Raw genomic sequence first — 111,115 nt, 5'->3', positions numbered from 1 at the left:
TTGCATGTGTTAAGCCTGCCGCCAGCGTTCAATCTGAGCCATGATCAAACTCTTCAGTTTAAATCATACAAGATCCGAAGATCTTAAATCTGCTCAAGACAAAAACTCAATTCTTGACGAGTCGTTGACTTGGTATTTCTTACCGAAATACTCCCGTCAGCGCCCACACGAATTACTTGGTTGATTTTTTAAAGAGCGTTTGAGCCGTGGCTCAATCAGGAGGCGAATCATACATCGTTTCGCTGCCCTGTCAACCGTTTTCGCGTTCAAAGTTTGAATCACATTTCCTAAACTTTTCAACGTCTTACCAAACAGTTTCCGCTTAATCTCTGCCCCCTCTAATCCGGGGTGTCCCTCAAGCGAAATGCGCATTCTACAGACTTCTCGGGACAGGTCAACGGGGAAAGTGAAAAATACACCCCATATTACACTGGGCGGCGGGGCTTTTTGCGAAACAGCGCTCGTACTGGCCCGGTTAGCGCATATACCAGGAAAGCACTGAACAAGACGGTGGCGGGGTCTAACGCAATCACCACAAACACCAGCACCACCAGCAGAATCGCCGCGAATGGCACTCTGCCCCGCATGTCCAGATCCTTAAAGCTCTGGTAGAGCACATTGCTGACCATCAACACGCCCGCACCGGCGACCACGAACAGCGTCAAAGCCGTTAACCAGGCCGATGGCTCGAACGTATGGAAGCACCAGACCATTCCTGCCACGGCAGCAGCGGCCGCAGGACTTGGCAGGCCCACAAAGTACTTCTTGTCGACCGATCCGATTTGGGTATTAAAGCGAGCCAAGCGCAAAGCCGTCCCAGCCACATAGATAAAGGTTACCGCCCAGCCCAGCTTACCCAGACCATTAAGCGACCAGAAGAACGCCACCAACCCCGGCGCCACACCAAAGGCCACCATATCGGCGAGGGAATCATACTCCTCGCCAAATTTGCTTTGGGTGTTGGTCATGCGCGCAACGCGCCCATCTAACCCATCCAGAATCATAGACACAAAGATGGCAATCGCTGCGTTGTCGAAAATACCGTTGGCAGCAGAGACAATCGCGTAGAAGCCCGAAAATAAAGAGGCCGTAGTGAGCGCATTAGGCAGCAGGAAAATACCTTTATGGCGGACAGGCGCCCCTCCAACCAACTCTTCTTCAATAACCTCTCCCGGCGGGAGCTCGTGAACGTCTTCCGTACCCTGGCCAGCAGAAGCAGACACCTCTGGCTTGTTGGCCGGATTGGGTTCGGCAAATTTTTTTTCGTCAGTCATTCCAATTACTCCGGAAAGTATTTGGCCGCAGTATATACGAAAAACGCGGCCACACGGGCCGCGTCTTACAAAGCCGGAAGCCTGGGCTTTTAGTTTTTGTCTTTATCTACGATCTTGTTGGCAGAGATCCACGGCATCATACCGCGCAGCTTTTCGCCAGTCTGCTCAATAGGATGGGCAGCGTTAATACGACGTGCAGCAGTCATGGACGGGTAGTTGAGAGCACCTTCCGAGATGAACATCTTGGCATATTCACCGCTCTGGATACGCTTCAATGCGTTGCGCATGGCCGCACGGGATTCAGCGTTAATGATTTCCGGACCAGTGACGTACTCGCCGTACTCTGCGTTGTTAGAGATGGAGTAGTTCATGTTGGCAATGCCGCCTTCGTACATCAGGTCGACAATCAGCTTGAGCTCGTGCAGGCACTCAAAATAGGCCATTTCAGGCGCATAACCCGCTTCGGTCAGGGTCTCAAAACCGGCTTTTACCAGCTCAACCGCACCACCACACAGAACCGCCTGCTCACCGAACAGATCGGTTTCAGTTTCGTCTTTGAACGTAGTTTCGATAATCCCGGTACGGCCGCCACCCACGCCGCTGGCGTAAGACAGCGCCAGGTTTTTGGCGTTACCGGATGCGTCCTGGTAAATGGCAATCAAGTCGGGAATACCACCGCCTTTAACAAATTCAGTACGTACAGTGTGACCAGGCGCCTTAGGAGCGATCATGATCACGTCCAGATCTTTACGGGGAACGATCTGATTGTAGTGAATAGCGAAACCGTGAGCGAAGGCCAGAGTGGCGCCCTGTTTCAGATTCGGCTCCACTTCGTCGCGGTACAGCTGTGACTGAAACTCGTCTGGGGTCAAAACCATCACTACGTCGGCAGCTGCAACGGCTGAGGGTACATCAGCCGTTTTCAGGCCATAGGCTTCGGCCTTGGCAATAGACGACGAACTGGCGCGCAAACCAACCGTTACGTCTACACCGGAATCTTTCAGGTTGCAGGCATGGGCATGCCCTTGAGAACCAAAACCAATAATGGCTACTTTTTTGCCCTGAATGATCGAAAGATCGCAATCCTTATCGTAATAAACCTGCATGACTAACCTCTATTGTTTGAGCGGCCCTGAGGGCCTGCGTTCTACGTTATGAATTCTTTAAAATCAATAGCCGTGAAAACCGATCGCCTTAAAGGCTGAGCACTTTTTCACCGCGAGCAATACCGGATACACCGCTACGCACTACCTCCAGAACACCGGTTGCACCGATGGCCTGAATAAAGCCATCCAGCTTGGCACTGTCGCCCGCCAGTTGCACGGTATACACCGAACTGGTGACGTCAACGATCTGGCCACGGAAGATGTCTACAGTGCGTTTGATTTCAGCGCGCTGGGAGCCCGTTGCTTTCAGCTTCACCAGCATGAGTTCACGCTCGATGTGGGCACCCTCGGTGAGGTCAACCAGCTTGATCACTTCAATCAGCTTGTTCAGCTGCTTGGTAATCTGCTCAATCACCCGCTCGGAACCCGTAGTCGTTACAGTCAAACGCGACATTGTCGGGTCTTCGGTGGGCGCAACCGTCAGGGTTTCAATGTTGTAGTTGCGCTGTGAAAACAGACCCACTACCCGCGACAGCGCACCCGGCTCGTTTTCCAACAAAACAGAAATGATTCGACGCATAATTACACCTTCTCCGTTTTGCTGAGCCACATATCTTTCATTGAACCACGGGCCACATGCATCGGGTAGACGTGTTCAGAAGGGTCCACGTAAATGTCCACGAACACCAGTTTGTCTTTCATGGCCAGTGCTTTTTTGAGCATGGGCTCCAGGTCTTCCTTGCGCGTAATCTTAATACCCTCGTGGCCATAGGCCTCCGCGAGTTTGACGAAGTCCGGCAAGGAGTCCATGTAAGAATGCGAGTGACGTGCCCCGTAATTCATATCCTGCCACTGTTTAACCATACCCAGAGCCTGATTATTCAGGTTGATGATCTTCACCGGCAAGCTGTATTGCTTGCAAGTCGACAGCTCCTGGATGTTCATCTGGATACTGCCTTCGCCGGTGATGCAGAGCACTTCTTCATCCGGAAAGTTAAGCTTTATGCCCATCGCTGCCGGCAAGCCAAAGCCCATGGTGCCCAGACCACCGGAGCTGATCCAGCGGTTGGGCTTGTCAAACTTGTAGTACTGTGCGGCAAACATCTGGTGCTGCCCCACATCGGTGGTGACATAGGCATCGCCATTGGTCAGGCGGTGCAGCATTTCCACCACCTCCTGCGGCTTGATCACGTCATCACTTGTTTCGTAGCGCATACCGTGAAAAGCACGCCATTCGTCGATCTGCTTCCACCAGGCTGCCAGCGCATCGGCGTCGGGCCTGACCTTGCTTTCCTTGATCAGCGACTGCATTTCTTTCAGCACAGAATCCACCGGCCCAACAATGGGCACATCGGCGCTAATGGTTTTGGAAATCGACGCCGGATCGATATCAATGTGGATGATGCGGGCACCGGGGCAGAACTTCTCGGTCGCGTTGGTAACGCGGTCGTCAAAGCGCGCACCAATAGCCAGAATCAGGTCCGCGTTGTGCATAACCATGTTGGCTTCGTAAGTGCCGTGCATGCCCAACCAACCAATGTGTTGCTTGTCGCTGGCCGGATAACAACCTATACCCATCAGCGTATTGGTGATGGGGTAACCCAGGCCGCGCACCATTTCAGTCAGCTGGCCAGAAGCCTTGCCCAGGATGACACCACCGCCGGCGTAAACAATCGGTCGCTTCGCCGCCAGCAGCATGTCCACTGCTTTTTTGATCTGGCCGGCGTGGCCACGAATGGCGGGATTATAAGACCGCAATTTGGTTTTTTTCGGAAACACATACTCGTAGCGATCGTTAGGCGCAGTCATATCCTTTGGAATGTCCACAACCACCGGGCCAGGTCGGCCGGTTGTCGCAATGTAGTAGGCCTTGCGAATAATTTCCGGGATTTCGGACGGGTGGCGTACGCTGAGGTTGTGCTTCACCACCGGGCGGGAAACACCGATCATGTCGGTTTCCTGGAAGGCATCTTCGCCAATCAGCGTTGATGCTACCTGCCCACACAAAACCACCATCGGAATGGAGTCCATAAAAGCAGTCGCAATACCGGTGATGGTGTTCGTCGCACCGGGTCCCGAGGTAACCAGCACTGTACCCGCTTTGCCGGTAGCACGGGCATAGCCGTCAGCCATGTGCACCGCCGCCTGTTCGTGCCTGACCAGAATGTGCTTGACGGTATCCTGCCTGAACAGAGCGTCGTATATATGCAGGGCTGCTCCACCCGGATAGCCATAAATGTTCTCTATGCCTTCATCCTGTAACGATCGGATGAGCATATCGGCGCCAGACAATAACTCCACGTTTTCGACCCTCTTCTGCAAATGAGTTAATCGGGGTACCACCCCGGCTACCTAGATATACGGTTGTGTGGCTTTTTGTGAAAGCTGAACCGATACTCCATCACGCCCAACCAACAAAGGTTGTCTCCCGGCCAGCCGCTCTCCTGAGGGTTGCGGAGAACAGCCAGTCAACAGATTGCACGTAAGCAACAACCATAACCGCAACGATGGGCGGTGTGTTAGGCGCGGTAATAAACGGGGGGGATATGAACGGGATTGCCGGCTACATCCCCTCCCGCATTCAGGCAATCAGTAATTCTGACAGCGGGAAACTCCCTGTCAATAGCCGCTTTGGCTAAATAGACTGTTACTTATTTGAACCAGGCAAAAGAAAAAAACCAAATGAGCTGACATGATCGCCCTAATACGCTATGACTACAGCATAATTAGCCAGTCACCCGTTTCCTGCGACAGGTTAACCACAGCGGACAATAAACGATGACGATACAACTGAAAACAATGGCTCTGTTATTGGCGATGGTGCCAGCCATGGCGAATGCAACGGCGGTGTACAAGTGGACCGATGCAGACGGCGTTACCCACTTTGGCGATCGCCAGCCCACAGGCACTCAAGCTGAACAGATTAGCGTAAGGTCTGGCCAGTCCAACTTCGTGAACAGTAACTCATCAGCCCAGCAGCAGGTGAATGAGCTGGAGCAGCGGCAGCAAGCCGCCAGCGAAGAATCACGCGCATTCGATGCTGCGGCTACCCGCCAGGCGCAACGCAAAACAAACTGCGCCGTGGCGCAACAAAATCTTGAGATAATCAGCAACAACGCCCGTATTCGAATCACCGAGGGTGGCGAACAACGATTCCTGACCCCAGACGAGGTCTCGCAGCAAAAACAGACGTACGAAGACATCGTTGAACAAAACTGCGGTGCTGAAAAAGCACCCTGACCATCAGATATTCGGGGCCGGTCAGGCCTTGTTGAACACCAGCGCGCCCTCTTCAACACGGGTGCGAATGGTGTCCCCGGGGCCGAAGCTATCTTGCAGCAATTGTTGCGCCAGGGGGTTTTCGATCATCCGCTGAATCGCCCGCTTCAGCGGCCTTGCGCCATAAACCGGGTCGTAACCGACATTGGCAAGCAACTCCATCGCGCTTTCGTCCAGGTCCAGAGTAATGTCCTGCTGCTGCAAGCGCTTGTCGAGAAGCTCGATCTGCACTTTGGCGATGCCACGGATCTGGCTCGCTGCCAACGGATGAAATACCACCACTTCGTCAACCCGATTTATAAACTCGGGGCGGAAGTGGGTGCCGACTTCATCCATCACCAGGGCTTTCATGGCGTCGTAGTTTTCTTCGCCCGCATACTGCTGGATGATTCCAGAGCCCAGGTTAGACGTCATCACTATCACGGTGTTGCGGAAATCGACGGTGCGGCCCTGGCCGTCGGTCAGACGTCCATCGTCAAGAACCTGCAACAGAATGTTGAACACGTCCGGGTGCGCTTTTTCTACTTCGTCCAGCAACAACACCGAATAAGGCCGCCGGCGCACGGCTTCGGTCAGATAACCGCCCTCTTCATAGCCCACATAGCCCGGGGGCGCACCAATCAGTCTCGCTACGGAGTGTTTTTCCATAAACTCCGACATGTCTATGCGCACCATGGCGTCGTCGGTGTCAAACAGGAAGGATGCCAGCGCCTTGCACAATTCGGTTTTGCCCACACCGGTGGGGCCGAGGAATAAAAAAGAGCCATTGGGGCGACTGGGGTCTGACAGCCCGGCGCGGGATCGGCGTACGGCGTTGGCTACGGCTTCTACAGCCTCGTTTTGTCCGATTACCCGCTTGTGCAGAGCTTCTTCCATGCGCATCAATTTGTCGCGCTCGCCCTCGAGCATTTTCGACACCGGAATACCGGTCCATTTGGAGACGATTTCAGCAATTTCTTCCTCGGTCACCCGGTTACGCAGCAGGGTTATTTCCATCATCTCGGCTTGGTTTGCCATATCCAGCTGGCGCTCAAGCTCAGGAATGCGGCCGTACTGCAATTCGGACATTCGACCAAGATCACCGGCTCGCCGGGCACTCTCCAGCTCGGTCCGCGCTTGTTCAAGCTCGCTTTTGATCTTCTGGGAGCCGTGTAAAGCGGCCTTTTCGGCGTTCCAGACTTCCTCCAAATCGGCGTATTCGCGTTCCAACCCGTCAATCACGCTGGAGAGTTCTTCCAGGCGTTTCTTCGATGCCGGATCAGTCTCTTTTTTTAGTGCTTCGCGCTCGATTTTCAGCTGAATCAGGCGGCGCTCCAGACGGTCCAGCGGTTCGGGCTTGGAGTCCATTTCCATGCGAATCTGGCTTCCAGCCTCGTCCACCAGGTCAATGGCTTTATCCGGCAGTTTACGGTCGGCAATGTAACGGCTCGACAGTTTGGCGGCGGCAATAATGGCACTGTCGGTTATTTCAACACCGTGGTGCACTTCGTAGCGCTCTTTCAGGCCGCGCAATATAGCGACGGTGTCTTCTTCGCTAGGCTCGTCTACCAGCACTTTCTGGAACCGGCGCTCAAGGGCCCCGTCTTTTTCAATGTGTTCCCGGTATTCATCCAGGGTGGTCGCACCCACGCAGTGGAGCTCACCGCGGGCCAATGCTGGTTTCAGCATGTTACCGGCGTCCATCGAGCCTTCGGCTTTGCCGGCACCCACCATGGTATGGATTTCGTCAATAAACAGGATAATCTGACCTTCCTGTTTTGTTAGTTCTTTCAACACAGCTTTCAGGCGTTCTTCGAACTCACCGCGAAATTTGGCACCGGCAATCAGCGAGCCCATATCCAGAGACAATACGCGCTTGTTTTTCAGGCCTTCGGGTACTTCGCCATTCACAATACGCTGGGCAAGGCCTTCCACAATAGCGGTTTTACCCACGCCAGGATCACCAATCAATACCGGATTGTTCTTGCGACGGCGCTGCAGTACCTGGATGGTGCGGCGGATCTCGTCGTCACGGCCAATCACCGGGTCAAGCTTGCCAGACTCGGCCATTTCGGTCAGGTCAATGGTGTATTTATCCAATGCCTGGCGATTTTCTTCGGCGCCGGCGTCGTCGACGGATTCGCCACCGCGGGCGTTTTCGATGGCTTTTTCCAGCGCGACCTTGTCCACGCCTTGCTCGCGCAGCACCCGCCCCAGGTTACCGCGATCTTCCAGCGCTGCCAGCAACATCAGTTCGCTAGAGACAAACTGGTCTTTACGCTTTTGCGCGAGTTTGTCGGCAATGTTAAACAGGCGGCCCATGTCGTTGGACATGGCAACGTCGCCAGCGCTGCCTTTCACTTCGGGCAGGTTCTCAATTTCTTTAATGACCGCCTGGCGGATGCGGGTGGGCTCGCCGCCAGCCTGTTTCAACAGCGGTTTAATGGAACTGGCATCTTGGTCTAACAGGGCCTGCATCAGGTGCAACGGCTCTATAAAATTGTGGTCTTTGCCAACAGCAAGGGATTGCGCGTCGGCCAGAGCGCTTTGCAGGCGGCTGGTTAGCTTGTCGATTCTCATGAGGGGCGCTCCGATTCTTTGTGCAATGGGACGATATCGGCCTATTGAATCTGCTTTGTTACTTAATGTAGGGGCGAATAGGCAGACTTCAAGTTAGTAACCGATTGGAGTGTCAGAAAATTGACGGGCGTCAGTTAAGACTGCCACTGCAGATGGAGCACGCGCGCCTGGGCTTCAAGGTTTCAGAACACGCCGTGAATACCTCCCTGTAGGCTTGACTGCAGCATCCATGCTGCAGTCAGTTCTGAAACCTTGAAGCCCAGACACGTTTGGTACTTTGGGAGAATGCTGCCGATTTTTACTGCAGAACCACCAGCGTTACCATCCGGCCGGTTTGGCCGTCACGGCGATAAGAGAAGAAACGCTGGTGGTCGCTGACGGTACATAGGCCGCCGCCATTTATTGAACTAACGCCGGCTTGTTGCAGGCGCTGTGTTGCCAGTTGGTAAATATCGGCCATGCAGTGACCGGGACGGGCGCCCTGGCTTGCGAACGCGCTGGATGCTTGCGGGCTGTGGTTGATAAACGCCTGGCGCACTTCCGGCCCTACTTCGAACTGGTCGGGGCCGATGGCAGGACCGAGCCAGGCCATCAGGTTTTCGGCGGGTTCGGCCATTGCTGTGATCAGGTTTTCTAACACGCCACCGCACAGGCTGCGCCAGCCCGCGTGGGCTGCGCCGACTATGGTTCCCTGGCGGTTGCAGAGTATGACCGGCAGACAGTCGGCGGTAAGAATGGCGCACACCACGCCGGGTTCACGGGTGAAGCTGGCGTCGGCGGGCGGAAGTTGGCTCAGGCTTTGTGCCTTAAGCTCAACCACGTCCGTGCCGTGCACCTGATTTAACCAGGCAAAGCCTTGTGCCGGCAGGCCAAGGTGATCCGCCAATCGTTGGCGGTTGATGGCGACATGCTGAGGGCGATCGTTAACGTGATCGCCCAGATTCAGCTGATCCCAGGGCGCCGCGCTAACGCCGCCCTGGCGGGTGCTGCTGAACGCCTGTACGTTGGCCGGAGCGGGCCAGACGGGCGTTATCAGCTGCAAATCAGAGCTCATCGCTTTCCATGTCCTTCACGTGCTTGCGCAGTGCGGCCAGCAACGTCTGGAAATCTTCTGGCAAGGGCACATCCCAACTCATTGTTTCGCCGGTTTGCGGGTGTTCCAGGGTCAGCTGACGCGCGTGCAGGGCCTGGCGATGGAAGCCAGACAGCACTTCGCGTAATTCTTCGGTGGTGCCTTTGGGCAAACGCAGGCGTCCGCCGTAGACAGGATCGCCCACCAGCGGGTGTTTCACGTGGGTCAGATGCACACGAATCTGGTGGGTACGTCCGCTTTCCAGTTTACAGCGCACGTGAGTGTGAGCAGCAAAGCGTTCAATCACGCGGTAGTGCGTAACGGCCGGCTTGCCGGATTTCACCACCGCCATCCTTTTACGTTCGGTGGGGTGGCGCCCGATTGGGGCATCCACAGTAGCGCCGCCGGTCAGGGTGCCTACTACAACGGCTTCGTATTCACGGCCCATGGTGCGGGTTTGCAGCTGGTTTACCAGCGAGGTGTGGGCAATCAGGCTGCGCGCCACCACCATAACGCCGGAGGTGTCTTTATCCAGGCGGTGCACAATGCCGGCGCGCGGCAGGTTTTCTACTTCCGGCGCTATATTCAGTATCGCGTTCACCAGGGTACCGTCGGCATGGCCAGCCGCCGGGTGCACCACCAGGCCCGCTGGTTTGTTGATGATCAGTATGTGCTCGTCTTCATAAACGATATCCAGGGTGATGGCTTCTGCCTGCCAGGTCACCTGCGCTTCCGGTTCGGCATCCAGCTCGAGCTTGTCACCCAGCATCACTTTATCGCGGGGTTTGCACTGGCCGCCGTTCACAGTCAGGGCGCCGCTTTTTACCCAGGATTGCAGGCGCGAGCGCGAGTGCTCGGGCATCAGGTCTGCGGCGGCCTGGTCAAGGCGCTTGTCGCTCAGTTTGGGTGGTATTACAAAACTGGCGATAATTCGGTTTTCAGCTGACATTAAGCCCCCAGGGCCTGGTTGTGTTACGTTTGGCTTATATTACGACAAACAGCCGGGCTTCTGCTGTGCTTCTACTGCACATCCAGTGCCTTCCCCGTTACAATGGTGGCTCTTTGAACTTTTCGACATTATACGGGATTCCGGCATGAGATCAGTTGTCCGTTTATGGGTAGTATCCGTAGTGGTTGTGCTACTCAGCGCCTGCGCCTCAAATAAGCCAGAGCAGGTATTGCCCGAGCAAACCTATTACGAGAACGCCCGCAGCGCCATGAATTCGGGCAATTTCAACGAAGCGGAAACCAATCTGGATGCTCTGGAAACTTACTATCCGTTTGGCCGTTACGCCGAGCAAGCCCAGCTTGACCTGATTTTTGCACGCTACCAGAACCTGGACCTGGAAGGCGCCCGCGCTGCGGCAGATCGATTTCTGCGACTGAACCCGCAAAGCGAACACGGTGGCTACGCCCTATACATGCGTGGCCTGGCCTCTTACAACCTGGACATCGGATTGGCCGCGCGCTACTTCCCGATAGAAGCCAACGCCCGTGCCCCAGGCGAACAGTTGCAGGCGTTCCGCGACTTTTCCGAGTTGCTCAACCGCTATCCTGACAGTTTGTACGCCGCAGATGCCCGCCAGCGGATGATTGCGGTGCGCAACCGTATGGCCGAGCTGGAACTTCACGCGGCCCGCTATTACATCACGCGGGAAGCCTACATTGCAGCCAATAACCGCGCCCGCTATGTGGTGGAGAATTACCCCAGCTCACCGGTGGTGGAAGAAACCATCATTATTCTGGCGGAGACATTTCGCTTTATGGACATAAAAAAAGGCAGCCAGGACGCCGTCGCTCTGCTGCGGACAAACTTTCCGGACAGCAAAGCGTTTAACCAAAACGGGGAATTTGAGCCCGATATTCTGCGCAAAGAGAACCGCTCCCTTACCAGCGTGATCACCTTTGGCCTGATGGGCAACGAATAACGTCGCTGTCCGCAAGTCGCTGAATCGGGGGCTATAACGGCCCCCGATTTTTTATACGCCGCTTTTCCAAGCGTTGGTAATGGGATAACGGCGGTCTTTACCGAAGCCCCGCTCTGAAACCCGCACACCGATTGGCGCCTGCCGGCGCTTGTATTCATTGATATCCACCAGGCGAATCACCCGCTCTACGTCCGCGCGGTCAAAGCCTGCGGCGATAATCACCTCGGCGCTTTCATCCTGTTCGACATAGCGATGCAAAATGGCGTCCAGAACGTCATAACCCGGCAGGTTGTCTTCGTCTTTCTGGTCTGGCGCCAGCTCAGCCGACGGCGGCCGTGTAATCACCCGTTCGGGTATAACCGGCTCCAGGGTGTTGCGATAGCGCGACAGCTCGAACACCTGGGTTTTTGCAACATCTTTGAGCACATCAAAGCCGCCAGCCATATCGCCATAAAGAGTAGAGTAGCCGACCGCCATCTCGCTTTTGTTGCCCGTCGTCAGCACCAAAGAGCCGAATTTGTTCGACAGCGACATCAGCAAAACACCCCGCAGGCGAGCCTGAAGATTCTGCTCGGTGGTGTCCACAGTGGTGCCGGTGAAGGGCTCGGCCAAGGTTGCCATAAAAGCATCGTACATGGGCTCGATTGAGAACACATCGTAGTGCACTCCCATAATGCTGGCCTGTGCCTCTGCATCTTGCAGGCTGATATCCGAGGTATAGCGAAACGGCATCATCACCGCCCTCACCTGCTCCTTACCCAACGCGTCTACCGCGATGGCCAACGTCAGCGCAGAGTCGATGCCTCCTGACAGACCCAGCACCACGGACTTGAAGCCATTTTTCCCGACATAATCCCGAACACCCATCATCAATGCTTGATAAACTTCCGCGCTTGCGGACAGCGGCTGTGGTAATGGTTGAGTAACCGGCTGGCAGGTTTCATCACATTCAAAGTCGACCACAAACAGGCCCGGTTCAAACTGCGGCGCTTCTGCGGCAACCTCGCCGTTGCCGTCGGCCACCAGCGAGCCACCATCAAACACCAATTCGTCCTGAGCGCCAACCAGGTTGACGTACACAATGGGCACGCCAGCGGCTTTGGCCTTACGCTGAACCAGAGCTTTACGCCGCAGCTGCTTGCCCTGGGAATACGGCGACGCATTCAGATTCAGCACCAGTTTTGCGCCAGCCGCTGCGGCAGTCTCAACCGGACCCTCTGCCCACAAGTCTTCACACACCGTAATGCCGACATCGACGCCCCGCAAACTGACAACTAATGACTCAAACCCACTGGCGAAATAGCGTTTTTCATCAAAAACCTGATAGTTAGGCGGGCACTGTTTGAAATAACGATGGCGAATCTTGCCGTTTTCCATCACCAGCGCCGCATTATAGAGTTTGCCGTTTTCACGCACCGGCGCACCAAACACCACAATCGGCGCCAACCCTGCCCCGCAGATTTCATCGATTGCCGCTTGTACGCGAGTGTCCAGGCTTGGCCGCAGCAGCAAATCCTCCGGCGGATAGCCGGTCAGCGCCAACTCGGGGAATACCACAATGTCAGCCTGGTGCTGGTTATCGGCTTGCCTTACCGCCGCAACAATCCGCTGGGCGTTGCCGGGTATGTCACCGACCAAAAAATCCTGTTGAACCATCACCAAGCGCAAAGGGCCCGGTGTTCGTGGGGATCGGGGCTGATCCGCTGTTAACGACATAGGTCGGCTCCTGTTACTGATGCCTTAAAAAGGGCTATTATAAACGCGCAGCCGCGCCAAGTCTGCGGCCGCGCCCACTGTGGGCGCCACCACCGGCAGCCAAAGGCTGCCTCCACCGTGTATATGGCACTACTTATGACAGCGTCTTCCACGCCGCCCACGCTCTCTGCGGGTTCCACACCGCCTACAAAATCGGCGTCCGCAGCCAGTGCCGACGACTTGCTGAGCACACGCCAGCGCGGCGAGCTGTTTCGGGTCTATAACTACTATCGTCTGGTGCTGGGCATATTGCTGATTGGGCTACTGCTGGTGGATACCACCAATTTTGACGGTCGCTTCCGCCAACTGGACTACTTTCAGGCGGGCGTCATCGCCTATCTGGCCGTAAACGCGTTTATAGCGGTGTTAATGATTGCCGGTTTCCAGCCCAGTGAGCGCCACATCAGCGTCTCCATTTTGCTGGATATACTGATTATTCATGGCCTGCTGGTCAGCAGTTCCGGCATCACCAATGGCATGGTAAACCTGGTGATCGTGTCAGTCGCCGCTGGCAACATCATGACGCCAGGGCGCATGGGTACATTTTACGCTGCCTTAGCCACTCTCAGTTCACTGGCCATTGCACTTTGGGCCATGCTGGAACAGGGCAAAAGCGCCGATGACGTGGTGCGGGCCGGGTCATTGGGTATTGTTTATTTTGTGACCGCCGCCGCTTTGCAATACATCGCCATCCGCCTGCGCCGCAGCGAAACTCTTGCCAACAGTCGTGCCCAAAGTCTTGCCGAGCTGGAGCAGATTAACCAACAAATCATTCAGCGCATGCGCACCGGTATACTGGCGCTAGACCGTGAAGGCCAGGTTCGCCTGATGAACGCCGCCGCCAGCGAGATGCTGGCAGGGTATACAGTTTCTGCGCAGCTAGCAGAAACTGAAAAAACAACGGGCGCGCACCTTCTGCCCGCAAGCCTGCTAACCGGATTCAAAAGCTGGCTGCTGCATCCGCAACAAAGCATCGCGCCATTTCAGCCCACAAGCACGTCGCCCCCCATACAAGCCACGTTTGCGCACCTGGACCAAAACAGCGGCGAACTGGTATTGATGTTTCTGGAAGACATCAGCCGCGTAACCCAGCAGGCGCAACAAATAAAGCTCGCCTCACTGGGCCAGTTAACGGCCAACATCGCCCATGAAATTCGCAACCCGCTGGGGGCCATCAGCCACGCAGCGCAGCTTTTGGACGAGTCGCCGAATATGGATACGGCCGACCAAAAGATGCTGACAATTATTCATCGCCACTCAAAGCGTGTGAACGCCATTGTAGAGAATGTGCTGGGTGTGTCTTGCCGTGAAACCCCAGCCGCCGAGCCGATTGATCTGCAACCCTGGCTGGAACAGTTCCGTGACGATTTTTTGCAAACCCACAGCCAACACAAACCCGTGCTGATCCGCCTTGACGTTCAGCCTGGCGCTCACCCCACGGCACGTTTCGACACCAGCCAGCTGGAACAAATTCTGATTAACCTGTGCGACAATGGCCTACGCTACAGCCAATTGCATTCTGGCGAGGCAAGAATAGAAATAGTCACCGGAATCGCCGCCGACGGCGCCCGCGCCTACATTGATATCAAGGATTACGGCCCGGGAATTGCCAAAGAAAACACGTCGTCTGTATTCGAACCGTTTTTTACAACTGACAAAAGTGGCACCGGCCTGGGGCTTTATCTGGCAAAAGAATTGTGTGAAGCGAATCAAGCCCACCTGTCGCTGATTAACACCGAACGGCCAGGTTGCTGCTTTCGCATTATGTTTGCCCATCCCGGGCGTGTGATTTGAAGGGAAATATGACCAAACTAACCGCGCTGATCGTAGACGACGAGCCCGACATCCGTGACCTGTTAGAGATCACCCTCAGCCGTATGGGTCTGAAAACGTTCACTGCGGGCACTCTGGCAGAGGGCGTCGCGGGCATGCAAAAGCACACCCCAAATGTGTGCCTGACCGATATGAACCTGCCAGATGGCAAAGGCATCGAGCTGGTGCAATGGATTCAGCAGCATGCGCCCAACACGCCGGTCGCCGTTATAACCGCCTACGGCAGTATGGACATCGCCATTGAATCCTTGAAAGCAGGTGCTTTTGATTTTGTGTCAAAGCCCGTTGAACTACCGCGGCTGCGGGAGCTGGTCAACACCGCCCTGAAACTGGCCCAAAACCCAGAGCCTGCGCAAGAAGACAATAGCGACCCGGGTTTGCTGCTGGGTAATTCCGCCCAGATTCATACCTTACGCAATCAGGCCCGCAAGCTGGCCCGCAGCCAGGCGCCGGTCTTTATTCAAGGCGAATCCGGCAGCGGTAAAGAGCTGGCCGCACGCACCATTCACCAGCAGGGCCCCAGATGCGACGGGCCGTTCATTGCCGTGAACTGTGGCGCCATTCCGTCTGAATTGATGGAAAGCGAGTTTTTCGGTCACAAAAAAGGCAGCTTTACGGGAGCCGTGGACAACAAAGCAGGCCTGTTTCAAAGCGCCAGCGGCGGCACCCTGTTTCTGGACGAAATCGCCGACTTACCACTGCCCATGCAGGTAAAACTGCTGCGAGCCATTCAGGAGAAGGCGGTGCGTCCGGTGGGCGACAGCCATGAAGTACCTGTGGATATAAGGGTGCTGAGCGCAACTCATAAAGACCTTCCGGCGCTGGTAAGAGCTGGTCTGTTCCGCCAGGATCTGTTCTATCGCATCAACGTGATTGAAATCCGCGTGCCGCCTCTGCGCGAACGCAGTGGTGATATAGCACTGCTTGCCAGGCACATACTGCAGCGCATCGCCCGCGAATACGAGTGCACACCCATCGCCCTTACCGATGCCGCCATCGACTATTTAAAGGGCTACCATTTCCCGGGTAATGTGCGTGAGCTGGAAAACATACTGGAGCGGGCGTTCACCCTGTGTGACAGCGACTTTATTGATAGCAGCGACCTTCAGCTTGGCAGTTCCTGCAGCTATGACAACAACACTGATCCGTCTTTGCTGACACCCACAGCTTCGGTAATGGCAACGGCGGATATTGAACTGTCGGAGCAAGGCCTGGACCTGGAGGGATATCTCGAGAGCATAGAGCGCAAGGCTATTGAGCAGGCGTTGGAAGCTACGCGCTGGAATAAGACGGCGGCGGCGAAAAAGCTTGGGATCAGTTTTCGGGCGTTGCGGTATAAGTTGAAGAAATTGGGATTGGAGTAAGAGATTACTTAAAACAAGGAACAGCGACGGCGAGATGCGGCTAAACAAGCTTTCTAGTAAAATTGCGAAATCGAACAGGACGTTCGATTTATGAATTTACCGAGATAATTAAAACAGGAACTTTCAAGGATGAAAATGTTCAAAAATTCCAAAGGGTTCACCCTTGTGGAGCTTATGGTCACTGTCGCTATAAGCGCCATAATACTAAATTTCGCAGCCAGCAACTTGTCAGGGGTCATTGAACGGGTAACCGCTTCGCAGGTAAAAACCAACCTTAGATCCATCTTCAGCGTCGCTCGATCCAACGCAGTCTATGAGCGGCAGCTTGTTACTTTGTGCCCCCTGGATGAACATAACCAATGCGTTTCTGATTGGGGTCGCCCTGTCAGTATCTTCATCGACCCTGACAATTCCAAATCCTTATCAGAAGCTATTCACCTGATCCGCGTGGCCCCTGTTACAACCAGCGGAATACTCACCCCCAGCGCGACAAGCCATGGCGGAAGACGGTACTTCCAGTACAAACCTGACGGCTCTGCACATGGCACCATAGGAAATCTGACTTGGTGCCCGCAAAGCAAGACCGTAGAGAGGGCCATTCAGTTACGGCTTAACTTTGGTGGCAGAGTTCGTTGGGCGGCGGATACAGATGGCGATAGTGTGGTTGAGGACTCTTCCGGACAGCCGATCGCATGCTAGTGCGACTCCGTGTAATTACCAGCAGCCTGCAGTCAGTGGAGTTTTAGCTCCCTGATGGTTTATCTCCAGCTTGCCGCAGTCATCGCCAGACTGCAGCGTTGTGGGTACTGCCTGCAGTTCAAAAGCACCTCGGGTAACATCTTCGGTAAACGAAATATTATAAGCCGTCGACTCATTGGTATTTCTGGGGGATGTGTTGAACGGCAACGTCGGGTTGCCGCCCCCGGCAGCCTGATAATCAAAGCTGGCCGAGTAGCGACGCTCCATGAATTGCACAAGCTCCAGGAGATCTGCCTGTGCCGCTGCACGCCTGGTGCTCTCAACGTAACGTTGATAGGACGGATAGGCGATCGCGGCCAATATGCCGATGATGGCGACAACGATCATCATTTCTATGAGTGTGAAGCCTTTTTGTCGCTGGGTTCTAAAAATCATCGAGCACACTCCTTGGAAGTTTTACACTGGTTCCCGCCTACTTGCTCCGGAGGAAACGGGGAACCAGACTCTATTGTTAATTTTTCAGAGCATAACTAGTGTACCGTCTGGTTAATTCGTTAATCTACTGCTTGGCACTGAGGGTTCTGGCCAAGGCGCCAGTCTGCAGATGAGGTCATTCCACATCAAAGGCTGGCAACACCGGTCCAGAGCCCTCAGGGACAAGCCCTTCGGGAGTTTCCGAGATGCGAAGTGCGTCGTTGCGATGTCTCGATTCGGAACCACCAAACCTTCACTACCGCGCCTAGCTCTTCGGATTCTCAGAAACTCAGTAGGTTTACGAATTAACCAGACGGGACACTAGCGCAGCTGCTGCCAGTTCTGTCGGCCTATATCTACCGGGCACTGCTCTTTTATTGTGATCCTTTCTCCACCCGACCCGCTCACAACCTTAATTTCCTCACACTGCGGTGGTGGTGGGCAATCTTCATCCTCGCAAGGCTCGGGTTCTTTAATACTAGTCAGAACCGTCGGTGTATTCATGATACCGATATCGGGCGCATACCCGGAGGCTGGCACGGATACTTCTACCTCGCCAATGGTGACGGTAATCAAATCGTCATTATTGAACACCCCATCGCCGTTCACGTCAAAGACGGAAAATCCAAGACGACTGCCATCGTTCGGGTCAACTTCCATAAGAAAGCTTGTACCGCCAGCCGAGCAGGGGTTGCTGGATGGAATCAGTGTCGTGAATATGACGCGGTCACCCCGTAGTAGCGCTCTGGACACAACACGTTCGCCAAGACTTACCGTCAATTTCAAATCGATATACCAACCCGCCTCGTCCGCTATGGTGTTGTCGGAAACAATCCGGAAGCGATTGGAGTTTTGAACCGCTTCAGTGAGTATCTCCTGCTTCAGCAAGTTTCCTTTTATGACTGGTTCGCCCCTGTCAATAATCCCATAGAAAGACTCGGTTTGGGGGCTGTCAGCGACAACATTCTGGCCAACTCTGTAAAAGCTGCCGGTGCCGAAATACACCATGTGTTCGCCGTCGGCGTTGAATGCCGAGGCCAATGGCGCGGTAATGGTTTGCCCTGTTGGGCCAGCAAATAGGGGCTGAACGTTGCTGCTTCCGGATATCAGGGTACTTGGGGCACCCCAGTCAGTTACATCGTCTCCAACAATATCCAGGCGCCATAGCTTGCCGCTAGTATCCCCAACGTAGATTCGGTCGGAGACACGGTCGGAGTCCAGATCCACAACCAGTGGCGAGCCAAGCTCGCCACTGTCTGGCAGCTGAAAAGTCCGGATCGGCACGCCAGTTTCCACGTCCAGTACCCACACCTTTCCGCCTCTCACGGGCGTGTCCTTGTATCCGCTGGAAACCACAACTCCAAACTTACCGTTGGGTAAGGCTACTATTGAAGGCTGTTGGATCGTGTTGCCCATATCGGTATGGGAAAACTCCCACATGAAGTCTTCCACACCAACGCTTTCAGGATTGGTTATATCCAGGGCAAATATACTGTTACCGCCGGCGCCAGTGCTTCCAACAGCTACGGTTGCCCATTTTTCAGACGTGCCCAGCCAGACATCACCAATTCTGGGCGTACCATCAACATAGTACCTATGGGTATACTCAAGCTCAGTTAATTCATGGAGATTCTTGATAATATCCGCGGGAACATAGGCAAATAACTCCTTGCCCGCATCCGTGCTTGACGCATTGAAACCATGCAGCATGCCATCATTGCCCCCGACTACGACGACCGGAGGACGATCCTGGTAAACATCGCTCGCGCGGAAATCATTGTAACTTTCGGTGATGATGGTCGTCGAAAACCCGGTTTGTGCGGCAAGATTGCCGTATCCGAAGTTCTGTTGATAGACGAATTGCGGATTGGAGTTAATGATGTCGCCTAGCCGACTGCCGCGTTCACGGAAAATTCCACCGGGATTGGCCAAGGTTTTTTCCTGCGTCCTGTCTCCCCGCAGGTAGTCTAATCGATCCTCGGCGACAACTGCTGACACAGGGGTGTTGATGTCGTTGCTATTTTTAGCGAGGGCTGTTTTTTGCGTGTCAGTTAAACCTGGATCAGTCCAGGTGAAGAGGGCGCCGGTTTTGGAAAGCAACACACCGTTGGCTTGGCCATCCGTGGAAAGATCCGAACTTGTCAAAATCTTGCGGTCGTCCACCTGGCCCGCCGTTAGCGCATCAAGCTGGTCGGCCGCGCTCCATGTAAATGTCTCAGCCAATGTATTGTCGCCCTGCAGCGCGAATGCCCGTAGATCACCACTCCAGCCCTGGCTATTGAACGAAGCCTGGTAGATCGCGGTTCCGGTATTCAGACTCGTCGAGCTGGCCGCAACGGAGGCCGCCGAAGCCGAATCGCGCAGGATGTCGGAAAATACCTTTTCCAGATCATTCGCTAGCTTGGACGGGTCAATCGCAAAGTAATAGTTGTCCGGAAAACCATCTCCATCGGCATCCCAAGAAGACTGGTCAGCGGGAAAATTCGCCTCTTTGTCATATCCCGCCCACTTGGCGGCATAAAACATCGGGCTTTCCAACAAGCCATCGCGGGCTCCACCTGCACTCAGTGTATAAGTTACGGAGGTGGCGGGATCGCTCACCCGACATTTATCGCATGATTCAACACCGGTCGGGTCGGTGTAGCTGTATTCATTTATACCCGAATGAGCATGGAAACCGTTTTCCTCGGTTCCATTCAGAACGTACCCGAAAGCCAGAGGCCGACTGGAAGATTGTTGGGCAACTCTTGTGGTTATCTCCAAAGTCGACTCAGTGATGGTGTATTGGATGGTGCCATACATATCCTGGTCATAGGCACCGCCCTGTTCTGCCTCTTCCCAGTTGACCAAAAACAAACCGGTTCCCGCAGCCAGGTCTTGGCTGATCACTTTAAAATCAACGATAGCGCAGTTTCCATCGTCTTCCGTGTTCTGACACGCCGGCAATATGGTCACTGCCCTTTCAGTGGTTTCAGGACGCGGGATATCAATCCTCGGAACGGCCGGGGCTAAAGCTACGGCAAAAGTTTTTACATTCTGATCGCCGGTGAGGTTCGGTCGAATATCATTTTCGTAGGCGTAGTTGGCGATTCCGACAGAATCAAAACCACCAGCCAGACGTGGGGCCTCAGGGCATAAACCGGCCACTTCCGCCAGAGATCCCACTAATTTGGATGTGCAAAGCTGGTTATTGGAGTTCAATGTCTCGCCTACGAACCACTCCTGGCCGTTGATTCCCTCGCTCGCGCCAATGGATTCGACAATTTGTCGGATTCCAGCGACCCCTCCGCTACCAGAAATATCAGAAACTGACTGGAGCTGATCCCGATCATAGGAGGCAGCTCTGCTGTTAAAGTTGATGACGTTCATTGGCGCGCATTGGAGGTCCTCGGAGAGCGTGTCACTCCAGGCTTGCCCCTGCAATCCGTCAAGCTTGTCTTTGCCTGTGAAGGCGAAGGCAGAGGTTGGTGCTGCCCCCGCAAAATACCGGATGGATTCCAGAAAAATCTCTGATTGGGGATTGCCCCAACTCATGCACTGCCCATTGCTAAAGCTTTTCAGGCCGAACGGGCAGTTTTCAGAATTTCCGGTGTAAACCCCACTTGAATTATAACCATACATCCGCAGTAGATTAATAGAGCTGACGATTCCACCGGCGGTTGGGGCATCCTTAAACGTCCCATCGGTCGCCACGTTCACTTCATCGTCGAAACCGGTAACATTTTTTCGCAGAACACCGCCAGATTTATTCTTCAGGTAACTGCCACTGAGCAGCCCGAAAAGAATCTGACTGTCATCGCCATACTGCTGCAAAAGGCCAACCGGTTTCAGGCTGCTGCCCGCTGCCGGGTATTCCTTGCAACGTTCAGTCCCGATAAGACCTGTTACACAAACCTCAACACGGACGTTATAGTCATCCTCGCCCAAGCCGACATCACTCTGGATCGGGTTGCGATCATTGGCAGCAAATCCGGTTACGCCAATGTTGTTGGCGTTTATGCCGTCGTTATCTGAGACCTCATCAGACCATCGACACTGATAACGCTCGTTCGCGCTCCAGAGGCCGTAATTGCCACGGGCAACGCTCAGGCGTGGTGGTTTACTCGCAGGTACAACCTCACCGTCATTCAAAGACGCATCGTTTGTCGTATTACAGAATGAGATACCTGACCTGGACAGGTTCTCGACCGTCCAATTTGACAGCTCATCACTGCCGTTCGCTCGGGTCACGTCGACGGTGATCTTGGCGTTGCCCAAATCAACACTCTTCACAGCGCCAAGCATGTACGCCTGACCAGAGGCAAGCAGTTTTACCACGCTGGAGCCGCTGTAAATTCTTACCTGGTCACCCCTTTGTACAGAACTCATAAATTCTGAAGCATTGATATCAAAATCGATATCACCGGTGGCAGGCGTGACCACAGAGTCACTGCCAGCGGTAATTGAATCACCGTTGGTAAAGGGCGTGAGACTGCTCAGGTTGTCCCCGTCGTAATATTTCACCCAGGAGTGTGCATCCGTCGGAACGTAAGCCCTTTCCAGAACAGTTTGATCCGCGGAGTCTACTCGACGGAAGCCACCAAACAGTATTTTCCGGACCACGTCCATACGGGACATGGCGAGGTAGTTCAGGAAGTTGCCGCTCCAGTCGCCACTGACCGAATCCACTTCATCACAGTACTTGTCGGAGGTCACGGCCTTAGGTTTGAATCGACCAAGATCCGTGATGTAGTCGTAACATTTATAACTATCGAAGTAGCCAAAGTAGTCATTATCGTGACCGTAGGTCCGATCAGGCTGCCCGTCACCGTCCAGGTCGAGGTAGTCAGGGTACGCCTCGAAGAAAAGCTGATGGTCATTCGACAACGACAGCATGACCTGTGGCTGAACACCCTGGGTCAAAAACAGCGGTGTTTGAGCCACCTGGGCCGCGCCGGCGGTCTGCATGAAGGCGCCGATACCCAGAAGTACAAGTAACCGTAAGCCCGTCTTAGTGGGCCCCATGTTGGACGTTACGTATTCTGTGACCATGGTGTGTCCTCATCACTTCAGAGCGCCCGATTCGGATCGCTCCTGTTTTTTGTTGCTATGCGCCCGTTCAAAAGGGCCCAAGACCTCTCAACTCGTTTGTCGGCTTATGCTCAGGGTATTGCACGCACGACACTAGTCACCACTACAACCGTTTCCTGGGAACCGCCAAACCCTCTCGCGGTGATCCTGTAGTACGGAGGCGGTACGAATACATCTGTGGGGGTCCCAGGCGGCAGAAGGGTGGTTATATGCTCGACAAAATACTGGGGGTTCTGGACCACACCGCGGAGAGTGCCAGGATAGGTTATGGCTGCTGCAGAGGCGGTGCTTGCACCGCCACCCCACTGAGGCCGGTTGGCATGATCGAGGACATAAAGTCCGTTGGAATTAGTAATGACAGGCTCACTTCCGGTCATGATGAGCGCTTCGCCCTCCCGAAGAGCCGCCTCCGCAGCCTGAAATGCCAGCTCCCGATCGTAGAGGTTCGCAGACATACGCTCCTGCATGATGGTCGTTTGCATACCGGCAACAGCTACCAACGTAATCAGCAGCAGCATTATGAGCGATACAATCAGTGCACTACCCCTCTGCCTTTCCTTGGAGAGGGGTAGTCGATGAGCTTTCAGCAGCGATCTTTCAGTCATGACAAGGCTCATTCCAGGCGATTTCGGATGGCGACCGTGGCCGAGCCCATGAGCCGGGCCCGGCGATCGGACTGTGTGGTAATCTGAGTACCGATCAGGTTGTAGGTATTAGCGGCCGGCTCATCAATGATGTTGTCTCCTGCCCGCATCAACAACGCGATGCGAACACTGACCACCTGATTCCAATTGGTGACCGCAGATGCTGGGGAGTAGGTGTCCGCACGGGGGTTGGCGTCAATGTTGTTGGCAACGCCGTACAAAACCTGCATATTTTCAACACCTTCGACCAGTTCGATCGCGCCGGAGGAATCACCCGCATCGAGGCGCTCGCGAAAAAGGGCGGGTTGTCCGCTTGCGCCTACGCCGATGTAATAGGTCGTACTTGCAAACAGGAAAACACTGCCGTCATCGTCGTAATCGCCTTTAAAATCGGCACCTCCCGTTTTATTCCCCGGAGTACCAGCACCCTTGGTAAGAGTGCCCGACAACGCATTAGTCGTCTGAAAAAGATCCCCGACACCACAATCTCCGGCCACAACAACCAAAATTGACCCTTGCGGAATATTTGAGTTGTCAACGACACCGAGGGTATTGCCATTACCATTAGGGTTTCCATTCAGTACAACGTCGGCCTCCGAGCCACTTTTAATCATCAGCACATCCGTACCAACAATAATATCGCCCGTGATCGACGTAGGCAGGCCGTCACCCGAACCGTTGCTCCAGGTGCCAGAGGGGGCAAGCGAGGTGATGGTGAAGGTACTGCCCAAACCTGTTCCGGAAGCCTCCCAGCCTCTGACAGCGCCTTGATTAATATCATAAATGGCTTCGTCGTAGGCGGAATCATTTTCATCAAGCTGATTCTCTGGTGGCCCTACAAGGCAACCCATGTGACCCGCCATCCGCGCATTATATTGCAGGTTACCAAGCGCAAAACGCATGTTTTCCTGAATTAGCGCGAGGCCATCCGTCAGACGATAGGTTTTGCTCGACCCCAGGAATATCTGTACCACACCCAGGGTAAGAACGAGCCCGAGCGCCAAGGCAATCATTAGTTCAATAAGTGAAAGGCCGGCCTGGTGCGGGTATTTAGCGGATCGTGTTGTTGTATTCATCATTATATATCGGCCTCCACCTCTATTGCGCCATCAGTGGTTTCACCTGAGCGGGCCTCCCATCTGACCGAAATGGTCATCACATTGCCGCTAACGGCGACACTAGCGTCGCCTCCTGGGAGCAGACAGGAAACACTGTTACGCCATTCCCCAACATCGTCGGTGGCGACGGAGCTGTTAGCGATTTCGTAAGTCAGGTCGCAACTGGGTGCTGACCCCAAGGCAAAGCCATAGCTTCCAACCGAAGCACGGTTTGCACGGGCACGCTCAATCAAATCCTCAGCCAGCAAGACCGCTTGCGTACGACTGAGCGCGCCGGTTGTCATCTGAATTCCATTGGACTGCAAGGAGGCCATACCGAGAAGACCGATTGCCAATACCAGTACTGATATTAGTACTTCAATCATGCCAAAGCCGCCCTGCCCAGCTGCGAGACGACGGGGGGCACTGCAGTAAACTGTTTGCTCGAAACTATCCTGCCTCATAAACAATCTCCTCGCACAACACTCGCTCTGCCCGATAATGTGATGCTGACTATACTGCGGCGTTCAACTTCGTCTGTCGCGCAGCTGCTATGCTGAACACTGATAGTGACTGCAGTTGTAGTTTGCGGAATTCTGGTGCCCCGCTGCGAGAAAGTGACGCTGTTGGCAGAAGAAAAGAGGGTCACGCCACTATTGGGATCAAATGTCCGGATGAGGCTTGTGGTGCCGCAGGTTGCACCAGTGTGAACACACCAGCCATTGTTGAAATCACTTGAGTCTGCTGAAAGCGTTACGTTGACACCGCGCTTGACCGCCTCACTGCGGGCGAACTGCACAGCCGAGAGCAATTTATTGGCTTGGGTGGTCGTGCGATTGTTTTCTATAACGGTTTGAAAGGAAGGAATAGCAACAGCCACGATGATCCCAAGCACTGCTATTGCCACCAACAACTCAATCAACGTAAAACCCGAACTTCTGTTTCTATAAGACATAGTCCACTTCCATTCTGACTTACTTGGAGATTAAACAACGTTTATCTTGTTTGCCATAGGCGACACGACGAACGGTGCCAGCCTAGGGATAAGCGGTAGGATAGTCGGAGTTTTTGTGATCGGGATCAGGTTTTTGCGCTGGAGGCGCTATGACACTGCGGGAATAACAGTAGAAGTCAGGAGACTTCCACTGCATCGATACGAAGTTCTTTCGGCATAGAGAACACAATATTCTCTTCACGCCCGGCAATCTCCTCCGGCACGCTGCCTCCAAGGTCTCGCAGGCGGTTAATCACATCGTTGACCAGCACTTCCGGGGCCGAGGCGCCAGCGGTAACGCCGATGGAGGATTTACCCTCCAGCCATTGAGGCTCAATCTGGGAAGCTTCGTCAATCAGGTAGGCCGGCGTACCCATGCGCTCCGCCAGCTCGCGCAGGCGGTTAGAGTTGGAACTGTTGGGGGAGCCCACCACCAGCATCAGGTCACAGTCGCCGGCCATTTGTTTGACGGCGTCCTGGCGGTTTTGGGTGGCGTAGCAGATGTCGTCTTTGCGCGGACCTTCAATCTTCGGGAACTTGGCCCGCAGGGCGTCGATTACCCGGGCTGTGTCATCCATAGACAAGGTGGTTTGGGTGACATAGGCCAGATTTTCAGGGTTTTTAACGTTTAGCTTTGCTACGTCGGCTTCGTTTTCCACCAGGTAAATATCGCCGCCGTTGGCGAAGTTGTACTGGCCCATGGTGCCTTCCACTTCCGGGTGGCCATGGTGGCCAATCAGCACGCATTCGCTGCCGTCACGGCTGTAACGCATGACTTCGATATGCACTTTGGTGACCAGCGGGCAGGTCGCGTCAAAGACTTTCAGGCCGCGGTCGGCGGCCTCTTTTTGCACGGCTTGGGACACTCCGTGGGCGCTGAAAATCACCAGCTTGTCGTCTGGCACTTCGCTCAGTTCTTCCACGAAGATGGCGCCGCGCTTGCGCAGGTCATCTACCACGGATTTGTTGTGCACCACTTCATGGCGTACATAAATAGGTGCGCCAAACACGTCCAGAGCGCGATTAACGATATCAATGGCACGGTCGACACCGGCGCAGAATCCACGGGGGTTTGCCAGACGAATTTGCATAAAGTTCCTGAAGGTCAGTGCGCAGGGCCTACCGGCTCTACGTCTATAATTTCTACGTCAAAGGTCAGTGTACGCCCAGACAGCGGGTGGTTGAAGTCCACTTCTACTTCGTCGCCCTCTACCCGGCTGATGGTACCCGGCAGCTCGTGCTGACGCGCGTCGGCAAAGGAGACCACCACACCCGGCTCCAGCACCATGTCGGCACCGAACCCATGGCGTTTCATCACCTGTAAGTTGTTGGGGTTGCGCTGGCCAAAGGCTTTTTCCGGTGGCACCTGATAGCTGGCTTTGTCACCGGCTATCATGCCCATCAAATAGGCTTCAAAGTTCGCTGGCAAACTTTCATCGCCAATGTCCAGGGTGGCCGGGTTTTTATCGAAGGTGGTATCAACCACTTCGCCGCTGTCGAATTTCAGCGCAAAATGCAGGGTAACCCGAGTGCCTTTATCTACAGGGAGTTCTTTCATAGTAGTCAGTCGCCTTTTGTGCCCGCATCGGCGGGTTTGCGAAACGTGTCGAGTATGATCATGGCGGCGCCAATGGTGATGGCGGTGTCGGCCAGATTAAAGGCCGGAAAATGCCAGTTCTGCCAATAAAAATGGAGAAAATCCACCACGTAACCGTGCACCACACGGTCGTACACATTACCCAAGGCGCCACCAAGAATCAGCGCCAAGGCAATGGCAGACCAGGTTTCATGGCGCTCCAGCTTTCTCAGCCATAGCACCAGCACTACGCTAACCACCAACGCCAGGATCACAAAGAACCAGCGCTGCCATCCGGCGGCGCCGGCCAGAAAACTGAAGGCGGCGCCGGTGTTGTGCAGCAGCGTAAAGTTGAACAGCGGCATCACCGGTACCGGATTGCCGTAACTGAGCATGGTGGTGGCCAGGGCCTTGGTGCCCAGATCAGTAGCGATCACCAGCGCCGTCAGCCACAACCACTTCAGTTTGCCCGCACCGGACTGGCCGCTATCGCCGGATTTTGCCATGGCGGAGCCCATCAGGCGAAGGCGCGGGTTTCACCCGAGCCATACACGTTGGTAACACAGCGACCGCACAAATCGGGGAGGTCTGCGTGGCTACCTACGTCGGCGCGGTGGTGCCAGCAGCGCTCGCATTTGGTATTGCTGGCGGGGCGCACCTGCACCAACAGCCCTTCATAACCGGTTTGTTCGGCGTCAACCGCCTCGCTTACCGGCTTCACGTCGGCTTCCGAGGTAATCAGCACAAAGCGCAATTCTTCGCCCAGATGTTTTAGTTTCTCGGCCAACTCGCCATCGCAGAACAGCGTCACTTCTGCGCTTAGGGAACCCTTGATAACGCCTTGCTTGCGGGCGTCTTCCAGGCGTTTGTTCACCGCTTCTTTCACGGCGGAAATGTCGCGCCAGTCATCACGGCCCAGCTCCACGCTCTGGGGCATTTCGCTCAGGCCTTGGTACCAGGTTTCGTAGAATACGGTGTCGCCGCGCTCGCCCGGCAGGTGCTGCCAGATTTCATCGGCGGTAAAGCTTAGAATCGGCGCAATCCAGCGCACCAGCGCTTCGGCCACATGGTAGAGCGCGGTCTGGCACGAACGCCGCGCCAGGCTGTCGGCCTGGGTGGTGTACTGGCGATCTTTGATGATGTCGAGATAAAAGCCGCCCAAAGTGGATTCACAAAAGTTGTACACTTTCTGGTAAATCTTCAGGAAGGCGTAGTTTTCATAGTCTTCGTTGATTTCGTTCTGCAATTGCAGGGCGCGGTCTACTATCCAGCGGTCCAGCGCCAGCATATCGGCCGGAGCCACCGTGTGCTGGGACGGCACGAAGCCGGCCAGGTTGCTCATCAGGAAACGCGCGGTGTTGCGGATGCGGCGATAACCGTCGGCACTTTGCCGCAGAATGTCTTTGGAGACGGTCATTTCGCCGCTGTAATCGGTGGCCGCTACCCACAGGCGCAGGATGTCGGCGCCCAGGTCGTTAGTCACTTCTTGCGGCGCAATCACGTTGCCCAAGGATTTGGACATTTTGTAACCCTTGCCATCCACGGTAAAGCCGTGGGTGAGCACCTGCTTGTACGGTGCCACGCCATTGATGGCGATGGAGGTCTTCAGGGACGACTGAAACCAGCCGCGGTGCTGGTCAGAACCTTCCAGGTACAAATCGGCCGGGAACTGGCCCAGCTCTTCGCGCACCCGCAAAACCGATTCGTGGGTCACACCGGAGTCAAACCATACGTCCAGGGTGTCCAACACTTTCTCGTAGTGATCGGCGTCGTCGCCTAACAGCTCGCGGGCATCCAGGTCATACCAGGCATCAATGCCATCGATTTCGATAGCTTGGGCCACTTTTTCGATCAGGCTCTGGGTGTTCGGGTGCAGATCCTGAGTTTCTTTGTGGATAAACAAGGTAATCGGCACGCCCCAGGTGCGCTGGCGCGATACGCACCAGTCCGGCGACTGGCGCACCATGGCGTCGATGCGGTTCTGGCCCCAGGTAGGCACCCAGCGCACGCCCTTAATCGCTTCCAGAGCGTCGGCGCGCAGGTTTTCTTTTTCCATGCTGATAAACCACTGCGGTGTGGCGCGGTAAATCAGCGGTGTTTTGGTGCGCCAGCAATGGGGAAAGCTGTGGCGGAACTTTTCTTTGCGTACCAGTTTACCTTCCCGGCTCAGCGCGTCGCAGACCGGGTCATCCGCCTTGTATACGTGAACGCCGGCGAACTCGCCGGTAGCGCTGGTGTAGGTGCCATCGGCCTGAACCCTATTCAGGGTGCCAATGCCGTAGATTTTGCCCACCACAAAGTCTTCCACACCGTGGTCTGGCGCGGTGTGAACGGCGCCGGTACCTGCGTCGGTAGAAACGTGATCGCCCAGAATCACCGGTACGTGTTTGTCATAAACCGGGTGTTGCAGCGCCAGATGCTCCAGCTGGGCACCGGTGCATTGTGCCAGCACCTGGTAACCGGCCACATCCCAGCGTGCCATAACGCCCTCTACCATAGCACTGGCCAGAATCATTCGCTCCGGACCGGCGCCAACATCGGCTTGCACCAGCGAGTAATCCAGCTCGGCGCCCAATGACACCGCCTGATTGGCGGGAATGGTCCAGGGCGTGGTTGTCCAGATGACGACGGACACATCGCCTTCACCGGCGCTGGTATTGAACAGCGACAGGGCTTTGGCTTGATCCACTGCGGTAAAACGCACGTCGATCTGGGTAGAGGTCTTGTCCTGATACTCTACTTCCGCTTCGGCCAGAGCCGACTGCCCTACCACGCTCCAGTAGACCGGCTTGTAGCCGCGCACCAGGTGGCCCTTGTCTACAATTTTACCCAGCGCACGCACAATGCCCGCTTCTACTTTCGGGTCCATGGTCAGGTAAGGCTTGTCCCACTCACCCATTACGCCCAGACGGATAAAGTCGGCTTTCTGGCCGGCAATCTGTTTGGTGGCGTAATCGCGGCAAGCCTGGCGGAAGGTTTTGTAATCTACCTTCACACCGGCTTTGCCGATTTTCTGCTCTACTTTGTGCTCGATAGGCAGGCCATGGCAGTCCCAACCGGGCACGTAAGGCGCATCAAAGCCCATAAAGCCGCGGGACTTAACAATGATATCCTTCAGGATTTTGTTAACCGCGTGCCCAATGTGAATGCTGCCGTTGGCGTAAGGAGGGCCATCGTGAAGAATGAACTTGTTACGCCCGGCGCGCTGTTCGCGCAAGTTGGCGTATACGTTCAGGTCCTGCCAGCGCTTGAGCATTTCAGGCTCGCGGTTGGCCAGGTTACCGCGCATGGGAAAAGCGGTTTCCGGCAGATTCAGAGTGTGCTTGTAGTCGCTCATGATGGCTGTACGTGCTCTATTGGGTCAGTTTAGGTAAATCTTTATTCTCAGCGAGCCAGCGCCGGGCGCTGCTGAAATCTTTGGCGATCTGGGCTTTCAGGGCGCCCACCGATTCAAAGCGGACTTCATCACGCAGGCCGTGGCGGAAGGTGACGTCAAGCCTCTGCCCGTAAAGCATACCGGCGTAATCAAACAGGTGCACTTCCAGTGCCGGGTGTTTGCCGTCGACGGTCGGCCGCAAGCCAATATTGGCAATGCCGTCGTGCAGGGTGCCATCGGCCAGTTTTACCCTTACCACGTAAACGCCCTGCAAGGCCGGCATTTGGGCCAGGCGGATATTCGCCGTTGGCGCACCAATTTCACGCCCCAGCTGGCGCCCATACACAATGCGGCCAGCAATGCGATATTTCCACCCCAGCAAATGCTCAGCGCTATACAGCTGATTGTCAGAAAGCAGTTTACGGATGCGGGTGCTGCTAACGCGGTCGCCCTCAATCACTACTGTGCGGGTGTTTTCAACTGTAAAGCCGGCGTCGGCGCCCACTTTCTCCAAAAAATTAAAATCACCGGAACGATCACAACCAAAACGGAAGTCGTCTCCCACCACCAGGTGCTTCACCGCCAGGCCTTGAATCAGCAGGCTATCCACAAAGCCCCAGGCCGAAAACTGGCGGAACTGCTCGTCAAAACGCAGGCACAGCACCGCATCAATACCCTGCCCTCGCAAAGCTTCCACTTTCTGGCGGAAACCGGTCAACCGCGGCGGCGCATCCACACCGCGAAAGAACTCCTGAGGCTGGGGTTCAAAAATCACCACCACCGAGGACAAGTTGTGCTTTGCGGCTTGTGTTTTTACCTGTTCCAGAATCGCCTGATGGCCGCGGTGCACGCCGTCAAAGTTGCCCACGGTAGCCACACAGCCACGCGCCAGTGGGCCTTCGCCCGATTGCGCCAGCGTTTTCAGGTTGGTCAGGCCGCGAATCAAGCGCATGCAAAGCAAACCTCTTTGCTAGTGAATATTGCCAATGAATAGCGGCAATAAAATCGTGCCAAGAATTACAGCCAATAAGCGTTTGGCACATTGATAAGGCGCGGGATTATACCTTACCTGTGGCGAAAATGTTTTATACGCACCCCGGCCAGCGCCAGTGTAACAAAGTACGCAAGTGTGCCTGCAATCACCAGTATTGCCATATCCTGGGAACGCTGAAAGCCGCCGGCCGCCAGCCACTGATTCACCGGCGCGTTGAGCCACAAAATCACCGCCACCAGCGCGCCGTTCGCCAGCGCGAGCTGCAGCCCGAACTTGCCCCAGCCGGGCTGGCTGCGCCAGGCGCCGATGGCCTTCAAACCCCGCCACAGCAAAAAGGCGTTGAGCCAGGCTGACAGCGATGTGGCCAGCGCCAGGCCTGCGTGCGCCAAGGGGAAGATCAGTATCAGGTTGAACACCATATTGGCGACCATGGCGATGATGCCAATTTTCACCGGGGTGCGAATGTCCTGGCGGGCAAAAAAGCCCGGCGCCAGCACCTTGATGACCATGAATGCCAGCAGGCCCGCGGAATAAGCGCGCAGGCTTTGAGCCGACATGGCCACATCGCGATCAGTCACTTCGCCATAGTGAAACAGCGTGGCAATGAGCGGCTCGGCCAGCAATCCCAAGGCCAGCGCAGACGGCACACCAATGATTAACACCGCCCGCACCGCCCAATCCAGAGTGGCGGAGAACTGATCCGCCGAGTCCGCCGTGTGCTTACGGGATAAGCTGGGCAAAATCACCGTTGCAATGGCTATACCGAATACCCCTAACGGCAGCTCCGCAAGGCGGTCGGAATAGTACAGCCAGGACACACTGCCGGTTTGCAGAAAAGAGGCAAGAACGGTGTCCAGCAGCAGGTTTATCTGGCTTACCGATACACCGAACAGCGCCGGCACCATCAGCTTCAGAATCCGGCTAACGCCCTCGTGGCGGTAATCCACCCGTGGCCGCGGCATCAAACCCAGACGCATCAAAAACGGTAGTTGGAAAAACAGCTGTAAGGCACCGGCAATCAATACACCCCAGGCCAGCGCCATTATCGGCTCGTTCATAAGCGGCGCTAGCCACACGGCGGCAGCAATCATCGCGAGATTCAGCAACACCGGCGTAAACGCGGGAACGGCAAAGCGGTCGTAGCTGTTGAGAATACCACCGGCGAACGCCGTTAACGAGATCAGCAATAAATAAGGGAAGGTGATCCGCAACATGTCGCTGGCCAGTGTGAATTTTATGTCGTCGCCCAAAAAACCCGGGGCAAACACCGCCGTCAGCACCGGCGCGCCAAGCATGGCCACCAGAGTGACCCCCAACAGCACCAGGCCCAACGAGCCGGCAACCGCATCCACCAGGCGCTTTACTTCGGTTGCCGGCTGGTTTTCACGATAAGACGACAGCACGGGCACGAACGCTTGCGAAAACGCACCTTCGGCAAACAATCGGCGTAGAAAATTAGGAATCTTGAAGGCCACAAAAAACGCGTCCGCACCGGCACCGGCACCAAAATAGCGAGCAATCACCATATCCCGCACCAGCCCCAGCACCCGCGACGTCATGGTCATCACCCCTACGACACCAGACGAACGCAGCAGGCCCGGCGCAGGTTTAATCGCGCTCACGGCGGGCACCGACGGCTCTGATGGGCGCGGCGATTCGGGTGTCGGGCCCTGGGGCCCGGGAGACTGTTCAGACATGGTGTTTTGGCCGACAAAAATAGAGAAGCGGGAGTTTATCACAAGCCCTGCCTTCGCTGGCATTGATCACTTTTTGGCTTGACAAGCCTCGCCGTTGGCGGCATAGTTCTGCGTCATTTATTTCGACGCGCTGGATCTGGCGCGCCCGCGATGAAAGAGAGTTGCGATACGGGTAACTGAAGGGTTACTGCAACTGCATCTGGCGCTCTCAAACCAAATATTCAGCAACGAATTCAAGTACTTTCAGGAGTTTTACGGTGGCAAATTCCCCGCAAGCCAAAAAGCGTGCACGTCAAAACGAGAACAGTCGCAAGCACAACACCAGCCTGCGTTCCATGGCTCGTACGTACATGAAAAAGATTCACGTTCAAATCGCTGAAGGCAATTATGAAGGCGCGAAAGCTGCTTTTCTGCAAGCCCAGCCGATTCTGGACAGCATGATTAACAAGGGTATCTTCCCCAAGAACAAGGTTGCTCGCATTAAGAGCCGCCTGAATATCAAGGTGAAGGCACTGCAAGCGGCGTAAGCCACTTAGGTGCACGAAAAACCGGCCAGTTGGCCGGTTTTTTTATGTCTGCAGAAACCGCAAGGAATAACGCTAAGAAACTATCATCATCTAAGAGGCGATCACCATGTTGTCGCGGTGAATCAGCTCTTCACCGGTCATAAAGCCCAGCAATTCCATGATGCGATCACTGGACTGGCCAGCAATCAAACGTGCAGCAGCGGCGTCGTAATTCACCAGGCCACGAGCCACTTCTTTACCCTGCTCATCCAGACACGCCACCATCTCGCCGCGGCGGAATTCACCACTGATACGGGTAACGCCTACAGGCAGCAAGCTGCGACCACCCTGTCGCAACACCCGCGCCGCGCCATCATCAATCACTAAAGCACCCCGGGTTTGCAGGTGACTGGCCAGCCACTGTTTGCGAGCCGCTACACGGCCCTGCTCCGGCAATAAAAGCGTACCCAACGCTTCGCGTTCGCGCAACCGGCCCAGAACATTGTCGATGCGCCCACCCACAATCACCGTGAAGGCTCCTGAGCGTGCTGCTAGCCGCGCCGCACGAAGCTTAGTCTGCATGCCCCCGCGGCCCAGCGCGCCGGCGCTACTGCCGGCCATGACATCCAGGTCGCGGTTACTGGCGAAGCACTCGTTCACCAATGTTGCGTCGCTGTGTTTGCGCGGGTCTTTATCAAACAGACCCAGCTGGTCGGTGAGAATAATCAGGCCGTCAGCTTCGACCACGTTGGCCACCAGCGCACCCAGGGTGTCGTTGTCACCAAAACGGATTTCATCGGTCACCACCGTGTCGTTCTCGTTCACGATCGGCACTACGCCCAGCTCCAATAACGCCCGCAGGGTGCTGCGGCCATTCAGATAACGCTTGCGATCAGACAGGTCGTCGTGGGTCAGAAGAATCTGGGCGGTGTGTATGCCGTGGCGCTTGAACTGTGCCTCCCAGGTTTGTACCAATCCCATCTGCCCTACGGCCGCGGCTGCCTGCAATTCATGCGCCTGCTGCGGCCGGCGAGTCCAGCCTAAACGGCTCATGCCCTCGGCAACAGCGCCGGATGACACCACCACCAGCTCGACACCGGCCTGCATCAGCGCCGCCATCTGGTCTACCCAGCGGCCCAGAGCAGGCACGTCCAGGCCTTCACCGTCGTTGGTTAGCAGAGCACTTCCGATTTTCACCACCAGGCGGCGGGCCTGTTGCAGCTGGGCGCGTTCAGTCATGATTTGAATACGGTCTCTTACAGGTGCCACCTACTCCGGCGCGTAAACTACTTCTACGTCACCATCATCGTCGTCGAAGTCGTCATCGTTGTCTTCTTCGCGGGCCGCGCGGCGAGCCATCTTTTCTTCGGTGATGCGGGCGCGGGCCTCTTCGTCCATCTGGCGACGGCGAGCTGCTTCCTGCTCGGCAGCTTCGGGGTTTTCAGCCTCTTCTGCCGCACGCTCCTCAATCCAGCGCATAACGGCTTGAGTCAGGGGCTTGGTACCTTCGCCGCTCAGGGCAGAGATACTGAACACCGGACCTTTCCATTCCAGCTCATCAACGATGGCCTGGCAGCGGGCCTCGCGCTCGTCTTCCGGCATCATGTCAACTTTATTCAGCACCAGCCAGCGATCGCGATTAGCCAGTGTTTCGCTGAACTTTTCAAGCTCGTGGGCGATGGCTTTTACCGCATAGGCCGGCGATGAACCGTCGTAGGGGGCCACGTCTACCAGGTGAAGTAGCAGGCGGGTACGCACCAGGTGCTTCAGAAAACGGATGCCCAGACCGGCACCTTCGGCTGCGCCTTCAATCAGGCCGGGAATATCGGCAATCACAAAACTCTGGTGATTCTGCACTCTGACCACGCCCAGGTTTGGCACCAGGGTGGTAAACGGATAGTCCGCCACTTTTGGCGTCGCCGCAGATACAGAGCGAATAAAGGTCGACTTACCGGCATTGGGCATGCCCAACAGGCCCACATCGGCCAGTACTTTCAGCTCTAGCCGCAGATTCCGGGTTTCACCCTCAGAGCCTTTCGAAGTCTGCCGTGGCGCACGGTTAATAGAGGACTTGAAGCGGGTGTTGCCCAGGCCGTGAAAACCACCCTGAGCGACTTTCTGGCGCTGACCTATGCCAGTCAGGTCACCCAGAACTTCGTGGGTGTCCATGTCCACTATGGTCGTACCTACCGGCACCGGCAGCACCAGATCTTCGCCTTTGGTGCCGGTGCAATTGCGACCGGAACCCTGTTCGCCGTTATGGGCTCTGTGCTGGCGCTGAAAGCGGTAGTCAATAAGAGTATTCAGGGCATCGTTGGCTTCCAGATACACAGAACCGCCATCGCCGCCATCGCCACCGTCAGGCCCGCCCCGAGGCACGTATTTTTCACGGCGGAAACTCAGGCAACCGTGGCCGCCTGTACCTGCTTCCACAATGATGGTGGCTTCGTCTACAAATTTCATATTGGCTGATGCTCTTTATGGTATTGGCTGCTGTTCTTTACGATGCTGACTGATCTTTACGATGTTGGCTGAAGCTCTTGCTGATAACGGTGCACTGAAAGCGAAACCCTACAAACCAAAAAACCCCGCAGCCTCAATGAAGCAGTGCGGGGCTTTCGGAGACCACGACTTATGCAGCTGAAACGATGCTTACATATTTGCGGTTCTTAGGGCCTTTTACTTCAAACCTCACCTGGCCTTCGGCTTTGGCGAACAAGGTGTGATCCTTGCCCAGCCCAACGTTGGTGCCTGGGTGAAAACGGGTGCCACGCTGACGGACAATGATGCTGCCTGCGGATACGCTTTCGCCGCCGTAGCGCTTCACACCAAGTCGTTTCGACTCGGAATCACGACCGTTACGGGTACTACCTGCTGCTTTTTTATGAGCCATGATAAGCCTCCTAATTAATGGGTGTTCACCGGCTTTTTACCTGGACTAGCCCTGGATACCCGTGATCTTTACTTCAGTAAACCACTGACGGTGGCCCTGACGCTTCATAGAATGCTTCCGGCGACGAAACTTGATGATCTGGATCTTGTCGTGACGACCGTGGCTGACGACTTCCGCAGTCACTTTGGCGCCTTCAACAACCGGCGCGCCTACTTTAACATCGTCGCCGTTGGCGATCAGCAAAACACGGTCGAACTCAATGTTACTACCGGTTTCTACTTCCAGCTTCTCCAGCTTCAGAGTTTCGCCTTCCTTTACACGGTGCTGTTTGCCACCGCTAACAATAACTGCGTACATGTCTGCTCTCCGCGATTGACCCATCCCTGCTCTTATCCACCTGGTTCTAAGGGAAGCGCTTTGGCGACCCTATAGCAGGGAGCGCAGGTTGGGATGAGTTGGGCGCGTGATTGTACGAAAAGCCGCCACGCAATACAAGCTGTGTTGACACTCTTGACCGAGTTACGTTGACACTCTTCGCCTTGTTACCTAGCATTGCCGCGACCCGCCTGTTTTATCGACAGCAACGACACCGCCAAACACCGGAACCCTTCGATGACAGCCCAACGCATCTACGACACCGTGGCAGACGACTTCAGCCGCGTTAACGAACTGATTATCCAGCGCTTGTCATCCGATGTTCCGATGGTCGAAAAAATTGCGCAGTACATTATTGAAAGCGGCGGCAAGCGCTTACGACCGCTGCTGGTCCTGCTCGCAAGCCGCGCTGCCGGCTACAACGAAGACCATCACCTGAAACTGGCCGCTGTTATCGAATTTTTGCACACCGCCACCCTGCTCCATGACGATGTGGTGGACACCTCCGACATGCGTCGGGGGCGCAGCACTGCCAACGCCAAGTGGGGCAACGCACCCAGTGTGCTGGTGGGCGACTTTCTATACGCCCGCGCCTTTGAAATGATGGTCGAGCTGGAAAGCCTGCCAATCATGAAGGTGTTATCACACGCAACCGCGGTGATTGCCGAAGGCGAAATGATGCAGCTGATGAATGTCAAGAATCCGAATTTGACCGAAAACCAGTACATGCAGGTGATTCATAACAAAACGGCGATGCTGTTCGAGGCCTCGTCGCACTCCGGCGCCTTGCTAGCCGGCGCAAGCCACGTCCAGGAAGAAGCACTGAAGAATTATGGAAAGCACCTGGGGCTGGCATTTCAACTGGTGGACGACGTACTGGACTATCGCGGTGACGCCGAAACCATGGGTAAAAACGTGGGTGACGATCTGGCCGAAGGCAAAACCACATTACCGCTAATTTATGCCATAGCCAACAGCAACGATGACGAAAAACAGCTGATTCGCCGCGCGGTCCGCAAGGGCGGGCTAGACGATCTACAACCGGTGCTGGCGATTATAAACACCACCGGCGCGCTGGATTACGCCATAGCCAAAGCCAAAGATCAGGCGCAGCAGGCCAAGGACTGCTTGCAAAGTCTACCCGCTAGCGAACACCTCGACGCGCTCCACCTGCTGGCCGACATTGCGGTTGCCCGCATCAGCTGAACAGCAGCCACCCGGCAATCAGAACCCTTTACCCACAAAAAAACCTGCATCGCAACGATGCAGGTTTTTTGTGGCACGCAGCCTTTCCAAAACGTGAGCGTTATTCGAAAGCCCAACGCAGGAAGTTTTTCTTCTCTTCGTCTGAGGCGGTTGCCCAAACGGCCTTTAGAGTGTCCAGAGCATTGCCTTGCGCTGCAGCTGATGTCGCTTGAACGCCTGCTGTTCCCGGAATAGGTGTTCTGGCCAGTGCCTGGCTTGGCACGTATTTCGTTGATACGGTCGCTACCTGGCCAGCACTGCTTACAATCTCCGCTGAAAAATCTTTCATCTCACGCTCGGCTTCTCTACGCGTTGTCGGCTTGTTAAAGCGGAACTCGTAGACGGTGCCGGCTTTGGCGTCGAAGCTGGCCAGCTGCGGCTTGCTTTCAACAATATCAACCTTGGACTCGCCATTATCCACGACGGTGGTCTTTGCCCAGATGGTTTTGTAAACGAACACCACATCGTTCTGGCCGGGCAACAGAGCGTAGTCGAGCGCCAGATCGTTCATCAGGAAGTTACCTACGGAGCGCCCGTTAACCTCGGTTACCCGAATTTCTCCCGGTGCTTTCAACGTCGCCGCATTCGCGGCCTGGGCCGGGTTGCCTTGCCAGGTTTCTACCCGGGTCATGGAACTGGAACAGCCAGCAAGAAATACCAGCATAACGGCAGGAAGCAGCAACCTGAAAACAGAAAACGAGCCAGACAGACGGCAATGATTCATTGGATCTCCTTGATGCAACAATAAAGAAAAGGTGCAAAATCAACTGTACCGGCTACAGCCAGCATTTATTCTACGCATTCTGACCAGCAGTCGTGAACAGGGCAAGCGCCACAGGCGCCAGTTTCACAAAAATTATGCCGTTGTCAGGAAAAAACCTGCGGCATAAGCCACAGATCAATCAGGTAAAGGCAAACCAGAGCCATGATGGCAGCCACTACGTCATCCACCATAATACCGAAACCCCCAGGCAGACGCTCGTCCAGCCAGTTGATGGGCCAGGGTTTTATAATATCAAACAAACGGAACATGACGAACGCAAGTAATACGCCAACGAGGTGCTCCGGAAACAGCCCGAGGGCAATCCACATGCCCACAAACTCGTCCCAGACAATACCGCCGTGATCGTGCACTTTCAGATCGCGGGCGGTTTTTCCGCACAGCCACACACCCACAATAAATGCCAGAGCCACAATGGCCCAGTATATGGGCTGGGGTAGCCAGGAAAACGTATACCAGATAGGAATGGCCGCCAGGCTGCCCCAGGTTCCGGGTGCACGGGGCATTGCGCCGCTGCCAAAGCCAAACGCAAGAAGGTGGACAGGATCGCGCAAAAACCCGGGAGGCAATAAAGCTTCCGGTAGCTCCGGTTCTGTTGAAAAGTCGTTCTGGCTCATCGGGGCCCTGATGAAGTATGGCGCAGTATGGTATGAAGAATGTCAGCCGCCCGCTGCTAAGTGATCGAAAAGTGGTCGAAGCCTGGACGTCGTAAATAAACCATACCTGCGTCTGCATTTAGCCGCAAGCCTGGTTCCTGCTGCACCTGCCCGATCACCGTCAGTTGCTGTTGCAACCCGCGGCTGGCGGCGGCCCAGCGCTGTTCGGGAACGGTTACGCAGAGTTCGTAATCGTCGCCGGACTGCAATGCGAACCCTGCCGCTGCGTCACCCTTGATCCGCCGCAGGGCTGCCGACAGCGGTAGTGCTGCAAGATCGATGGTTGCACCCACGCCAGAGGCTCGCAAAATATGCAGCAAATCGGCATGCAACCCATCAGAGATATCAACCGCTGCTGAAGCCACCGAACGCAGCGCAATACCCAGTTCCAGCCGTGGCTGCGGGGAATGGTAGCGTTGCAGCACACTGGCTGCGTCCGTTGCGGGAACCGGGTCGTACAAAAAATCCAGCGCCGCACCGGCATCACCCAGCTGGCCGCTAACGCACACCAGGTCTCCCTCACGTGCGCCGTCGCGACGCAGAGCCTGGCCCTGGGGAACGGTGCCCTGCACTTGCAAGCTCAGCGTCAGGGGCCCCCGAGTCGTATCACCACCGGCCAGCGCAATGCCAAACTGTTGGCTGGCCTGAGCCAGCCCGGCGGCAAAGCCTTCCAACCAGGCTTCATCAGCAGCAGGCAAGGTCAGAGCCAGTGTGAAGCACACCGGCTGTGCGCCCATAGCGGCCAGATCGCTCACCGCAACGGCGAGCGCGCGCCAACCCAAAAAGCGCGAACAATAACCAACCGGAAAGTGCACGCCTTCAACCAGCGTGTCCACTGAAAACACCAGGTCATGATTGGCAGGCACACGCTGAATGGCGCAATCGTCACCCACTCCAAGCAACAAACCGGAGCCGTCTGAGGCCAGCTTGGCCGCCTTCGCCATTGGCGCAAAGTAGCGGCGAATCAGCTCAAACTCGCCCATGGCTGTCACTAGCGCGGGCGGATTTCAGCCAGCCGCAACCGGCGGCTTAGTTTGTCGAGGATACTGTTTACAAACCGGTGGCCCTCAGTGCCGCCAAAGCGTTTCGCCATTTCAATACCTTCATTGATGACGACTTTGTAGGGCACATCCAGGCGGAATTTCAGCTCATAGGCACCCAGGCGCACAATGGCCAGCTCTACCGGATCTACTTCCTGCAGCGGGCGATCCAGAAACGGCTCGATCAAGCGGTCCAGTTCGGCCTGCTCGCGGCTGGTGCCGTGCAGCAGGTCACGAAAATACAGCAGGTCCACTTTGCTCATGTCGTTATCGACCATGAACTCGGCTTCAATGTTATAAATCGTGCTTTTGCTGAAATGGCGCTGGTATAACCCCTGCATCGCCATTCCGCGGGCGCGGCGGCGATCACCGGCTTTGGGCTGGGCAGGTTTTCCCGGGCTTGAGGTTGGCTCGGGGGTTGAACCGGGGATTGCACCGGGAATAGTGTCTTCAGGTAGGCTCATTACTCACCCAGCTTCTTGAACAGGCTGACCATTTCAAGCGCTGTGATGGCCGCTTCTGCGCCTTTATTACCAGCCTTGGTGCCTGAACGTTCAATAGCCTGTTCGATGGAATCTACAGTCAAAACACCAAAGGCTACCGGAATATCGGTTTCCAGACTGACAGCACCCAAACCACTGGCAGCTTCGCCAGCAACATACTCAAAGTGCGGCGTGCCACCACGAATAACAGCGCCGAGGGCGATAATGGCGTCGTAATTACCCGTTTCTGCCACGCGCTTGACCGCCAACGGCATTTCGTAAGCACCCGGTACACGAATCACAACAATGTCTTCATCCGCGATACCGTGGCGGGTCAGGGTATCCAGGGCACCGTCCACCAGGCTCTCTACCACAAAACCGTTAAACCGCCCCACAACCAGAGCATAACGGCCGCTGCAGTGGATAAAATCGCCTTCAATTACTTGAATTTCCGCCATCGGTGGCTCCTGTCAGGCTGCCGCAGCATACGGCAGCGGATTGATCATTCGGGGATATAAGGCACGTACTCAACCACTTCCAGATCAAAGCCGGAAATGGCGGAGAATTTCATCGGCGGGCTTAACAGGCGCATTTTGCCCACACCAATATCACGCAGAATTTGCGAACCAGTGCCTACCGTAAAGTACACGCCAGAGCTGTCTTTGCCGGCACCGCTACGGCCATGTTCATAGAATTCCTGAATACGGTCTTCCAGGTTGTAACTGTCTTCAGCGCCGTTGAGCAAAACCACAACACCGAGCCCCTCAGCAGCCACCTTTTGCAGCGCCCGATGCAACGGCCAACTGCGGGAATCGCGGCGGCGGGCTCCCAGCAAGTCGCGCAGGGTATCGGTAATATGCACCCGCACATGCACCGACTGCTCCGGGGAAATATCCCCCATGGTCAAGGCCAGATGCGTTGTGCCATGGATGCTGTCACGGTAGGTGTGCAGCTTAAACAGGCCGTATTCGGTATCCAGCTCGTTTTGCTCTGTGCATTCAACCGTGCGTTCATTGGTGGTGCGATAGTGAATCAGGTCTGCGATGGTGCCTATTTTCAGGTCGTGCTCGGCGGCAAAGGCTTCGAGATCTTCGCGCCGCGCCATAGAGCCATCGTCTTTCATGATTTCACAGATGACGCCCGCCGGCTCACAACCCGCCAACGCAGCCAGATCGCAAGATGCTTCAGTGTGGCCAGCGCGGCTGAGCACGCCGCCGGCGTCTGACATCAGCGGAAAAATATGGCCCGGCTGCACCAGGTCTGATGCCTGGGCATCGCGGCCGACAGCGGCCTGCACCGTACGGGCACGGTCGGCAGCGGAAATTCCGGTGGTAACACCCTCCGCCGCTTCAATAGACGCGGTGAACTTAGTACCAAAACCAGAAGCATTCTGGTTAACCATCAGCGACAGCCCCAGCTGCTTACAGCGATCGAGGGTCATCGGCATACAGATCAACCCACGACCAAAACGGGCCATAAAGTTGATGTGCTCGGCTTCGCAATGCTCGGCCGCCATGACCAGATCACCCTCGTTCTCGCGATCCTCGTCGTCCATCAAAATAACCATTTTGCCCTGACGAACATCTTCAACAATATCTTCGATCGTATTCAGTGCCATACGCGGTTGCACCCTTGCAGCGCTCCTGCCCGGAGCCACCGTGAATTGATAGTTAGCGACGCGCCAGAATCAGCCTCTGGTCGGCGCCTAGCTGACGCCGGTCAAGCACCTGCCATTGTATTTTGTCTGCCATGGATTCCAGCGGTAAATTGGCCGTTGGCCGCCCGGTACTGCCAAGGAATACCGGAGCCTGATAGAGCCAGAGTTCATCCACCAGATTCTCACTGATAAAGCTGCCTGCCAGAGTTGGTCCGGCCTCGACCAGCACTTCATTAATGCCTATATCGCCCAGCGTGTCCAACATTTCAGCCACGTTTACGCCCTTGTCGTGCCAGGCCACGCCGCGCAGGCGTATACCTAACGCAGCCAGATCCTGAGCCGCGCTGGTCGCCAGCGAGGAGGTGGCACAAAAGACCTGTACTTTACCGCCGCGGAAGATTTTAGCGGATGCCGGCGTGCGGGTATCGCGGTCGGCAATTACCCGTAGTGGTTGCCGCGCAGGCTCGGTAGCGCTGCCAATATCGCCCATTTCTGCGCGCCGCACGGTTAATGACGGATCATCCGCCAGCACCGTACCCACTCCGGTCAAAATGGCGTCGCTCATGGCGCGCAGGCGCTGAACATCGCTGCGCGACTCCGGCCCGGTGATCCATTGGCTCTCGCCCGACGCCATAGCCGTGCGGCCGTCCAGGCTAGCGGCCATTTTCAGCCGTACCCAAGGGCGCCCGCTGGTCATGCGCTTCATACAGCCCGGGTTTAACTTAGCGGCCTCGCCTGCCAACAAACCCACGTGAACGCGAATACCGGCAGCCCTGAGCATCTCCAGACCACGCCCGGACACATTGGGGTTTGGGTCCAGCGTAGCAGCAAAAACCCGTGCCACGCCGGCTTCTATCAGCGCTTTGGCGCAGGGCGGTGTGCGCCCGAAATGACTGCAGGGTTCCAGTGTGACATACGCCGTAGAGCCGCGGGCGGCAGTACCGGCCTGGCTCAACGCACGCACTTCGGCGTGGGCTTCGCCGGCGCGTTCGTGCCAGCTTTCACCCAGAATGCGATCCCCTCGGGCAATCACGCAGCCCACACGGGGGTTCGGGTGAGTGGAATAACGGCCACGCCAGGCCAACTGAACAGCACGGGCCATAAAGGCCCGGTCGCGAGTGGTGATCATGACTTTTTTTCCGCGCCCGAATCCGCCAGCGCCTTAGCTACGTCTACCACCGAATCACCATTGCCGGCGGTAAGACGCTCGATTTCTTCCTTGAATTCGTTCACATCCTGAAAGCTGCGATACACCGAAGCAAATCGCACATAGGCTACTTTGTCTAGCTGGCGCAGCTCAGTCATCACCTCTTCACCCAAACGCATAGACTTTACTTCGCGCTCGCCGGTGGCACGCAGCTGCGCCTTGATGTGGCTTAGCGCGGTATCTATTTGCTCGATACTGACCGGGCGTTTTTCCAGCGCTTTCATCAACCCGGAACGCAGCTTTTCTTCGTCAAAAGGCTGGCGTGTGCCGTCCTGTTTCACGACCCGCGGCATAACCAGCTCGGCAGTTTCAAAGGTAGTGACCCGTTCGCGGCACGACAAACATTCCCTGCGGCGACGCACCTGGTTTCCCTCTGCCACCAGGCGCGAGTCAATCACTTTGGTATCGTCTTCACCACAGAATGGACAATGCATAATCAGATACTCTGGAGAGAACCCCAGGCCCAGCCCAAAAGGGCCTGGCCTGGAGTAACAACTGGCAACTTACGCGTATACCGGAAAGCGGGCGCACATGGCTTCAACCTGCCCGCGCACACGGTCAATCACGGCTTCGTCGTTCAGGTCGGCAAGAATGTCACAAATCCAGCCGGAAAGTTCGCGACATTCCGCTTCGGCAAAACCACGAGTGGTAATAGCCGGCGTACCAATGCGCAGACCCGACGTAACAAAAGGCGAGCGCGGGTCGTTCGGTACCGCGTTTTTGTTCACGGTAATATGAGCCCGGCCCAGTGCTGCATCGGCGTCTTTACCGGTGATGTCCTGTTTGATCAGGCTTAACAGGAACAGATGGTTTTTGGTGCCGCCGGACACCACGTCAAAACCGCGATCAACAAACACTTCGGCCATGGCCGCGGCGTTTTTAACCACTTGCTGCTGATACGTCTTGAACTCGGGACTCATGGCTTCTTTGAAGCAGATTGCCTTAGCCGCGATCACGTGCATCAGCGGGCCACCCTGGCCACCGGGGAATACCGCGGAGTTCAGCTTCTTGTGCAGCGCTTCGTCGTCACAGGCCAGAATCAGCCCGCCGCGGGGGCCGCGCAGGGTTTTGTGGGTGGTGGTGGTCAGCACGTGGGCGTGGGGGACCGGGTCAGGATAAACACCCGCTGCCACCAGGCCGGCTACGTGAGCCATGTCGACAAACAGGTAGGCACCCACTTTATCGGCAATCTCGCGGAAACGGGCGAAATCAAGATACTGCGAATAAGCAGAGAAGCCGGCAATGATCATCTTCGGCTTGTGCTCCACCGCCAACGCTTCCACGTCGTCGTAATTGATCAGGCCGGTGTCGGTGTCGATACCATATTGAACAGCGTTGTAGATTTTGCCGGAGAAATTCACGCTGGCGCCGTGGGTCAGGTGGCCACCGTGGGCCAGGCTCATGCCCAGTACCGTATCGCCCGCATTCAGCAGAGCTAGAAACACCGCCGAGTTGGCCTGTGAACCAGAGTGCGGCTGCACGTTGGCGTAGGCCGCTCCGAACAATTCTTTGGCGCGATCAATAGCCAGCTGCTCGGCAATGTCTACAAACTCACAACCGCCGTAATAACGCTTGCCGGGATAACCTTCCGCGTACTTGTTGGTCAAATCACTGCCCTGCGCTTCCATCACCCGCGGGCTGGTGTAGTTTTCCGACGCAATCAGCTCGATATGAGCTTCCTGGCGATGGCTCTCCGCCTGCATGGCGTTCCAGAGCTCGTCGTCAAAACCGGCGATTTTCATATCACGATTAAACATGGATGCGCTGCCTCTGTGTGCTTGGCTGACCGTAAAATTTGGCTTACTATTCTAGCTCATTGCCGGGGGTAAAATCACCCTTTAAACCGCCAGCGACTGTTGACGCAGGCCAACACATAATTCCGCACTGCTCAAACCGAGGGCAGATTTGAAGCGGGGGACAGATTTGAAGCGGGGGACAGATTTCAAATCTGTCCCCAGGCAGCAGGTTTCACAGATAGGGGACAGATTTGAAATCTGTCCCCAGGTACAGTGAAATCTGCTGCAATTGCTATAGCGGGGCCATTTCGCTACCTTACTGCGGTTAATTCCACACATTTGAAACCCCGGAGGATTCCACTCTTATGGCCCAGTACGTATACACAATGAACCGCGTTGGCAAAGTGGTTCCGCCCAAACGCGAGATACTCAAGGACATTTCCCTGAGCTTTTTCCCGGGCGCCAAAATTGGCGTGCTCGGCTTGAACGGGTCTGGTAAATCCACTCTGCTGCGCATCATGGCCGGCATTGATCAGGATTATTCGGGCGAAGCCCGCCCTCAGCCCGGCATCAATGTGGGCTACCTGCCCCAGGAGCCAAAGCTGGACGACAGCAAAACCGTTAAGGAAATTGTCGACGAAGCCGTAGCCGAGGTTCACAACGCGTTAGCAGAACTTGACCAAGTGTACGCCGCTTATGCCGAACCGGATGCCGACTTTGACGCCCTGGCCAAAAAGCAGGAAAAACTGGAGGCTGTGATTCAGGCCACCGACGGCCACGACATTGAACGCAAAATGGAAGTCGCCGCCGATGCCCTTCGCCTGCCGGCCTGGGACCAGATGGTAAAAAACCTGTCCGGTGGTGAACGCCGCCGCGTTGCTCTGTGCCGCCTGCTGCTGTCGGGCCCGGACATGCTCCTGCTGGACGAGCCCACTAACCATCTGGATGCCGAATCGGTTGCCTGGCTGGAGCGCTTTTTGCACGACTACGAAGGCACCGTTGTAGCCATCACTCACGACCGTTACTTCCTGGATAACGTTGCCGGCTGGATTCTGGAGCTGGATCGCGGCCACGGCATTCCGTTTGAAGGCAATTACAGTCAATGGCTGGAAAACAAACAGAATCGCCTGCAGATGGAGTCCAAGCAAGAAGCCTCACATCAAAAAGCCGTGAAACACGAGCTGGAATGGGTGCGCAGTAACGCCAAAGGCCGCCAGTCCAAGAGTAAGGCCCGCCTGGCGCGCTTTGAGGAAATGAGCTCGCAGGAATTCCAGAAGCGTAACGAAACCAACGAACTGTACATCCCACCCGGGCCCCGCCTAGGCGACAAGGTGATTGAAGTAGACGGCATTAGCAAAGCGTTTGGCGATCACCTGCTGTATGAAAACGTGTCTCTACGGGTACCACAGGGCGCCATCGTGGGCATCATCGGCGGTAACGGCGCGGGTAAATCGACCCTGTTCCGCATGATCGTCGGCAAAGACCAGCCCGATGCAGGCAGCATTACCGTCGGCGAGACCGTAAAGCTGGCTTATGTTGACCAGAATCGCGACCTGGACGGCAGCAAAACCGTTTGGGAGCTGCTCAGCGAAGGCCAGGACACTATCAAGATAGGCAACTACGAAACGCCGTCGCGGGCCTATGCCGGCCGTTTTAACTTCAAAGGCGCCGACCAGCAAAAGCGGGTGGGCGACTTGTCCGGTGGCGAGCGCAATCGCCTGCACCTGGCCAGCCTGTTAAAAGAAGGCGGCAACGTCCTGCTGCTGGACGAACCAACCAACGATCTGGACGTGGAAACCCTGCGTGCCCTTGAGGAAGCCTTGCTGAACTTCCCGGGCTCGGCTTTGGTGATCTCTCACGACCGCTGGTTCCTGGACCGGGTGGCTACCCATATACTGGCGTTTGAAGACGACGGCGAAGTGATTTATTACGAAGGCAACTTCAGCGACTACGACGAAGACCACAAGAAACGCAAAGGCGATTCTGCCATGGTGCCACAACGCATGAAGTACAAGAAGTTAGCGTGATCTAGTCAGCTTTGGGAGCCTGCCAGATCTGCTCTTGCCACTGCTCTTGCCACTGCACTTCGCACTTCTTAGGCAACAACCGGGGACCGGACCGGGGACGGATTTGAAATCCGTCCCCGGTCTTGCACTTTCACCAGTATGTTTGCGCGGATTTTGCTAGAGTTCGTCGAGAGCCGTCAGCGCGTCACTCAGCTTTGTCACCGGAATAACCTTCATGCCGTTAATGGCTTTGCGCGGGGCGTTGCCTTTTGGCACCAGCGCGTGGGTAAAGCCGTGCTTGGCCGCCTCGTTGATCCGTTCCTGGCCGTTGGGTACCGGGCGAATTTCGCCGGACAGACCTACTTCGCCAAAAATCATCAGATCTTGCGGTAGCGCACGGTCGCGAAATGACGACACAACAGCTGCCAAAAGCGCCAGATCGGCACTGGTTTCAGCGACTTTTACGCCCCCCACCACGTTCACAAACACATCCTGGTCCGCCACGTGCATACCACCATGACGATGTAAAACCGCCAGCAACATGGCCAGCCGGTTTTGATCCAGCCCTACTGCCACTCGCCGGGGATAACTACCCTGAGCCGTATCCACCAGCGCCTGAATTTCCACCAGCATGGGCCGGGTACCTTCCCACACCACCATCACCACACTACCGGGCGCGGCTTCTTCGCCACGATTCAAAAAGATAGCGGACGGGTTTTTCACTTCTTTCAGGCCCTGTTCCAGCATGGCGAACACGCCCAGCTCGTTCACCGCACCAAAGCGGTTTTTAATACCCCGCAGGGTGCGATAGCGGCTATCGCTTGAGCCTTCCAGCAAAATGGAGCAATCGATCATGTGCTCCAGCACTTTTGGCCCGGCCAGGCTGCCGTCTTTGGTGACGTGCCCCACCAATAGCAAAATGGTGCCGGTCTGTTTTGCAAAGCGGGTCAGAAACGCCGCGCTTTCACGTACCTGTGACACGCTGCCGGGCGCCGATTCGGAATCGGCCACGTGCATCACCTGAATACTGTCGATCACCAGAATTCGTGGCTTTTCCACTTCAACGATCTGTAACAGCCGCTCGACGCTGGTCTCTGACAGCATTTTCAAATCTGAGGTGGGCAGGCCAAGCCGCTTGGCGCGCATGGCTACCTGTTGCAGAGATTCCTCACCGGTTACGTAAAGCGCCGATACCGAGCTTGCCAAGTTGCACACAGCCTGTAACAGCAGGGTGCTCTTACCGGCGCCAGGGTGCCCGCCCATCAACACCGCCGAACCCTCTACCAGGCCCCCGCCCAGAACCCTGTCGAATTCGGCCATGCCGGTGCTCAGACGAACCTGTTCCGCCAGACTGACATCATTCAGGCTCTGCACCGCCGACAGGCTGCCGGCGAAGCCTTCGAAGCGGGAACCGCGGGCGCTTTTATGGGCCGGTGCCGAAACCCCACGCATCTCGCTAAGGGTATTCCATTCTTTACAAGCCGTGCACTGGCCCTGCCACTTGGAGAAGTCGGCACCACAGTCGGTGCAGACAAACGCGGTTTTCACTTTGGCCATAAATCAGCTCTGGTACTGTTCGTTTTGACGATGCTGTTAATTTTGATGGTGCGCTTAATTTTTGTGGTGCGCTTAACTTTGATGGTATTGGGGGCTCAGCTCTACCACCGCATCAATAAACGCGCCGGCATGGGCTGGGTCTACATCCGGTGTAATGCCGTGGCCCAGATTAAAGATGTGGCCAGAACCATGACCAAAACGGCGCAGAATATCGCCCACTTCTTCACGAATGCGCGCGGGGCGCGCGTACAGCATGGTCGGGTCCATATTGCCCTGCAGCACAACTTTGTCGCCCACTCGGGCGCGGGCGTCGCCAATGTCCGTGGTCCAATCCAGGCCCACAGCGTCGGCGCCACAGTCTGCAATGGTTTCCAGCCACTGGCCGCCGTTCTTGGTGAACACAATCACCGGCACCTTACGGCCTTCGCTTTCCAGATTCAGGCCAGCAATGATTTTACGCATGTACTTCAAGGAGAACTCTTCATAAGCCCAGGTGGTGAGCACGCCGCCCCAGGTGTCAAAAATCTGCACCACTTGGGCGCCGGCGCGAATCTGGCCGTTCAGGTAATCGGTAACCGCATCCGCCAAGTGGTCCAGCAACTTGTGCATGACTTCGGGCTGGCCGTACATCAGCTTTTTGGCTTCGCGGAAATCTTTGGACGAACCGCCTTCTACCATATAAGTGGCCAAGGTCCAGGGGCTGCCAGAGAAGCCAATCAGCGGCACCCGTCCGTTCAGCGCACTGCGGATGGTCGACACCGCGTTCATTACGTAATCCAGATCCACCTCGGCGTTGATTTTTGGCAACGCGTCTACATCGGCAGCGGAACGAATGGTGTGTTTGAACTTCGGGCCTTCACCGGTTTCAAAATACAGGCCCAGACCCAACGCGTCAGGAATGGTCAGAATGTCAGAAAACAGAATGGCTGCGTCCAGCGGGAAACGCTCTAGCGGTTGCAGAGCCACTTCACAGGCCAGCGGCGTGTTTTTGCACAAACTGAGAAAGTCACCGGCCTTGGCGCGGGTAGCGCGATATTCCGGCAGATAGCGACCGGCCTGGCGCATCATCCATACCGGCGTGCGGTCTACGGGCTGACCCATCAGGGCCAGAAGGAAACGATCGTTTTTCAGTTCAGTCATAAAAATGTCCAGCGTTCTCAGTCATTAAAAGGTCACAACATTCATCAGGCAATGATACCCCGTTTGTATCAATAAAAAAGGACGACCTGTTTTTGACAGGCCGCCCTCCGATTCACATCAACGCCGATTTCAGATATCCAGATAATCCAAAATGCCTTCGGCGGCTTGGCGACCTTCCCATATAGCCGTTACCACCAAGTCGGAGCCGCGCACCATGTCGCCGCCGGCGAACACCTTGGGGTTGCTGGTCTGGAAGGCAAAATCCGCTTTCTCTGGCGCCGTCACCAGGCCGGAATCGCTGGTGCTCACCTGGTGCTGGCCGAACCAGTCTGCCGGGCTGGGCCGAAAACCGAAGGCCACCAGCACGGCGTCTGCGGGAATGATTTCCTCACTGCCCGGAATCACTTCCGGCCGGCGACGTCCGTTTTCATCGGGCTCGCCAAGCTGGGTAGACACCACTTTCACGCCTTCCACCTGACCGTCACCGACAATGGCTACCGGTTGACGATTGAACATGAAGTTCACGCCTTCTTCCTTCGCATTGGCCACTTCCCGCCGCGAGCCGGGCATGTTGGCTTCGTCACGACGGTAAGCGCAAGTCACGCTGGCGGCTTGCTGGCGAATGGAGGTGCGGTTGCAATCCATGGCTGTGTCTCCGCCACCAAGCACCACCACCCGCTTACCCTGCATATCGATGGAGTCCTCAGTGCTGACTTCAAATCCCAGACGGCGATTTACGTTAGAAATCAGAAATGGCAGAGCCGCGTGAACGCCGACCATATCTTCGCCGGGAAACTCACCTTGCATGGATGTGTAGGTGCCCATACCCATAAATACCGCATCGAAGTCGCTGAGCAGATCGCTCATCTGTATGTCTTTACCCACCTCGGTGGACAGGCGGAATTCCATGCCCATTTCTTCAAACACTTTGCGGCGGCGCGCCATGACCGACTTTTCCAGTTTAAACTCGGGGATGCCAAAGGTCAGCAGGCCGCCAATTTCCGGGTAAATATCGAACACCACCGGCGTTACACCGCTGCGCACCAGCACGTCGGCGCAGGCCAGGCCCGCGGGCCCTGCGCCAATCACCGCCACGCGCTTGTCAGTGCGCACCACCTTAGACATATCCGGCTTCCAGCCCAGGGCAAAGGCGGTATCGGTGATGTACTTTTCTACCGAGCCGATGGTCACCGCGCCATAACCGTCATTCAAGGTGCAGTCACCCTCACACAGACGGTCCTGCGGGCACACCCGACCGCATACCTCGGGCAGTGAATTGGTCTGATGACACAACTCCACGGCCTTCATGATGTTGCCTTCGGACACCAACTTCAGCCAGTTGGGAATGTAGTTGTGTACCGGGCACTTCCATTCACAATAGGGGTTACCACACTCCAGACAACGGTGGGACTGGGACGCCGCCTGGTCCTGGGTGAAAGGTGTGTAAATTTCATTGAATTCCTTTTTGCGCTTGCGGGCCGGGACCTTTTCCGGGTCTACGCGCCCTACTTCTACAAACTGGAAGTCGTTATTCAGTCGCTCTTTCATGGTTAGCTCTCTACATTCGTCTGTTCGCACTGATCCGCCGCGGGGCGTATCCGTTGGGTGTCGACGGGCGGGCCCGCGCTGGCTTTATTCCGGGCGCGCCCGGGTGTTGGCCAGCAGGCTGCGCAAGTTTGCGGCCTTGGGCTTCACCAGCCAGAACCGGCCAATGTAATCGTCGAAATTTTCCAACAAATGCTGGCCCCACTCACTGGCGGTTTCCGCAATGTGTCCACGAATAATGCTGCGCAGGTGGTTGCGATAGGCTTCCATATCTTCACTGGAGATTCGCTGTATCTCCACAAGCTCGTGGTTGTATTTGTCAACGAAGGTATTGTTCTGGTCCAGCACATAGGCAAAACCACCGGTCATACCCGCGCCGAAGTTGTGTCCGGTGCTGCCCAGTACCGTCACCAGGCCGCCTGTCATGTACTCACAGCAATGGTCGCCTGCGCCTTCTACCACCGCATGGCCGCCGGAATTGCGCACGGCAAAGCGCTCGCCGGCTGTACCGGCTGCAAACAGCTTGCCTCCGGTGGCGCCATACAAACAGGTGTTACCGATAATCGCGGTTTCCCGGGCCGTGAAAACACTGCCGCGGGGCGGGTAAAGCACCAGCTTGCCGCCGGTCATGCCTTTGCCCACATAATCGTTGGCGTCGCCTTCCAGTATCAGGTTCAGGCCGGCGACGTTCCACACACCAAAGCTCTGGCCGGCGGTACCGGTCAAATCCAGTGTGATGGGGGCATCCGCCATACTTTGGTTGCCATGCAGAGCGGCAATTTCACCGGACAGCCGCGCACCAATGGAGCGGTCACAGTTCGTTACCCGGTAGCTCCAGGCACCACCGCTCTTGTTGTCGATGGCACTGCGGACGTCACTGAGCATTTTTTCCGCAAGCGTGCCTTTGTCAAAGGGTTCGTTGCGCGCCACCTGGCAGGTTTGCGGTTTGTCCGCTGGGATCTGATCGTTGTTTAGCAAGCGGTTCAGGTCCAGTTTGCGCTGGCGTTCGGTATCACCCGTCAGACGCACCAGAAGGTCTGTACGGCCCACCAGTTCCTGCAGGGAACGCACCCCCAGCTGTGCCATCCATTCGCGGGTTTCTTCCGCTACAAAGCGGAAGAAGTTCATCGCCATTTCTACGGTGCCTTTGAAGTGCTCCTCGCGCAGCTGCTCATTCTGGGTGGCTACGCCAGTGGCGCAGTTGTTCAGGTGGCAAATTCGCAGGAATTTACATCCCAGCGCGACCATCGGCGTGGTGCCAAACGCAAAGCTCTCGGCACCTAAAATAGCGGCCTTCACCACATCCAGGCCGGTTTTTATACCACCGTCGGTTTGCAGGCGAACTCTGCCGCGCAAATCGTTGGCTCGCAGGGCCTGCTGGGTTTCCGCCAACCCCAGTTCCCAGGGCGAACCGGCGTAGCGGATTGACGTCAGTGGGCTTGCCGCCGTGCCACCGTCGTAACCCGACACCGTAATCAGATCCGCATAAGCTTTAACGACGCCCGCTGCGATAGTGCCCACACCAGGCTCAGACACCAGCTTCACCGACACCAACGCTTGCGGGTTAACCTGCTTTAAATCAAAAATCAGCTGGGCCAGATCCTCGATAGAATAAATGTCGTGGTGTGGTGGCGGCGAAATCAGCGTTACGCCCGGCACCGAATAACGCAAACGAGCAATCAGCGCGTTCACTTTACCGCCGGGCAGTTGTCCACCCTCACCCGGCTTGGCGCCCTGGGCAATTTTAATCTGCATAACGTCGGCGCTGCGCAAATATTCAGCGGTAACGCCGAAACGGCCTGAGGCTACCTGTTTGATTTTTGAGCGTTTTTCATTGCCATAGCGAGCCGGGTCTTCGCCGCCCTCACCGGAATTGGAGCGTCCACCCAGGGTGTTCATGGCCACCGCCAGGGCTTCATGGGCCTCTGGCGACAGTGCCCCCAGGGACATCCCCGCCGAATCAAAGCGGGTAAAAATCTGCTCTACCGGCTCAACGTCGGCCAGGTCCACCGACTGGATGCCTTCGCGGAACCCGAGCAGGTCCCGCAGGGTGGCCACCGGCCGATGATTGACCAACCCGGCGTACTCCTGATACTGGCGATAGTCGCCGCTGGTAACGGCATCTTGCAACTTGGCCACAATATCCGGATTGAAGGCGTGGTATTCCTGACCGTGTACGTATTTCAGAATACCACCCGGTGACAGGGGCTTGCGCGGCTTCCACGCCAGCTTGGCCAGTTGCTCCTGGTCGTGCTGGAAGTCGTAGAAATCGGCGCCCTGAATCCGGCAGGGCACGCCCTTGAAGCACAGATCGGCCACTTCATCGGCCAGACCGATGGCCTCAAACAGCTGGGCTCCGCGATAGGAGGCAATGGTAGAAATGCCCATTTTGGACAGGATTTTCAGCAGGCCCTTGTTAATACCCTTGCGGTAGTTATTCTTGGCGTCGATAGGGTCCACCAGCATTTCGCCGGTGCGAATCAGGTCATTAAGCACCTGGTACGCCAAGTATGGGTAAACCGCTGTGGCGCCAAAACCGAATAGCACCGCAAAATGGTGAGGATCTCGCGCCCAGCCGGTTTCTACCACAATGTTGGAGTCACAGCGCAAACCCTGAGCCACCAGATGATGGTGCACGGCGCCGGTAGCCATGAGCGCGTTCACGGGCAACTGGCCCTGTTGCAAGTTACTGTCACTCAGAAGAATTTGTGACTTGCCATCACGCACCGCCTGTTCTGCAGCGGCGCACACACGCCTGACGGCCTGTTGAAGACCCTCTTCCGGGGCATAACTCAATGGAATTGTTGCCACTGCAAAGCCGGGGCGTTCACTCGCCAAGATGCGCTGGAATTTTGCCGGTGACAAAACCGGTGTCGTCAGAATCACCCGATCGGCGTGCTCAGCCGCTTCTTCGAACACATTGCGCTCGGCACCCAGGCAGGTTTCCAGCGACATCACGATGGCTTCGCGCAGCGGATCAATGGGAGGGTTGGTGACCTGGGCGAACTTTTGGCGGAAATAGTCCGCCAAGTGACGCACTTTACTGGACAACACAGCCATTGGCGTGTCGTCGCCCATGGAGCCTACTGCTTCCTGACCGTTCTCGCCCAGAGGGCGCAGTATCTGGTCGCGTTCTTCAAATGACACGTTGAACATCTTCTGGTGAACCAAAAGCTCGTCGGCGCCAAGCAGTTCGAAATCCGGGGCGTCCTGATGCAGTGTGGACTCTACCCGCAGAGCGTTTTCCCGCAGCCAGCGTTTATACGGCTGAGCGGTTTTCAGACGCTGATCGATATCGCGGGTGTGCAGAATCTCGCCGGTTTCTGTATCAATGGCCAGCATCTGCCCGGGGCCAACGCGACCCTTGGCTACCACGTCATCCGGCTTGTAACCGTAGGTACCGATTTCCGAGGCGACGGTGAGAAAATCGTTTTTGGTATGTACCCAACGCGCCGGGCGCAGGCCGTTGCGGTCAAGCATACACAAGGCGTAGCGGCCGTCGGTCAATACCAGGCCGGCAGGGCCGTCCCAGGGCTCCATGTGCATGGAGTTGTATTCGTAGAAGGCGCGCAGGTCTGCGTCCATGGTGTCTACGTTTTGCCATGCCGGCGGCACCATCATCCGCGCGGCGCGGAACAGATCGACACCGCCTACCAGCAGCACTTCCAGCATGTTGTCCATGCTAGAGGAATCGGAGCCGGTCAGGTTAACCAGAGGTTGCAGCGTTTTCAGGTCCGGCAGGCGCGGCGAGCTGAATTTGGCTGCACGGGCAATCGCCCAATTACGGTTGCCATCAATGGTGTTGATCTCGCCGTTGTGGGCAAGATAACGGAATGGCTGCGCCAGCGGCCAGCGCGGCATGGTGTTGGTTGAGAAACGCTGGTGGAATACGCAAATGGCGGTCTGCAGATCCGGGTCGCCCAGATCGCGATAGAAATTCGCCAGGTCTGCAGGCATCATCAGGCCTTTATAGGCCAGCGTGCGGTGCGACAGGCTGCAAATATAGAATTCGCTGTCGTCAGCCAGGTCGCGCTCGGCAAAACGGCGGCCAACAAACAAGCTAATGCCAAACTCGCTTTCTGGTTTGCCCGCAGGCAATACAAACACCTGCTCAATGCGTGGCATACAATCCAGCGCCATGGGGCCCAGGCAAGAGGTATCGACCGGCACATCGCGCCATCCCATTACCTCCAGCCCCTGCTCACACAGACGCCTTTCCAGAACCGCCTTCGCGGCCGCCGCCTGGCCTTCTTCGGAGCTCAGAAACACCTGGCCCACAGCGAACAGATCACCAGGCTCTTTGCCAAACTGTGCACGGGCAACCTTGCGGAGAAAACTGTCCGGGCTTTGCAACAACAGCCCGCAACCATCGCCGGTTTTACCATCGGCGGCAATACCGCCGCGGTGAGTCATACACGTTAGCGACTCAATGGCGGTTTGTAGCAATTGATGGCTGGCTTCGCCCTTGGTGTGAGCAATCAGGCCAAAGCCACAGTTATCTTTGAATTCACCGAGTTGGTACAAGCCAGTTGTCATAAGCACAATCTCTCTGTAAAAGCCTTTATTATCAACGAGCCAGCGAAAATCGCGCAAATAGCTCCATGACATTTTTAACATAGGTACAATAGTTTACGCAGATGAAAATTCGCTGCTCAAATGGCAATTTAAAATTTTTAACGTTATGCACCAGTACGGGTCACGAAAACCCGGGGATTCTACCAGTGCACCAAAACGGGTCGATTTTGGGCATTCAGGGCTACAAACTCCGGTTCTCACGCATCCAAGGCGCCGCAGACCAAAGCGCTCCTGCAGGCGGGGGAAAAGACCCCCGGCTTCCTGACTGTTCAGATTGTCGTCGTTGACCATGGCGATAGCGTCTCGGGCTCTGGGTTCAACGCTGGCAAAAAGCGTTCAGGGTTGCTTCAAGGTTTTTGCGCGCAGTTTTGGCGGTCACAACCGCTTCGCCCACCGCCTGCAGCAGAACCAGCCTGAGCTGCCCATCTACATTCTTTTTATCCACTGCCATCCGCTCTATGAAGTCGTCCGGGCACATGGCTGCAGGCGCCAGCGGCGGCAATCCGGCACGGCTGATCAGGCTGCAAATCTGCTGACATTCGGCAGCACTGATAAAACCTTCGCGGGCGGAAAGATCCGCTGCCATCAACATGCCGGTGCCAACGGCTTCTCCGTGTAACCAGTTGCCATAGCCGGCGAACGTCTCGATAGCGTGGCCGAAGGTGTGGCCAAGATTGAGTATTGCCCTTAGACCGCCTTCGCGTTCATCAATGGCAACGACTTCCGCCTTGCAGACGCAAGAACGATAGATAGCCTCTGCGACCTGCAGCGGATCCTTTTTGAGCAAAGACCCAAGATTCTGATCCAGCCAGTGCAGAAAAGGCAGATCACGAATCAGACCGTATTTGATGACTTCCGCCATCCCGGCACACACTTCCCGGTCTGGCAGCGTCACCAGGGTACCGGTATCAATCAGCACGGCTTGGGGCTGATGAAAAGCCCCTATCATGTTTTTACCCAAGGGATGATTGATGCCGGTTTTGCCACCAACGGAGGAATCCACCTGCGACAGCAGCGTTGTTGGAATCTGGATGAACGCTACGCCGCGCTGGTAGCTCGCCGCTGCAAACCCGGTCATGTCCCCCACTACGCCTCCGCCCAGGGCTACCAGGGTGGTCGTGCGATTGTGCCTGTGCAGCAGCAGCGCATCAAAAATCAGGTTCAGGGTTTGCCAGTCTTTGTGTTTTTCGCCATCCGGCAAAATCACCGAATCTACCTGTTTGCCTGCAAAACAGGCTTTTGCCTGCTCCAGATAAAGCGGGGCCACGGTGTCGTTAGACACAATCATCACCTGGGAACCGCCAACATAAGGCGTCAAGTCATATTGCCCCAACAGCTGCTCGCCAATCAGTATCGGATAGCTTCGTTCGCCCAGGTCTACCTCAAGTTCACGGAGTAATTCAGGCATGATGACGACCTTCCTTTCGAATCTGGCGTATGTGACGGGGTGTTTTTGGGTTCAGCAGATTAACCAGTTGGCGCACCACCAACCGCGGGCTCTTGCGATCCGTGTACATGATGAAGGTGGCCAATTCGGTGTAAATAGGATCACGGATCGCGAAGAGGTGGCGTAACACCGCCTCCGGATCCGCTGTTTGCAACAGCGGACGATTGCGGTCTTTACGGGTGCGTTCTACCTGGTGCTCGACCGACGTGCGCAAGTAAACAATCACCGAATTACGGCGCAGCAGTTCATGATTCACGTCGCGCATAACCGCGCCTCCACCGGTCGCCAGAATGATACCGGCCTCGGTAGACAGCTCGCTCAGCATGGCGGTTTCGCGCTGGCGGAACCCGTCTTCACCCTCTACATCGAAAATCCAGGGAATATTGGCACCGCAGCGCTCTTCAATAATTCGGTCGGTATCCAAAAAGCGGTAGTCCAGCTCACGCGCCAGCATACGGCCGATGGTACTTTTACCGGCCCCCATGGGACCCACCAGAATAACTCGCTTGGGCAACAACATAACGTCCGCTCAATAAGGTTCAAGCCGGTCAGAATAGCATAGGGGCCGTCATTCTATAAGATTGTCCGGTTCTGCCGCGGGTTTCACACGCACAAAAAAACCGCCGTTTTTAGGCGGCGGTTTCAGTGTTGCAGATAACTTAACGAACCAGGTCGTTTTTGATGATTTTCGGGGTGATGAAAATCAGCAGCTCGCTACGCAGTTCGCTGGTTTGGGTGCGCTTGAACAACCGACCCAGGTAGGGAATATCGCCCAGGAACGGTGTTTTGGTGGTGGTTTCGGTGTTGGTCGATTCGAAAATACCGCCCAGAACGATGGTTTTACCGTTGGCGACCAGCACCTGAGTTGTCACCGAGTTGGTGTTGATGGCCGGGCCGCTGGGGGTGTCTTTGCCACGGGAATCCTGATTCACTTCCAGGTCCATGATGATTTTGTCATCCGGCGTGATCTGCGGCGTTACTTCAAGCGACAACACAGCTTCTTTAAAGGAAGTGCTGGTGGCGCCGCTGCTGCTGGCTTCCTGATACGGGATTTGCTGACCCGATTTGATAGACGCCGTCTGGCGGTCCGCGGTAACAACTCTGGGCTGAGACACGATTTCCGCTTTACCATCGCTTTCCAGCGCAGACAGTTCAAGGTCGACCAGGAAGTCGCCGCCACTGAACCCAACGGCAAAGGATGAGGCGCCATCGCCAGATACGCCAAGATCTACCGCCAGAGCACCCGGGAAGGTAACCGAGGTTGAATTCGCAGCCCCGGCGCCCATTACACCACCGACCGTTTCCAGAGAACCGCCTACAACCGTTGAGTTATTACCATTGTCGCCAAAAGATGCACCGCCCCAGCGAACGCCCAGGCTCTCGGCCACGCTGGTTTGAGCACGCACAATCCGGGCTTCAATGGAAACCTGACGCACGGGTACGTCCCAGGTGGATACCAGGCGACGAATCTCGTCCAGCTTTTCAATGGTTTCACGCACACTGATGGTGTTGGTTCGGGCGTCTGAGGAAATGAAACCGCGGCTGGAAATCAGCTCTTGGTCGGCCTGCACCAGCGCTACCACTTCCGCCGCTTTTGCGTAATTGACCTGAATGATGTCCAGACGCACTGGGGCAAGCTCGGCGATCTGCTTGGTTGTTTCCAGTTCCAGCCGTTCACGGGCGGCGATTTCATCGGCGGGCGCTACCAGTAATACATTGCCAATCTGGCGCTTGTCCAGGCCTTTGGTTTTCAAAATGAGATCCAGCGCCTGATCCCAAGGCACATTCTGCAAGCGCAGCGTGATGTTTCCACCAACGGTATCGCTGGCCACCAGATTCAAACCGGTAAAGTCGGCAATCAGCTGAAGCACCGAGCGAACTTCAATGTCCTGAAAGTTTAGCGAGAGCTTATCGCCGGAATATGGGAACTTCTCTTCACGGCGGGTTACTGCTTCTTCCTCGCCGAGCCGTTCAACGCTCACGGTAAATTCGTTGCCAGACTGGTACGCAATGTAGTCATAGTCGCCTTCCGGACGAATTTCTATAACCGCACCGCCACCCTCAATGAAGGTGTCGATCCATTGTACCGGCGTGGCAAAATCTGTCACGTCTAAACGGCGACGCAGGCGCTCGGGCACGGTCAGATCCGGCATGGTCAGGCGAATTTTTCCGCCCAGTTCGCTCAGGTTAACCTGAGTCGTCGCACTGGCCAGACGCACAACCACACGGCCTTCACCTTGTGCACCGCGACGGAAATCGACGTCTACCAACGCCGGCGCTGCGTCCGCTGACGAGGCAACAGGGCTGGCACCGTCAGATCCCGAAACGTCACTGGCTACATCTGCGGAATCGCCGCCAATAATCATCACCAACGCGTTGTTATTGCGCTGAGTGGTGTAAGGAACCAGCTCAATCAGATTGAAAATAAGGCGGGTTCGGTCGCTGGTTTCAACCACGGTCATGCTTTGCGCATTCCCGCTGCCCAACGGCAAGCTGCGGGCATTCAGGGCACTGGTGGTGTCTTTCAGGTCTACTGCAATGCGAGCAGGGCGCTCGATAGTGTACCCCGTAGGTTCAGGCGGTGGGCCGTCAAACTGCAAAGTCACTTCCAGCCGATCCCCGGGCAAAGAGGAAAACGACACATCCTGCAAGGTGGCAGCGCTGGCCAGGCTGGACAACAACCCAACGGTTACCGCGCAGACAATTACGTTGAGTTTTTTGAACATCGCTAGCCTCGGCTTCAAGCATTTTTGTGCATTCATGTTGCTGTTATTCATTATCGTGCCGCTCCATCGCTATCACCTTCGTCCAGCGACAGTTGGCGCGGGCGTTCTACCCATCCGCCACGGCCGTCGGGCACGATTTCCAACAGTTCGACGCGGGTCTCGCCTACACCCACAATCCGCCCGTAGTTTTTACCGATAAAATTGCCGCTGTTGATACGGTGAATGCTGCCACTGCTGTCTTTTAACAAAGCAAACAGCGTGCCTGCACTGTTACGCAGGGTGCCCACCATATTCAGGTCTTTCAGATCGAAGTTCTCCAGCACTTCCCGCGGCCGGTCCAGATCCGGCTTTACGTCACTCATCGCTTGCTGTTCCTGCTCGCTGATCATCGTCAGCTGCACGTCGATGGGCGGCTCAAACGGCGAGCGCTGATCTGATGCCGAATAGCTAAACGCCTCGTAAGCGTTGAACTCCGGCAATGGTTCGACAAACCCCCGGGGTTTTGCGCGGGTCTCTTCCATAAACACGTCGAGATCGGAAAAGCCGCTGCTCTGCGAGCAGGCTGTCAGCGACAATACCAGGCACAGGCCCAGACAGGCTTTTCCGGCATGGTTTACCGTCATGCTCATTCTCCGGCCCGGTAGCGATAGGTACGGGCAACAACCTGCATGTCCAGCTGATCGCTGTCCGCTCCGATGGATTTAATCGTCAAATTATGCAGAGTCACGATACGCGGCAAACTCGCCACGCTGCTAACAAACGATGCCAGTTCATGGTAAGAGCCCGACACCCGAATATTAATAGGCAGTTCGGAATAGAAATCCCGTTTCTGCTCTGGCTGCAGTTTCACTTCCTGCAAGGCCAGACCACTACCCAGCGCGGTATTGGTAATGTCTTCCAACAGGCCTAGCACTTCGGTTTCACTCGGCAACTGACGCACCAACGCACCGAAGGTTTCTTCCATTTCTACCATCTGCGCTTTGAACACGCTGAGGTTAGCCACCTGATAAGCCTTACTCTCATAATTCTGGCGCAGTTCCAGCTCTGTACTTTTTACCCCGTCCAGTTGCGCAAACTGGTCTTTTATAAAGAACCAGTAGCCGCCACCCATAATCAAGCCAAACACCAGCAGTAGCACAATGGCTTTGACCGGTGCCGGCCAGATACCGGCGTTGTTCATGTCCAGATCATTGATATCGAATTCGTTCAGGCTTTTCAGCGAGTCCGCAAGGCTCATTGTTTCTCCTCCCCTTCAATACCACGGGCTTGCTGACTGACGGACAAATTGAACTGGCTGTAACCTGCACGGCGGGCATCAGCAGTCGACACGTTGGACAGATTGGGATTGGTAAACCAGTCGGAGTCTTCAAACTGCCGCATCAGCGATGAAATCCGGCTGTTAGACTCTGCCATACCCACCAGGTCCAGGCGATCACCAACCTTCTTCAAATCGCTGAAATACAGGCCATCGGGCACAGTACGCACCAGCTCGTCGAATACCCGCACAATAACCGGGCGCTTGCCCTGCAAGTCCTGAATGACTTTCATTCGCGCCAGCAACTCGTTGCGCTTACGCTTCAGGCTTTCAATTTCTTTGATCTGCTCATCCAGCTTACTGGTCGCTGTTTGAATATAAGCATTGCGGGATTGTTGATAGGCAATGCGGCTGTCTACGTTGTTTTTCCACAAAAACGCCAGGCCGCTAGCAATAATGGCAGCGCTCAGCAGCATCACCACAAACTGTTTCTGTTTTTCTGCCCGCAGCTCTTCACGCCAGGGCCGAAGATTGATTCTTGCCATCAGTCGAAGCTCCTCATTGCCAGACCACACGCGATCATCAACGAGGGAGCATCGTTACTCAACGCCGACGCATTAACCCGCGAGCTAACAGCCATGTCCGCGAACGGATTGGCTGCCAGCGTGGGCGTGCCCGTGTTTTCCTCTACCATGTCAACAAGCCCGGGTATTGCCGAGGTGCCACCGGCCAAAACCACATAATTCACCGAGTTGTACTGGCTGGCGCCAAAAAAGAACTGCATCGCCCGAGCGACCTGCTGCACCACGGCCTCGCGGAACGGGTTCAGCACTTCGGCCTCAGAGTCATCGGGCAAGCCACCCTGCTTTTTGGCCAGGCCGGCTTCCTCCAGCGACAAACCATAGCGACGCTGGATTTCTTCGGTTAATTGTTTGCCACCAAAGACCTGTTCGCGGGTATACACAGTTTTGCCTTCGGCAATCACGCTCAACGTGGCCATGGTGGCGCCCACATCCATGATCGCCACGACCAGATCGTCGCCGTGGGAGTTCAATTGCGATTCAATCAGTTGATAGGCACGTTCGAGGGCATAAGCCTCTACGTCAACCACCTTGGTGGTCAGGCCGGCAATATCCAGTGCGTCTTGGCGCACATCAACGTTCTCTTTGCGGCAGGCAGCAATCAGCACATCAACCTTATCCGGATTGGCTTCAGAGGGACCCTGTACCTCGAAATCAATCGCGACTTCATCCAGCGGATAAGGGATGTATTGGTCTGCCTCCAGGGCAATCTGGTCTTCCATTTCGAATTCGTTGATGCCGCCGTCCATCTGAATCACCTTGGTGATCACCGCGGAGCCGGATACGGCAACGGCTACTTGCTTGACGCCGGAGTGGGATTTGGACACCACGCGCTTGATCACGTCACCTACGGCTTCAACATCCGTGATGTTTTTTTCCACCACAGCATTTGCAGGTAAAGGTTCGACGGCATAACTTTCAACCCGAAAGCGGTCGCCCTGTTTTGACAACTCCAAAAGCTTGACCGAGCTGGAGCTTATGTCCAAGCCCAGCACAGCACTGGATTTCTTTCCGAAAGATCCAAACACGCGCTCACCCTATAACTGGTTAATCCGGTTATGTACTTTGTATGTTTTTTATTTAAGAGAAATTCTTCTGTTTTCCGATTACAATCCCTATTCTTCTTAACGCAGGGCTTTTGTATCAGCGAAGCAGTCTCCCTTCCTAATACAATGGTTCAAATCATAGACCTATATCCAACTGTTGTCAGAAAAAAATGTCCTATTTGATGCGTACTTCTCGCCTTTTCATCTGGCTTTTTCTAACCGGACTGAGTGTTGCCCTTGTCCTAGGTTCCGGCTTCTATTTGTATCTTCGGCCCGGCCTGCCCGCCGCCGAGCAGTTATTTGATATAAAGCTGCAAACACCGCTGCGGATATTCAGTCAGGACGGCAAATTAATAGCAGAATTTGGTGAAAAGAGAAGGGCACCCGTCACAATCGAGCAAGTTCCCGAGCGCCAACTGCAAGCATTTCTCGCCGCAGAGGACTCTCGTTTTTATGAACACTTCGGCGTAGACATAAGAGGTTTGGCACGGGCCGCACTGGAACTGGCTTCTACCGGCCACATACAGTCCGGAGGCAGCACCATTACCATGCAGGTGGCAAAAAACTACTTTTTGTCGCGGGATCGCACGTTCATTCGTAAATTCAACGAAATTTTGTTGGCTCTGCAAATTGAGCGTGAGCTGGACAAGAACACGATCTTTGAGCTTTACCTCAACAAGATCTATTTAGGCAACCGCGCCTACGGTATTGCGGCCGCCAGCCAGGTTTATTACAACAAGCCCGTGAGCGAATTAACGCTGGCCCAAATGGCCATGCTGGCCGGCCTGCCAAAGGCACCGTCGGCTTCCAACCCCTTGGCAAATCCAAGCCGCGCTCTGGCGCGCCGCAACTGGATATTGGGGCGCATGAAAGAGCTTGAGATGGTTTCTCAGGACGACTACGAACAAGCCGTTAACGCCGAATTGACAGCCACTTATAACGCCACCGACACCGAAGTGGACGCCGATTACATCGCCGAAATGGCCCGCGCCGAAATGGTTCGGCGCTTTGGCGATAACGCCTACACCGATGGCTACTCGGTGACCCTGACCGTAGACAGCGTAAAACAGCAAACCGCCACTGACGCCCTGCGTCAGGGGTTGGAAGCCTATGATCGCCGTCACGGGTTTCGCGGTGCGGTGGGAACCATTGACACAAAATCATTGGACGCCAACGAGCTCGCCACGGCCTTGCGCTCTTACCCGAGAACCGGGCCGCTGATTCCTGCGGTGGTTCTGCAAACCGATGACAATAACGGCACAGCCGCGCTGCACGCCCGCTTCCTTGGCCCCGTGACCATGACGTTAGACACCATGACGTGGGCCCAGCGTTACCGCACCGAAAACCTGACCGGCCCGGCGCCAAAAAAACCGTCAGACGTACTCAGCCCTGGCGATGTGGTTTATGTGAAAGCGCTGAATAACGCGGCTCCCCAACCCACCGACGACGGCCAAGAACAACCCCTCACTGACGTCGTGCAAAACGTAGCGCTGTATCAGGTGCCGCGAGTCGAAGGCGCGCTGATAGCCTTAACCGCAGAAACCGGTGCCATTGAAGCGCTGAGCGGCGGCTATAGCTTCGGGCAAAGTAAATACAACCGCGCCATCCAGGCCAGGCGCCAACCTGGCTCCACGTTTAAGCCGTTTCTTTACCTGAACGCTCTGGAATCCGGCTTTACCCCGGCGACGCTGATTAACGACTCGCCCATCGTACTGGAAGAGAAAGGCCAGGAAATCGCCTGGCGCCCGCAAAATTCATCCGGCCAGTTCTACGGCCCCACACGCCTACGCGAAGCCCTCTACCGCTCACGCAACCTGGTGTCTGTCCGTTTGCTGCGCGACCTTGGCATTCAGCCAATGCTGGATTACCTCGAACAGCTAAAAGTGCCCACTGCAGACATGCCCGCTAATTTATCGCTGGCACTGGGCAGTGGCTTGCTATCGCCGATGGAACTGGCACGGGGCATGGCCGTTATTGCCAACGGTGGCTATGACGTAGAGCCTTTTCTGATCCGCCGAATTGAAGACGCGCGCGGCACGGCCGTCTACAAAGCACCCGACGTGATTCTTTGCGACAGCAACTGCGGTAACGCCGTTGAAATTGAAGAAATTGGCTTGCAGGACACGGACAACAGCGGCGACACAAACGACGATTTCATTGTGACCGAACTGAGCGACGAGCCTTTGGAAAGCGTGGTACAAGCGCCGGCCCGACTGATGCCAAGACTGGCCGACGAGCGCTCGGTGTACATTTTGCACTCCATGATGCGCGATGTCATCAAACTGGGCACCGGCCGCCGTGCCAGCGCCCTGAACAGGGACGATCTTGCCGGCAAAACCGGCACCACCAACGATCAAATAGACACCTGGTTTGCCGGCTTCAACTATCAGCAGGCGGTTATTGCCTGGGTCGGCTTTGACCAGCCAGCGCCCTTGGGCCGAAACGAATTCGGCGCCAGCACCGCCCTGCCCATCTGGATCGACTACATGAAAGTCGCTCTGGACCAAACACCCTCTGCGCAGATGCCGCGCCCCAATGGCATTGTGAATGTGCGCATTAATGTAGATACCGGCAGGCGCGCCCGCCCCGGCGAAGAAGGCGTATTCGAACTGTTCCGTGAAGAAGACGAACCCGAGGTCATCAGCGCGGAAGAACGCAGCGGCTTGGGAACTGGCGACACCGACGATATTTCCCGGCAACTGTTCTAGGCAACTGATCGCAGCAGGTCTGAGTGTCGTGGTTAGCCTTAGTGAAGAACCGAGCGCCCACAAAAAAACCGGCGGAGCCTGATTAAATGGGCACCGCCGGTTTTTTATTCGCTTAACGCCTGGTCGATTAAATAATATCGCCCATGGATTTAAGCGGGTAATGCGCCGGGTACGGGTTACGAGCTACACCGCTGTCAACCGCTGCACGGGCAACAGCCGCCGGAACCACTTCCAGCAATCGCACATCCATCGGCTTCGGAATGATGTAATTCCTGCCGAATTCGAAGCTGTCAGCGCCGTAAGCTTCACAGATTTCCTGGGGCACCGGCTCTTTGGCCAGTTCGCGAATAGCGTTTACCGCAGCAATCTTCATCTCTTCGTTAATCACTGTGGCACGAACATCCAGAGCGCCACGGAAAATGAAGGGGAAGCCCAGCACGTTGTTCACCTGGTTAGGGTAATCTGAGCGGCCAGTAGCCATGATCAGATCATCGCGCACTGCGTTAGCAACTGCCGGATCAATTTCCGGATCCGGATTTGAACAGGCGAAAACAACGGGGTTAGGTGCCATTTTCTTGAGCTGCTCAGCGCTCAGCAAGTCCGGGCCAGACAAACCCACAAACACATCGGCGCCGTCGATGGCGTCGTCCAGAGTGCGCTTGTCAGTGTCGTTGGCGAACATCGCCTTGTACTGGTTCAAATCGTCGCGGCCAGAGTGGATCACACCCTTGCGGTCCAGCATAAAGATATTCTCGGAACGCGCACCACAGCTGATCAACAGCTTCATGCAGGCAGTGGCGGCAGCGCCGGCACCCAGGCACACAATGGTGGCTTCTTCGACTTTCTTGCCCTGCAGTTCCAGCGCGTTAAGCATGCCGGCGGCCGTTACAATGGCGGTACCGTGCTGATCGTCGTGGAATACCGGTATGCTGCACTTTTCAATCAACGCGCGCTCGATTTCAAAACACTCAGGCGCCTTGATATCTTCGAGGTTGATGCCGCCAAAGGTATCGGCAATGCGTTCAACGGTTTCAATAAAAGCCTGGGGGCTTTCAGAATTGACTTCAATATCAAATACATCGATACCGGCAAAGCGCTTGAAAAGAAGGCCTTTACCTTCCATTACCGGCTTGCTGGCCAGCGGGCCCAGGTTACCCAGACCAAGAATCGCAGTGCCGTTGGAGATAACGGCCACAAGGTTGCCCTTGGCAGTATACTTGTAGGCGTTCTCCGGGTCTCTCGCGACCTCACGTGCCGGTTCGGCGACCCCGGGACTGTATGCGAGAGCAAGGTCGCGAGCGGTCGCTGTCGGCTTGGTGATTTCTACACTGATCTTTCCAGGACGCGGCTTGGCATGATATTCAAGAGCTGCTTCTTTCAAATCTTGAGACATTGACACTGTCCGTTTGTCACGTTAAAAGGTAATAGACCTCCAGACGGCAAGAGCCTGCCTGAGGGAGCTCGACATTATGGCTCGCCTGCCCCAAAACGACAAGGGAAAATACTGGGAAAGCCGAGCAAAGCCTGACCAGTCAATACGGCTAATTGCGTACAACCAATTACTAAACGACCACTTTTGACCTGACACAAAAAAAGCGCCATCAGGCGCTTTTTTCAACTCTGCGACAAAATCAGTCTTTCTTACCGCCAGCGATACGACCACCAAAACGCTTCTGGAATTTGTCGATACGACCGCCAGTGTCCATAACTTTCTGCTTGCCAGTGTAAAACGGGTGACACTGCGAACAAACATCAAGCTGCAGATCGTGACCGATAGTAGAGCGGGTCTTGATCACGTTACCGCAGGAGCAGGTTGCGGTGATGGCTTCGTACTTGGGGTGGATACCTTCTTTCATGGCGAACCTCTTTGGGTCATGCCGCTACCTGATCACGGGGCGCAATCGTTATAGCCCTGGTGCCAGGCACCGCATGTTTGAATCAATAGAGAAGACGGGGCACAATCATGCCCTGCCGCAAACAGATCGCGAATCTTACTTGCAATTACCCTGTCAGGCAAGCCTTACCACGAGGAGCACTCAGTGCTATCCACAGCCCGTATTGCGCTGAACCGGCCGCTCAGAAGGCTCTTTGATTACCTTGTGCCCGAAGGGCTCACCGTAAAGCCCGGCCAGCGCGTAAAGATCCCTTTTGGGCGCCAGCAGGCAATCGGCCTGGTCGTGGAAATTGACATTGAACCGCCAGCAGGCATCACTCTCAAACCTATCCACAATGCACTGGAAGACTGGCCTGCCCTGCCGGACGAAACCTTTCAGCTTCTGAGCTGGGCCAGCGACTATTACCAGCATCCGCTGGGGGAGTGTCTGTTCACAGCGTTGCCACCCGCATTGCGACGAGGCCGACCAGCCACGGAAAAAGTGGAGGACTGGTGGCAGGTCTGCGGCAGCGGCGTTGCACTGCCGGCAAACGCCCACAAGCAGAAGACCCTGCTGGACTGGCTTGCACAGCATGAGCAAGGTGCAAAAGGCAGCGACATCATAAGGGCTGGGTTCACCCGCCCGCAGCTGAAAGCACTAAGTGACAAGGAATTGATCCGGGCGGCATTACCGGCGAACGAAAGCCCCCAGACCCAGCATCATAAAGAAACTATAGCGGCCCCGGAGCTATCACCAGCACAACTCGAGGCAGCCTCTCAGCTCCCACTGCCAGAGGTCGGTTTCAGCGCCTCCCTTTTATACGGCATCACTGGGAGCGGCAAGACAGAAATCTATCTGCACTATCTTAAACAGAACCTCTCATCCAAAGATCAGGCACTGGTACTGGTTCCGGAAATAAACCTTACGCCGCAGACCGTTGCCCGCTTTCAACGCTATTTCGGCGAACGCATCCTGGTGTGGCACTCGGCCCTCAATGACAGCGAACGCCTGAGCGCCTGGTTGAAAATCCGCAACGGCGAGCCGGTTATTCTCATTGGCACACGCTCGGCCGTGCTCCTTCCTTTTACCTCGCTGAAAGCGCTGATCGTAGACGAAGAGCACGATAGCTCTTACAAACAAGGCGAGGGTTTTCGTTACTCAGGGCGGGACGTAGCGGTTTACCGGGCTCACCTGAATCGTTGCCCGGTTATTCTGGGCTCGGCCACGCCTTCGCTGGAGTCCTATCACAATGCTCTGGGCGGCAAATATCAGCTCATCCGGCTTGAAGAGCGTGCAGGCGAAGCGCTGCCTCCGACAATCAGCCTGCTGGATATACGCAGCCGACCACTTGAAGGCGGGCTTTCGCGGCCTGCCCTGCAGTCGATCCGGCAAACCCTGGACAGTGGCAGCCAGGCACTGGTGTTCGTAAACCGCCGGGGCTTTGCGCCGGTCATGATGTGTTTTGACTGCGGCCATATGGTGGAGTGCCCGCGCTGCGACACACGCCTTACCTATCATCGCCGCGACCGGGCGATGCGGTGCCACCATTGTGATTACCAGACTGCGGCGACCGAAACCTGCCCGAAATGCAACAGTGAGGCTTTCAAACCGATCGGCCAAGGCACAGAGCAAACCGAGGACATCCTCGCCGCCAGGTTTCCGGATACGCCGATCGTTCGCGTCGATCGCGACAGCACACAACGAAGGGGCAGCATTCAAAACATTCTGAAACAGGTCAACAGCGGAAAACCCTGCATACTCGTTGGAACCCAGATGCTGGCCAAAGGCCACGACTTCCCGAACGTGACTCTGGTCGTCGTTATCAATGCAGACGGCGGACTCTTCAGTGTCGACTTCAGGGCGCCTGAACAATTGATACAGACACTGCTTCAGGTAAGCGGCCGGGGCGGACGAGGATCAAAACCCGGCAAGGTGCTAGTACAAACCTGCCACAGCGACCACCCTCTCCTCAGAACACTCTGCCATGGCCACTATCTTGATATGGCAGACCAGCTCCTTGAGGAACGCGAAGCCGGCCAGTTCCCGCCTTTTCGCTCCATGGCGATCTTTCGGGCCGAGGCAGACACGATGGAACAAAGCCTGCAAATCCTGGACAGCATAAAACCACTCGTTAACGCGCCTGGTATCGAAGTCTGGGGCCCGCTCCCCGCGTTGATCGCACGCCGGGCTGACAGGCATCGCGCGCAACTGGTACTGAATACAGATAACCGGAAACGGCTCAATATGCTGCTGACCAATATTTGCCAGACTCTTGAAGGGCAAAGATTCCCCAAAGGGGCCAAATGGATGATTGATGTGGATCCTCAGGAAACAGGCTAAGAGGTTCTGATTCGAGGGTGATTCGAATCCACTCGTGCCTACCCGCTTTTAACTGGTAGAATGTGTCGAGCTGCACGTAATAGCGCACGTGTTATGGACCCCTAAGCGCTTCCTATATTTCATTTCCTCACCGACTCGACCTATGTGATTACAGGGCAGGTGAGCATAAAAAAGACGTTCCAAATCCGTCATTTCCAAATCAAGGAGAAGCCGTGTGAAACCAGCCATTAGAGTTACCGTAACAGGAGCCGCTGGCAATATTGCCTATTCACTATTATTCAAGATTGCTGCTGGCGAAATGCTCGGTGACGATCAACCCGTAATTTTGCAGTTAGTCGAAATTCCTCAGGCAATGAAAGCGCTGCGTGGCGTTGCCATGGAGCTCGAAGATTGCGCTTTCCCGCTGCTACAACAAGTTAGCATTCACGATAATCCTGAAGAGGGTTTCAAGGGTGTTCATTATGCCTTGCTGGTAGGTGCACGTCCTCGTGGGCCAGGCATGGAACGTGGTGACTTGTTAACAGCGAATGCTGCGATCTTCTCCGTGCAGGGTAAAGCATTGAATGACTTCGCTAACCCTGATGTGCGCGTGTTGGTGGTGGGCAACCCCGCTAATACTAATGCGCTCATTGCCAGCCGCAATGCCCCTGATCTTGATCCAGGCCGATTCACAGCCATGACACGCCTTGATCATCAGCGTGCTAAAGGTATTTTGGCGAACCGTTTGGGCAAGAGTGTGATGGAAGTGATCGGTGTCACTATCTGGGGTAATCACTCTGCGACGCAATACCCTGATCTGCATCACGCCTCTGTGCATGGTGACTCTGTTCTGTCGTTGATTGATGAAGATTGGTACAAAGATTCATTTATCCCGCTGGTGCAAAAGCGAGGCGCGGCTATCATTAATGCGCGCGGTGCCTCCAGTGCTGCCTCGGCAGCGCAGGCCGCGATTGCCCATATGCGTAGCTGGGCATTAGGCACAGGCGAAGAGTGGGTCAGCATGGCCATTCCCAGTGATGGCAGTTACGGTGTCGCCACCGGTATTATCTATTCCTTCCCGGTACGCTGTAACTATGGCCGTTATGAGATTGTTCAGGGTCTTGAGCTGAATGATTTTTCAAAAGAGCGTATGAAAGTATCTGAAGCGGAATTGCTGGAAGAGCGAGCGGCGATTGATCACCTGCTGCCAGCTGAAACGGCGGCTCGTATGAGTGATCCGTTTAATCGCGCTGGCCTGGTTAATGAGATTGATGATGAATGCCTGCGTGCCGAACCGATAGTCGTTAAGACCGATTGAATCGGTTATAGGCCGCCAAGTGTTCCTGTCGTCCTGATCTCCTATAAAATCAACAGGGCGCCAACGTTTTTAACACCCGCATTCGGTTAACGAGTGTGGGTGTTTTTCATTTTCTACCTTTATTAAGGTCACGTGACCTCGCCGTTCAGAGAACTTTTCACCAAATACCCAAGGGATAAACGGCGTTCAACCTGGCCTTACGCTTTACGTTGCAGATAAGAATGGCAACAGGATTCGTGGCAACACATACGTCAACTTCCAAACGGATCAAGGATCTATCGATCCAGACTGCGTAGTCACAGATGGGCGCTGCAGCGTTTCATGGGAGAGTCTGAAAACTGACGGGCCTTATGCGATTATAACGGCCTCAACAAACGGTCGATTGGCTGATGATAGCACCGGGATCATAGAATCAACGACAAGGCTCTATAGAGCTGTCGGTGACCGTACAAACTCCAGACGACGGCGCTTCAGAAACCAAGCTCGAGACTGACACCTGGCAGTGATTCGTATAGCCCGGCCTCGCGCCGGGCTTTTTGCTTACAAAACGAGTTTCCGTGATAATAGCGCCCATCGAATTCTCGGTGGGCGTTTTTGCTTGCCGCCTCCTCATTTTGTCAACCCGAGCCACTCAACAGCATGAAAGAGATCGTTTCCGACCTGCTCCAGTCCGCGCTGGCTGCCCTTCAATCAAAAGGCACGCTGCCTGCCGACCAGACCTACACGCCACAGATTGGCAACACCAAAGACAAATCCCACGGCGATTACGCGTGTAACATTGCGCTGGTGGCGGCCAAGTCTGCCGGCTGTGCGCCGCGCAAACTGGCGGAGGCGCTGGTGGCCAACTTGCCGGCCAGTGCAGCGGTCGACAAAGTGGAGATTGCCGGGCCGGGTTTTATCAACTTTTTCATGAGTACGGCCAGCGCCTTTGGCGTTGTGAATACGGCACTGGAACAGGCTGAAAACTTTGGCTGCAACCAAAGCGGCAAGGGCGAAAAAGTCCAGGTAGAGTTTGTTTCCGCCAACCCCACCGGCCCTTTGCACGTGGGCCACGGCCGTGGTGCTGCAATCGGTGACTGCATTTGTCGGCTACTGGATGCCAACGGCTATCAGGTTACCCGCGAGTTTTATTACAACGACGCTGGCGCCCAGATCAACAACCTGGGGCTGTCCGTTCAGGCCCGGGTAAAAGGCCTGACACCGGACCACGAAAGCTGGCCCGAAAATGGCTACCGCGGTGACTATATTACCGACGTGGCCGAAGCCTATCTGGCTGGCAAGACGATTACGGCAGACGACCGCTCGGTAACCGGCGAGGCCGAGCCGAACAACCTTGAAGCCATCACGAATTTTGCCGTGGCCTATCTGCGCCGCGAGCAAGATTCTGATCTGAAAGCCTTTGGCGTCGAATTCGACGTGTATTTTCTGGAATCTTCGCTGTATGACGACGGCAAGGTTGAAGCCACCGTAAAGCGCCTGCAGGAAAACGGCTACACCTACGAAGACGGCGGCGCCCTGTGGCTGAAAACCACCGAATTTGGCGACGACAAAGATCGGGTTATGCGCAAAACCGACGGCGGCTACACCTACTTTCTGCCGGATGTTGCCTATCATCTGGACAAGTGGCAGCGCGGTTTCAGCACGGTTATTAACGAACAGGGCGCCGACCACCATTCAACCGTTACCCGGGTTCGCGCCGGTTTGCAGGCGTTGAATGTCGGTATTCCAAAAGACTGGCCCGATTATGTGCTGCACCAGATGGTGATGGTGATCCGCGGCGGTGAAGAGGTGAAAATCTCCAAGCGCGCGGGCAGCTATGTCACCCTCAGCGACCTGATTGACGAAGTAGGCCGCGACGCCACCCGTTTCTTCCTGGCCGCGCGGCGAGTGGATTCCCAGCTGACCTTTGACATTGATCTTGCGCGCTCGCAAACCAACGAAAACCCGGTGTATTACATCCAGTACGCTCACGCCCGCATTTGCAGCGTGTTGCGCAAGCTGGCTGTCGAAGGCGTGCAGCGTGGCCGTCACGAATGCGTAGGCGACCTGACTCTGCTGACGCTGGATGAAGAAAAAGAACTGGCCAACCAGCTGGCAAAATATCCAGAGCTGGTTGCCAGCTCCGCTGCCCAGCGCGAGCCCCACACCCTGAGCCAGTACCTGCGGGAATTGGCCGGCCTATTCCACAGCTATTACAACGCCCACAAGGTGCTGATTGAAGACACCGCCCTGCGCGATGCCCGCATCAGCTTGTACCTGGCCGTACGCCAGGTGATCGAAAATGGCCTGGGCCTGCTGGGCGTTAGCGCTCCGGAAGAGATGTAACCAAAAAAATGCCGCGAGACTACGCCCGCAAATCGTCACCCAACCAGGCCACTACGCCTCGTCAAAAGCCGGGCAAGCCGGCCCGGGCTCAACACGGTAGCCTGTCGATGAAATCGGTATTGGCACTGGCGGCTGTGGGCGGTTTCATCGGCTTTATTGTGTACCTGAACAGCTTGCCTGGCAGCGAGGCACCCGCCAAAGACGCGGCGCCCACCGTGCAGAAGGCACCGGCCAAAACGCCGGCGCTGATACAACCGGAAATCGCCAAACCCCAATTCCGTTTTTACGAAATGCTGCCAGAAACCGAGGTAATGCCGTCCACGGTGGATGAATACACGCCTGGCCCAGGCCGCCCGCAAGTCGATTACCTGCTGCAGTCCGGTTCGTTTCGCAAGGCCGAAGACGCCGAACGACAGCGCGCCCAAATCGCTTTCCAGGGTCTGCGCGCAGCGGTGCAGAAAATCGACCTGGAAGAAGGCAATGTCTGGTATCGGGTGAATGTAGGCCCGTTCACATCCCGCAGCCAAATGAACGCTGCCGTGGACAAGTTGGTGTCTATCAGCATTCAGCCGCTGGTGCGGAAAATCCCCAAAAAGGGCTAGAGTCTCTTTTGCTCCTGATGCGTAAATCTAAAACTGAGTGCTGAACGCTCTGCCTTGAAAATCGCGGCGCTGCCTCCATAACTGCGCTAACACATTCGATCAGGCAACTGGAGCCCACATGACCACCATACTTTCCGTACGCCGCGACGACGAAGTCACCATGGGCGGTGACGGCCAGGTGTCCCTTGGCAATACCGTAATGAAGGGCAACGCCCGCAAAGTGCGCCGTTTGCACAACGGCCAGGTTTTAGCGGGCTTTGCCGGGGGTACCGCCGATGCGTTCACCTTGTTCGAGCGCTTCGAAGCGCAGCTGGAAAAACACCAGGGCAACCTGACCCGCGCCGCGGTGGAGCTGGCCAAAGACTGGCGATCAGACCGGGCGTTACGAAAACTGGAGGCCCTGCTGGCGGTGGCCGATAAAACCGCCTCACTCATCATCACCGGTAACGGCGATGTTATAGAGCCAGAAATGGGCCTGATTGCCATTGGTTCCGGCGGCCCTTTCGCCCAGGCATCTGCCCGCGCGCTGTTAGAGAACACCACCATGAGTGCCCGCGAGATTACCGAAAAAGGCCTGATCATAGCGGCTGACATCTGTATTTACACCAACCAGAATCGCACCATTGAAGTGCTTTCTGCCAACGATTAAGCCGGAGCGATCATGTCTGCACTGACTCCCAGAGAAATTGTCCTCGAACTGGACAAACACATTGTTGGCCAGCAGGAAGCCAAGCGCGCGGTAGCCATTGCCCTGCGCAATCGCTGGCGCCGGATGCAGCTCAACGACGAGCTGCGTGAAGAAATCAGCCCCAAGAATATTCTGATGATTGGCCCCACCGGTGTCGGTAAAACCGAAATTGCCCGGCGCCTGGCCAAACTGGCGGACGCACCCTTTTTGAAAGTGGAAGCGACCAAATTTACCGAGGTGGGTTATGTCGGTCGCGATGTTGATTCCATCATTCGTGACCTGGCTGATATGGCCGTGAAAATGCTGCGTGAGCAGGAAATGAAGCGCCACGAAAACAGCGCTCTGGACGCCGCGGAAGATCGCATTCTGGACGCGCTGCTGCCACCGGCACGGGATGTCAAAGAAGACAGCAAGCCGAAGGAAGATTCGGCCACCCACCAGATGTTCCGTAAAAAACTGCGGGAAGGCGAGCTAGACGACAAAGAAATCGAGATTGATCTGCGCAACAGCAGCGCCGGCGTTGAAATCATGGCGCCGCCGGGCATGGAAGAAATGACCAACCAGCTGCAAAGCATGTTTGCCAATATGTCCCAGGACAAGCGCAAAACCCGCAAGATGCGGGTGGCCGATGCCCTGCGCCGGGTGAAAGACGAAGAAGCCGCCAAGCTGGTGAACGAAGAAGAAATCAAACAGAAAGCGGTACAGGCTGTTGAGCAAAACGGCATCGTGTTTCTGGATGAAATCGACAAAGTGGCCAAGCGCTCTGAAAACACCTCCTCGGATGTGTCCCGCGAGGGCGTTCAGCGTGACCTTCTGCCGCTGATTGAAGGCAGCACTGTCACCACCAAGTACGGCGCTATTCGCACTGATCACATCCTGTTTATCGCCTCTGGAGCCTTCCACCTGACCAAGCCGTCAGACTTGATTCCGGAGCTGCAGGGCCGCCTGCCGATTCGGGTAGAACTGCATCCGCTGACGCCAAACGATTTCAAGCGAATTCTGACCGAGCCGGATGCTTCGCTGGTGCAGCAATACGAAGCCTTGATGGGCGCCGAAGGCCTGAAACTCAGCTTTACCGACGACGCCATCACCCGCTTGGCCGAAGTGGCGTGGAAAGTGAACGAGAACACCGAAAATATCGGCGCGCGGCGTTTGCACACCATGTTGGAAAGACTGCTGGAAAGCCTGTCATTCGATGCCGGCGACAAGGTGACGGAACAATTCGAAGTGACCGCCGAGTACGTCGAGGAAAAGCTGGGCAAACTGGCGGAAGACGAAGATTTAAGCCGCTATATTTTGTAGCGTGCGAGAGCTGAAGCCTGTAGCGGATGAGAGCTAAAGCCGCGACCAGGGCAGGAGTGCCTGCTGGTCGCGCGCCAATCGGGCCGCCACCGCCTAACGCCAGACCGATTCGGGGTTTTTTGCCGCTCGCTGCGTTCGCCGGCTGCGTTTTTTGTCAGTTTGCCGTTACTCATAGCTTGGCCTTCTCATGTTATTCAGGCGGATGCCGAGGCTACCTCTGCCAAGGTTTTGCCAGTGGATTTTCCGGGCCGCATATAGCGGCCAAATCCGGCATTACGCAACGCCAGGTCGACACAGCTTTTGATCACATGGGGCGAATCCAACAGCAGGATGTCCTCTAACAAATTTGTCGCCCACTCAAGGCTGACACTGCGAATCACCGATTTCACTTTTGGCAGGCTGGCTGCGTTCATCGACAGTGAATCGTAGCCCATGGCCATCAGCAATACGGCGCCGCCCGGGTCTCCCGCCAATTCGCCACACACGCCCACCGGCTTGCCCACGGCATGGGCGTCCTGGGCAATACGCACCAGCGCCTGCAACACAGCTGGGTGGTAGGAATGGTACAGCGGCGCCACACGGGGGTTGTTACGGTCTACCGCCAGTAAATATTGGGTTAAATCGTTGGTACCCACCGACAGAAAATCCACCCGGTCGGCCAATTCGCGTATCTGGTATACCGCTGCCGGCACCTCTATCATTACGCCCACTTTTGGCATATGGATGTTGTAACCGTCTTCACGCACTTCGTGATATACGCGGTAAATCAGATGAAGAGACTCTTCCACTTCGGAAATATTGCTGATCATTGGCAGCATAATCTGCAAATTGTTCAGGCCTTCGCTGGCCTTCATCATCGCCCGCACCTGTAGCTGGAAAATCTCCGGGTGGTCCAGGGTGACGCGTATGCCACGCCAGCCCAGAAACGGATTTTCCTCGTGGATGGGGAAATACGTCAGGCACTTGTCGCCGCCGATATCCAGGGTGCGCATGGTCACCGGGTTAGGCGCAAAGGCTTCCAACTGCTCGCGGTAGTATTCGCGCTGTTCCTGTTCCGAAGGGAAGCGATCTTTAATCATGAACGGCACTTCCGTGCGGTACAGACCAATGCCTTCGGCGCCGTGAGTCAGCGACCGCACCACGTCGGTCATCAACCCGGTGTTTACCAGCATGGATACCCGGTGATGGTCGGTGGTTTCACAAGGCAAATCGCGCAGGGCTTCGAGGCCGCGAATCAGCTCTTTTTCTTCGTCGCAGATAACTTGGAAATAAGCGCGCAAATCCGCCGATGGCGACGCGAAGATCTGGCCTTCGAAGCCGTCTACCACCAGTTCCTTGCCGTCGAGCTGATTCACCGGTATGTCAACCAGCCCCATTACCGTGGGTATGCCCATGGCGCGAGCCAGAATGGCCACGTGGGAGTGGCTGGAGCCTTTCACCGAAACCAATCCCACCAACTGGCCCTTGGGCACTTCGCCCAGCATAGCGGGGGTGATTTCTTCACTCACCAATACGGTGCGTTCGGGATATTCCAGGCCGGCTTGCTCGCCTTCCTGCAGGTGCGACAACAAACGCCGACCCAGGTCGCGCACGTCTACCGCCCGCTCCTGCAGATAATGATCATCCATCATCTCGAAATTGCGCACGTACTGCTGCACAACCTGTTTCAGCGATCCCTGGGCCCAGTTACCTTCGCGAATTTTACCGTTAACTTCGTCCGGCAGAGCTTCATCGCTGAGCATGCGCAGGTACACATCAAACAACGCCTGTTCCTGCGGCCTCAGCTGCGAAGCCAGTCGTGCTGCTACCCGTTCGATGTCTTCGCGCACGGCACTTACCGCGCACTGGAACAGGTCCAGTTCGTGCTCAATATCATCCGTGGTTTTTTCCGGCACAAGGTCAAGGTCTGCCGCCGGGTAAACGGTTACGCCGGTGCCAATGGCCACGCCGGGGGCGCCGGGCACGCCGTCAAAACCGATGTCATGAGCTTCCTCGCCGGTGAGCGACAAACCACCAATGGCGCCCGTGGCCTCGCTGTGGGCGATCACCCCGCTGAGCTGAGCCGAGATAGTCACCATAAAGGCTTCTTCGCCTTCATTAAAACTGCGGGAACTCTCACGCTGCTGCACGACCAATACACCCATCAGGCGGCGATGGTGAATAATGGGCACACCCAGAAACGAGCGGAAGCGTTCTTCGCCGGTTTCAGGAAAGTAACGGTAACGGGGATGGGAAGGCGCATCTTCCAGATTAATCAGCTCTTCCCGCGAGCCCACAAGGCCCACAAGGCCCTCGGAACAACCCAGGCTAACCTTGCCCACGGCTTTGCGGTACAGCCCTTCAGTGGCCATCAGTACGTAGCGGTTGGTAGCAGGGTCTAACAGATACACCGAACACACTTCGGTGTTTATGGCTTTTTGCACACGCGAAACAATAATGCTCAGCGCCTCCTGCAGGTCGCGGGCGCTGTTTACTTCCTGGATGATCGTTCGCAATGTACTCAGCATGTTGGGATTAGCCCGTCGTCATGATTATTCCTTCAAGCGCCGGTTGTGCTCGGCACGCCGCGCCTACTCCATGTTATGGAACAGCCGCGGCGCCAGCTCGCGCAGCGCACGTCGGTAGACTTCTTTTTTGAATGAGATCACCTGCCCCAACGGGTACCAGTAGCTTACCCACTGCCAGCCGTCGAATTCCGGTGAATCGGTACCATCTACGCATACCTGCGCGTCTGGCGAAAGCATCCCCAGCAGGAACCATTTCTGTTTTTGCCCTACACACAACGGGTGCGAATTGTGGCGAACCATCCGCCGCGGCAAGCGGTATCGCAACCAGCCCCGCGTACAACTGATAATTTCCACATCGCGGGCGCACAGCCCAACTTCCTCCCCAAGCTCCCGGTACAATGCCTGTTCCGGTGTTTCATCCTGATGAATTCCGCCTTGCGGGAACTGCCAGGAGTTTTGGCCTATGCGCCTCGCCCACAACACTTGCCCTTTGTGGTTGGCCAGAATGATTCCGACGTTGGGTCTGAAACCGTCTGAGTCAATCACGGGTCAGTACCTCTTTAAGAGTCGGTTAACCGCGGCAAAATGCGACGGCCGGATTTTTCCAAGCTGCTCTCATTCTTGCAGAATCCCAAGAAATCGGCAATCACGGCTGTTTGCGTGCGGCCATGATAAACTGCTGCACACTTCGAGACGCCGGTAAGTGCCGGCTTTCAGCCACCTTAATCACCGAGGCAAAATGATGACTCTGGCCATATTCGATCTGGACAACACCTTGCTGAACGGCGACAGCGACCACGCCTGGGGCATTTTTCTGGCAGCGCAAGGCATTGTAGACGCCGATGCGCACCGCAAAGCCAATGATCGGTTTTATCAGGATTACCTGAGCGGCGAGCTGGACGTGTTTCGCTATCAGCGTTTTGTGCTGGAACCCCTGGCGCAGTTTTCAATGGACGAACTGCACTCCATGCGCGAGCGTTTTATGGCCAGCCACGTGCAACCGATGCTGCAAACCAAAGCCGCCGAACTGCTGCACCAGCATCGCAGCCAAGGCCACACACTGATGATTATTACCGCCACCAATCATTTTATTACCAGGCCAATCGCCGACCTTTTAGGCATTGAGCACTTGATTGCCACCAACCCGGAAGTGGTGAATAGCCGCTTTACCGGAGAGGTGTCGGGCACGCCCAGTTTTCAGGGCGGAAAGGTAACGCGCCTGAAGCAGTGGCTGAATGAAAACGATGAGTCATTGGACGGCGCCTGGTTTTACAGCGATTCCATCAACGATGCGCCGCTGCTGGAGCAGGTTGCGAATCCGGTGGTGGTTGATCCGGATTCGCGCCTGGAAGCCATGGCCGGCGAGCGCGGCTGGCCCGTTATGTCGCTGCGGGATTAAGGCTCGGGGACAGACTTGAAGTCTGTCCCCCCGATACTGACAGCCGGGGCTATAAAAACCCGGTTAGCGATCGCACAAAGCAGGATTTGATGTAATCGGTTTCCGCAATGCCCGGAATAATCGGGTGGTCTGGCGCCTGATGGCCCTGCTCCAGCAGCTGCACAAAGCGGTCAATTTTGCGCCCGCTACCGCGGATGATGTCTACCAACTTTTCCTGGGACAAGTGCATAGAGCAAGATGCCGACACCAGTAAGCCGTCCCGCTCCAGCAGGCGCAAACCCAGCTGATTCAAGCGGGCATAGGCTTGCTCACCGGCTTTCTGGTCGCGGCGGCGGGGTATCAGTGCAGGTGGGTCTAGCACCACAATGTCGAATTTCTGTTTTTCATCCGCCAATGCTTTTAACGCGTCAAAGGCGTCGCCTTCAATCGTATCAACATTCGTCAGTCCGTTCAGGCGGGCGTTGTGGTGCACCGACTCAATGGCTGACGCCGAGCTGTCTATGCAGGTCACGCTGGTGGCGCCGGCACTGGCGGCCTGTATGCCCCAACCGCCCACGTAACTGAATACATCCAGCACCCGTTTGCCCGGCGCGTAGGCCTGCAAACGCGCACGGTTCATGCGGTGGTCGTAAAACCAGCCGGTTTTCTGCCCGCCCGCCAGCGGCACTTCAAACTTGACGCCGTTTTCTTCCAGCTGAAGCATTTCAGGGGCGCTGCCGTGGGCCTGCTCCACATAGCTTTCCAGACCTTCCACTTTGCGCATTTTGCCGTCGTTCTTCAGCACAATAGAGCTGGCTTGGGTCAGCCTTTGTATGGCGCGGACAATGGCTTCTTTCATCTGTTCCATGCCGGCGCTGGAAATTTGCACCACCACGGTGTCCCCGAAGCGGTCAATCACCAGCCCGGACAGGCCATCGCTGTCACCAAAAACCCAGCGGTAAAACGGCTTGTTAAACAGCCGCTGGCGCAATTCCAGCGCAACTTCCATGCGCTGGGTAAGCCGTTGTGGGGTCATGCCATGGGTTGGGTCACGGCTAATCAGCCGGCCACAAATCAACGCATGGGGATTCACAAACACGGTGCCCAAAGGCTTGTCGTTCGATGCGCGCAGCTCTGCCTGAACACCGGCTTCGAAGCCGGTCAGCGGCGAGCGTTTGACATCCACTTCATTACTGTAGACCCACAAGTGGCCTGCCCGCAGACGGCGCTCGGCGCCTTTGCGGAGGTATAACACCGGGAAATTCATAAAAGATTGTTACTCCGCTGCGACCAGGTCGCTGTAAGTGTCTGCATCCATCAGGCCATCAAGCTCGCCGTCGTCGGTCATTTTCACCCGAAACAGCCAGCCTTCGCCGTAAGGGTCTTCGTTCACTTTTTCCGGCTCGTCTTCTAGCCGCTCGTTAATTTCGACCACTTCGCCGGTCACCGGGCTGAATACGTCTGAGGCAGATTTGACCGATTCCGCCACGCCGGCTTCTTCGCCGCCGGTCACCGTGGTACCCAGCTCTGGAACGCCAATATAAACCACGTCGCCCAACTGCTGCTGGGCAAAACCGGTAATGCCCACGGTGGCCAGGCCGCTTTCATCTACCCGCACCCACTGGTGGGTTTCAAGGTATTTCAAATCAGAGGGAACATCGCTCATCGGTCGAATCCTGATAAGTTAAAATGGGTTTGTAGTAATAGATTGGCCGCATTTTAGCGGAACAAGGGGCGTCTCGTCTGGCTAATTCGTCGATACGACATCTGATATGACACCAGATAAAACGCCTGGCGCGATGCCCTGCCCGATGCCCTGCCCGATACCCTGCCAGCGAACCTCTGTAGCCAGCTTCATAAACGCACTGAGGTAATCCACATTGCGGTCGCGCTCGCGACAGCCCAGAAAGATCTGTTTACCAATGCCCGTTTCGCCCAGCTGCACCGGCACAATGGCCATACGCTGCTGGTATTCCTGCACCAGCCAACGTGGCAGAGCCGCTACACCGCGGCCGGCAGCGACCATCTGCAACATAATGTCGGTGGTTTCGATGGTTTTGTGCCGCGCCGGGCGAATGTTGGCCGGAAGTAAGAGATGTGTGTATACATCCAGGCGCTCCACCGCCACCGGGTAAGTGATCAGAATTTCTGGTTCCAGATCTTGCGCGCTGATCCAATCGTTGTGTGCCAATCGATGGCCACTGTGCACCACCAGCACCTGCTCGTAATCAAACACCGGTTCAAACACCAGGCCTGGCCGATGCAACGGGTCTGGCGTTACCAGCAGATCAATGTCATGGCCAAAGAGCGCGCCAATACCGCCAAACTGAAATTTCTGTTTTACGTCTACGTCTACCATGGGCCAGTGCCCCAGATAAGGCCCCACCACTTTTAACAGCCACTGATAACAGGGGTGGCATTCCATACCAATACGCAGAGTGCCCGCCTGGCCACGGGCGAACTGGTCGATTTGCAGTTCTGCATGCTCGAATTGCGGCAGCAAACGGTTCGCCAGAGCCAGCAGGTATTTGCCCGCCTGGGTCAGCTGCAGTTGCCGGCCTTCGCGCAGCCATAAAGGCGTGCCGAGCTGCTGCTCCAGTTTACGGATGGAATGGCTCAGCGCCGACTGGGTCAGGTGCAGGCGTTCGGCAGCAGCGGTCAAGGAGCCCCCCGCGTTTACGGCCCGCAGAACTTCCAGATGGTTACGTTCAATCACAGATATGCCCACTCATAGCTCAGCCTAACGTGAATAGAATTCATGGATATGTGAAATAATACCATTATTTTTCATAACTCTTCAGCGGTAATCTGATTGCTCATAACCAATAGCAATCAAAACACACGATTTATTCCGGAGATGAACATGGCCATTACCCACAACCTGGGATTTCCTCGCATTGGCGCCCAGCGCGAACTAAAATTCGCTCAGGAAGCTTTCTGGCAGGGCAGAATCGACGCTGACGAACTGCAGTCCACCGCAGCCACTTTACGCGCCAAACACTGGCAGCAACAACAGGCGCAGGGGCTGGACTGGGTGCCGGTGGGGGACTTTTCTCTCTACGACCAAGTGTTGGACATGAGCGCTACCCTGGGCAACCTGCCCGAGCGCGCCAGCGCCACCGACGGCACCGAGCTGGATCATTATTTCCGCGTGGCACGCGGCCGCTCCGCCAGCGACAGTGCTTGTGGCAACATTCATGCGGGCGAAATGACCAAGTGGTTCGACACCAACTACCACTACATCGTGCCGGAATTTCACGCCAACACCGAGTTCAGTCTGAACGCCGATCGCCTGATTGCGCAACTGGCGGAAGCTCGCGCGCAAGGCATTGCCGCAAAACCGGTGATTCTTGGCCCGGTGTCTTATCTATTACTCGGCAAAAGCAAAGACAACAGTGACCGCCTGGCCCTGTTAGAAAAACTGCTGCCGGTGTACGGCGAGTTACTGCAAACCCTGGCGGACAATGGCGCCAGCTGGGTGCAGATTGACGAGCCGGCGCTGGTCACCGAACTGGACAGCGACTGGCGCCATGCCATTACTCTCGCCTACCACCAGTTCAAATCCGCACCGGTAAAGCTGCTACTAACCACCTACTTTGGCGAACTGCGTGAGAATCTGCAGTTAGCCTGTGAACTGCCAGTGGCGGGCCTGCACCTGGACGCCGTTAGCGCACCGGCGGAAGTTCAACGCCTGGTTGACTGGTTGCCAAGCCACAAAGTGCTGTCGTTAGGAATCATAAGCGGTCGCAACATCTGGAAAACCGACCTGCCGGCAACGCTGGACTGGCTGGAACCCATACAGCAGAAACTGGGTGATCGGCTATGGCTAGCGCCTTCCTGTTCACTGCTGCACGTGCCGGTGGACCTGGCCCAGGAAACCGAGCTAAATGCCGAAGTACGCAACTGGCTGGCCTTCGCCCAACAGAAACTGGAAGAACTGAACCTGCTGGCCCGCGCCTTGACCCACGGCCGCGACACCGTTGCGGCAGAACTTACCGCCAACGCTGAAGCGCTGGCCAGCCGGCGCCGGTCAACGCGGGTGCACAATCCAAACGTGGCCGCATCGGTGGCGGCGATCACGCCCGAACTGGGCCAGCGCAAGAGCCTGTTTGGCAAACGTATTGCTCTGCAACAGCAGCACTTGAATCTGCCGGCCTTTCCAACCACCACCATCGGATCTTTTCCGCAAACCGCCGAGATTCGCCAAACCCGACTGCAATTTCGCAAGGGTGAGCTGGATGCCGCCGCTTACCAGGAGCGCATTCGAGAGGAAATCGCCCACTGTGTCCGCCAGCAGGAAGAATTGGGACTGGATGTACTGGTGCACGGTGAAGCCGAACGTAACGACATGGTGGAGTATTTTGGCGAACAGCTGGACGGCTATGTGTTCAGTCGCTTCGGCTGGGTGCAGTCTTACGGCTCCCGCTGTGTGAAGCCACCGATTCTGTTCGGTGATATCTCGCGGCCAAAAGCGATGACGGTAGACTGGATAAACTACGCCCAGTCGCTCACCAGCAAACCGCTTAAAGGCATGCTGACCGGCCCGGTCACCATTCTGAACTGGTCCTTTGTGCGCGACGATCAACCCCGCCGTGACACCTGTTTGCAGCTGGCGCTGGCGATTCGCGAGGAAGTGCAGGATTTGGAGGCAGCTGGTGTGAAAATCATCCAGATTGACGAAGCCGCGCTGCGCGAAGGCCTGCCATTACGCCAGACCGATTGGGACAGCTATCTTCAATGGGCGGTAGACGCTTTCCGCATAACCGCTAACGGCGTGAGTGATCAAACCCAGATTCACACCCACATGTGCTATTCGGAGTTCAACGACATCATCGCTGCCATCGCCCGCATGGACGCCGACGTGATTACCATTGAAACGTCGCGCTCCGACATGGAACTGCTGAACGCCTTCAAAAACTTTGATTACCCTAACGACATTGGCCCGGGTGTATACGACATTCACTCCCCGAACATTCCGCAGGTCGATCAGATTACGAGCTTGATGAACAAGGCAGCGGAACGGATTCCGGCGCAGCGGTTGTGGGTGAACCCGGATTGCGGCCTGAAAACCCGCCGTTGGGAAGAAGTGCAGCCAGCGCTGCGGGCCATGGTGGACGCCGCCAAGGAGCTGCGCCAAAAACTGGCAGAGCAAGCGGCTTAAGCAGGGCTTAATAACCCCCGCTGTCGCGATCCAGCACTACCTTGAAATCCAGCGCCCGGTGTACCTTCGTGGTAAACCCGCCGGCGCTGCCCAGCTCGAACCAACGGTACCCGGGTGCCCGCTCTTCAACCGAGAACTCACGGGCGCCGGCGGTAAATTGAATACAGGTTGAGGGCGTGCCCAACAGGCGCACGCCGTTTTCCTGCCGGTCCACTTCCTGATGAATATGGCCCCAGGCAACAACTCTAACCTGTGGGTGGCGATTAATAATTTCCCAGAAAGCGTCACGATTGTGCAGGCCAATGTCTGCCATCCAGTTGGCGGTTATATCCACCGGGTGATGATGCAAAGCTATGAGCGCGGGCAACCGGGGGTTCGCTGCCAGAGTTGCGTCTAGCCATTCCAACTCTTGCCGGGTTAACTCGCCGTGCACCTTGCGCGGGACCGATGAGTCCAGCATCAGAATCTGCCAGCCGCCCTGCTTCAGGTGTTTGCGCTCGGCACGGTAGCGGCGGGCAACCGGCCACAGCCGCTCGGTATTGTCGTGGTTACCCGGAATCCACAGGCTGTCGCAATCGAATCTCGCCAACGCCCGCGCCAGCGCCTCGTAGGCATCAACGCTGCCATCCTGTGCCAAATCACCGGTGGCCAGCACCAAATCTGGCTGACCGCAGCGTTTCAGTACGTCATCAATCACCGCGGCCAGGCTGTCGCGAGTGTTCATGCCAAGCAACTTACCATCGCGGTCGGCTTTCAGGTGGGGGTCTGTCAGCTGCAGAACTCTTAGCGGTCGCTGCTGTGGCGGATCTTGGAATAAAAGTTGAGTCGTCACGGGACAGAGAATCTCCAGACCGCATACTCCATGGGCAGGTGGCCAAAACGCAGGCAGTAATCCAGCCAGTCAGTCAAAAAACTGTTCACCTGCACTTTTTCATCGGGGTGGTGCATATAGCGATTGGGATAGTCGTTCACCGGCGCAATCTGGCGGTCACGGTAACAGCTGATCACCTCCGCCATACTGGCATCATGATACACCCGCACGGTCATTTTCGGATTGTTCAGCCAGCGCCCGGCGTTGTGCACCTGCTCAAGCAGCAGGGTTTCGGTAAAGCGCGCGGTTTGCAGAATGGTTTGCCCTAAGCTAAAAACAGTTTTGAAAGATAGTCCCTGGTCGGCGCTGATTGCAAGTTGTGCGTAAGTTCAGGGCAAGTATGGAGCCTGGCCTCTGAAACTGAACACGGACATTCGACTCGGGTGCAATTTGAAAATACATGCATTCTACAACGGTAGAGCTGTCGGTGATAATTGGCCATAATAGGGGATATAGATTTGCTTGCCATCAAGCGGGCGCTCGCCCAAGCGCACAGGTTTTCAGGAGGAGAAATGAAGAAACAATTGCTATCCGGGCTTATCGGCCTTTTTGCGGCGTCGCCCGTGTTTGCCATGGACCTGATTGAAACCTACGAAAAAGCAATCTCCTACGACTCTGGAATTGCCGGTGCCAGAGCCACACTGGATGCGACTGAGGAAGCGACGGGAGTAACACGAAGCTTTCTGCTTCCCCAGCTCAGCGCATTTGGCGGTGCGACCCACGACGACTCGGACGAACCGACCAGTAACGACAGCTACAAGATTCTCCGTTATGGTTTACAGCTGACTCAGCCGCTGTTCCGGGCTGAAGAGTGGTTCCGGCATGACGTCAGCAAACTGGACACAGACGCCGCCAGAGCCGATTACAACCTTGCTCAGCAGCAGCTGATACTGGATGTTGCCACTGCGTATTTTAACGTGCTCAGGGCAAACGATGCGCTGAGCACTGCACGGGCAACGGAAGCAGCTATCCAGCGGCAGTACAAACAGGCACAGGAACGGTTCGACGTTGGCCTCATAGCGATTACCGCCGTCTTCGAAGCGAGAGCAAGCTTTGACGACAGTAAGAGCCTGCGCATTGCGGCGGAGAACGACCTCAATGTTGCCAAGGAGCGACTGGCACGGCTGACGGGCGAGTACGCCACCAGCGTCGAGAACCTGCGCCAGGAGTTTCCTCTCAGCAGGCCGACACCAATGAACCCTTCCGTCTGGGAAGAAACTGCCTTACAGCAGAACTGGTCGATTCAATCAGCCAGTCACGAACTGGCAGCCACCGAAGCGCAATTGAAGGTAGCCAAGGCAGGGCACTATCCGACACTTGACCTGACAGCTTCCCACGTTAACTCCGATCTCCGGGGCCTGGGTGGCTTTTCTGGTGTGCAAACTCAGGGTGGAGGTACCACAACCATTAACTCAATCAGCCTTGAACTCAACATTCCGCTGTATAGCGGCGGAGGTACCCAGGCAGGTGTACGTCAGCAGAGGGCATTGGTAAGGGTCTCGGAACAGCAACTCAACACGACGCAGCGCGATGTCAGAGTGGACACCCGCAGCCTTTTCCTCACCGTAAATAACAACATCGAATCCGCTTCCGCCCTGGAGCGGACAATCATTTCCCGTCGCAGTGCTCTCGAAGCAACCAGAGCGGGATACGAAGTCGGCACACGAAATATCGTCGAAGTGCTGGATGCCGAGCGCGCTTACTACGTAGCGCTGAGAGACTTCGCCAACGCCCGCTACGACTACGTGGTGAACTCGTTACGGCTTAAACAGTCGGCTGGCACTCTAAGCCCGCAGGACCTGATAGAGCTGAACAACTGGCTGAGCGCAAACGCACCGGGCATCGAAGCCCTGGCCAACGACGACACAACCCTAAGTAGCCAAACAATGAGCCAGTAAGCCGGTAGCCGCATTTTTCAGCCGGCGGGCCTAAACCCGCTGGCTGATGCCGGCCACCACACGGCCTAACGCGCCTCGGTTACTTTCCACTACCGCCAAAGCGCGCTGACCGCTTTCGTGCAACGCCTGTTGATTATTTAATAGCCGAGTCAGACACACTAACAACGCCCCAGCAGACTCTACGATGGTTACTCCGTCGTGCTCCTGCAGGCACTGATAAATCGACTCGAAGTTGAATACGTGGGGGCCAGAGATTACCGCTATCCCCCAGGCCGCCGGCTCCAAAGGGTTGTGGCCGCCGCGCTCAATCAACGAGCCGCCAATAAAAGCAAGATCACTGGCGCCATAAAGCATCATCAGTTCGCCCATGGTGTCGCCTAAATACACCTGAGCAGCAGCGGGGCTCTCGCTCAACGATCGGCGGGCCAGGCTGAAACCTGCCTTTGTAACAGCGCTGGCGACCAGCTCGAAACGTTCGGGGTGGCGCGGCACAATAATCATCAAGGCAGCATCAGGCGGATCAGTTGGGAATGGATAAATTACAGCACAGCGGGCTCCGAATAAGGCAGTGGGGTATCATAGACTAAACATCAGCAGTTTGCCTTTTGCGGCGGTTCCCGCTATTGCTTGTGTACGTCAGCTGACGCCCTGGTTTACCAAAATTCCACAGACTTGCGAGTTCAACTCTAGTGAAGAAGAAATACCGTAAACAACCGCGAAACACTGACTTTAGCGCCTATCGTCACCCACGCTGGTGGCCTACCTGGGCGGCCATGTTTTTTATGTGGCTGGTAGCGCAGCTGCCCCTTCGCGTGCAGTGGTGGCTCGGCTCCGGCGTGGGCCGCCTGGTTTGGCGCCTGGGTAACAGCCGGCGGCGCATTACAGAGACCAACATTCGCCTGTGTTTTCCGCAGCTCACTGAGCAGCAGCAACGCGAGTTGGTCAAAAAATCTTTTATCGCCAATGGCATTGGCTTACTGGAAATTGGCGTGTGTTGGTTTTGCGATACCGCCAAACTCAAAGCCATTACCACCCTACATGGGCTGGAGAACTTCGAGCGCGCTAGAGGGCGGAAAAGGCGTGCTGTTGCGGACCAGTACCTATGGAGGCCCCGTCGCTTCAAAACCCGACCCGATCCAGATGACCCAGGCTTCTATGGCCGCAAACGCTAACACGTCCTTCCCGGTTATCTGGTTGCTAACCGACAACAAACCGGGCCACCGCAACCAACTCAAAGGCCTGGGCAACCGACTGCGGGTGCTGGCCGGTGCGTCACTGCACTGGATAGACGTAAACAGCGTCAAAACGCCCCTATGGCGAGTGCTTCTGGGGCGGCCACCCGCGCTCGACCCTGCTCCGCCGCAGCCAGACCTGATCATCGCCGCCGGCTCCGGAACCCATCGTTTACTGTTGGCCCTGCGCAAGCTTAAAGGTGCGCGCACACTGGTGCTGATGAAACCGGGCTTTCCACTGCGCTGGGTAGATGGCGCCATTATTCCCCAACACGACCGGGTGAAACCGGGCCCGAACCTGTTTCTGAGCCAGGGCGTAATCAACGCCGTAACCCCCATTAAAGAACTGGGCACGCAGCCCCGCGGACTGATACTGGTAGGTGGTCCGTCGGCGCATTTTCAGTGGAGCGACGAGGCTGTCATGGCGCAGATCGAGGAATTGTTGCACAGCTACCGGCAATGGAGCTGGGTTATCAGCAGCTCCCGGCGCACTCCGGCTAGCTGCGTGCAGGCGCTGGCTGCGCTGGAAACCAACCGGATTCAAGTGTTAACACCGCAGGATACCGGTGAACACTGGCTAAGCACCGCCTTGGCACACAGCCGCTGCGCCTGGATAACCCCAGACAGCAATTCGATGGTGTGCGAAGCGGCAACGTCTGGCGTACCCACCGGGGTGTTCCAATTGCCGGCCAAGCGCCGCAGCCGCGTTGCGCTGGGCCTGGCCGCAATGCAAGATGAACATTTGGTGGCCACCTGGGATGATCACTACAAGGTTATGACCGCTAGTCCAGGATCACGTATTCTATTCTGGCAAGCAGACGCTGCGGCACGCTGGGTTATGAAACACTTCTTATCAACTGGGCTTTAACGATGAAAATGCTTCAGGCGCTGCCAGCGCTGCACAGTGGTGGTGTAGAGCGGGGCACCGTCGAATTCGCCAGACAGCTAGCGGCAGCGTCGCAACATCAATGGGGCCAGCGACTGCCAGTAAACTGATTAGGTGCGCCGATGGCAAAATCGCCCCCTCGCTTGAAGAGCTGCTGAAGAAAGACGGCTACACACCGATGCTCAAAGCTGCTGTCGATCGCTAAACCCTGTGGCTGAGAACCCACGGCATTCTCACCCGTAACTTGCTGCCCCATAACCTGATGCTTTCAGACAGATCAGGAACAGCAGAGCTGTTTTTGGTAGACAGCTTGGGTGCGCCTCAGGTACAAAACCAGATGGCGCGTGTGACGCGCTGGCAAAACCATTATATCCGCCGCAAGAGCAAGCGCTTTGATCAGAGAATTCAGTGGGAAGCTCAGGGGCGAAAAATCTTTTGGGAGGCCTTCCAGAAAACAGAATAGTCACCTCAGAGGCTTGGGCATACGCAATGCGGCCACCTCTGTGTGGTAACATTATACCGAGCAGTCACTTGTTCATCATGGCGCTTTTGCGCTCAATCAAGCCCGGAGTAGCCTCATGATTTATCCGGTAATGTTGGCCGGTGGTACTGGCTCACGGCTGTGGCCACTTTCGCGCCAGCTGAATCCCAAGCAATTTTTGAAACTGACAGACCCGAAGTGGTCGATGCTGCAATCCACCGTCGTCAGGCTCAATGGCCTGCCGGTGCAGCCGCCGCTGATCATCTGTAACGAAGAGCACCGTTTCATTGCCGCTGAGCAAATGCGCCAGGCGGGCTTTCAGGGTGCTCATATTATACTCGAGCCCTGCGGCCGCAACACGGCGCCGGCCATCGCGCTCGCCGCACTGCAATTGCAAAAGGCCCGCCAGCAGGGCGAAGAAGACCCGGTAATGCTGGTTCTTGCAGCAGACCATCTTATTCAAAATGTGACGGCCTTTCAAAGGTGTGTTCAACAGGCCGGCACCCTGGCACAAGCCGACAAACTGGTTACGTTTGGTATTACGCCAACGCACCCGGAAACCGGCTACGGTTATATCTGCCACGGCGACCCCATTAACGAGTGCGGCCATACAGTTAAAGCCTTTGTTGAAAAGCCCGATGTAGAAACCGCAAAATCCTACCTGGAATCTGGCAACTACCTCTGGAACAGCGGCATGTTCATGTTCCGCGCCGGCCGCTACCTGGAAGAGCTGGGAAAGCACCGCCCGGATATTCTGGCCGCCTGCGAGGCAGCCATGGAAAACGTAAGCCAGGATTTTGATTTTACCCGTATCGACGAGGCCCGTTTCGCGGAGTGCGCGAATGAATCGGTAGACTACGCGGTAATGGAAAAAACTGACGCTGCGGCAGTTGTCGCACTGGACGCTGGCTGGAGCGATATCGGTTCCTGGTCTGCGCTGTGGGAAGTCAGCCCGAAAGATTCCCACGGTAACAGCACCAGTGGCGACGTGATGACTTTGGACACCCATAATACCCTGGTGCGCGCCGACAGCCGCTTACTGGCGACACTTGGCGTTGACGATCTGGTGATCATAGAAACCAAAGACGCCGTACTGGTGGCGCATAAAGACAAAGTGCAGGATGTAAAAAAACTGGTGGCGCAGCTGCAAGCAAACGGACGCCACGAGCACCTGAACCATCGAGAAGTTTACCGGCCTTGGGGCCTGTACGACTCCATCGACAACGGTGAGCGTTATCAGGTTAAACGGATTACCGTGAAGCCTGGGGCCAAGCTGTCGGTGCAGATGCATCACCATCGCGCCGAACACTGGGTTGTGGTCAGCGGCACCGCCAAAGTCACCAACGGCGAAAAAACCTATCTGGTCACAGAAAACCAGTCTACCTACATTCCTGTGGGGCAGGTTCATTCGCTGGAAAATCCGGGCGTGATAAACCTGGAGCTGATTGAAGTGCAGTCTGGCTCTTACCTTGGGGAAGACGACATTGTTCGTTACGAGGACAAATACGGTCGCACATGAAAAAGCTGGAATATTATACGATTGCTACCTTACTGCGCGTGGTTAGCTGGTTAAGCCTGAGCGCGGCGCAACGGCTTGGTGGTTTTGTGGGAAGCATTCTCTGGCGGCTGCCCACGAAAGCCCGCCAAGTAACTGACATCAATCTTGCCAGCTTGCTGCTTTAGCCAGTTTTCATCTGGCCCTTCACCCAAAAACACAAACATAACATCCGGGTAGTTCGCAGCCAGTTGTTGGGCCGCTGCGATGGCCACCTGATAACCTTTGTGTTCCAGTAAGCACCCCACCTGTCCTACCAGGCGCCGAATACCGCGCCCGCTTTGAAAGCGAAGGCATTAAGGTACACGGCTATCACCCAAAGCACCGGTACCACCACTCAGGGCGTGATTGGTTTAACACTGAATGTCCCCCTATGCTTTGGCCAATGAGAAAACAATGCTGGCAGACCCGATACAGTCAATCGGGAAACGCATTACGATTCCGAGCGCTTGCCGTTGGCGCCCGAAATCACAACCTCTCGATAATCCCTTCCACCACCTTGTCCAGCGCCCCACGGTTCTTGTTGACCACTGCCAGCGCCCGCTGGCCAAAGGCCAGCCGCTCTGTTGAATTCGACATCAGGTGGCTGACCGCTTGCGCCAGTTCCTGACTGCCCTGCACCCTCTGAGCGCCGCGATCACTTTCCAGCCGCTCGTAAATCGTCTCGAAATTAAACACGTGGGAGCCTGAAAACACCGGAATGGCCCACGCCGCCGGCTCCAGAGGATTGTGCCCGCCATGCTCAGTCAGTGAACCACCCACGAAAGCCATATCGCTGGCGCCGTAGAGCATCATCAGCTCGCCCATGGTGTCGCCAACATAAACCTGGGCGGTTTTCGAAGGCTGGCCAGATGAACGGCGAACCACCGCAAAGCCCTTACCCGCGGCCATTTCAGCGACCGCATCGAAGCGTTCCGGATGGCGGGGCACAAGAATTAATAACGCCGACGGGTGGCGTGCCAGCACGCCACGCTGGGCTTCCAGAAGCTGCACATCCTCACCATCGTGCGTGCTGCCCGCAATCCAGACCGGCCGGTGCCCAAACTGCTCTCGCAAGCGGGTAGCGGCGTCACGAACACCCTCCGGAATATCGACATCAAATTTCACGCTCCCGGTAACCTCAACGTGCGCTGCCGCCACACCAATACGCCGGAACCTTTCAGCATCCGGCTCGGCTTGCGCCGCCACCCAGGTGATGCTCTGCATAACCGGAGCCACCAGATTTCTCACCCGCTCGTATCCAAGGGCGGAACGCTCGGACAACCGGGCATTAATCAGAAACACCGGAACATTGCGCTTGCGGCACAAGCCAATCATATTGGGCCAGATTTCAGTTTCGAGGATGACCAGAATCCGAGGATTGACACGGTCAAGAAAACGGCGAATTGCGCCCGGTGTGTCGTATGGGGCGTAAGCATAGGCTACCCTGTCACCAAACATCTTCCGGGCCTGGGCCAGACCGGTGTCGGTCATCGCGGTCATCAGAATGGCAACATCAGGATTCTGTGCCAGCAACCGTCTAACCATGGGCGCAGTAGCAATGGTTTCACCCACAGACACTGAATGCACCCATATGACGGGCCCGAACATTTTCGGCACAATACCAAGACGATGCAGCCAGTTTTTGCGGCGGGCGGGGGCATTCCTGCCGCGCCACCATAGCCGGATCAGGATAAACGGCAGGGCGATTCTGATAAGTTGGGAATAAATGAACGGCAACACGCGGGACTCCCGGCAAAACGATGCGTTATCATAGTGATGTCATTCTTTTGCCGGGCATCTTGCCCTCGAACAGACCGTTTGTCGATGTAGGATCAGCGATTTTGAACAATAAGTACCGCAAGCTTCCCAGAAATACCAATTATTCCGCCTACATCCACCCCAGGTGGTGGACAACCTGGCTGGGCATTGCTGCCATGTGGCTGGTCGCCCAGCTGCCCTTGCGCAGCCAATGGTGGCTGGGCCGGATGGCGGGGCTGCTGGCATGGACATTTGCCAAGTCCAGGCGCCGCATTACCGAGACGAACATTCAACTGTGCTTCCCCGAATTGAACGAACAACAACAGGGGGCACTCGTTCGCAACAGCTTTATTGCCAATGGCATCGGCCTGATCGAAATCGGAATTGGCTGGTTCCGGAACACCGCAAAACTGAAAAAGATTACGCGCATTCATGGCCAAGAGCATTTTGAAAAAGCACTGGAAGCCGGTCGCGGCATTCTGCTCGTGGGTGCGCATTTCAGCACGCTGGAAATGGGCGGTTCGCTCTCGACAGAGTATATCAAATCGAATGTCATGCAGCGCGACCACAACAACCCGCTGATGAATGCCGTCATGACCCGTTGCAGGGAGCGCCGGTATGGCAAGGTTTTGAGTGCCAAAGATCTCCGTGGACTATTGCGCAGCCTGAAACAGAACCGGGCCGTGTGGTACGCCACCGATCAGGACTATGGCCGCAAGGACATCGTCTTCGCACCCTTTTTCGGGATTCCGGCAGGCACCATAACAGCAACGTCCCGAATCGCCGAGCGCAGCGGCTGTACGGTCATGCCCTTCAGCCATTTCCGCCATGCAGACAAACCCGGCTACGACATCTACTTCCACGCTCCATTGGAAAACTTCCCCGGTGGCGACGACCTGGAGGATGCCACCCGCATCAACGCCTTTATAGAGCAGGAGATTCGCAAGGCGCCCGACCAGTATCTGTGGATGCATCGGCGGTTCAAGACTCGGCCAGATGAGAAAGACCCGGGGTTTTACAGAAAAAAAAGTAAAAAAAACTAAACACTCCCGAATAATGACTACCCAGTGAAGTGATAGTTGCAAACACATTTTGATGCAACAGGCATCGTACTCACATCATAACGACAGCAACTGGATTACCAACCATGCATGTAAAACGTTTACTGGCTGAGAGTTTTACCCTGTGGAACCGGCAGGAGCTGATCAACTATCTATTTGTTGCCGGGCTGACTTACCTCATGATCGCCACACCGGTCAACATGGTCAGCCACACCACAGCAATAAGCGTATTATTGCTGTTACTGTCTATAACTCACCACTCGTTTTTCACATTTGTCCGTTCTCATCTGAAAATTCTGGCAGCGATTATAGCCTTGCTCGTTGCTAGTGCTGTGTTTTCACCGTTACCGGCCAAGGCATCGACAGGGGCCTTCAACGTATTCAAAGGATTATGGATTCTACCGGTGGCGTTACTGGCGGCCGACACCTTCACCCCCCACCGATTTGAACGGGTGGCTCTGTTCTTCGGCATGATCAGCTCAGTAGTTGCATTGAGCCTTCTTGTTTGGGTTGTTGACTGGTCGGCTCCCTACCAGTCCATCAACGCATGGTCGTCAACGCATGTTGGCAACATTCACAATCTCGACAATTTTCTTTTTATCAGCCTGCTTCTGGCTGGTATCGTCACATGGCAACATCGCCGCACTTCAAGCCGGCTTACCGGCTTGTGCTCCTTACTACCGCTCCTGCTTATAAGCGTTCTCGTACAATCCGAAGGGTCACTACTGGCGCTGGCATGCACATGCCTGCTTTTGGCGGGGTTAAGCTGCCAGAAGAAAGCCCTACGCTATGGTTTGTTGACCCTCGCGCTCTTACCGGTACTGTTGCTCCAGGTTTTCTATGTGTTTCCTGAACAGTTTTCCAGCCTCACAGGCTTACAAGTGCGCACGCTTCAAATACGCTCGCAGATTTACGCTCAATTGCTTGAAACCTGCCAGCAACAGCTTTTTACCGGCTGGGGAGCTGCAACGTATAAATATGTAGAAATGGCTGCCGTTGATGGCTACCAATTTCTTTATCCGCACAACCTATACCTGGAGGCGCTATTTTCGTTCGGGATCATAGGGAGCGTGCTTTTGACAGCTTGGATAATTAACGCACTGCTGAAAATTAATTTCAGTGCTGCTGTCAAAAACCCGGCAACGGCTTTTGCCTTGGCAACGCTGACGTACCTCAGCATTAAGGGCATGAGTGATATGAATCTGATGTCGTACCATACAGTGGGCTTATTTTCTGTTTGTTTCGGATTGTCGCTTGGGTCAAGAAGCTGCGTGAAACTCCCATTAGACAAAGAGAACAGAAATAGAATGCATATTATCAACACAGTATTCGGCAGTGCGCGCGGTGGCCGCTGGCAGGTTCTGATTGATTACAGCCGGTGGCTGCGCGAGGCAGGCCATGAAGTAACCGTTATTATTGGCACAAAAACAGATGAGCCCACAACCGAACTGAAAGCAATTGGCTGCAAGGTTATTCGCATGAGCAACTTTGGCTTTTATGACCCCGTTGCCACCGTCAAGCTCTGGCACCTTCTGCGACAGATCAAGCCTGATGCCGTTATCAGTCATGGCGGTCGCTCAACCTGTTTATTCAAGCGTGCGAAGCCACTCCACACTCCCCTGATCGCCGTTAATCACTCGAATAATGTCAAAAGATCCATTGGTGCGGATATCTTTTTCAATATATCGAACCATATTGAAAAACTGATCCGAGAGCGGACGCTCAAAGGGCGCCACTTCCGGGTGTTCAATTGCCCAAGAAAGCATTGCATCCACCCACCCCAAGCCATGGAAATGCCTGTGCAACTCAGTTTCATGGGTCGCCTGACGGCCACCAAAGGCGTTGATGTATTGCTTAACGCATTGGTTCAACTGAAGCAACAAGGTATCGATTTCACCTGTTCCATTGCCGGGTCCGGAGATCTGGAAGAATTCCAGAAACTCCGTGACAGGCTCGGACTTGCGAAGCAGGTAGAATTTGTCGGTCAGGTTCAGGATCCGGTGGAATTTCTCGCCAAGTCGCATATCTTCTGCTTTCCAACCCTGGGAGAAGGCTTTCCGATCAGCCCAATCGAAGCCTTTGCAGCAGGCTGTGCGGTGATAGGAACTGACGACCCCGGAACGGCCGAGCTGCTGGAGCACGGTGAGCTTGGAATGATAGTACCCAGGCGCGATGCCCGGGCATTTGCTGATGCGCTGACTGTGTTGATTAAAAATCCGGAGCAGCGACTTGCCATGGCATATAGGGCGCAGCAGCGATATCGCGAGCGTTACACTCCTGCCCAGGCAAAAGCGTGCTTTTTACAGGCTCTCGAAGAGGGAATTCATCAGCTCAAACGCTGAAAAGCTGACAGGTCATGATATTGCTCCAACTGGTCCAATAAAGCCTCACGCGCCCGGGAAACCGCTGCCGAGCCATCGAGCGTGCACGTGACCGGTTCATCAAGTCTGGCGAGCTGACACAGACCGTGTTTTTCGTAGCGCTCCAGAGCGGCCTTATAGCGCGAGTCCGGCCTACTCTTTTCAGGCCACAGCACGGTTGTTGGCTTGCCACTGGAAATTGCTTCGGCAATCATCGACATGCTGTCTGCAGTAATGAAGATCTGGTCAGCAGCCCCCATATAGGCCGCCATCACCTTACGCGGATTCTCCGACCACCATACACTATCTGCTAACAATTCCGCCGGCATGGCTTGCTTAAGCTCCTGTTCAAGTCTCGCTCCCGTCCGCCTCGAAGTCGTCAAAAGCCAGCGCCGGCCGGTGCGCTGGTACTCTTCTATCATTAGCTGGACCAACTGCTGTACCGCCTGGCTGTCATACTGGTACCCCGCGCCGTCACCGCCTATCGCCATCAGGTTCAGCATTTCGTTATCCGAAAGCCCAAGAGATAATCGCAGTTCACGGCCTTTTTCCTGCAACTGTTCCGGATCCGTGAGCGTTGGCGGCAGGATCATAACAATATTGTGCGGCTCGCCAGTCGGCTCCAGGGTCAGGTGGGCTGAAAAATCGTCTGATCGCAGACGGCGCTTGGACCCCAGAAACACATTCGGAATTTGCCCGTGTTGCGCCAGGGCCACATTCAAAAAGGAGGTAGTGCCACCTGCAGACAGGATTAGATCAACACCCTGAATATCATCCGGGACACCACTATAAAACCTCAACACCAGCGGCGCTAAACAGCGGAATCGCGTCATGTAAGGCAGGATAAGCCTTGCAAGCGGCTTAACCTTCAAGCCAACGGTCATTTCATCAGACTCCGTTAAATAACGATCGCCTAACCACCTTGCAAGCCCCTGGGACTGGCTGAGATGCCCAGGCAAGCCATCACTCAGCAATAAAATTCGCAGTTTGCCGGATGGGTTGTTCATTGCGCCACCTGCTGCAACTTCTCCCGGTACAGCGCTATGGTCTGCAGGATCATGTGGTCGATGGAAAAAGTCTTGCGCGCCCAGGAAAACACCGACTGCTGTTCAGTTCGAGCCACGTCCAGGTTGCTTAAAACCCGACACAAGGCCGCATTGAGTGCTTGCAGGTCATTGACCGGCACCAAGTAAGATTCGGGAAGAATTTCCTGCGCCACTGGCACTTGAGTTGATAACACCGGCAAACCACAAGCCAACGCTTCGGCCACGGTATAGTTGAAGCCTTCGCGATTTGAGGATACCAGCAGGAGATCTGCACCGGTCATCAACCCCCTGGCATCGGAACGATAGCCTGCAAGAATCACCTGCTGCTCCAGATTCAGGTTGGCTATCAGCGAAGCCAACGGCTCACGCTCCGGGCCATCTCCAACGATCAGCAACTGCCCTTTACCTGCCGGCCAGGCACGAATCAGCTCCCGGAAGCCTTTGGCAAAAACTAAACGCCCCACCGCTATTGCAATCGGTAACGTCGGATCGAACTGATATTCAGCGGCCAAACGACTTTTATCGTACTGCACATCGGTATAGGGCTGGATGCCATTATAAACCACCCGAATATCAGGGTGTTCAAGCCCATCGACCACACCTTGACTAACTCCAATCACCGTTTGCATCCCGGCATACATCCCCAATTTCTTTTTACGATTATGCAGGGTTCCTATCCGGTAACCGGGAACGAATGCGCGGATACGAGCCAGCATGTCGACCGCCTTACTGGCTTGTGCATGGACGATATCCGGTGCTTCCTGACGGATGAGTAATGCCAGGCGAAACAACAACCAGGGATTGCGGCGCCCTCCGCTCAAGTCCAAGGGTAAAAACCGCACCTCAGGGCAAAAGCGTTCACGGTACTTCTCATGGGCGATCACCACCACTTTGTCAACTTTGCCAGCCAGGCCATTGCACAATTCAACAAAATGATTTTCCAAGCCGCCCTCTTCATTTCCGGCCATTATCTGACATACCTTCATGCCTTAACCTCTTCTGCCGGTGCGCATTCGCAGACGGAATGCCAGCCGGTTGTCCTTACCTGAAATTTTGATACGGCGAAGCTGAAAACGGTTCGAGGGACAATCAATTTCTATGCCTTCAACCGTTGTTACTGCGCTCACAAATCCGACCTCTTCGGCTAACGCGACATCGGCCCTGTCATAGATGCCGAATGGATAGGCAAAGCTGGACACGAAAACACCAAACCGGGCTGCGAGCTGTTCTCGGCAGCCTTTGATCTCAGTCAGCTTTTGCGCCTCATCCAGGCGCGCCAGATTGGCATGAGTCAGTGTGTGGCCACCCAGTTCCCAACAGCCACTGGCCAACATCTCGGTGACCTGTTCATCGCTCAGTTTGGGCTCGCGCATCAATTCGCCACTGTTATGGTGTGCTTTCTTGGCTGTGGACCAGTCACGATCGAAACGGTCCACTACCAAATAAAGCGTTGCTCTGGCGCCCACCTTTTGCAATACCTGATGAGCCTGATGGTAGTTGTCGGCGAAGCCATCATCAAAAGTCAAAAATACCGTTTTTTGCGGCAGCTTTTCCGGCTCCGCCAACTCTGACATCAACGCAAAGTACCAACCATTTTCCTTGAGCCAGCGCATCTGCCAGTCAAAGGCCTCTGGCTTCACCCGCAGTTTGTTGAACTTCGCCCCCGGTTGATGCTCACTGACCATGTGGAACATCAGGATACGCGGATGCTCTTGCCCGACAGCGGGGCGCCACCAAGCGTACCGCTTGCTTAATACCAGCAGCCCCAGCAAAGCCAGCAGAAGAATCGCGCCCCAAATCATTGCGCCAGCTCCAGGTAACAGTCCAGAGTCTGCCGGACCATCTCACTCAGCAAGAAACGATCATTTCGTGGTTGTGACTGTACTGTGTTTAAGTTCTTGATTACCGCCCCGTAAAGAGCATCAGAATTCGCCAAAGGCACGCGGCCCTGCGGATACAACTGGCCGAGGACTTCCCCTACACCGCCATGGTCATAGCCAATGACCGGCACGCCCATGCTCAAGGCTTCCACTACAGTCCGACCGAAAGACTCGGGCTTGGTTGACAAAGAAAGCACCAGATCGGAAACGGCGAACACCTCTCGAATATCACGTCTTGCGCCGGTCAGCAATATGCTGTCCCCAAGCCCTTCTTTGGCAATCCGCTTCCGGATCTCCTGGGCATAAGCCTTTCGCTTCGGATCCTCACCGCCCACGATCAGTCCATGCACCGGCTGGCCCGAATCCCGCAATTGCTTGATCAGACCAATAAAATCGTGATGGCCTTTCAACCGGGTCAGGCGTCCGGGCAGGGTTAGCACTTTTTTCCCTTTTAGTTGGGGATACTGCAGATACCATTGGCCCAGCCACTCGTCAGAGGGATGATAACCTTGCGAAAACTCACCCGGGTCGATACCACGGTAAACAATCCGGACTTTATCCATATCGGTGTGTGGATAGCTTTCACGAATGTAATCGCAGACGGTATTGGATACCGCGATAACGCGCTCGCCACGACACATAATGGCGCTGTAACGGCTGACAGAATAAAGCCCGTGAACTGTCGTCACCAAACGCGGGCGCTGGCTCTCGTGCAGGCCCTTCCATGCAAGCCAGCAGACCCACGCCGGCATGCGGGAACGCAGATGCAGAATGTCCGGTTTTTCCTGTAGCAGCCAGCGCCGCAACGCCCGCACATGGCGAAAGGTTAACGGTGATTTTTTACCCAGGTCCCAGGTGGCATGACGACTGCCTTCCGCTTCCAGCTGCGCGGTCATCCCGCCGCCGGCCGAGATCACTATCGATTCATGACCGCTACCGACCAGACCCTTAGCAATTTCCAGGGTGCCTTTCTCCACACCACCACCATTTAAAGTGGGCAATACCTGAACAACTTTCATAAACACCTGCTAGAACCGGTTACAAACGCAGATCAACCTGATCCGCCGGCAATACATATTTCAGGTCGTAAAGCACGTGTTCCGGCTTACCCCACTGATGTATAACCCCGGCGCCCAGCTGATAGAACTCCCGATGGGCAACGGCCAGCATGATAGCGTCATATTGACCATCGACAGGCTGTGCCACTGGCCGGATGCCGTATTCGGCCTCCGCCTCAGAGGCATCGGCCCAGGGGTCATAGACATCTACCTCAGCACCGTAGCCTTCCAGTACGTGGATAATATCGATGACACGAGTATTGCGCAGATCCGGACAGTTTTCCTTGAACGTCAGACCCATAATCAGAATGCGGCTATCAACAACATGAATTCGTTTGCGCAACATGCCCTTGATCATTTCGTCAGCAACGTACGCCCCCATGTTGCTGTTGATTCGCCGCCCCGCCAGGATTACATCGGGAATATAGCCAGCTGACTGCGCCTTATAGGTTAGATAATAAGGATCGATACCGATGCAGTGCCCGCCAACAAGGCCGGGCCTAAACGGTAAGAAGTTCCATTTCGTACCTGCAGCTTCAAGAACTTCCTCCGTATCAACACCGAGCCTGTTGAATATAATAGCCAACTCATTAACAAGCGCGATATTGAGGTCACGCTGAGTGTTTTCGATCACTTTCGCCGCTTCAGCTACGCGGATACTGCTCGTTTTATGCGTGCCCGCGGTTATGATGGTGCGGTACAGTGCGTCCACGGTGTCCGCCACCTCGGGCGTTGAACCGGAGGTGATTTTCTTTATGGACGTAAGCCGGTGCACCTTGTCCCCCGGGTTAATCCGCTCGGGGCTGTAACCCGCGAAAAAATCCTGATTGAACCTCAGCCCTGAAACGCGCTCAATCACAGGAATACAATCTTCCTCTGTGGCCCCCGGGTATACCGTAGACTCATAGATTACAATATCCCCACGGCTCACCAACCTACCCAGCGTTTCAGAGGCTTTGATCAGAGGGGTCAAATCTGGCTGTTTCTGGCCATTGATCGGGGTTGGAACTGTCACGATATAGATATTACAACTGCGCAGACTTTCTGGCTCGGCACTGAAATGCAGCTGCTTAGCCGCGGCCAGGGCCTCGTCTTCAACCTCCCGAGTGCTATCGTGCCCAGCTTCAAGTTCTACGATTCGCTCCAAGTCGATATCAAAGCCGACAACCGGATAATGCTTACCAAACTCCACTGCCAAGGGTAAGCCAACATACCCCAACCCGATGATTCCGATATTCGTTGTCTCTAATGTCGGTAAGCTCATAGCAACCCTCTCTCAATTATCTTTTTTGCACACCGCTCAGCCTCGTTGAACCTGTGATCCAGAGGAGGCAGCGGCTTGCCAGGCCAGCGTTCAAAAGGCGTCAGGAAACCTTGCTTTTTCAGTTTGTTAACCCCTTTAGGTAATCGCCCTTCACTGCGCCACGGCACTTCAAACACACCTACTGAACAGCCTGCGCTCAAAGCTTCATAGATCATCGACACACTGTCTTCAGTCACCCAGCAATGTTCCGCCGATGCCAGCATCTCAGGCAGCCAGCCCGCGTCGGTTTCTTCCACCGGGAATAGCTCAATCCCGTTAATGTGCCCCAATGCTTCAACGGTTGAAGCCGGCGTACGTCTTGAGGTCGTCATCAACCAGGAACGAGGGTCACTCCTGACCAACGCCTCCAACTGCCGTATCAAGCGCGCCTTATCCCAATCGCTATTTTTCGACGGACCCCCAATTAAAATGATACCGGTTCCCGCCTGCTTCGTGGCAGGCCGGACACGGTTCAGAGCACCACGAGTCACAATAACATTGGCGCGTTTCGGTGGTTGATCGTGTTCCGGAATCAGACAGAGATCGAAGAATTGCATGGGAATGGACGGCTTCATCAACAACATAACCGGCAGGTGCCAGCATCGTTTCAGCGTTAGCAGCGTCAGATGTGTTCCGTGCCCGGCACCAATCACCAGATCCGGTTTGTTTTCAAGAAACTGACAGCGCCCAAAAAGTAAACCGAACAGCACCTGCAAACGCGAGAACGGCAACATTTGCTCGATTTCCACCCCCGGACGCTGCTTGGCCAAGGCTTCAGCGAGCCCGAGAGATTGGTTCAAGTGTCCGGCCTTGCCGTCGCTAATAATCAGGATACGTGTCAAGTCGTCGCTCACCTCAATGGTACGCGGGCGTAAAGACCTTTATGGTAGCATTTATACATGCTTATGATACCGGTGCCCGCCGTAATCAATCATGAGCCCCGAACTTGTTTACCTTTTGTACCAGTGGTATTTTCCCACTTTGCTAATTCCTGAGTGGGTGCCCTGTGTCCGGCAAGTTCATAAAACTGTTGTTTTGGATGATATCCCTATTAGACCTCAAGAATGCACAGGGTCTGGGCAGATTATTGGGCGGCATAGCTTGGAAACTGAATGGCCGCGCTGTCGACACGACCAGAAAAAATCTTCGTGTCTGTTACCCCGAACTTAACGAGGAACAAGTGGAAGCCCTTGGCCGGCACAGCCTCCGTGAAACCGGTGCAACAGCGCTGGAAATTCCACTGATGTGGGAATGGCGCACTGAAAAATGTCTCGATTTGATCCGGGAAATTGAAGGGGAAGAGCTGCTCAACAAGTACCATGCCAGCAAGCAAGGTTTATTGTTGCTCGCGCCCCATCTGGGGAACTGGGAATTAGCGGGGCTGTTTTTTGCTTCAAAGTACAAGATGGCTGCACTGTACAGCCCACCCAATCAGGCCGGACTAGAAAAATACATAAAAAACGTAAGGAGTCGAAATGGTTCTGAACTGGTGGCTACCGACAGGCGGGGCATTGTGCGCCTGTTCAGCATCCTTAAAGACGGTGGCGTTATTGGCATTCTGCCTGACCAGGTTCCGCCCAAAGAGAGCGGAGAGGTAGCGCCTTTTTTTGGCATCCCCACCATGACAATGACACTAGCCTCCAAGCTCATACACAAAACCGGCGCCACGCCGCTTGTAACCTATGCCCAACGCCTGCCAGCGGCAGCAGGTTTTAAAATCGTCATTCGGGAAGCCGAACCGGGCATGGCGTCCAGGGATATAGCCGAATCTGTGGCGGCACTTAATCTCTCGGTAGAGAAATGTATTGCCGACAACCCTGCCCAGTATCAGTGGGAATACAAACGTTTTCGCAGAGCGGCGCCCGGAGCGACGCCGCTTTACTGAGTGGGCACGCGTTAGCGCACAAACGTCAACCAATCCCGATGCTGAGGCGACTTGCCCTTTACCGCATCAAAGTACATAGACTGCAGTTTTTCGGTGACCGGCCCGCGTTTACCTTCACCAATAGCGCGACCGTCCAGCTCACGGATAGGCAGCACTTCGGCGGCGGTGCCGGTAAAGAAGGCTTCTTCAGCGACATACACTTCGTCGCGGGTGATGCGGCGCTCTTTCACCTCAATGTTCAGCTCTTTGGCGAAGTCCAGAATGGTCTGGCGGGTGATGCCTTCCAGGCAGGAGCTCAGTTCCGGTGTATGCAGCACGCCGTTGCGAAGAATAAAGACGTTCTCGCCAGAGCCTTCAGCCACGTAGCCTTCGTTATCCAGCATCAGGGCTTCTTCACAACCGCTGGATACGGCTTCTTGCAGCGCCAGCATGGAGTTAATGTAGTTGCCGTTAGCCTTGGCCTTACACATGGTGATGTTCACATGGTGGCGGGTGTAAGACGAAGTGCGCACCTTAATGCCGAGCTCTTTGGCTTCTGGCGACATATACGATGGCCAATTCCAAGCCGCGACCATTACGTGCACCTTCAGGTTGTCGGCACGCAGGCCCATGCCTTCGGAGCCATAAAATACCATTGGGCGCAGGTAGGCTTCGTCCAGATTGTTGTCCCGTACCGCAGACAGCTGGGCGGCGTTGATTTCGTCTTTGCTGAACGGCATTTTCATATTCAGAATATGAGCTGAACGGAATAGCCGGTCGGTGTGATCTTTCATACGGAAAATAGCGGCGCCTTCAGCGGTGTTGTAAGCTCGCACACCTTCAAAACAGCCCAAACCATAATGCAGGGTGTGGGTCAGTACATGCACTTTGGCTTCACGCCAGGGCACCATTTCTCCATCCAGCCAAATAACACCATCACGATCAGCCATCGACATACTAGGTTGCTCCAGAAAAGCAGTTCTTGTGGGATCGGTATTCTATCAGGATCACCGGGAAAAGTTTTAGCCGTTATTCAATCATGACTCGTTGCCAGATGGAACGGATAAAATCCCGCTCTGCAATGAACGCATCGCCGGACAAATGGCTGTTCAAATCTTGCAGGGTGCGGCGATGAATGGCGGATCGCAGCGCAATGTAGGCCGCACGCAGTGTTTTAACGTCGCTTGCGGGCAATACGCCGGCCTGACCTAATGCTTCCATTTGGCGAATGTTGTCTGGCCAGCGGATTAATGTGGGGTATTCCTCGCTCCAGGCCAGCATCAGGTATTGCACCAGAAACTCGATATCCACAATGCCACCCGGGTCCTGTTTGGCGTGGAACATCTCGGCTCGGCGGCTGGCGGGGGTGGCCAGGCTGGCGCGCATTTTTTCACGCATGGCCACTACTTCGCTGCGCAGCGCTAGCCGGTCGCGGTGCTGGCACAGGGTACTCTTGCGGATCTGTTCAAAGCCTTCCAGAGTGCGCGGGCACCCGGCTATGCCGCGGGCGCGGGCCAGAGCTTGGTGTTCCCAGGTCCAGGCGTCGGTGTGCTGATATTTTTCAAAGGCCTGCAAAGTGGTTACCAACAGGCCCGAGCTGCCAGACGGGCGCAGCCGCATGTCTACATCGTAAAGCTGGCCGGAGGGTGTCTGGGTGCTCAGAATATGCACAATGCGCTGGCCCAGGCGGGTGTAGAACACCGCGTTGTCGATGGATTTTTCGCCATCGGTGCTTTGCAACGGGTCGGCGCTGTGAACAAACACCAGATCCAGATCGGAACTGTAGCCCAGCTCGATACCGCCTAGCTTGCCATACCCAATCACCGCAAAATCCGAATCGCAGACCGAACCATCGGCTCGCCGCGGATAGCCGTGGCGGCTGACCAGATTGGCAAAAGCGACATCCACCACGTGTTCCAGCACCACTTCGGCAATCCAGGTCAGATAATCGCTGACGTTCATCAGCGCCAGGGTACCTTTCATTTCAGCGGCCGCCACCCGCAAGGTGTGGGCTTTGCGGAAATGCCGCAAAGACTCCATCTGGTCTTCCAGGTCGTCATAGGAAATGCGCAGCATCTGCTGGTGCAAGTCGTCCTGCAGTTCGGCTTTGGCGGGTGGGTAATACAAGCTTTCAGCGTTTAAAAGCTCGTCCAGTAGCAGCGGTGTGTCAGCCAGTTCGCGCGCTATCCAGGGGCTTTCACTGCACAGGGACACCAGTTGGGAACAGGCCCCTGGGTTTTCCAGTAACAGCACCATGTAAGCGGTGCGGCGCAGTATGGCTTCTATTAAAGGCTGCACCCGGCCGAAGGTATGGGACGGGTTTTCGACTTCGGTCAGGGTGGCCAGCAGCATGGGCATAAACTGGTGCAGGCGGTGTCGGCCCTGGGTTTGCAGCGATTTGATGGTGCGGCTGGTGCGCAGGCTGGTGAGCGCAGCAAGGGTTTCTTCTGGCGCTTCAAAACCCTTTTCAACCAGCCATGCCAGAGCAGTCGGCTCGTCCATCTCGCAAAACCACAGCTCTTGCCAGCCATCATCAAGGTTGTTCTGTGGACTGTCGTCGCCATCACTGGCAATGATGTTACTGAAGTGCGTTGCCACTTGCGCCCGGTGCTCGTCCAGCTGCTGCTGGCACAGCGGCCAGCTGTTGTAACCCATAATATGCGCCACTCGGGCACAGGCCAGGTCGGTATCAGGCAGTAGCTGGGTTTGCTGGTCTTCCATGCCCTGTAGCGCGTGCTCCAGATTGCGCAGGAATACGTAGGCCGCCCGCAGCTCGCTGATCACCTGCGGCGGCAGCAGTTCCAGCTCCAGAAATTCGTTCAGCACCCGCAGTAATTCGCGCTGCTGCAGTTCCCGGTCCCGGCCACCGCGAATCAGCTGAAACGCTTGCACCACAAACTCGATTTCGCGGATGCCACCACTGCCTAACTTAATGTTGTTTTCCAGGCCTTTGCGGCGCACTTCGCGGCCAATCATGGCTTTCATACTGCGCAAGGATTCAAAAGCGCCGAAATCCACGTAGCGGCGATACACGAACGGCCGCAAGCTTTCCATCAGCACCACACCGGCTTCTTGGTCCCCGGCTACTACCCGGACCTTGACCATGGCATAGCGCTCCCAGTCGCGACCCTGGTCTTGATAGTAGGTTTCCAGCGCAGCGAAACTCAGCGCCAGGGCGCCACTCTGGCCATAGGGCCGCAGGCGCATGTCTACCCGGAACACAAAACCGTCAGCGGTTATCTGGTCTAACGCCTGAATCAATCGCTGGCCAAGGCGAACAAAAAACTGCTGGTTGTCTAACGCCCGCCGCCCGCCGCGGGTTTCACCCTTGCCGGGAAAGGCAAATATCAGGTCTATATCGGAAGACACGTTCAGTTCGCGCCCGCCCAGTTTGCCCATACCCAGCACCACCATTTTTTGCGGTGCCTCTTCGCCGCTGACCGGGCTGATACCCCAGGGTGTGCCAAACTGCTCGCAAGCGCTGCCGTAAAGCCAGCTTAGTGCGCCATCGATGCAGATATCGGCGAAGCCGCTGGTGGCGGCCATGGTTTCGGCCAAGTCGGCCTGGCGCAGAAGATCGCGCCAGATAATACGAAACTGGGTTTCCCGGCGGAAACATCGCAAAGCCTGATGCAGGCCCGGCTCGTCACTAATGTGCGCCAGATATTCCTGCCAGCGCTGTTGCAGATAGGCGATGGTGGTGGGTTTGCTGAGGCAGCGCGAGGACAGCAATTCACGCACCGCATCGGGTTGCCGCTCCAGGGTTTGGCCCAAAAAAGGACTGCTGGCAATGGCAGCCGCCAGTAACTCGGTGGTAATGGCGCCAGACTCTGTGAGCCAGGAAGGCACGCCGTCTGCGAAAATACCCGGCCAGCGCCCGGCAACGTCGGCAGCCAAAACCTGCGGCAGTGCGCTCCAAGGCTGAGACATAAAGCAAACCTCTGTTTCTCTGTTATATTTTTGGTTTAGTATCGTATTAAAGGTACTGTATAACGAATCAGACCCACAGGACACCAGCGCCCGGATGCAACGCAATCGTCGCCCACTGAACGCCGAACACTCTCAATCCAACTCTCAATCCAACTCTCAATCCAACTCTCAATCGCACTTGCCTATGAGCGGGTTGATCCGCAAGCGCATGAAAACACTTTTTTCGATGTTGATTGGGCTGCTAATCTTCCAGGTGTTGGTGATTTGGACAGTGGAAGACCTGACCCTGTTCGAATCGGTCTGGATTACCATGACCACCGTGTCTACCGTGGGCTACGGCGATTATGCGCCGCAAACCTGGATGGGCCGACTGAGCACTATTGTAGTGCTGTTTATAGGCGCCATTACGGTGCTCACGCTGATTATCAGCGACTTCATCGAATACCGGTTTTATCGCCGGGAACGTATTCTACGCGGACTTTGGGTTTACAAAATGAAAGAACACATCGTTATCATCAACACACCCCAGCACGGCGGCAGCGCCCTGGCCTACATAGACGATGGCGAAGTGATTTGCCAGCCACCCATCAAAGAACCGATCAAAGGCAAAGGCCTGATTGTGCTGGTACGCTCCAGTGACACTCCAGGTTTGGACGTCGTCAAAGAAGCCCTGGAGCGCTACCGGACGTTTCTGGAAAAGTGGCGTAACAGCCAGGAAAGTGACAGCACCGATTCCTGAGCGACCTAAGACTTCCCATTCCGTTCTTAATTGGCGCCCTGCTGGTCTGCTATTTGCCGCAGCATGGCCAACTGAATTTGGCCTAACAACGGCTGCTGTAACAGATCACTGACCTTTGTGCCGCCTTGCAGTTGCTCAACAAGCTCTGACCAGGGCTGATCCATGTCGCTGCGCGCCGCAAGTTGCGCCAGTGCACCAAGATTCAGGCTCTTCATGTTTACGGATTGCTGTTTTAGCCAGCTTTGACTCAAATACTGAAGCAGCCTGTTCAAAGAGGCTGTTGCCTCACCGGCACTTTCGCCGGCATTCTCACCGCCACTCTCATCATCACTCTCAATAACACGTGCAGTAGCCATTGATTCATCCGCCAGAAAATAACCCTGCTCGGCTTTGCTCACCAAATTTAAAAACACCGGGCACTGTTGCGCCAGCTTTTGCGCCCAGATCAACAGGCTGTCAGGATTGCCGGATTTTAGTTCGAATTCAACTTCGCAGAGCGCGCGGCTGTGCCCGTTGGCGATAATCTCGCCGATATCCACCGCCACTTCGATCACCGAGCTGCCGCCTGCGAGCATAATCACCTGGCGCTCGAAGTTGGTTTCGAACACCGGTGCCAGCCTCGCCAGATTCACGTTGTCCGCCAGCGGCGTGTCTGCCAGCAAGCCCAGCTGCACGTTAGGGCCGGGCACTTCCCATTCCCATTCATTGCGTTTGTGGGCGCCGTTGACAAATTCGCCCTGGGTTTTCAGGGTTTGAATGATGCGGCCGCCAGCCTGCCGTAAACGCAGGGCGATGCGTTGACCGTTCAGTTCGTTGCCGGGGGTGTCGTAGTAAGTATTCACCAGGCGTTTGCACGCGCCCTTGCTAGCGCCCGCCTGCTGTAGCAGCCAAGCCACTGCCAGCGGAATCTGTTGCGGATGCAGGGTCAGTTTAATTTCCAGCTCTTGTGCCATCAATGCGCTTGCCCCATTCGGTGAATGCATGCCAAAACTGGCAGATACTTGTCAGTGGCCCCCGGTTACATGTCAGCCCGCAAACGGCTGAGGTCGCGCCCGTTCAGCGTTCCGTTGACACGCCAGTCATAAAGCGCATACCACCTCCACTGTTGCCGTATACGTTACCCGCTCGCTGATCAAACTTCACGCAAATGCAAAAAAACCGGTGATCCGAAGATCACCGGTTTTTAATACTACCGAATTAGCTGAATTAGAAGTAGTAGGTTGCGCCAACGGCAGCAACGGTACGCTCGTCAGAAGTCTGCGGCACCAGTTGGGTTGCCTGTGCCATCTTTTTCGCGCATTTCATAGGACAGTGCGAACTGGTTTTGGCCCAAGGTGTAAACGCCCATCAAACCGTAGGTGTCAGCAACGTTCTTACGGGTCTGAAGCTGACCAGTTACACGCAGATTATCCAGAGTGTAGCTGGCACGCACGCCGTAGGTGTTTTCGTTGTTGACGGATTGGGCGCTAGGGGCTGTTGACAATTCACATCGGTAGCCAGAGAAATGCGCAAGCCAATGACACGATGCTCTCATAATTTCGAGCAAGCTTGTCATATCGGGTGGCAACGGCACGATAGTGCTTGAGTCTGGCAAACGCATTCTCGACCAGGTGTCTGAGCTTATACAAATGCCAGTCGAGTCCCTTGTTGCCCTTGATCGAATTTTTCTTTCTGGGAATAATAACGCTCATTCCGAGGGCTTCTCCCTTGTCACGTATTATCTGGCTGTCGTAGCCTTTATCCGCTATCAGCACCTGCGCAGCGTCAATTTTTTCGATGAGT

At 55.7% G+C, this 111,115-nt stretch carries 91 protein-coding genes and 2 pseudogenes; 26 read left to right on the top strand and 67 right to left on the bottom strand.

Annotated features, from left to right (window positions below; all coding sequences use genetic code 11):
- Positions 1–425: 425 nt before the first annotated feature.
- From pssA to A3OI_RS0115465, 4 genes are all read right to left on the bottom strand, one after another.
- A complete protein-coding gene (pssA, locus tag A3OI_RS0115480) occupies positions 426–1,274 on the bottom strand; it encodes a CDP-diacylglycerol--serine O-phosphatidyltransferase (RefSeq protein ID WP_018405160.1) in 849 nt (282 codons plus the stop codon).
- 89 nt (positions 1,275–1,363) lie between these two features.
- A complete protein-coding gene (ilvC, locus tag A3OI_RS0115475) occupies positions 1,364–2,380 on the bottom strand; it encodes a ketol-acid reductoisomerase (RefSeq protein WP_018405159.1) in 1,017 nt (338 codons plus the stop codon).
- An 88-nt stretch (positions 2,381–2,468) separates the two neighbouring features.
- Positions 2,469–2,960: an acetolactate synthase small subunit gene (gene ilvN / locus A3OI_RS0115470; protein WP_007350353.1), complete on the bottom strand. Its 492-nt coding sequence runs from the start codon at positions 2,958–2,960 to the stop codon at positions 2,469–2,471.
- 2 nt (positions 2,961–2,962) lie between these two features.
- The gene (locus tag A3OI_RS0115465) at positions 2,963–4,681 is read right to left on the bottom strand and encodes an acetolactate synthase 3 large subunit (protein ID WP_040475120.1); all 1,719 of its coding nucleotides are present in this window, start codon (positions 4,679–4,681) and stop codon (positions 2,963–2,965) included.
- Between the two features lie 477 nt (positions 4,682–5,158).
- On the opposite strand from A3OI_RS0115465, the gene A3OI_RS0115460 reads away from it, so the two are divergent.
- Positions 5,159–5,620 carry a DUF4124 domain-containing protein gene (locus A3OI_RS0115460; RefSeq protein WP_018405157.1) on the top strand — a complete coding sequence of 154 codons (462 nt, stop codon included), beginning with the start codon at positions 5,159–5,161 and terminating at the stop codon, positions 5,618–5,620.
- Between the two features lie 21 nt (positions 5,621–5,641).
- Here A3OI_RS0115460 and clpB read toward each other — a convergent pair whose 3' ends face one another.
- From clpB to rluD, 3 genes are all read right to left on the bottom strand, one after another.
- Positions 5,642–8,218, bottom strand: coding sequence for an ATP-dependent chaperone ClpB (gene clpB / locus A3OI_RS0115455; RefSeq protein WP_018405156.1), 2,577 nt, complete (start codon positions 8,216–8,218; stop codon positions 5,642–5,644).
- Positions 8,219–8,516: 298 nt separating this feature from the next.
- Complete coding sequence (pgeF, locus tag A3OI_RS0115450; RefSeq protein ID WP_018405155.1) at positions 8,517–9,272, bottom strand: peptidoglycan editing factor PgeF; 756 nt, start codon at positions 9,270–9,272, stop codon at positions 8,517–8,519.
- Entirely contained in the window at positions 9,262–10,239 is a 978-nt protein-coding gene (rluD, locus tag A3OI_RS0115445; RefSeq protein ID WP_018405154.1) for a 23S rRNA pseudouridine(1911/1915/1917) synthase RluD, read from the bottom strand. Before rluD ends, pgeF begins: the two co-directional genes overlap by 11 nt.
- A 145-nt stretch (positions 10,240–10,384) precedes the next feature.
- Here rluD and A3OI_RS0115440 point away from each other — a divergent pair, with 145 nt between their 5' ends.
- On the top strand, positions 10,385–11,218 hold the full coding sequence (locus A3OI_RS0115440) for an outer membrane protein assembly factor BamD (protein ID WP_018405153.1): 834 nt from the start codon (positions 10,385–10,387) through the stop codon (positions 11,216–11,218).
- 51 nt (positions 11,219–11,269) lie between these two features.
- Here A3OI_RS0115440 and A3OI_RS0115435 read toward each other — a convergent pair whose 3' ends face one another.
- Positions 11,270–12,934 carry an NAD+ synthase gene (locus A3OI_RS0115435; protein WP_018405152.1) on the bottom strand — a complete coding sequence of 555 codons (1,665 nt, stop codon included), beginning with the start codon at positions 12,932–12,934 and terminating at the stop codon, positions 11,270–11,272.
- Between the two features lie 135 nt (positions 12,935–13,069).
- Here A3OI_RS0115435 and A3OI_RS0115430 point away from each other — a divergent pair, with 135 nt between their 5' ends.
- The 3 genes from A3OI_RS0115430 to A3OI_RS0115420 all read left to right on the top strand — a co-directional run bounded on the left by A3OI_RS0115430 (position 13,070) and on the right by A3OI_RS0115420 (position 16,869).
- A complete protein-coding gene (locus tag A3OI_RS0115430) occupies positions 13,070–14,767 on the top strand; it encodes a sensor histidine kinase (protein WP_018405151.1) in 1,698 nt (565 codons plus the stop codon).
- Between the two features lie 8 nt (positions 14,768–14,775).
- The gene (locus A3OI_RS0115425; protein WP_018405150.1) at positions 14,776–16,170 is read left to right on the top strand and encodes a sigma-54-dependent transcriptional regulator; all 1,395 of its coding nucleotides are present in this window, start codon (positions 14,776–14,778) and stop codon (positions 16,168–16,170) included.
- A gap of 129 nt (positions 16,171–16,299) precedes the next feature.
- Entirely contained in the window at positions 16,300–16,869 is a 570-nt protein-coding gene (locus A3OI_RS0115420) for a GspH/FimT family pseudopilin (RefSeq protein WP_018405149.1), read from the top strand.
- Positions 16,870–16,884: 15 nt separating this feature from the next.
- Here A3OI_RS0115420 and A3OI_RS24050 read toward each other — a convergent pair whose 3' ends face one another.
- The 12 genes from A3OI_RS24050 to murJ form a co-directional block, all read right to left on the bottom strand.
- Positions 16,885–17,304 (bottom strand): type IV pilin protein, encoded by a 420-nt coding sequence (locus A3OI_RS24050; protein WP_018405148.1) that lies wholly within the window; start codon positions 17,302–17,304, stop codon positions 16,885–16,887.
- Positions 17,305–17,664: 360 nt separating this feature from the next.
- The gene (locus A3OI_RS20475; RefSeq protein WP_177313719.1) at positions 17,665–22,266 is read right to left on the bottom strand and encodes a pilus assembly protein; all 4,602 of its coding nucleotides are present in this window, start codon (positions 22,264–22,266) and stop codon (positions 17,665–17,667) included.
- Between the two features lie 218 nt (positions 22,267–22,484).
- Positions 22,485–23,018, bottom strand: a complete 534-nt coding sequence (locus tag A3OI_RS23230) for a pilus assembly PilX family protein (RefSeq protein WP_018405146.1) — start codon at positions 23,016–23,018, stop codon at positions 22,485–22,487.
- A gap of 8 nt (positions 23,019–23,026) precedes the next feature.
- Complete coding sequence (locus A3OI_RS20470; protein ID WP_018405145.1) at positions 23,027–24,136, bottom strand: PilW family protein; 1,110 nt, start codon at positions 24,134–24,136, stop codon at positions 23,027–23,029.
- Positions 24,136–24,618, bottom strand: a complete 483-nt coding sequence (gene pilV / locus A3OI_RS0115395; protein ID WP_018405144.1) for a type IV pilus modification protein PilV — start codon at positions 24,616–24,618, stop codon at positions 24,136–24,138. Before pilV ends, A3OI_RS20470 begins: the two co-directional genes overlap by 1 nt.
- Entirely contained in the window at positions 24,615–25,109 is a 495-nt protein-coding gene (locus A3OI_RS0115390) for a GspH/FimT family pseudopilin (RefSeq protein WP_018405143.1), read from the bottom strand. The genes pilV and A3OI_RS0115390 overlap by 4 nt, the downstream gene beginning before the upstream one ends.
- A 176-nt stretch (positions 25,110–25,285) precedes the next feature.
- A complete protein-coding gene (ispH, locus tag A3OI_RS0115385) occupies positions 25,286–26,239 on the bottom strand; it encodes a 4-hydroxy-3-methylbut-2-enyl diphosphate reductase (protein WP_018405142.1) in 954 nt (317 codons plus the stop codon).
- 14 nt (positions 26,240–26,253) lie between these two features.
- Positions 26,254–26,706 (bottom strand): FKBP-type peptidyl-prolyl cis-trans isomerase, encoded by a 453-nt coding sequence (locus A3OI_RS0115380; RefSeq protein ID WP_018405141.1) that lies wholly within the window; start codon positions 26,704–26,706, stop codon positions 26,254–26,256.
- 5 nt (positions 26,707–26,711) lie between these two features.
- Positions 26,712–27,242 (bottom strand): signal peptidase II, encoded by a 531-nt coding sequence (gene lspA / locus A3OI_RS0115375; RefSeq protein WP_018405140.1) that lies wholly within the window; start codon positions 27,240–27,242, stop codon positions 26,712–26,714.
- A complete protein-coding gene (gene ileS / locus A3OI_RS0115370; protein ID WP_018405139.1) occupies positions 27,242–30,061 on the bottom strand; it encodes an isoleucine--tRNA ligase in 2,820 nt (939 codons plus the stop codon). The genes lspA and ileS overlap by 1 nt, the downstream gene beginning before the upstream one ends.
- Before the next feature lie 16 nt (positions 30,062–30,077).
- Positions 30,078–31,052 carry a bifunctional riboflavin kinase/FAD synthetase gene (ribF, locus tag A3OI_RS0115365; protein WP_018405138.1) on the bottom strand — a complete coding sequence of 325 codons (975 nt, stop codon included), beginning with the start codon at positions 31,050–31,052 and terminating at the stop codon, positions 30,078–30,080.
- A gap of 113 nt (positions 31,053–31,165) precedes the next feature.
- Positions 31,166–32,791, bottom strand: a complete 1,626-nt coding sequence (gene murJ, locus A3OI_RS0115360) for a murein biosynthesis integral membrane protein MurJ (protein ID WP_407635532.1) — start codon at positions 32,789–32,791, stop codon at positions 31,166–31,168.
- 257 nt (positions 32,792–33,048) lie between these two features.
- Here murJ and rpsT point away from each other — a divergent pair, with 257 nt between their 5' ends.
- Positions 33,049–33,318 carry a 30S ribosomal protein S20 gene (rpsT, locus tag A3OI_RS0115355; RefSeq protein ID WP_018405136.1) on the top strand — a complete coding sequence of 90 codons (270 nt, stop codon included), beginning with the start codon at positions 33,049–33,051 and terminating at the stop codon, positions 33,316–33,318.
- Positions 33,319–33,408: 90 nt separating this feature from the next.
- Here rpsT and proB read toward each other — a convergent pair whose 3' ends face one another.
- The 4 genes from proB to rplU all read right to left on the bottom strand — a co-directional run bounded on the left by proB (position 33,409) and on the right by rplU (position 36,547).
- A complete protein-coding gene (gene proB / locus A3OI_RS0115350; protein ID WP_018405135.1) occupies positions 33,409–34,536 on the bottom strand; it encodes a glutamate 5-kinase in 1,128 nt (375 codons plus the stop codon).
- Between the two features lie 30 nt (positions 34,537–34,566).
- The gene (cgtA, locus tag A3OI_RS0115345) at positions 34,567–35,760 is read right to left on the bottom strand and encodes an Obg family GTPase CgtA (protein WP_018405134.1); all 1,194 of its coding nucleotides are present in this window, start codon (positions 35,758–35,760) and stop codon (positions 34,567–34,569) included.
- A 169-nt stretch (positions 35,761–35,929) separates the two neighbouring features.
- Positions 35,930–36,190, bottom strand: coding sequence for a 50S ribosomal protein L27 (gene rpmA, locus A3OI_RS0115340; RefSeq protein WP_018405133.1), 261 nt, complete (start codon positions 36,188–36,190; stop codon positions 35,930–35,932).
- Positions 36,191–36,235: 45 nt separating this feature from the next.
- A complete protein-coding gene (gene rplU / locus A3OI_RS0115335; protein WP_014870018.1) occupies positions 36,236–36,547 on the bottom strand; it encodes a 50S ribosomal protein L21 in 312 nt (103 codons plus the stop codon).
- Between the two features lie 255 nt (positions 36,548–36,802).
- Here rplU and A3OI_RS0115330 point away from each other — a divergent pair, with 255 nt between their 5' ends.
- Positions 36,803–37,771 (top strand): polyprenyl synthetase family protein, encoded by a 969-nt coding sequence (locus A3OI_RS0115330; RefSeq protein ID WP_018405132.1) that lies wholly within the window; start codon positions 36,803–36,805, stop codon positions 37,769–37,771.
- Between the two features lie 100 nt (positions 37,772–37,871).
- Here A3OI_RS0115330 and A3OI_RS0115325 read toward each other — a convergent pair whose 3' ends face one another.
- From A3OI_RS0115325 to glyA, 9 genes are all read right to left on the bottom strand, one after another.
- Complete coding sequence (locus A3OI_RS0115325; RefSeq protein WP_018405131.1) at positions 37,872–38,534, bottom strand: DUF2057 family protein; 663 nt, start codon at positions 38,532–38,534, stop codon at positions 37,872–37,874.
- Positions 38,535–38,677: 143 nt separating this feature from the next.
- The gene (locus A3OI_RS0115320) at positions 38,678–39,208 is read right to left on the bottom strand and encodes a phosphatidylglycerophosphatase A family protein (protein ID WP_018405130.1); all 531 of its coding nucleotides are present in this window, start codon (positions 39,206–39,208) and stop codon (positions 38,678–38,680) included.
- A 56-nt stretch (positions 39,209–39,264) separates the two neighbouring features.
- Positions 39,265–40,230 (bottom strand): thiamine-phosphate kinase, encoded by a 966-nt coding sequence (thiL, locus tag A3OI_RS0115315; protein ID WP_018405129.1) that lies wholly within the window; start codon positions 40,228–40,230, stop codon positions 39,265–39,267.
- Between the two features lie 8 nt (positions 40,231–40,238).
- A complete protein-coding gene (gene nusB, locus A3OI_RS0115310; RefSeq protein WP_018405128.1) occupies positions 40,239–40,751 on the bottom strand; it encodes a transcription antitermination factor NusB in 513 nt (170 codons plus the stop codon).
- Entirely contained in the window at positions 40,751–41,227 is a 477-nt protein-coding gene (gene ribH, locus A3OI_RS0115305; protein WP_018405127.1) for a 6,7-dimethyl-8-ribityllumazine synthase, read from the bottom strand. The genes nusB and ribH overlap by 1 nt, the downstream gene beginning before the upstream one ends.
- A gap of 44 nt (positions 41,228–41,271) precedes the next feature.
- On the bottom strand, positions 41,272–42,387 hold the full coding sequence (gene ribBA / locus A3OI_RS0115300; RefSeq protein WP_018405126.1) for a bifunctional 3,4-dihydroxy-2-butanone-4-phosphate synthase/GTP cyclohydrolase II: 1,116 nt from the start codon (positions 42,385–42,387) through the stop codon (positions 41,272–41,274).
- A gap of 52 nt (positions 42,388–42,439) precedes the next feature.
- Entirely contained in the window at positions 42,440–43,555 is a 1,116-nt protein-coding gene (gene ribD, locus A3OI_RS0115295; protein ID WP_018405125.1) for a bifunctional diaminohydroxyphosphoribosylaminopyrimidine deaminase/5-amino-6-(5-phosphoribosylamino)uracil reductase RibD, read from the bottom strand.
- Complete coding sequence (nrdR, locus tag A3OI_RS0115290; protein ID WP_018405124.1) at positions 43,552–44,067, bottom strand: transcriptional regulator NrdR; 516 nt, start codon at positions 44,065–44,067, stop codon at positions 43,552–43,554. The genes ribD and nrdR overlap by 4 nt, the downstream gene beginning before the upstream one ends.
- Before the next feature lie 69 nt (positions 44,068–44,136).
- Positions 44,137–45,390 carry a serine hydroxymethyltransferase gene (glyA, locus tag A3OI_RS0115285; protein ID WP_007350395.1) on the bottom strand — a complete coding sequence of 418 codons (1,254 nt, stop codon included), beginning with the start codon at positions 45,388–45,390 and terminating at the stop codon, positions 44,137–44,139.
- A gap of 344 nt (positions 45,391–45,734) precedes the next feature.
- Between glyA and ettA the strand changes: the two genes are divergently transcribed.
- On the top strand, positions 45,735–47,396 hold the full coding sequence (ettA, locus tag A3OI_RS0115280; RefSeq protein ID WP_018405123.1) for an energy-dependent translational throttle protein EttA: 1,662 nt from the start codon (positions 45,735–45,737) through the stop codon (positions 47,394–47,396).
- A 156-nt stretch (positions 47,397–47,552) separates the two neighbouring features.
- Here ettA and radA read toward each other — a convergent pair whose 3' ends face one another.
- From radA to A3OI_RS0115225, 11 genes are all read right to left on the bottom strand, one after another.
- Positions 47,553–48,932, bottom strand: a complete 1,380-nt coding sequence (radA, locus tag A3OI_RS0115275; RefSeq protein WP_018405122.1) for a DNA repair protein RadA — start codon at positions 48,930–48,932, stop codon at positions 47,553–47,555.
- A gap of 72 nt (positions 48,933–49,004) precedes the next feature.
- On the bottom strand, positions 49,005–50,072 hold the full coding sequence (gene hemE / locus A3OI_RS0115270; protein ID WP_018405121.1) for a uroporphyrinogen decarboxylase: 1,068 nt from the start codon (positions 50,070–50,072) through the stop codon (positions 49,005–49,007).
- 129 nt (positions 50,073–50,201) lie between these two features.
- Positions 50,202–51,620: an FAD-dependent oxidoreductase gene (locus tag A3OI_RS0115265; RefSeq protein ID WP_018405120.1), complete on the bottom strand. Its 1,419-nt coding sequence runs from the start codon at positions 51,618–51,620 to the stop codon at positions 50,202–50,204.
- Positions 51,621–51,704: 84 nt separating this feature from the next.
- The gene (gene gltB, locus A3OI_RS0115260; protein ID WP_026224238.1) at positions 51,705–56,153 is read right to left on the bottom strand and encodes a glutamate synthase large subunit; all 4,449 of its coding nucleotides are present in this window, start codon (positions 56,151–56,153) and stop codon (positions 51,705–51,707) included.
- 355 nt (positions 56,154–56,508) lie between these two features.
- Positions 56,509–57,600 carry a 3-dehydroquinate synthase gene (aroB, locus tag A3OI_RS0115255; RefSeq protein WP_018405118.1) on the bottom strand — a complete coding sequence of 364 codons (1,092 nt, stop codon included), beginning with the start codon at positions 57,598–57,600 and terminating at the stop codon, positions 56,509–56,511.
- Positions 57,593–58,159 (bottom strand): shikimate kinase AroK, encoded by a 567-nt coding sequence (gene aroK / locus A3OI_RS0115250; RefSeq protein ID WP_018405117.1) that lies wholly within the window; start codon positions 58,157–58,159, stop codon positions 57,593–57,595. Before aroK ends, aroB begins: the two co-directional genes overlap by 8 nt.
- A 139-nt stretch (positions 58,160–58,298) precedes the next feature.
- Positions 58,299–60,416: a type IV pilus secretin PilQ gene (gene pilQ, locus A3OI_RS0115245; protein ID WP_018405116.1), complete on the bottom strand. Its 2,118-nt coding sequence runs from the start codon at positions 60,414–60,416 to the stop codon at positions 58,299–58,301.
- Positions 60,416–60,988 carry a pilus assembly protein PilP gene (locus A3OI_RS0115240; RefSeq protein WP_018405115.1) on the bottom strand — a complete coding sequence of 191 codons (573 nt, stop codon included), beginning with the start codon at positions 60,986–60,988 and terminating at the stop codon, positions 60,416–60,418. Before A3OI_RS0115240 ends, pilQ begins: the two co-directional genes overlap by 1 nt.
- 2 nt (positions 60,989–60,990) lie before the next feature.
- The gene (locus tag A3OI_RS0115235; protein ID WP_018405114.1) at positions 60,991–61,602 is read right to left on the bottom strand and encodes a type IV pilus inner membrane component PilO; all 612 of its coding nucleotides are present in this window, start codon (positions 61,600–61,602) and stop codon (positions 60,991–60,993) included.
- Positions 61,599–62,165, bottom strand: coding sequence for a PilN domain-containing protein (locus A3OI_RS0115230; RefSeq protein ID WP_018405113.1), 567 nt, complete (start codon positions 62,163–62,165; stop codon positions 61,599–61,601). The genes A3OI_RS0115235 and A3OI_RS0115230 overlap by 4 nt, the downstream gene beginning before the upstream one ends.
- Positions 62,165–63,229 (bottom strand): pilus assembly protein PilM, encoded by a 1,065-nt coding sequence (locus A3OI_RS0115225; protein ID WP_026224236.1) that lies wholly within the window; start codon positions 63,227–63,229, stop codon positions 62,165–62,167. Before A3OI_RS0115225 ends, A3OI_RS0115230 begins: the two co-directional genes overlap by 1 nt.
- A 188-nt stretch (positions 63,230–63,417) precedes the next feature.
- On the opposite strand from A3OI_RS0115225, the gene A3OI_RS0115220 reads away from it, so the two are divergent.
- Complete coding sequence (locus A3OI_RS0115220) at positions 63,418–65,955, top strand: penicillin-binding protein 1A (RefSeq protein WP_018405111.1); 2,538 nt, start codon at positions 63,418–63,420, stop codon at positions 65,953–65,955.
- A 127-nt stretch (positions 65,956–66,082) separates the two neighbouring features.
- Here the strand turns inward: A3OI_RS0115220 and A3OI_RS0115215 are convergent, their stop codons facing one another.
- Both A3OI_RS0115215 and rpmE read right to left on the bottom strand, forming a co-directional pair.
- Positions 66,083–67,348: a malic enzyme-like NAD(P)-binding protein gene (locus A3OI_RS0115215; protein ID WP_018405110.1), complete on the bottom strand. Its 1,266-nt coding sequence runs from the start codon at positions 67,346–67,348 to the stop codon at positions 66,083–66,085.
- Positions 67,349–67,586: 238 nt separating this feature from the next.
- Positions 67,587–67,811 carry a 50S ribosomal protein L31 gene (rpmE, locus tag A3OI_RS0115210; protein WP_018405109.1) on the bottom strand — a complete coding sequence of 75 codons (225 nt, stop codon included), beginning with the start codon at positions 67,809–67,811 and terminating at the stop codon, positions 67,587–67,589.
- A gap of 183 nt (positions 67,812–67,994) precedes the next feature.
- On the opposite strand from rpmE, the gene A3OI_RS0115205 reads away from it, so the two are divergent.
- From A3OI_RS0115205 to hslU, 6 genes are all read left to right on the top strand, one after another.
- Positions 67,995–70,169, top strand: coding sequence for a primosomal protein N' (locus tag A3OI_RS0115205; protein ID WP_018405108.1), 2,175 nt, complete (start codon positions 67,995–67,997; stop codon positions 70,167–70,169).
- A 214-nt stretch (positions 70,170–70,383) separates the two neighbouring features.
- Positions 70,384–71,466 carry a malate dehydrogenase gene (locus tag A3OI_RS0115200; RefSeq protein ID WP_018405107.1) on the top strand — a complete coding sequence of 361 codons (1,083 nt, stop codon included), beginning with the start codon at positions 70,384–70,386 and terminating at the stop codon, positions 71,464–71,466.
- Between the two features lie 639 nt (positions 71,467–72,105).
- Entirely contained in the window at positions 72,106–73,791 is a 1,686-nt protein-coding gene (gene argS, locus A3OI_RS0115195) for an arginine--tRNA ligase (RefSeq protein ID WP_018405106.1), read from the top strand.
- 8 nt (positions 73,792–73,799) lie between these two features.
- The gene (locus A3OI_RS0115190) at positions 73,800–74,393 is read left to right on the top strand and encodes an SPOR domain-containing protein (protein WP_018405105.1); all 594 of its coding nucleotides are present in this window, start codon (positions 73,800–73,802) and stop codon (positions 74,391–74,393) included.
- Between the two features lie 118 nt (positions 74,394–74,511).
- Positions 74,512–75,042, top strand: coding sequence for an ATP-dependent protease subunit HslV (gene hslV / locus A3OI_RS0115185; RefSeq protein ID WP_018405104.1), 531 nt, complete (start codon positions 74,512–74,514; stop codon positions 75,040–75,042).
- A gap of 12 nt (positions 75,043–75,054) precedes the next feature.
- Positions 75,055–76,383, top strand: a complete 1,329-nt coding sequence (gene hslU / locus A3OI_RS0115180; RefSeq protein WP_018405103.1) for an ATP-dependent protease ATPase subunit HslU — start codon at positions 75,055–75,057, stop codon at positions 76,381–76,383.
- 194 nt (positions 76,384–76,577) lie between these two features.
- On the opposite strand, the gene ptsP is transcribed toward hslU, so the two are convergent.
- Together ptsP and A3OI_RS0115170 are read right to left on the bottom strand one after the other, a co-directional pair.
- Positions 76,578–78,890: a phosphoenolpyruvate--protein phosphotransferase gene (gene ptsP / locus A3OI_RS0115175; RefSeq protein ID WP_018405102.1), complete on the bottom strand. Its 2,313-nt coding sequence runs from the start codon at positions 78,888–78,890 to the stop codon at positions 76,578–76,580.
- A gap of 63 nt (positions 78,891–78,953) precedes the next feature.
- On the bottom strand, positions 78,954–79,436 hold the full coding sequence (locus A3OI_RS0115170) for an RNA pyrophosphohydrolase (protein WP_018405101.1): 483 nt from the start codon (positions 79,434–79,436) through the stop codon (positions 78,954–78,956).
- A gap of 196 nt (positions 79,437–79,632) precedes the next feature.
- Between A3OI_RS0115170 and A3OI_RS0115165 the strand changes: the two genes are divergently transcribed.
- Entirely contained in the window at positions 79,633–80,289 is a 657-nt protein-coding gene (locus tag A3OI_RS0115165) for a histidinol-phosphatase (protein ID WP_018405100.1), read from the top strand.
- 49 nt (positions 80,290–80,338) lie between these two features.
- Here A3OI_RS0115165 and A3OI_RS0115160 read toward each other — a convergent pair whose 3' ends face one another.
- From A3OI_RS0115160 to A3OI_RS20465, 3 genes are all read right to left on the bottom strand, one after another.
- Positions 80,339–81,535: a class I SAM-dependent rRNA methyltransferase gene (locus tag A3OI_RS0115160; protein ID WP_018405099.1), complete on the bottom strand. Its 1,197-nt coding sequence runs from the start codon at positions 81,533–81,535 to the stop codon at positions 80,339–80,341.
- A 9-nt stretch (positions 81,536–81,544) separates the two neighbouring features.
- Entirely contained in the window at positions 81,545–81,934 is a 390-nt protein-coding gene (gene gcvH, locus A3OI_RS0115155; RefSeq protein WP_018405098.1) for a glycine cleavage system protein GcvH, read from the bottom strand.
- An 81-nt stretch (positions 81,935–82,015) separates the two neighbouring features.
- Entirely contained in the window at positions 82,016–82,984 is a 969-nt protein-coding gene (locus A3OI_RS20465; RefSeq protein ID WP_040475124.1) for a LysR family transcriptional regulator, read from the bottom strand.
- A 147-nt stretch (positions 82,985–83,131) separates the two neighbouring features.
- Between A3OI_RS20465 and metE the strand changes: the two genes are divergently transcribed.
- The gene (gene metE / locus A3OI_RS0115145) at positions 83,132–85,429 is read left to right on the top strand and encodes a 5-methyltetrahydropteroyltriglutamate--homocysteine S-methyltransferase (RefSeq protein ID WP_018405096.1); all 2,298 of its coding nucleotides are present in this window, start codon (positions 83,132–83,134) and stop codon (positions 85,427–85,429) included.
- Between the two features lie 7 nt (positions 85,430–85,436).
- Here the strand turns inward: metE and cpdA are convergent, their stop codons facing one another.
- Positions 85,437–86,261, bottom strand: coding sequence for a 3',5'-cyclic-AMP phosphodiesterase (gene cpdA / locus A3OI_RS0115140; RefSeq protein WP_018405095.1), 825 nt, complete (start codon positions 86,259–86,261; stop codon positions 85,437–85,439).
- Positions 86,258–86,557, bottom strand: a pseudogene (locus A3OI_RS20460) (DUF1249 domain-containing protein); the annotation flags it as partial. The gene cpdA and the pseudogene A3OI_RS20460, both read right to left, overlap by 4 nt.
- Before the next feature lie 255 nt (positions 86,558–86,812).
- Between A3OI_RS20460 and A3OI_RS0115130 the strand changes: the two are divergent.
- The gene (locus A3OI_RS0115130) at positions 86,813–88,198 is read left to right on the top strand and encodes a TolC family outer membrane protein (protein WP_018405093.1); all 1,386 of its coding nucleotides are present in this window, start codon (positions 86,813–86,815) and stop codon (positions 88,196–88,198) included.
- Positions 88,199–88,228: 30 nt separating this feature from the next.
- Here A3OI_RS0115130 and A3OI_RS20455 read toward each other — a convergent pair.
- A pseudogene (locus tag A3OI_RS20455) lies at positions 88,229–88,705 on the bottom strand (3-deoxy-D-manno-octulosonic acid transferase); the annotation flags it as partial.
- Between the two features lie 266 nt (positions 88,706–88,971).
- Between A3OI_RS20455 and A3OI_RS20450 the strand changes: the two are divergent.
- The 4 genes from A3OI_RS20450 (at position 88,972) to A3OI_RS0115100 (ending at position 92,316) form a co-directional block, all read left to right on the top strand.
- Positions 88,972–89,370: a lysophospholipid acyltransferase family protein gene (locus A3OI_RS20450; RefSeq protein WP_267283309.1), complete on the top strand. Its 399-nt coding sequence runs from the start codon at positions 88,972–88,974 to the stop codon at positions 89,368–89,370.
- Positions 89,354–90,298: a mitochondrial fission ELM1 family protein gene (locus A3OI_RS0115115; RefSeq protein WP_018405091.1), complete on the top strand. Its 945-nt coding sequence runs from the start codon at positions 89,354–89,356 to the stop codon at positions 90,296–90,298. Before A3OI_RS20450 ends, A3OI_RS0115115 begins: the two co-directional genes overlap by 17 nt.
- Positions 90,299–90,300: 2 nt before the next feature.
- Complete coding sequence (locus A3OI_RS24335) at positions 90,301–90,426, top strand: hypothetical protein (protein WP_267283310.1); 126 nt, start codon at positions 90,301–90,303, stop codon at positions 90,424–90,426.
- Between the two features lie 468 nt (positions 90,427–90,894).
- Positions 90,895–92,316 (top strand): mannose-1-phosphate guanylyltransferase/mannose-6-phosphate isomerase, encoded by a 1,422-nt coding sequence (locus A3OI_RS0115100; RefSeq protein WP_018405088.1) that lies wholly within the window; start codon positions 90,895–90,897, stop codon positions 92,314–92,316.
- 50 nt (positions 92,317–92,366) lie between these two features.
- Here the strand turns inward: A3OI_RS0115100 and A3OI_RS24040 are convergent, their stop codons facing one another.
- A complete protein-coding gene (locus A3OI_RS24040) occupies positions 92,367–92,600 on the bottom strand; it encodes a glycosyltransferase (protein WP_018405087.1) in 234 nt (77 codons plus the stop codon).
- Positions 92,601–92,820: 220 nt separating this feature from the next.
- Positions 92,821–94,074 (bottom strand): lipid IV(A) 3-deoxy-D-manno-octulosonic acid transferase, encoded by a 1,254-nt coding sequence (gene waaA, locus A3OI_RS0115090; protein WP_018405086.1) that lies wholly within the window; start codon positions 94,072–94,074, stop codon positions 92,821–92,823.
- Positions 94,075–94,175: 101 nt separating this feature from the next.
- Here waaA and lpxL point away from each other — a divergent pair, with 101 nt between their 5' ends.
- Together lpxL and A3OI_RS0115080 are read left to right on the top strand one after the other, a co-directional pair.
- Positions 94,176–95,135 (top strand): LpxL/LpxP family Kdo(2)-lipid IV(A) lauroyl/palmitoleoyl acyltransferase, encoded by a 960-nt coding sequence (lpxL, locus tag A3OI_RS0115085; protein WP_228703001.1) that lies wholly within the window; start codon positions 94,176–94,178, stop codon positions 95,133–95,135.
- A gap of 104 nt (positions 95,136–95,239) precedes the next feature.
- Positions 95,240–97,495: a glycosyltransferase gene (locus A3OI_RS0115080; protein WP_018405084.1), complete on the top strand. Its 2,256-nt coding sequence runs from the start codon at positions 95,240–95,242 to the stop codon at positions 97,493–97,495.
- On the opposite strand, the gene A3OI_RS0115075 is transcribed toward A3OI_RS0115080, so the two are convergent.
- The 6 genes from A3OI_RS0115075 to A3OI_RS0115050 are packed head-to-tail and all read right to left on the bottom strand — an operon-like array spanning position 97,480 to position 103,654.
- Positions 97,480–98,520 (bottom strand): ELM1/GtrOC1 family putative glycosyltransferase, encoded by a 1,041-nt coding sequence (locus tag A3OI_RS0115075; RefSeq protein ID WP_018405083.1) that lies wholly within the window; start codon positions 98,518–98,520, stop codon positions 97,480–97,482. The genes A3OI_RS0115080 and A3OI_RS0115075 overlap by 16 nt on opposite strands.
- Positions 98,517–99,527, bottom strand: a complete 1,011-nt coding sequence (locus tag A3OI_RS0115070; protein WP_018405082.1) for a glycosyltransferase — start codon at positions 99,525–99,527, stop codon at positions 98,517–98,519. Before A3OI_RS0115070 ends, A3OI_RS0115075 begins: the two co-directional genes overlap by 4 nt.
- 21 nt (positions 99,528–99,548) lie before the next feature.
- Complete coding sequence (locus tag A3OI_RS0115065; protein WP_018405081.1) at positions 99,549–100,361, bottom strand: polysaccharide deacetylase family protein; 813 nt, start codon at positions 100,359–100,361, stop codon at positions 99,549–99,551.
- Positions 100,358–101,458 (bottom strand): glycosyltransferase family 4 protein, encoded by a 1,101-nt coding sequence (locus A3OI_RS0115060; protein WP_018405080.1) that lies wholly within the window; start codon positions 101,456–101,458, stop codon positions 100,358–100,360. Before A3OI_RS0115060 ends, A3OI_RS0115065 begins: the two co-directional genes overlap by 4 nt.
- Before the next feature lie 19 nt (positions 101,459–101,477).
- A complete protein-coding gene (tviB, locus tag A3OI_RS0115055) occupies positions 101,478–102,761 on the bottom strand; it encodes a Vi polysaccharide biosynthesis UDP-N-acetylglucosamine C-6 dehydrogenase TviB (protein WP_026224233.1) in 1,284 nt (427 codons plus the stop codon).
- The gene (locus A3OI_RS0115050; RefSeq protein WP_228703000.1) at positions 102,758–103,654 is read right to left on the bottom strand and encodes a mitochondrial fission ELM1 family protein; all 897 of its coding nucleotides are present in this window, start codon (positions 103,652–103,654) and stop codon (positions 102,758–102,760) included. Before A3OI_RS0115050 ends, tviB begins: the two co-directional genes overlap by 4 nt.
- A gap of 185 nt (positions 103,655–103,839) precedes the next feature.
- Here A3OI_RS0115050 and A3OI_RS0115045 point away from each other — a divergent pair, with 185 nt between their 5' ends.
- Positions 103,840–104,685: a lysophospholipid acyltransferase family protein gene (locus A3OI_RS0115045; protein WP_040475121.1), complete on the top strand. Its 846-nt coding sequence runs from the start codon at positions 103,840–103,842 to the stop codon at positions 104,683–104,685.
- An 11-nt stretch (positions 104,686–104,696) separates the two neighbouring features.
- On the opposite strand, the gene A3OI_RS0115040 is transcribed toward A3OI_RS0115045, so the two are convergent.
- Positions 104,697–105,620 carry a branched-chain amino acid transaminase gene (locus A3OI_RS0115040; protein ID WP_018405076.1) on the bottom strand — a complete coding sequence of 308 codons (924 nt, stop codon included), beginning with the start codon at positions 105,618–105,620 and terminating at the stop codon, positions 104,697–104,699.
- A gap of 73 nt (positions 105,621–105,693) precedes the next feature.
- Positions 105,694–108,594 carry a bifunctional [glutamate--ammonia ligase]-adenylyl-L-tyrosine phosphorylase/[glutamate--ammonia-ligase] adenylyltransferase gene (gene glnE, locus A3OI_RS0115035; RefSeq protein WP_018405075.1) on the bottom strand — a complete coding sequence of 967 codons (2,901 nt, stop codon included), beginning with the start codon at positions 108,592–108,594 and terminating at the stop codon, positions 105,694–105,696.
- 94 nt (positions 108,595–108,688) lie between these two features.
- On the opposite strand from glnE, the gene A3OI_RS0115030 reads away from it, so the two are divergent.
- Positions 108,689–109,333: a potassium channel family protein gene (locus A3OI_RS0115030; RefSeq protein ID WP_018405074.1), complete on the top strand. Its 645-nt coding sequence runs from the start codon at positions 108,689–108,691 to the stop codon at positions 109,331–109,333.
- Between the two features lie 26 nt (positions 109,334–109,359).
- Here A3OI_RS0115030 and A3OI_RS0115025 read toward each other — a convergent pair whose 3' ends face one another.
- The 3 genes from A3OI_RS0115025 to A3OI_RS0115015 form a co-directional block, all read right to left on the bottom strand.
- On the bottom strand, positions 109,360–110,286 hold the full coding sequence (locus tag A3OI_RS0115025) for a CYTH domain-containing protein (protein ID WP_018405073.1): 927 nt from the start codon (positions 110,284–110,286) through the stop codon (positions 109,360–109,362).
- Between the two features lie 296 nt (positions 110,287–110,582).
- The gene (locus A3OI_RS0115020) at positions 110,583–110,816 is read right to left on the bottom strand and encodes a hypothetical protein (protein ID WP_018405072.1); all 234 of its coding nucleotides are present in this window, start codon (positions 110,814–110,816) and stop codon (positions 110,583–110,585) included.
- Position 110,817: 1 nt separating this feature from the next.
- The coding region (locus A3OI_RS0115015; protein WP_018405071.1) for an IS5/IS1182 family transposase at positions 110,818–111,115 on the bottom strand (298 nt) is incomplete at its 5' end.

The sequence above is a fragment of the Marinobacter gelidimuriae genome, assembly GCF_000372805.1.
Classification (GTDB): domain Bacteria; phylum Pseudomonadota; class Gammaproteobacteria; order Pseudomonadales; family Oleiphilaceae; genus Marinobacter; species Marinobacter gelidimuriae.
This window is presented reverse-complemented; position numbering and strand designations above follow the sequence as displayed.

Coding starts and splice junctions, on each gene's coding strand:
- A3OI_RS20470 (WP_018405145.1), bottom strand. CDS start 24,136: ATGATGAATACAACAACACGATCCGCTAAATACCCGCACCAGGCCGGC.
- argS (WP_018405106.1), top strand. CDS start 72,106: ATGAAAGAGATCGTTTCCGACCTGCTCCAGTCCGCGCTGGCTGCCCTT.
- pssA (WP_018405160.1), bottom strand. CDS start 1,274: ATGACTGACGAAAAAAAATTTGCCGAACCCAATCCGGCCAACAAGCCA.
- A3OI_RS0115460 (WP_018405157.1), top strand. CDS start 5,159: ATGACGATACAACTGAAAACAATGGCTCTGTTATTGGCGATGGTGCCA.
- A3OI_RS0115435 (WP_018405152.1), bottom strand. CDS start 12,934: ATGTCGTTAACAGCGGATCAGCCCCGATCCCCACGAACACCGGGCCCT.
- murJ (WP_407635532.1), bottom strand. CDS start 32,791: ATGTCTGAACAGTCTCCCGGGCCCCAGGGCCCGACACCCGAATCGCCG.
- ptsP (WP_018405102.1), bottom strand. CDS start 78,890: ATGCTGAGTACATTGCGAACGATCATCCAGGAAGTAAACAGCGCCCGC.
- metE (WP_018405096.1), top strand. CDS start 83,132: ATGGCCATTACCCACAACCTGGGATTTCCTCGCATTGGCGCCCAGCGC.
- rluD (WP_018405154.1), bottom strand. CDS start 10,239: ATGTCAGCTGAAAACCGAATTATCGCCAGTTTTGTAATACCACCCAAA.
- gcvH (WP_018405098.1), bottom strand. CDS start 81,934: ATGAGCGATGTTCCCTCTGATTTGAAATACCTTGAAACCCACCAGTGG.
- A3OI_RS0115130 (WP_018405093.1), top strand. CDS start 86,813: ATGAAGAAACAATTGCTATCCGGGCTTATCGGCCTTTTTGCGGCGTCG.
- pilQ (WP_018405116.1), bottom strand. CDS start 60,416: ATGAATAACAGCAACATGAATGCACAAAAATGCTTGAAGCCGAGGCTA.
- A3OI_RS0115165 (WP_018405100.1), top strand. CDS start 79,633: ATGACTCTGGCCATATTCGATCTGGACAACACCTTGCTGAACGGCGAC.
- gltB (WP_026224238.1), bottom strand. CDS start 56,153: ATGACAACTGGCTTGTACCAACTCGGTGAATTCAAAGATAACTGTGGC.
- ribD (WP_018405125.1), bottom strand. CDS start 43,555: ATGATCACCACTCGCGACCGGGCCTTTATGGCCCGTGCTGTTCAGTTG.
- A3OI_RS0115115 (WP_018405091.1), top strand. CDS start 89,354: ATGGCCGCAAACGCTAACACGTCCTTCCCGGTTATCTGGTTGCTAACC.
- A3OI_RS0115390 (WP_018405143.1), bottom strand. CDS start 25,109: ATGTCTTATAGAAACAGAAGTTCGGGTTTTACGTTGATTGAGTTGTTG.
- A3OI_RS0115440 (WP_018405153.1), top strand. CDS start 10,385: ATGAGATCAGTTGTCCGTTTATGGGTAGTATCCGTAGTGGTTGTGCTA.
- A3OI_RS0115045 (WP_040475121.1), top strand. CDS start 103,840: ATGATATCCCTATTAGACCTCAAGAATGCACAGGGTCTGGGCAGATTA.
- A3OI_RS0115265 (WP_018405120.1), bottom strand. CDS start 51,620: ATGAAAGAGCGACTGAATAACGACTTCCAGTTTGTAGAAGTAGGGCGC.
- cgtA (WP_018405134.1), bottom strand. CDS start 35,760: ATGAAATTTGTAGACGAAGCCACCATCATTGTGGAAGCAGGTACAGGC.
- ispH (WP_018405142.1), bottom strand. CDS start 26,239: ATGCAAATTCGTCTGGCAAACCCCCGTGGATTCTGCGCCGGTGTCGAC.
- rpmA (WP_018405133.1), bottom strand. CDS start 36,190: ATGGCTCATAAAAAAGCAGCAGGTAGTACCCGTAACGGTCGTGATTCC.
- hslU (WP_018405103.1), top strand. CDS start 75,055: ATGTCTGCACTGACTCCCAGAGAAATTGTCCTCGAACTGGACAAACAC.
- A3OI_RS0115230 (WP_018405113.1), bottom strand. CDS start 62,165: ATGGCAAGAATCAATCTTCGGCCCTGGCGTGAAGAGCTGCGGGCAGAA.
- nusB (WP_018405128.1), bottom strand. CDS start 40,751: ATGAGCCTACCTGAAGACACTATTCCCGGTGCAATCCCCGGTTCAACC.
- rpmE (WP_018405109.1), bottom strand. CDS start 67,811: ATGAAAGAAGGTATCCACCCCAAGTACGAAGCCATCACCGCAACCTGC.
- A3OI_RS0115380 (WP_018405141.1), bottom strand. CDS start 26,706: ATGAAAGAACTCCCTGTAGATAAAGGCACTCGGGTTACCCTGCATTTT.
- A3OI_RS0115425 (WP_018405150.1), top strand. CDS start 14,776: ATGACCAAACTAACCGCGCTGATCGTAGACGACGAGCCCGACATCCGT.
- A3OI_RS0115220 (WP_018405111.1), top strand. CDS start 63,418: ATGTCCTATTTGATGCGTACTTCTCGCCTTTTCATCTGGCTTTTTCTA.
- A3OI_RS0115420 (WP_018405149.1), top strand. CDS start 16,300: ATGAAAATGTTCAAAAATTCCAAAGGGTTCACCCTTGTGGAGCTTATG.
- radA (WP_018405122.1), bottom strand. CDS start 48,932: ATGGCCAAAGTGAAAACCGCGTTTGTCTGCACCGACTGTGGTGCCGAC.
- thiL (WP_018405129.1), bottom strand. CDS start 40,230: ATGGGCGAGTTTGAGCTGATTCGCCGCTACTTTGCGCCAATGGCGAAG.
- lspA (WP_018405140.1), bottom strand. CDS start 27,242: ATGGGCTCCGCCATGGCAAAATCCGGCGATAGCGGCCAGTCCGGTGCG.
- A3OI_RS24335 (WP_267283310.1), top strand. CDS start 90,301: ATGAAAATGCTTCAGGCGCTGCCAGCGCTGCACAGTGGTGGTGTAGAG.
- glyA (WP_007350395.1), bottom strand. CDS start 45,390: ATGTTTAATCGTGATATGAAAATCGCCGGTTTTGACGACGAGCTCTGG.
- ribF (WP_018405138.1), bottom strand. CDS start 31,052: ATGCGCTTGATTCGCGGCCTGACCAACCTGAAAACGCTGGCGCAATCG.
- pgeF (WP_018405155.1), bottom strand. CDS start 9,272: ATGAGCTCTGATTTGCAGCTGATAACGCCCGTCTGGCCCGCTCCGGCC.
- hslV (WP_018405104.1), top strand. CDS start 74,512: ATGACCACCATACTTTCCGTACGCCGCGACGACGAAGTCACCATGGGC.
- clpB (WP_018405156.1), bottom strand. CDS start 8,218: ATGAGAATCGACAAGCTAACCAGCCGCCTGCAAAGCGCTCTGGCCGAC.
- A3OI_RS0115065 (WP_018405081.1), bottom strand. CDS start 100,361: ATGATTTGGGGCGCGATTCTTCTGCTGGCTTTGCTGGGGCTGCTGGTA.
- A3OI_RS0115430 (WP_018405151.1), top strand. CDS start 13,070: ATGACAGCGTCTTCCACGCCGCCCACGCTCTCTGCGGGTTCCACACCG.
- A3OI_RS0115235 (WP_018405114.1), bottom strand. CDS start 61,602: ATGAGCCTTGCGGACTCGCTGAAAAGCCTGAACGAATTCGATATCAAT.
- A3OI_RS0115060 (WP_018405080.1), bottom strand. CDS start 101,458: ATGAAAGTTGTTCAGGTATTGCCCACTTTAAATGGTGGTGGTGTGGAG.
- A3OI_RS23230 (WP_018405146.1), bottom strand. CDS start 23,018: ATGACTGAAAGATCGCTGCTGAAAGCTCATCGACTACCCCTCTCCAAG.
- pilV (WP_018405144.1), bottom strand. CDS start 24,618: ATGAGGCAGGATAGTTTCGAGCAAACAGTTTACTGCAGTGCCCCCCGT.
- A3OI_RS0115330 (WP_018405132.1), top strand. CDS start 36,803: ATGACAGCCCAACGCATCTACGACACCGTGGCAGACGACTTCAGCCGC.
- tviB (WP_026224233.1), bottom strand. CDS start 102,761: ATGAGCTTACCGACATTAGAGACAACGAATATCGGAATCATCGGGTTG.
- ilvC (WP_018405159.1), bottom strand. CDS start 2,380: ATGCAGGTTTATTACGATAAGGATTGCGATCTTTCGATCATTCAGGGC.
- A3OI_RS0115080 (WP_018405084.1), top strand. CDS start 95,240: ATGCATGTAAAACGTTTACTGGCTGAGAGTTTTACCCTGTGGAACCGG.
- aroK (WP_018405117.1), bottom strand. CDS start 58,159: ATGTTGTTGCCCAAGCGAGTTATTCTGGTGGGTCCCATGGGGGCCGGT.
- A3OI_RS0115325 (WP_018405131.1), bottom strand. CDS start 38,534: ATGAATCATTGCCGTCTGTCTGGCTCGTTTTCTGTTTTCAGGTTGCTG.
- A3OI_RS0115030 (WP_018405074.1), top strand. CDS start 108,689: ATGCAACGCAATCGTCGCCCACTGAACGCCGAACACTCTCAATCCAAC.
- A3OI_RS20450 (WP_267283309.1), top strand. CDS start 88,972: ATGTTTTTTATGTGGCTGGTAGCGCAGCTGCCCCTTCGCGTGCAGTGG.
- A3OI_RS0115190 (WP_018405105.1), top strand. CDS start 73,800: ATGCCGCGAGACTACGCCCGCAAATCGTCACCCAACCAGGCCACTACG.
- A3OI_RS0115160 (WP_018405099.1), bottom strand. CDS start 81,535: ATGAATTTCCCGGTGTTATACCTCCGCAAAGGCGCCGAGCGCCGTCTG.
- aroB (WP_018405118.1), bottom strand. CDS start 57,600: ATGCCTGAATTACTCCGTGAACTTGAGGTAGACCTGGGCGAACGAAGC.
- rplU (WP_014870018.1), bottom strand. CDS start 36,547: ATGTACGCAGTTATTGTTAGCGGTGGCAAACAGCACCGTGTAAAGGAA.
- A3OI_RS0115040 (WP_018405076.1), bottom strand. CDS start 105,620: ATGTCGATGGCTGATCGTGATGGTGTTATTTGGCTGGATGGAGAAATG.
- ileS (WP_018405139.1), bottom strand. CDS start 30,061: ATGAGCGACTACAAGCACACTCTGAATCTGCCGGAAACCGCTTTTCCC.
- A3OI_RS0115075 (WP_018405083.1), bottom strand. CDS start 98,520: ATGAACAACCCATCCGGCAAACTGCGAATTTTATTGCTGAGTGATGGC.
- ribH (WP_018405127.1), bottom strand. CDS start 41,227: ATGGCGGAAATTCAAGTAATTGAAGGCGATTTTATCCACTGCAGCGGC.
- A3OI_RS0115215 (WP_018405110.1), bottom strand. CDS start 67,348: ATGTCTCAAGATTTGAAAGAAGCAGCTCTTGAATATCATGCCAAGCCG.
- A3OI_RS0115320 (WP_018405130.1), bottom strand. CDS start 39,208: ATGAGCCAGAACGACTTTTCAACAGAACCGGAGCTACCGGAAGCTTTA.
- glnE (WP_018405075.1), bottom strand. CDS start 108,594: ATGTCTCAGCCTTGGAGCGCACTGCCGCAGGTTTTGGCTGCCGACGTT.
- ilvN (WP_007350353.1), bottom strand. CDS start 2,960: ATGCGTCGAATCATTTCTGTTTTGTTGGAAAACGAGCCGGGTGCGCTG.
- nrdR (WP_018405124.1), bottom strand. CDS start 44,067: ATGCATTGTCCATTCTGTGGTGAAGACGATACCAAAGTGATTGACTCG.
- hemE (WP_018405121.1), bottom strand. CDS start 50,072: ATGACTGAACTGAAAAACGATCGTTTCCTTCTGGCCCTGATGGGTCAG.
- A3OI_RS0115100 (WP_018405088.1), top strand. CDS start 90,895: ATGATTTATCCGGTAATGTTGGCCGGTGGTACTGGCTCACGGCTGTGG.
- proB (WP_018405135.1), bottom strand. CDS start 34,536: ATGACTGAACGCGCCCAGCTGCAACAGGCCCGCCGCCTGGTGGTGAAA.
- A3OI_RS0115240 (WP_018405115.1), bottom strand. CDS start 60,988: ATGACGGTAAACCATGCCGGAAAAGCCTGTCTGGGCCTGTGCCTGGTA.
- A3OI_RS0115070 (WP_018405082.1), bottom strand. CDS start 99,527: ATGGCCGGAAATGAAGAGGGCGGCTTGGAAAATCATTTTGTTGAATTG.
- ribBA (WP_018405126.1), bottom strand. CDS start 42,387: ATGGCACTGAATACGATCGAAGATATTGTTGAAGATGTTCGTCAGGGC.
- A3OI_RS24050 (WP_018405148.1), bottom strand. CDS start 17,304: ATGATTTTTAGAACCCAGCGACAAAAAGGCTTCACACTCATAGAAATG.
- ettA (WP_018405123.1), top strand. CDS start 45,735: ATGGCCCAGTACGTATACACAATGAACCGCGTTGGCAAAGTGGTTCCG.
- A3OI_RS0115025 (WP_018405073.1), bottom strand. CDS start 110,286: ATGGCACAAGAGCTGGAAATTAAACTGACCCTGCATCCGCAACAGATT.